This is a genomic window from Haloarcula sp. H-GB5 (genome assembly GCF_054850705.1).
On record NZ_JBTWBG010000003.1, the window covers coordinates 1 to 115343 of the forward strand.

At 56.2% G+C, this 115343-nt stretch carries 87 protein-coding genes and 1 pseudogene (1 of these 88 running past the window's edge); 45 read left to right on the top strand and 43 right to left on the bottom strand.

The window, feature by feature from the left end; all coding sequences use genetic code 11:
- Positions 1 to 293, top strand: a 293-nt coding sequence (locus tag ACYJ11_RS15565) for a helical membrane plugin domain-containing protein (RefSeq protein ID WP_461648453.1), incomplete at its 5' end; no start/stop codon positions are given.
- A 34-nt stretch (positions 294 to 327) separates the two neighbouring features.
- Here ACYJ11_RS15565 and ACYJ11_RS15570 read toward each other — a convergent pair.
- Both ACYJ11_RS15570 and ACYJ11_RS15575 read right to left on the bottom strand, forming a co-directional pair.
- A complete protein-coding gene (locus ACYJ11_RS15570) occupies positions 328 to 915 on the bottom strand; it encodes a DsrE/DsrF/DrsH-like family protein (protein ID WP_188978373.1) in 588 nt (195 codons plus the stop codon).
- A gap of 2 nt (positions 916 to 917) precedes the next feature.
- A complete protein-coding gene (locus ACYJ11_RS15575) occupies positions 918 to 1163 on the bottom strand; it encodes a sulfurtransferase TusA family protein (protein ID WP_188978370.1) in 246 nt (81 codons plus the stop codon).
- Between the two features lie 248 nt (positions 1164 to 1411).
- Here ACYJ11_RS15575 and ACYJ11_RS15580 point away from each other — a divergent pair, with 248 nt between their 5' ends.
- The 7 genes from ACYJ11_RS15580 (at position 1412) to ACYJ11_RS15610 (ending at position 8200) form a co-directional block, all read left to right on the top strand.
- A complete protein-coding gene (locus ACYJ11_RS15580; RefSeq protein ID WP_461648454.1) occupies positions 1412 to 2653 on the top strand; it encodes an MBL fold metallo-hydrolase in 1242 nt (413 codons plus the stop codon).
- A gap of 8 nt (positions 2654 to 2661) precedes the next feature.
- Complete coding sequence (locus tag ACYJ11_RS15585) at positions 2662 to 3153, top strand: YeeE/YedE family protein (protein ID WP_004594654.1); 492 nt, start codon at positions 2662 to 2664, stop codon at positions 3151 to 3153.
- Positions 3154 to 3220: 67 nt separating this feature from the next.
- Positions 3221 to 3682 (top strand): YeeE/YedE family protein, encoded by a 462-nt coding sequence (locus tag ACYJ11_RS15590; RefSeq protein ID WP_461648455.1) that lies wholly within the window; start codon positions 3221 to 3223, stop codon positions 3680 to 3682.
- 143 nt (positions 3683 to 3825) lie between these two features.
- Positions 3826 to 4230 carry a helix-turn-helix domain-containing protein gene (locus tag ACYJ11_RS15595; RefSeq protein ID WP_004594652.1) on the top strand — a complete coding sequence of 135 codons (405 nt, stop codon included), beginning with the start codon at positions 3826 to 3828 and terminating at the stop codon, positions 4228 to 4230.
- Positions 4231 to 4620: 390 nt separating this feature from the next.
- Positions 4621 to 6048 (top strand): dihydrolipoyl dehydrogenase, encoded by a 1428-nt coding sequence (locus ACYJ11_RS15600; RefSeq protein WP_461648456.1) that lies wholly within the window; start codon positions 4621 to 4623, stop codon positions 6046 to 6048.
- Positions 6049 to 6231: 183 nt separating this feature from the next.
- Positions 6232 to 6588, top strand: coding sequence for a DsrE family protein (locus ACYJ11_RS15605; RefSeq protein WP_170098754.1), 357 nt, complete (start codon positions 6232 to 6234; stop codon positions 6586 to 6588).
- 190 nt (positions 6589 to 6778) lie between these two features.
- A complete protein-coding gene (locus ACYJ11_RS15610; protein WP_461648457.1) occupies positions 6779 to 8200 on the top strand; it encodes an FAD-dependent oxidoreductase in 1422 nt (473 codons plus the stop codon).
- Between the two features lie 17 nt (positions 8201 to 8217).
- Here the strand turns inward: ACYJ11_RS15610 and ACYJ11_RS15615 are convergent, their stop codons facing one another.
- The 4 genes from ACYJ11_RS15615 to ACYJ11_RS15630 form a co-directional block, all read right to left on the bottom strand.
- A complete protein-coding gene (locus ACYJ11_RS15615; protein ID WP_461648458.1) occupies positions 8218 to 10803 on the bottom strand; it encodes a calcium-translocating P-type ATPase, PMCA-type in 2586 nt (861 codons plus the stop codon).
- A gap of 222 nt (positions 10804 to 11025) precedes the next feature.
- Positions 11026 to 11460: a pyridoxamine 5'-phosphate oxidase family protein gene (locus ACYJ11_RS15620; protein WP_461648459.1), complete on the bottom strand. Its 435-nt coding sequence runs from the start codon at positions 11458 to 11460 to the stop codon at positions 11026 to 11028.
- A gap of 123 nt (positions 11461 to 11583) precedes the next feature.
- Entirely contained in the window at positions 11584 to 12483 is a 900-nt protein-coding gene (locus ACYJ11_RS15625) for a universal stress protein (RefSeq protein WP_461648460.1), read from the bottom strand.
- Between the two features lie 297 nt (positions 12484 to 12780).
- Positions 12781 to 12984, bottom strand: a complete 204-nt coding sequence (locus ACYJ11_RS15630; protein WP_461648461.1) for a hypothetical protein — start codon at positions 12982 to 12984, stop codon at positions 12781 to 12783.
- Between the two features lie 169 nt (positions 12985 to 13153).
- Here ACYJ11_RS15630 and ACYJ11_RS15635 point away from each other — a divergent pair, with 169 nt between their 5' ends.
- From ACYJ11_RS15635 to ACYJ11_RS15655, 5 genes are all read left to right on the top strand, one after another.
- Positions 13154 to 13633 (top strand): pyridoxamine 5'-phosphate oxidase family protein, encoded by a 480-nt coding sequence (locus tag ACYJ11_RS15635; RefSeq protein ID WP_461648462.1) that lies wholly within the window; start codon positions 13154 to 13156, stop codon positions 13631 to 13633.
- 166 nt (positions 13634 to 13799) lie between these two features.
- Complete coding sequence (locus ACYJ11_RS15640; RefSeq protein WP_461648463.1) at positions 13800 to 14222, top strand: universal stress protein; 423 nt, start codon at positions 13800 to 13802, stop codon at positions 14220 to 14222.
- A 187-nt stretch (positions 14223 to 14409) separates the two neighbouring features.
- The gene (locus ACYJ11_RS15645) at positions 14410 to 14685 is read left to right on the top strand and encodes a DUF7471 family protein (RefSeq protein ID WP_461648464.1); all 276 of its coding nucleotides are present in this window, start codon (positions 14410 to 14412) and stop codon (positions 14683 to 14685) included.
- Positions 14686 to 14743: 58 nt separating this feature from the next.
- The gene (locus ACYJ11_RS15650) at positions 14744 to 15304 is read left to right on the top strand and encodes a nitrous oxide reductase accessory protein NosL (protein WP_461648465.1); all 561 of its coding nucleotides are present in this window, start codon (positions 14744 to 14746) and stop codon (positions 15302 to 15304) included.
- Positions 15305 to 15374: 70 nt separating this feature from the next.
- On the top strand, positions 15375 to 15902 hold the full coding sequence (locus ACYJ11_RS15655) for a winged helix-turn-helix transcriptional regulator (RefSeq protein WP_188978346.1): 528 nt from the start codon (positions 15375 to 15377) through the stop codon (positions 15900 to 15902).
- 1 nt (position 15903) lies between these two features.
- Here ACYJ11_RS15655 and ACYJ11_RS15660 read toward each other — a convergent pair whose 3' ends face one another.
- Genes ACYJ11_RS15660 through ACYJ11_RS15670 form a run of 3 tightly spaced genes read right to left on the bottom strand, consistent with a single transcriptional unit; the run spans position 15904 to position 19348 of the window.
- Positions 15904 to 16716: an ABC transporter permease gene (locus ACYJ11_RS15660; RefSeq protein ID WP_188978344.1), complete on the bottom strand. Its 813-nt coding sequence runs from the start codon at positions 16714 to 16716 to the stop codon at positions 15904 to 15906.
- Positions 16713 to 17438 carry an ABC transporter ATP-binding protein gene (locus ACYJ11_RS15665; protein ID WP_170098767.1) on the bottom strand — a complete coding sequence of 242 codons (726 nt, stop codon included), beginning with the start codon at positions 17436 to 17438 and terminating at the stop codon, positions 16713 to 16715. Before ACYJ11_RS15665 ends, ACYJ11_RS15660 begins: the two co-directional genes overlap by 4 nt.
- Positions 17435 to 19348 (bottom strand): NosD domain-containing protein, encoded by a 1914-nt coding sequence (locus ACYJ11_RS15670; RefSeq protein WP_461648466.1) that lies wholly within the window; start codon positions 19346 to 19348, stop codon positions 17435 to 17437. Before ACYJ11_RS15670 ends, ACYJ11_RS15665 begins: the two co-directional genes overlap by 4 nt.
- Positions 19349 to 19545: 197 nt before the next feature.
- Here ACYJ11_RS15670 and fdhF point away from each other — a divergent pair, with 197 nt between their 5' ends.
- Positions 19546 to 21612: a formate dehydrogenase subunit alpha gene (gene fdhF / locus ACYJ11_RS15675; RefSeq protein ID WP_461648467.1), complete on the top strand. Its 2067-nt coding sequence runs from the start codon at positions 19546 to 19548 to the stop codon at positions 21610 to 21612.
- A gap of 983 nt (positions 21613 to 22595) precedes the next feature.
- Here the strand turns inward: fdhF and ACYJ11_RS15680 are convergent.
- Positions 22596 to 23705: a guanosine monophosphate reductase gene (locus ACYJ11_RS15680; protein WP_461648468.1), complete on the bottom strand. Its 1110-nt coding sequence runs from the start codon at positions 23703 to 23705 to the stop codon at positions 22596 to 22598.
- A gap of 328 nt (positions 23706 to 24033) precedes the next feature.
- Here ACYJ11_RS15680 and ACYJ11_RS15685 point away from each other — a divergent pair, with 328 nt between their 5' ends.
- Complete coding sequence (locus tag ACYJ11_RS15685; RefSeq protein WP_461648720.1) at positions 24034 to 25128, top strand: ABC transporter substrate-binding protein; 1095 nt, start codon at positions 24034 to 24036, stop codon at positions 25126 to 25128.
- Between the two features lie 1289 nt (positions 25129 to 26417).
- On the opposite strand, the gene ACYJ11_RS15690 is transcribed toward ACYJ11_RS15685, so the two are convergent.
- Complete coding sequence (locus ACYJ11_RS15690; RefSeq protein WP_461648721.1) at positions 26418 to 28361, bottom strand: response regulator; 1944 nt, start codon at positions 28359 to 28361, stop codon at positions 26418 to 26420.
- Between the two features lie 239 nt (positions 28362 to 28600).
- On the opposite strand from ACYJ11_RS15690, the gene ACYJ11_RS15695 reads away from it, so the two are divergent.
- Positions 28601 to 32500: a PAS domain S-box protein gene (locus ACYJ11_RS15695; protein WP_461648469.1), complete on the top strand. Its 3900-nt coding sequence runs from the start codon at positions 28601 to 28603 to the stop codon at positions 32498 to 32500.
- A 64-nt stretch (positions 32501 to 32564) separates the two neighbouring features.
- Here ACYJ11_RS15695 and gdhB read toward each other — a convergent pair whose 3' ends face one another.
- The 3 genes from gdhB to ACYJ11_RS15710 all read right to left on the bottom strand — a co-directional run bounded on the left by gdhB (position 32565) and on the right by ACYJ11_RS15710 (position 37000).
- Complete coding sequence (gene gdhB / locus ACYJ11_RS15700; RefSeq protein ID WP_461648470.1) at positions 32565 to 33860, bottom strand: glutamate dehydrogenase GdhB; 1296 nt, start codon at positions 33858 to 33860, stop codon at positions 32565 to 32567.
- 2 nt (positions 33861 to 33862) lie between these two features.
- Complete coding sequence (locus ACYJ11_RS15705; RefSeq protein WP_005533309.1) at positions 33863 to 34006, bottom strand: rubrerythrin-like domain-containing protein; 144 nt, start codon at positions 34004 to 34006, stop codon at positions 33863 to 33865.
- 126 nt (positions 34007 to 34132) lie between these two features.
- On the bottom strand, positions 34133 to 37000 hold the full coding sequence (locus tag ACYJ11_RS15710) for a bacterio-opsin activator domain-containing protein (protein ID WP_461648471.1): 2868 nt from the start codon (positions 36998 to 37000) through the stop codon (positions 34133 to 34135).
- A gap of 758 nt (positions 37001 to 37758) precedes the next feature.
- Between ACYJ11_RS15710 and ACYJ11_RS15715 the strand changes: the two genes are divergently transcribed.
- From ACYJ11_RS15715 to ACYJ11_RS15740, 6 genes are all read left to right on the top strand, one after another.
- On the top strand, positions 37759 to 39012 hold the full coding sequence (locus tag ACYJ11_RS15715) for a Glu/Leu/Phe/Val family dehydrogenase (RefSeq protein WP_461648472.1): 1254 nt from the start codon (positions 37759 to 37761) through the stop codon (positions 39010 to 39012).
- A 101-nt stretch (positions 39013 to 39113) separates the two neighbouring features.
- On the top strand, positions 39114 to 39659 hold the full coding sequence (locus ACYJ11_RS15720; protein WP_461648473.1) for a ribbon-helix-helix protein, CopG family: 546 nt from the start codon (positions 39114 to 39116) through the stop codon (positions 39657 to 39659).
- 180 nt (positions 39660 to 39839) lie between these two features.
- Positions 39840 to 41048 (top strand): Nramp family divalent metal transporter, encoded by a 1209-nt coding sequence (locus tag ACYJ11_RS15725; RefSeq protein WP_461648474.1) that lies wholly within the window; start codon positions 39840 to 39842, stop codon positions 41046 to 41048.
- On the top strand, positions 41049 to 43043 hold the full coding sequence (locus tag ACYJ11_RS15730; RefSeq protein WP_461648475.1) for a hydantoinase/oxoprolinase family protein: 1995 nt from the start codon (positions 41049 to 41051) through the stop codon (positions 43041 to 43043). It abuts the gene before it with no gap.
- A complete protein-coding gene (locus ACYJ11_RS15735) occupies positions 43040 to 44668 on the top strand; it encodes a hydantoinase B/oxoprolinase family protein (RefSeq protein ID WP_461648476.1) in 1629 nt (542 codons plus the stop codon). Before ACYJ11_RS15730 ends, ACYJ11_RS15735 begins: the two co-directional genes overlap by 4 nt.
- Before the next feature lie 102 nt (positions 44669 to 44770).
- Positions 44771 to 45760, top strand: coding sequence for a DUF3592 domain-containing protein (locus tag ACYJ11_RS15740; protein ID WP_461648477.1), 990 nt, complete (start codon positions 44771 to 44773; stop codon positions 45758 to 45760).
- 46 nt (positions 45761 to 45806) lie between these two features.
- Here the strand turns inward: ACYJ11_RS15740 and ACYJ11_RS15745 are convergent, their stop codons facing one another.
- Positions 45807 to 46367, bottom strand: a complete 561-nt coding sequence (locus ACYJ11_RS15745) for a PAS domain-containing protein (protein ID WP_461648478.1) — start codon at positions 46365 to 46367, stop codon at positions 45807 to 45809.
- A gap of 128 nt (positions 46368 to 46495) precedes the next feature.
- On the opposite strand from ACYJ11_RS15745, the gene ACYJ11_RS15750 reads away from it, so the two are divergent.
- Positions 46496 to 46900: a DUF4864 domain-containing protein gene (locus ACYJ11_RS15750; RefSeq protein ID WP_461648479.1), complete on the top strand. Its 405-nt coding sequence runs from the start codon at positions 46496 to 46498 to the stop codon at positions 46898 to 46900.
- Between the two features lie 766 nt (positions 46901 to 47666).
- On the opposite strand, the gene arcD is transcribed toward ACYJ11_RS15750, so the two are convergent.
- Entirely contained in the window at positions 47667 to 49133 is a 1467-nt protein-coding gene (gene arcD, locus ACYJ11_RS15755; RefSeq protein ID WP_170098783.1) for an arginine/ornithine antiporter ArcD, read from the bottom strand.
- Positions 49134 to 49495: 362 nt separating this feature from the next.
- Here arcD and ACYJ11_RS15760 point away from each other — a divergent pair, with 362 nt between their 5' ends.
- Together ACYJ11_RS15760 and ACYJ11_RS15765 are read left to right on the top strand one after the other, a co-directional pair.
- Entirely contained in the window at positions 49496 to 50290 is a 795-nt protein-coding gene (locus tag ACYJ11_RS15760; RefSeq protein WP_461648480.1) for an IclR family transcriptional regulator, read from the top strand.
- Between the two features lie 1043 nt (positions 50291 to 51333).
- A complete protein-coding gene (locus tag ACYJ11_RS15765) occupies positions 51334 to 52515 on the top strand; it encodes an NAD(P)-binding protein (protein WP_461648481.1) in 1182 nt (393 codons plus the stop codon).
- Positions 52516 to 52869: 354 nt separating this feature from the next.
- On the opposite strand, the gene ACYJ11_RS15770 is transcribed toward ACYJ11_RS15765, so the two are convergent.
- From ACYJ11_RS15770 to ACYJ11_RS15800, 7 genes and pseudogenes are all read right to left on the bottom strand, one after another.
- Positions 52870 to 53253, bottom strand: a complete 384-nt coding sequence (locus ACYJ11_RS15770) for a hypothetical protein (protein WP_188978311.1) — start codon at positions 53251 to 53253, stop codon at positions 52870 to 52872.
- Positions 53250 to 54095 (bottom strand): ParA family protein, encoded by an 846-nt coding sequence (locus tag ACYJ11_RS15775; RefSeq protein ID WP_461648482.1) that lies wholly within the window; start codon positions 54093 to 54095, stop codon positions 53250 to 53252. Before ACYJ11_RS15775 ends, ACYJ11_RS15770 begins: the two co-directional genes overlap by 4 nt.
- A gap of 101 nt (positions 54096 to 54196) precedes the next feature.
- Entirely contained in the window at positions 54197 to 55408 is a 1212-nt protein-coding gene (locus ACYJ11_RS15780) for a tyrosine-type recombinase/integrase (protein WP_461648722.1), read from the bottom strand.
- Positions 55409 to 55838: 430 nt separating this feature from the next.
- Positions 55839 to 56018: pseudogene (locus tag ACYJ11_RS15785) on the bottom strand (transposase); the annotation flags it as partial.
- A gap of 313 nt (positions 56019 to 56331) precedes the next feature.
- Positions 56332 to 56673, bottom strand: a complete 342-nt coding sequence (locus ACYJ11_RS15790) for a hypothetical protein (protein WP_461648483.1) — start codon at positions 56671 to 56673, stop codon at positions 56332 to 56334.
- Positions 56674 to 57149: 476 nt separating this feature from the next.
- Positions 57150 to 57587, bottom strand: a complete 438-nt coding sequence (locus ACYJ11_RS15795) for a hypothetical protein (RefSeq protein WP_461648484.1) — start codon at positions 57585 to 57587, stop codon at positions 57150 to 57152.
- A gap of 284 nt (positions 57588 to 57871) precedes the next feature.
- Positions 57872 to 58570 carry a DUF2270 domain-containing protein gene (locus ACYJ11_RS15800; RefSeq protein WP_461648485.1) on the bottom strand — a complete coding sequence of 233 codons (699 nt, stop codon included), beginning with the start codon at positions 58568 to 58570 and terminating at the stop codon, positions 57872 to 57874.
- Positions 58571 to 59338: 768 nt separating this feature from the next.
- Here ACYJ11_RS15800 and ACYJ11_RS15805 point away from each other — a divergent pair.
- Together ACYJ11_RS15805 and ACYJ11_RS15810 are read left to right on the top strand one after the other, a co-directional pair.
- A complete protein-coding gene (locus tag ACYJ11_RS15805) occupies positions 59339 to 60295 on the top strand; it encodes a bile acid:sodium symporter family protein (RefSeq protein WP_461648723.1) in 957 nt (318 codons plus the stop codon).
- 768 nt (positions 60296 to 61063) lie between these two features.
- Entirely contained in the window at positions 61064 to 61720 is a 657-nt protein-coding gene (locus ACYJ11_RS15810; protein WP_421642640.1) for a lactate utilization protein, read from the top strand.
- A 188-nt stretch (positions 61721 to 61908) separates the two neighbouring features.
- Here ACYJ11_RS15810 and ACYJ11_RS15815 read toward each other — a convergent pair whose 3' ends face one another.
- From ACYJ11_RS15815 to ACYJ11_RS15825, 3 genes are all read right to left on the bottom strand, one after another.
- Positions 61909 to 62505, bottom strand: coding sequence for a TetR/AcrR family transcriptional regulator (locus tag ACYJ11_RS15815; RefSeq protein ID WP_461648486.1), 597 nt, complete (start codon positions 62503 to 62505; stop codon positions 61909 to 61911).
- 144 nt (positions 62506 to 62649) lie between these two features.
- Positions 62650 to 65142: an efflux RND transporter permease subunit gene (locus ACYJ11_RS15820; RefSeq protein WP_461648487.1), complete on the bottom strand. Its 2493-nt coding sequence runs from the start codon at positions 65140 to 65142 to the stop codon at positions 62650 to 62652.
- A gap of 27 nt (positions 65143 to 65169) precedes the next feature.
- Positions 65170 to 67104 carry a COG1361 S-layer family protein gene (locus ACYJ11_RS15825; RefSeq protein WP_461648488.1) on the bottom strand — a complete coding sequence of 645 codons (1935 nt, stop codon included), beginning with the start codon at positions 67102 to 67104 and terminating at the stop codon, positions 65170 to 65172.
- A gap of 494 nt (positions 67105 to 67598) precedes the next feature.
- Between ACYJ11_RS15825 and ACYJ11_RS15830 the strand changes: the two genes are divergently transcribed.
- On the top strand, positions 67599 to 68210 hold the full coding sequence (locus ACYJ11_RS15830) for a TetR/AcrR family transcriptional regulator (protein ID WP_461648489.1): 612 nt from the start codon (positions 67599 to 67601) through the stop codon (positions 68208 to 68210).
- Between the two features lie 15 nt (positions 68211 to 68225).
- Here ACYJ11_RS15830 and ACYJ11_RS15835 read toward each other — a convergent pair whose 3' ends face one another.
- Complete coding sequence (locus tag ACYJ11_RS15835; protein WP_461648490.1) at positions 68226 to 68696, bottom strand: hypothetical protein; 471 nt, start codon at positions 68694 to 68696, stop codon at positions 68226 to 68228.
- 493 nt (positions 68697 to 69189) lie between these two features.
- Between ACYJ11_RS15835 and ACYJ11_RS15840 the strand changes: the two genes are divergently transcribed.
- Positions 69190 to 69546, top strand: coding sequence for a HalOD1 output domain-containing protein (locus tag ACYJ11_RS15840; RefSeq protein WP_461648491.1), 357 nt, complete (start codon positions 69190 to 69192; stop codon positions 69544 to 69546).
- 501 nt (positions 69547 to 70047) lie between these two features.
- Here the strand turns inward: ACYJ11_RS15840 and ACYJ11_RS15845 are convergent.
- Both ACYJ11_RS15845 and ACYJ11_RS15850 read right to left on the bottom strand, forming a co-directional pair.
- The gene (locus ACYJ11_RS15845) at positions 70048 to 71292 is read right to left on the bottom strand and encodes a Cdc6/Cdc18 family protein (protein ID WP_461648492.1); all 1245 of its coding nucleotides are present in this window, start codon (positions 71290 to 71292) and stop codon (positions 70048 to 70050) included.
- A gap of 824 nt (positions 71293 to 72116) precedes the next feature.
- Entirely contained in the window at positions 72117 to 72722 is a 606-nt protein-coding gene (locus tag ACYJ11_RS15850) for a helix-turn-helix domain-containing protein (protein ID WP_461648493.1), read from the bottom strand.
- Positions 72723 to 72862: 140 nt separating this feature from the next.
- Between ACYJ11_RS15850 and ACYJ11_RS15855 the strand changes: the two genes are divergently transcribed.
- Complete coding sequence (locus tag ACYJ11_RS15855; RefSeq protein WP_461648494.1) at positions 72863 to 73549, top strand: NADH-quinone oxidoreductase subunit B; 687 nt, start codon at positions 72863 to 72865, stop codon at positions 73547 to 73549.
- A 32-nt stretch (positions 73550 to 73581) separates the two neighbouring features.
- On the opposite strand, the gene ACYJ11_RS15860 is transcribed toward ACYJ11_RS15855, so the two are convergent.
- Positions 73582 to 74796, bottom strand: coding sequence for an ABC transporter substrate-binding protein (locus ACYJ11_RS15860; protein ID WP_461648495.1), 1215 nt, complete (start codon positions 74794 to 74796; stop codon positions 73582 to 73584).
- A 763-nt stretch (positions 74797 to 75559) separates the two neighbouring features.
- On the opposite strand from ACYJ11_RS15860, the gene ACYJ11_RS15865 reads away from it, so the two are divergent.
- Positions 75560 to 75688: a hypothetical protein gene (locus ACYJ11_RS15865; protein ID WP_461648732.1), complete on the top strand. Its 129-nt coding sequence runs from the start codon at positions 75560 to 75562 to the stop codon at positions 75686 to 75688.
- On the opposite strand, the gene ACYJ11_RS15870 is transcribed toward ACYJ11_RS15865, so the two are convergent.
- Together ACYJ11_RS15870 and gfo6 are read right to left on the bottom strand one after the other, a co-directional pair.
- Positions 75633 to 75902 carry a hypothetical protein gene (locus ACYJ11_RS15870; RefSeq protein WP_461648496.1) on the bottom strand — a complete coding sequence of 90 codons (270 nt, stop codon included), beginning with the start codon at positions 75900 to 75902 and terminating at the stop codon, positions 75633 to 75635. The genes ACYJ11_RS15865 and ACYJ11_RS15870 overlap by 56 nt on opposite strands.
- A 393-nt stretch (positions 75903 to 76295) precedes the next feature.
- Complete coding sequence (gfo6, locus tag ACYJ11_RS15875) at positions 76296 to 77366, bottom strand: D-xylose 1-dehydrogenase Gfo6 (RefSeq protein WP_461648497.1); 1071 nt, start codon at positions 77364 to 77366, stop codon at positions 76296 to 76298.
- A 708-nt stretch (positions 77367 to 78074) separates the two neighbouring features.
- Here gfo6 and ACYJ11_RS15880 point away from each other — a divergent pair.
- Positions 78075 to 79220, top strand: coding sequence for an alpha-D-ribose 1-methylphosphonate 5-triphosphate diphosphatase (locus ACYJ11_RS15880; protein WP_461648498.1), 1146 nt, complete (start codon positions 78075 to 78077; stop codon positions 79218 to 79220).
- 59 nt (positions 79221 to 79279) lie between these two features.
- Here the strand turns inward: ACYJ11_RS15880 and ACYJ11_RS15885 are convergent, their stop codons facing one another.
- Positions 79280 to 79915 (bottom strand): DUF7344 domain-containing protein, encoded by a 636-nt coding sequence (locus ACYJ11_RS15885; protein ID WP_188978280.1) that lies wholly within the window; start codon positions 79913 to 79915, stop codon positions 79280 to 79282.
- A gap of 788 nt (positions 79916 to 80703) precedes the next feature.
- On the opposite strand from ACYJ11_RS15885, the gene ACYJ11_RS15890 reads away from it, so the two are divergent.
- The 4 genes from ACYJ11_RS15890 (at position 80704) to ACYJ11_RS15905 (ending at position 85488) form a co-directional block, all read left to right on the top strand.
- Positions 80704 to 80985, top strand: a complete 282-nt coding sequence (locus ACYJ11_RS15890) for a winged helix-turn-helix domain-containing protein (RefSeq protein WP_004515801.1) — start codon at positions 80704 to 80706, stop codon at positions 80983 to 80985.
- A 399-nt stretch (positions 80986 to 81384) separates the two neighbouring features.
- The gene (locus tag ACYJ11_RS15895; RefSeq protein WP_461648499.1) at positions 81385 to 83226 is read left to right on the top strand and encodes a CARDB domain-containing protein; all 1842 of its coding nucleotides are present in this window, start codon (positions 81385 to 81387) and stop codon (positions 83224 to 83226) included.
- 381 nt (positions 83227 to 83607) lie between these two features.
- Positions 83608 to 84450, top strand: a complete 843-nt coding sequence (locus ACYJ11_RS15900; RefSeq protein WP_461648500.1) for a glycosyltransferase family 2 protein — start codon at positions 83608 to 83610, stop codon at positions 84448 to 84450.
- A 102-nt stretch (positions 84451 to 84552) separates the two neighbouring features.
- Positions 84553 to 85488: a DUF1616 domain-containing protein gene (locus tag ACYJ11_RS15905; RefSeq protein WP_461648501.1), complete on the top strand. Its 936-nt coding sequence runs from the start codon at positions 84553 to 84555 to the stop codon at positions 85486 to 85488.
- Positions 85489 to 85554: 66 nt separating this feature from the next.
- On the opposite strand, the gene ACYJ11_RS15910 is transcribed toward ACYJ11_RS15905, so the two are convergent.
- On the bottom strand, positions 85555 to 86724 hold the full coding sequence (locus tag ACYJ11_RS15910) for a glycosyltransferase (protein ID WP_461648502.1): 1170 nt from the start codon (positions 86722 to 86724) through the stop codon (positions 85555 to 85557).
- Positions 86725 to 86989: 265 nt separating this feature from the next.
- Between ACYJ11_RS15910 and asnB the strand changes: the two genes are divergently transcribed.
- The 7 genes from asnB (at position 86990) to ACYJ11_RS15945 (ending at position 97180) form a co-directional block, all read left to right on the top strand.
- Positions 86990 to 88879: an asparagine synthase (glutamine-hydrolyzing) gene (gene asnB / locus ACYJ11_RS15915; RefSeq protein WP_461648503.1), complete on the top strand. Its 1890-nt coding sequence runs from the start codon at positions 86990 to 86992 to the stop codon at positions 88877 to 88879.
- Between the two features lie 129 nt (positions 88880 to 89008).
- Positions 89009 to 90199 (top strand): glycosyltransferase family 4 protein, encoded by a 1191-nt coding sequence (locus ACYJ11_RS15920; protein WP_461648504.1) that lies wholly within the window; start codon positions 89009 to 89011, stop codon positions 90197 to 90199.
- Positions 90200 to 90434: 235 nt separating this feature from the next.
- Positions 90435 to 92225, top strand: coding sequence for a hypothetical protein (locus ACYJ11_RS15925; protein WP_461648505.1), 1791 nt, complete (start codon positions 90435 to 90437; stop codon positions 92223 to 92225).
- A gap of 60 nt (positions 92226 to 92285) precedes the next feature.
- Entirely contained in the window at positions 92286 to 93242 is a 957-nt protein-coding gene (locus ACYJ11_RS15930) for a glycosyltransferase family 2 protein (protein WP_461648506.1), read from the top strand.
- 112 nt (positions 93243 to 93354) lie between these two features.
- Positions 93355 to 94551: a sulfatase-like hydrolase/transferase gene (locus ACYJ11_RS15935; protein ID WP_461648507.1), complete on the top strand. Its 1197-nt coding sequence runs from the start codon at positions 93355 to 93357 to the stop codon at positions 94549 to 94551.
- Positions 94552 to 94627: 76 nt separating this feature from the next.
- Entirely contained in the window at positions 94628 to 95809 is a 1182-nt protein-coding gene (locus tag ACYJ11_RS15940) for a glycosyltransferase (protein ID WP_461648508.1), read from the top strand.
- A 69-nt stretch (positions 95810 to 95878) separates the two neighbouring features.
- Entirely contained in the window at positions 95879 to 97180 is a 1302-nt protein-coding gene (locus tag ACYJ11_RS15945; protein ID WP_461648509.1) for a hypothetical protein, read from the top strand.
- 45 nt (positions 97181 to 97225) lie between these two features.
- Here the strand turns inward: ACYJ11_RS15945 and ACYJ11_RS15950 are convergent, their stop codons facing one another.
- The 9 genes from ACYJ11_RS15950 to ACYJ11_RS15990 form a co-directional block, all read right to left on the bottom strand.
- Positions 97226 to 98485 carry a hypothetical protein gene (locus ACYJ11_RS15950; RefSeq protein WP_005533401.1) on the bottom strand — a complete coding sequence of 420 codons (1260 nt, stop codon included), beginning with the start codon at positions 98483 to 98485 and terminating at the stop codon, positions 97226 to 97228.
- A gap of 12 nt (positions 98486 to 98497) precedes the next feature.
- Positions 98498 to 100672: a carbohydrate-binding domain-containing protein gene (locus ACYJ11_RS15955; protein ID WP_461648510.1), complete on the bottom strand. Its 2175-nt coding sequence runs from the start codon at positions 100670 to 100672 to the stop codon at positions 98498 to 98500.
- A gap of 591 nt (positions 100673 to 101263) precedes the next feature.
- The gene (locus ACYJ11_RS15960) at positions 101264 to 101764 is read right to left on the bottom strand and encodes a hypothetical protein (protein ID WP_461648511.1); all 501 of its coding nucleotides are present in this window, start codon (positions 101762 to 101764) and stop codon (positions 101264 to 101266) included.
- Positions 101765 to 101822: 58 nt separating this feature from the next.
- On the bottom strand, positions 101823 to 103328 hold the full coding sequence (locus ACYJ11_RS15965; protein ID WP_421642615.1) for a lipopolysaccharide biosynthesis protein: 1506 nt from the start codon (positions 103326 to 103328) through the stop codon (positions 101823 to 101825).
- Between the two features lie 237 nt (positions 103329 to 103565).
- Positions 103566 to 104702 carry a Gfo/Idh/MocA family protein gene (locus tag ACYJ11_RS15970; protein ID WP_461648512.1) on the bottom strand — a complete coding sequence of 379 codons (1137 nt, stop codon included), beginning with the start codon at positions 104700 to 104702 and terminating at the stop codon, positions 103566 to 103568.
- Between the two features lie 821 nt (positions 104703 to 105523).
- A complete protein-coding gene (locus ACYJ11_RS15975) occupies positions 105524 to 106300 on the bottom strand; it encodes a glycosyltransferase family 2 protein (protein ID WP_461648513.1) in 777 nt (258 codons plus the stop codon).
- Positions 106301 to 108530: 2230 nt separating this feature from the next.
- A complete protein-coding gene (locus tag ACYJ11_RS15980; protein ID WP_421642610.1) occupies positions 108531 to 109073 on the bottom strand; it encodes a DUF7344 domain-containing protein in 543 nt (180 codons plus the stop codon).
- Between the two features lie 883 nt (positions 109074 to 109956).
- Positions 109957 to 110220 (bottom strand): HalOD1 output domain-containing protein, encoded by a 264-nt coding sequence (locus ACYJ11_RS15985; RefSeq protein ID WP_005533419.1) that lies wholly within the window; start codon positions 110218 to 110220, stop codon positions 109957 to 109959.
- Positions 110221 to 110290: 70 nt separating this feature from the next.
- Positions 110291 to 113449 (bottom strand): GAF domain-containing protein, encoded by a 3159-nt coding sequence (locus tag ACYJ11_RS15990; RefSeq protein ID WP_461648514.1) that lies wholly within the window; start codon positions 113447 to 113449, stop codon positions 110291 to 110293.
- Between the two features lie 547 nt (positions 113450 to 113996).
- Here ACYJ11_RS15990 and rdfA point away from each other — a divergent pair.
- On the top strand, positions 113997 to 114644 hold the full coding sequence (gene rdfA / locus ACYJ11_RS15995; protein WP_461648515.1) for a rod-determining factor RdfA: 648 nt from the start codon (positions 113997 to 113999) through the stop codon (positions 114642 to 114644).
- A protein-coding gene (locus ACYJ11_RS16000) for an archaea-specific SMC-related protein (protein ID WP_461648516.1) crosses the window boundary here: on the top strand, positions 114641 to 115343 show its beginning. It continues 1088 nt past the right edge of the window; only the first 703 of its 1791 coding nucleotides appear in the window; its start codon is at positions 114641 to 114643; the stop codon falls past the right edge of the window. The genes rdfA and ACYJ11_RS16000 overlap by 4 nt, the downstream gene beginning before the upstream one ends.

The window sequence follows — 115343 nt, forward strand, 5'->3', positions numbered from 1 at the left end:
ACGTCGGCTCGCTGGCAACCGCCGCACTCGACGACGAGATGGTCACCTCGCTGGCTGGCACAGGTGCCGCGCTCGGCGAAGTCGCACAGACGGCAGCAGACGACGACACCCGTGACGGTATCGAGACGCTACTGGCGGGCCTCGGTGAAGCGGAGCGCGATCCGCCCGAGCCGGTCGGCCCCATCGGATTGCTTCGCGGGCTACGCGACCCGGACGTCCAGTACGGGCTGGGCTACTTGCTGGCGCTTGCCGGCGCAGTCGGCCGTGAGCGCGCCGAGGGGAAAGCAGAATAGTTGGCCACCTGAGACCTTTGCGCGATTAGTCGTTTCAGACGAGGAGTTGGATATCGGCGTCAGCCATGTCCTGCAGTGCTGTCGCAGCGCCGACGCCGGTGGTGACGCCGTCGTAGAAGTCGGCCTCGTCGTAGTCCATCAGGTCGATGGTCATCTGACAGGCCTGGAACTCTACGCCCATGTCGAGGCTCGTCTCGATGAGTTCCTCGATAGTGGCGGTGTCGTTGTCCGCGATTTTCTTCTCCATCATCTTCGTCGTCACGCGGTCCATGCCGGGGAGCGCGGCGACGGCGTTCGGCACGGGCATATTCGGGTTCCCCACGGAGCTCAGCTTGAGGTTTTTCGAGCGCTCCTCGTGGAGGATGTCCAGCCCCCAGAACGTGTGGAAGACGGTCACCTCGTACCCGAACGCGGCCGCAGTGCTTGCCAGGATGAGCGGCGGATACGCCATGTCGAGTGTCCCCTTCGTCGCGATGATGCTCATCTTCTTTGCGTCGTCCGCACTGGTTGCCTCGTCGAGCGCGTCTTCCAGTTCGTCGACGCGGGCGGCCAGCTCCGCGCGCGATGGCGGATCATCGGAGGGAGCATCGTCGGATGGCGCGTCTGGTGTGTCCGTGCTCATCGTTACTCCGTCTTGCGCACGTAGTGCTTGTACACGTCGTCGCCCTCCTCCTGATCGACGAGCTCGACGCCCTCGGTGCCGGCGGCCCAGCCGTCGATGTCGCTCATGCTTCCCGGGTCAGTCGCCAGTACTTCGAGGACGTCGCCGGTGTCGAGGTCGTCGGTAGCCGACTTCGTCTTCACCACTGGCATGGGACACGATGCGCCTTTCACGTCGAGCGTCTCCGCGATGTCAAATTCAGCGTTCATTGGTTATTTGCTCCGTTAGATTGTCTTGGAGCTATCGCACAATACCATCCGGTCAAGTAAAAGATTGTTGGTTCTTGGGTTTTAGGCAAACAACTGTCGCCCCACATATACGGCGATGATCGTTTCAAAGCCCATTATAGGCCGTTTTGGGCACCTGCATAGATTGAATCGGCAAATAGTATTGTTTAGTATTTGCACTACTATGCAAATGCTTTTGTGTATCCGCCCGGTAGAAACGAGTGCACAACATGAACGCTGACGACTTTCCGACACCGGACGTTGACGTGGAATCGACTGATCCGGAATCGCTCAAAAACCGCATCGACGCCGGTGAGGACGTAATGCTCCTCGACGCGCGCATGCAATCTGATTACGACGAGTGGCGCATCGACGGCGAGAACGTCACGTCGATCAACGTCCCGTACTTCGAGTTCCTCGAGGACGACATCGACGAGGGGGTCCTGGACCGGGTCCCCGACGACCGCGAAGTGACCGTCCTGTGCGCGAAAGGCGGCGCAAGCGAGTACGTCGCAGGCACACTCGCGGAACACGGCTACGACGTCAACCATCTCGAAGACGGCATGAACGGGTGGGCAAGTATCTACGAGGCCGTCGAGGTCGAACGCTACGACGGCGCCGGCACGCTCCTGCAGTACCAGCGGCCGTCCTCGGGTTGTCTCGGCTATCTCCTCTACAACGACGGCGAGGCCGCTATCATCGACCCGCTGCGGGCGTTCACCGACCGCTACCTCGAAGATGCCGCCGACCTCGGCGTCGACCTGCAGTACGCGCTCGATACGCATATCCACGCCGATCACATCTCCGGCGTTCGCGACCTCGACGCGGAAGGCGTCGAGGGCGTCATTCCAGAGGCTGCCGTCGACCGCGGCGTCACCTACGCCGCGGAGCAAAGCTCCACGAGCCCTGCCTCGCAAGCTCGGCAGGACGCCGACGGCCTGACGACCGCCGAAGACGGCGACACGTTCGACGTCGGCGACGCGACTATCGAGACAGTCTCCACGCCCGGCCATACGACCGGGATGACCTCCTACCTTGTCGACGGGAGCCTGCTCGCAACCGGCGACGGGCTCTTCATCGAGAGCGTCGCTCGCCCCGACCTCGAAGAGGGCGACGAGGGCGCGCCCGAAGCCGCACGCATGCTCTACGAGTCCCTTCAACAGCGCGTGCTACCCCTGCCCGACGACACGCTCGTCGGCGGTGCGCACTTCAGCGACGCCGCCGAGCCCGCCGAGGACGGTACCTTTACCGCACCAATCGGTGAGCTCGTCGAAGAAATGGACGCGCTCACCATGGACGAGGACGCGTTCGTCGAGCTCGTCCTCTCGGATATGCCGCCGCGACCGGCCAACTACGAGGAGATCATCGCGACGAACCTCGGGCAGAACGCCGTCGACGACGAGGAAGCGTTCACGCTGGAACTCGGGCCGAACAACTGCGCCGCTAGCCAGGAATCCCTTGCGGGTGACTAACCACGCCAATGGTGATTGAGGCACTCCCACTGCAGGTAACCGCCGAACTGTTTCCGAACGGCATCAGTCGCTACGCCGTCGGTGGCTTGCTAGTCGGGCTCGGGACTGTCGTCATCTATCTCGGCACCGGCATCAGCGCCGGCGCGAGTACGTTCCTGGAGTCGACGCTGTCGTACGTCTCGGACCGGTCCCGGTTCCAGCAGTACGTCAGTTCCCGTGACTGGCGCGTCGTGTTCACGCTCGGTATCATCCTCGGGGCGGCCGTGTACGCGGTCGTCTATCAGGGCGGCGCATGGACCACCGACGTCCAGCCGTGGCGACTCCTCCTCGGTGGGCTATTCGTCGGTATCGGAACACGCGTCGGGAAAGGCTGTACGTCGGGCCACGGCGTCTGTGGCGTCGGCTCAGCGTCGAAAACGTCGATTATCGGCGTCCTGACGTTCCTTGCAGTCGCCATCATCACTGCACAACTGGTTTCCGCACTGGGGGTGAGTCCGTGAGCTGCGAGAGTCGAGCGGAGCGAGAGTCTCGAAACAAGCGAACGGGAGCGACCCGGGGGAGGGACACGTGAGCGACGACCGCCACCCCGCGTTCATGCCGCTGATTCTCGTCGGCGGCCTCGTCTTCGGGTTCGGACTCGCGTACAGCCACATGGCGCGCCCGGAAGTCGTTCTGGATTTCCTCCAGTTCGAGGACTTCGGGCTGGTGTTCGTGATGTTCGGCGGCGCTGCCGTGACGGGCGTGACCTTCTTCCTCGCGCCCCGCCTCCTCGGCCGCGCGCCGCTGACTGGCGATACCTTCGAACGGCGTCTGAAGCCCTTCGACCGGAACGTCCTAGTCGGCGGTGCCATCTTCGGCGTCGGCTGGGGACTGTCCGGCATCTGTCCGGGGGCCGCCTACGCGAGCCTCGGTATCGGCAACGTCACTATCCTCTGGGCGCTCGCCGGGATGTTCATCGGCGCGTATCTCCAAGGCTACTGGCGAACCCGGAGCGAGACTCGCGAGACAGCCGCGACGGGCGCAGACTAGCCGTTCGGTGTGGTCTGTAGCAGGTATATTATGAACGCGCTCATCCGTCCGTCAGAGGGCAGTTTTTGCCGGATCGTGCGTGCATTTGTGTGAACCGTACACAAGTCTTATTACCGCGTAGCGGCTACGAACAGGTGATAACGATGCCAGATTCGATGTCTGAACAGCTCCGCCGGGATATGCAGTGTGAGGGGCTGTTGGAATGTTTCCACGGGCTCAAAGAACTCGACAAAGAATGCTTTCGGGCGCTCGTCGAGGCTGACGAACCACTGACCGTCGACGAACTCGCCGACGCGGTCGACCGCGAGCGCTCGACTGCATATCGCGCCGTCCAGCGGCTCCTCCAGACGGGATTCATCGAGAAGGACCAGATCAACTACGACCAGGGCGGCTACTACCACGTCTACTCGCCGACGGACCCGTCACAGATCGCAGACGAGATGCAGCGGATGCTCAACGACTGGTACGCGAAGATGGGCCAACTGATTCAGGAGTTCGAGAACAAGTACGAACAGTCCGACACTTCAGCCCCTACTGCCGAAAGCTAACGCCGCCGTCTTCTCTCAATTCCCCTTTGTCACTCCTGGGCCGAGCGGATTTCTGCCGGTGGTCGGATGGTTGTCACTATTTTCATCAGACGAGTAGTATTGTACACTATTGTATTTGTTATACAATATTATTTCCACTCACGTCGGCATAGCTGATAATCGACCAGCTCCAGTTCGCTCGCGGCGACTGTACGCCTTCGTCCGACAGTACGACCACAGCCGAGGGAGATTCTACGTGTGCGAGTGATTACTGCTTTGCATTCTCAGCAGGCAGACGCTGTGAGACGGTTCCGGATCGACGATTGAGGAACAGTGCTTCCCACTCGTCGGTTAGTATGTGGGGAACATTTCCGCGGACCGTTCATATTGCTGGACGGTGACAGGGCTCATATGAACGAGGTTGATTTCCTGGTCATCGGCTCCGGGTCCGGGTTAGACGTGGCAAACGCCGCCGCGAACCAGGGGCAATCGGTCGCGGTCGTCGAGAAAGGTCCCCTCGGCGGGACGTGTCTCAACCGTGGCTGTATCCCTTCGAAGCGGTTGTTGTATCACGCCGACGTGCTGGAGACCGTCGAGCGCGCCGACGAGTTCGATATCGATGCCGAAGTCAGCGGTGTCGACTTCGCCGAAATCGTCCGCAAGGTCAACGAGGACGTAGAATCGGACTCAGAGTCGATCCGGGAGGGGCTTCGCTCCTCGTCGCGCCACGACCTCTACGAGGGCGAGGGCCGGTTCGTCGACGACCGGACCGTCGAGGTCGTCAGCGGTGCGGACGAGGGCGCACAGGTCCGGGCCGAGACGGTGCTCATCGCCGCCGGGACGCGGCCCTCGGTTCCAGACATAGACGGTATCGACGACGTGGATTTCCTGACGAGTACAGAGGCCCTCCAGCTACAGTCCCCGCCGGATCACCTCGTCATCATCGGCGGCGGCTACATCGCGGCCGAACTCGGGCACTTCTTCGGGACGTTCGGAAGCGACGTGACTATTATCGGACGGCGACCGAACCTCTTGCCCGAGGCCGACGAGGAGATAGCCGAGGCCTTCACAGAGCGGTACGCTGACCGTTTTACCGTCCACACCGGTCACGCGGCCACCGCTGCTTCAGAGAGCAACGGCACGGTCACCGTCGAGGCGAATCCATACGAGTACGGCGACGACGGCGGGGTACAGGATGCGGGTGGCGTGACCGTCTCCGGGGACGAACTGCTCGTCGCTGCGGGGCGCAGGCCGAACACAGACACTTTGAACCTCGACGTGACGGGTGTCGAGACGGACGACCGCGGCTTCGTCGAAACCGATGAGTACCTGCGGACGGCCGCCGACGGCGTCTGGGCGCTGGGCGATATCGTCGGGGAGTACCTGCTGAAACACAGCGCGAACCACGAGGCACAGACCGTCGCCCGCAACCTCTTCGGCGACGACCTCGAACCCGTTGATTACACCGCGATGCCGTTCGCCGTCTTCGCCTCCCCCGAAGTGGCTGGCGTCGGCGCGCGCGAAGAGGAACTCAGAAACGCCGGGCGCGAGTTCGCGACGCGAACGTACCAGTTTGACCAGACCGCTCGCGGGAGTGCGATGAAAGCCGACGGCTTCCTGAAGGCACTCATCGACCTCGACGGAAAGATACTGGGCTGTCACATCATGGGTCCAGAAGCGTCGAACCTCATTCAGGAGGTCGTCGTGGCGATGAAAACCGGATCGGGAACGGTACAGGATATCCGCGAGTCCGTCCACATCCATCCCGCGCTCTCGGAAGTCGTACAGCGGGGGTTCTCCGGGCAGTTCAGCCGGGGGGACAGCGGCCACTCACACTGAGCGGGTCGGTCGCTAAGGGCTAGTCCGCATCGTACACCCGTCCATAGTGTCTGTAGACGACACCCCGTATTTCGGCCCATTCACTGCCCGACTGGCTCTGATTTATAAACACTTGGTGCGAGTCCAGCGCCGTCGCACGCACCCCATCGTAATATATTGGCGGGTGTTCTATTACAGTACGTAATGACGAAAGCAGCCATCATCATCCTCGCAGGGACAGAGGGACACGAGAATCTCGGCCGACTCGCAAACGGGCTCGAAGCCGCAAAGGAGTTCGCGGAGAACGACGAAGACGACCTCGAACTCATCTTCGATGGGGCCGGAACGCAGTGGATTCCGGAACTCGAAGACGAGGACAGCGACTACCATGAACTGTACCAGACCGTCAAGGACGACACGGCCGTCTGTGACTACTGTTCCAGTGCGTTCGGCGTCGAAGACGCCGTCGCCGACTCCGGGCTCGTCACGCTGGACGAGCACGACGGCCACCCGAGCATTCGCTCGCTTGTCGACGACGACTACGAGATCATCACGTTCTAATCCCGACGACAGTTCCGTTTGGCCGCCCGTAGCGAAACACGACACGGCTGTATCCAAGGCCCTGCGCGCCCTTCGCAAGAGCCACCAGCCGGCTACGTCGAATTCGTCCCGGACACGATTATTAGCAGTAACTCACGGAGTTACCTGTCCCTCACTCAATCATAAGTACCGTAGCGGCGCAACGGACAGTATGACGGACCCGTTCGTAGTCATCGGCGGCGACGCAGCCGGGCTGAGCGCCGCAAGCAAATTCGCTCGCGGGGCACCGGACCGTGACGTGATTGTCTTCGAAAAGGGCAAGTGGGTGTCATATGCCCACTGCGGGACGCCCTACTACGTCAAAGGGACTGTCGAGCGACTAACGGACCTCCTCTCGCTGTCGCCCGAACAGGCGGCCGAACGGGGGATCGACCTCCGTCGGAACCACGAGGTCGTCAGCGTCGACACCGACGCCGAGGCAGTCACCGTCACCCACGACGGCGAGACGTTCAGCCAGCCATACAGCGACCTGCTGGTCGCGACGGGCGCACACGCGGTGACCGGGCCGATACCGGGGGCGGAACTCGACGGCGCGTTCACGATGCACGGGCTCGATTCGGCCGCCGCGGTCCGCGCCGCGCTCTCCAAGCCCGGCGACTCTGCCGTCGACACGAGTATCGAATACGTCGATACGACGCTCGTCGAAAAGTACACAGAGTGGAAGCCACCGGAGCGAGTCGCCATCGTCGGCGGCGGCTACGTCGGCGTGGAGATGGCCGAGGCGTTCCGGGCTCACGACATCGAGACACACCTCTTCCAGCGATCGGGCCACCTCCTGCCGCCGTTCGGCGAAGCAGTCGGCGAACGCGTTGCCGACCACCTCCGGGAACAGGGCGTGACACTGCATCTGAACACCGCCGTCGAGGAACTCGCCGGCGACGAACACGGGCACGTCGCGTCGGTTGCACACGGCGACGGCACGACCGATGTGGACCTCGCGCTGGTCGGTATCGGCATCCGGCCGAACACAACCCTCGTCTCGGACACGCCAGTCGAACTCGGAGCCTCCGGTGCGATAGCGGTCAACGAGTACGGGGCGACGAGCGTCGACAGGGTCTACGCCGCCGGAGACTGCGCCGAGGACAGCCACGCCGTGACCGGCAAGCCTGACTGGGTGCCGCTCGGACTGACCGCGAACCGGGCCGGCCGCGCAATCGGGCAGACCGTCGCCGGCGACCCCTCGCCCGTCGGAAACATCGCCGGGACAGCCGTCGTGAAGGCGTTCGACCTTGAATGCGGTCGCGTCGGCCTCCTCGACCACGAGCAGGCCAGCGCGAACGGCTTCGACCCGGTATCAAAAACAGTCACGGCCGGCTCCCGGTCAGGGTACTACCCCGGCGGCGACGACACCGACGTGACGCTGGTCGCAGACCGGAAGAGTGGTCGCCTGCTGGGCGGCGCAATCGTCGGGGCAGACCGGGCAGCGATACGTATCGACACGCTCGCGACGGCCATCGAGGCAGACATGACCATCGACGAACTCGAACGACTGGACCTGGCGTACGCACCGCCGTTTAGCCCCGTCTGGGACCCGGTGCTGGTCGCCGCGAAAGTACTCAACGGACAGCTCTAGGGACACCGCCCGGAGCGTCACAGGCGCTTCACTCCGCTGGCGACAGCGAGGTACAACGGCAGGGCAAGCAGGAGGCCACCACCAAGCAACCCCCAATCAGTGAGTCCGAGCGGGACCGTCCCGAAGTAGACGTTGAGAGGGGTGTACAGCACAGCGAGTTGCAGGAGTATCGACCCGCCCACTGCGGACGCTAGCCACCGATTGGATAGCGTCGGTGTCTCCCGGAGCCAGCGGATCACGTACAGTTTCTCGAATTCGAGGAACACGAACCCGGTGAACACCATCGTCATCGCGTAGGGCGTGACTGCGGGTGCGCCGGCAAGCGTGGCCAGTAGCAGTCCGAGCATCACAATTATCGAGATTACACCGGTCCCCCCGATGAGCCCCAGCATATCACGGTCGATGATTCCCCGATTCGGGTCTCTGGGCGGTCGCTGCATCACGTCATCGCTTTTGGGATCGGCCCCGAGCGCGAGTGCTGGCAGACCGTCGGTCAGGAGATTAATCCACAGCAACTGGACCGCCGGCAGGACGAGGTAGCCAAAGAGCGAAGCGATAAAGACGATGGCGACTTCGGCCACGTTGGCACTCAGCAGGTAGCCGACGAACTTCCAGACGTTGTCGAAAATCGCCCGTCCGCGTTCGATTGCCCGCTCGATCGTCGCGTAGTTATCGTCCAGCAAAATAACGTCGCTAGCCTGTTTGGCCACGTCAGTTCCGCGGACGCCCATCGCGACGCCGATATCGGCGTTCTTCAGCGCCGGTGCGTCGTTGACTCCGTCGCCTGTCATTGCGACGGTGTGACCGTTTGCCTGCAACGCCTGCAGGATCCGGACCTTGTGCTCCGGGGACGTGCGTGCGAACACGTCCACAGACTCGACACGGTCACGGAGCACTTCATCGGAGTAGTCCTCGACGTCGCGGCCTTCCATCACGCGCTGGCCTAATCCGAGTTCGCCGGCAATGGCTGCGGCGGTCCTGACGTTGTCACCGGTGACCATCTTCACGCCAACGCCTGCACGCTCGGTCGCCGCGATAGCGTCGGCGACCTCCTCGCGGGCCGGGTCGATCATGCCGACCAGCCCGGCGAAGATCAGGTCGTCACTGACATCGTCGGCCTCGCCGGTCGTATCATCGCGTTCGACCACGTCGGCATCTTCTGTGTACGCCACTGCGAGTACCCTGAGTGCGTCGTCAGCGAACGCCCCGACTTGCTCCCTGATCTGCTCGGCTCCGTCAGGCGTCAGGTCCGCCGGTCCGGCATCGGTGAGGACACGGGCGCACTTCGAGAGAATTACTTCAGGTGCGCCTTTCACGTAGACCGTGTCACCGTGAACAGTACCCATCCACTTGCGCTCCGACGAGAACGGGATCTCGTCCGTTCTCGGGTGCTCTTCACGGAGGCGTTCGACGTCGATTCCGGACTCATCAGCCGCCGTGACGATGGCCTGCTCCGTCGGATCGCCCTCTTCGAGCGTCGCATCGCTACATAGTGTCCCCGCACAGAGCACCGTGGCAACGCGGTCCGGTAGGGTCTCCCCGTTCATCTCGTCACTGTCGACAACAGCGTCGTTGACCCAGAGCCGACTGACCGACATTCGCCCCTCGGTCAGCGTCCCGGTCTTGTCCGTACAGATGACATCGACGGACCCCAGCGCCTCGACGGCGGGCAAGCGCCGCACGAGCGCGTTCTCGTCGGCCATCTTCCGAACACCGAGGGCCAGCGTTAGCGTCACAACCGCTGGCAATCCCTCGGGAACGGCGGCTACGGCGAGCGATATCGCGGTGAGTGCCGCCTGAACCAGTTCGGTCCCCTGGAAGACGAGGAGCGGAACCACAAGCACAGCGAGGATCATCACGCCGACGCCGAGCGTCCGCCCGAGCGTGTCGAGTTCGGTCTGTAGCGGTGTGTCGGTCTCCGCTGTGTCCGCGAGTTGTCGGGCGATGGACCCAACCTCGGTGTCCATCCCAGTTGTCGTGAGGACGGCAATAGCCGAACCGCGCGTGACGTTCGTCCCCTTGTACACCATCGATTCGCGCTCCGCAAGCGGTGCATCGGGGGCCACCGGATCGGTTCCCTTCGAGACCGGCGTACTCTCACCGGTGAGTGCTGCTTCGTCTACCTCCAGAGACTGACAGTCAATCACTCGACCGTCGGCTGGAACGACGTCGCCGCTCTCCAGTTCGATAACATCGCCCGGAACGAGTTCGGTCGCGTCGACCTCGACGGACTGTCCGTCGCGCCTGACTGTCGCGGTTGGAGCGGTCAGTTCCCGCAATGATTCGAGTGTGCCCTCTGCGCGGTAGTCCTGAACGAAGCCGAACAGGCCGTTCCCGACCACAATCACGGCGATCAGTACTGCGTCGATAGCGTTGCCCGCCCACACGGACAGTATCGCGGCCGCGACGAGAACCCAAATAAGGGCGCTATCGAACTGGGCGACAGCGATGTCGAGCGGTGTCCGTTCGCTCCCCTGCGTTATTTCGTTCTCTCCGTGTCTGTCGCGCCGAGCTCGGGCCTCTGCCGGCGATATTCCATCGCGCTCGCTGTCAAGCCCCGAAAGAACGTCGGTAGTTGGTTGCGTGTGGGCGGCTTCGGGCATGGAAGTCTGATCTGCCGCTATGTTGATATATGTTTGTCTCCACAGTACGGCGGTTCTTCCTTGAGCCGCTGGTTTCGACAGTTGAGGAGACGTATCGGACTCGTGATAACCGCACCCCTAATGAGTGGACAAGCGGAGATCCGAGGCGCAGATGTGAGCGTCGTATCCCGGGATCTGGTAATAGACTAGCGATGAGCGAGTACTGTCACGAACCGTCCCGCGTTAGGGTTCGGTCCGTCCCGTCAGGTCATCTGGCACGAGACGGTAGAATTCGAAGGTCACTTCGCGGAGCGGGCGTTCGAAGATATCGATCAGCGGAATTTCGACGTGTTCGAGTCCTTCTAGCGTTTCCGTCTCGATTCCCTCCCGTTCGACGTCTTCGAGCCGACCGCTGGCGACCACACTCTGCCACCCCGTATCCGTCTCGCGATACGTCACAAAGGTCGCCGAGCGGTCGCTGAGTTCGCCCTTCGACTTCTCCGTCCCAACAGCCAACCGGAAATAGAAGGTGGTGTTCGGCGTGTCGTACCCATACGAAACCGGAACCGAATATGGCGGTGCGTCGCCGGCAGCGAGCGAGAGGACGCCCGTCCCCCCGTTGTCCAGAAACGCGTCCCGTTCCTCGTCGGTCAATGTAACCGGGTTGTCCGCGGACATAGTTAGTGTCACGTCAGGAATAACAATAAGTGCACGGTCGCATCGCATCTGACTGTTGCCCTGCCGAGGAGACGGCAGAGACCGTACTCGGTCGGGCGCAAACAGACCAGACCGCGTGTTCTGTCATTCGTCGACGCGCTGGTCTCGGGCGTTGACTGCGAGTACAGGCATGTCGGCGTGTCTGATGATTCGTTCTGTCGTGCTTCCCATGAGGAACCGATTGAGACCGGTCCGACCGGCTGTTCCCATAGCGATCAGATCGATGTCGTTCTCCTCAGCGTACTCAAGAATATCTGCTGCCGGGAATCCACTGACGACCCGTGTGACAGTTTCCACTCCGGATTCGCGTGCTCGTGCCGCAATCCGCTCAGTCACTGTCTCCCCTTGCGATTCCAGGGACTCGATCAGGTCTTTCGGCAGCGTGTATTCGGAGCCGGTTGCGATATTGCTGAGATTGACGACGTTCAAAGCGTGAATGCGGGCGTCGAACTGCGCTGCAATCTCGCACGCGGGCTCAACTGCAGCCGCTGCGGGTGCGCTTCCGTCCGTCGGAACGAGGATATCGCCGTAGGGAGCAGTATCGCGGCTCCGGTCGGTTGCACGGACGGTGAGAACAGGGACATCGGCCTGCCGAACGACGCTCTCTGTCACGCTCCCGGCGAGATATCTCCCGACGCCTGTGCGGCCGTGTGTTCCCATAGCAATCATGTCCACATCGTGATCGTCGCGGTATGCGCAAATCTCGTCAACTGGATCCCCCGTGCGGATAGTCGTCTGTATCGCTCCGGCGGCGTCCACTGCGTCTGTAATAGCCGCGATTGTGTCTTCGGCGTCGGCCGTCATGCGGTCAAGTGTCTCGTCTTCGAGATCGTCACCGCTGAATGGCCCGCCGGCTGGTCTCGTATCGATGACAGCTATGACGTGCAGGCTCGCGCTGAACGCACGGGACAGGGCTGCCCCGTGCTCGGCGGCCCGGGTCGCGTGTTCGCTGCCGTCAGTCGGGATCAGAATTGAATTGAACATTGCTGTGTTTACGAATTGTTGCTGTCAGTAAATAAACTGCAGTCGCGATTCTCACGCTATTAGAAATCCAGCGGCTGAGATCGGCGTCTCGAATATTTTGACTGCGTTACCGGTAGTACTCGTCGGCGTATCTCCCAGAGTATGAGGGGTGGGCGTAACAATTGTACAGTTATTACCAGATTCTATTAGAGATATATTCGTTTGAAAGCGACATGAGAGCTGTTACTGACTGTCCTACTGAAGGGCTTCAGTAGACTACTGTGGACCACCACTGGTTTGCGCCTCTTCCGCCTCGCCCTAGCCACCGGCATCAACTATGCTGAAGAGTTCGCGCCAGTTTTCCTCGTCTTCACTTTCGGGGAGCTGGCTGCGGAGGGCGTAAAACTCAGCGGCCGGGACTACTGTATGCATCAGGTCAACAACGACGCGTTCGTGGGACGCTACGTCCGACGGTTCAGCCCTTTCTATTTCGGCGAGCGTCGACGAACTACGTCCAGTCAAACCGCTGGCCGTGGTCGTGGACGGCGCCGGTCATATACCGCTTAAGCCTGATTCCGGAGAGATGACAGTATCTGTAGTGTGATCAGCCACTCCCTCAGAGAGGTCCGCTCTACTTTTTTTATCGTGGGGTTGCATTCGTGATACGTAACTGGATGATCAGACGCGACCTATGACAATCGACCAATTAGAAGAGTACGGACTCGAACAGATGGACGACGAAGCGATTCGGGAATTCCTCGCGACACACTCGACCGGAGTCTTGGGGCTGCCGACGACAGACGTCCCGTATCTGCTGCCGTTATCGTACGGCTTTGATGACGGAGCATGCCTCTATTTCACCTACCTCCTCGGCGAATCAAGCCGGAAAGCCGAACTGACTGAGCGGGCCGGCCGTGGCCGGTTTCTCGTCTATGACATCGACACCCAGTTTGAGTGGCAGAGCGTGATGCTTGCCGGCGATATCAGCAGTGTGCCGGAGGACGACTGGTCGGATATCACGGCGATGACACAGAACGCCTGGCGACCCAACACGCTCCAAGCGGCCATCACCTCCGGCGGGGTCGCACTCTACGAGTTCGAGATAACAGATCTCGCCGGTATCCGACAAACCGGACTGGCACCCGACTTCCGGGAGAACATCGAACCGTGACTGTGGCTGGCCTGTGACAGGAAACGGCGCTTAAGCGATTGAAAATACGGTATTTTAGCAAAATCCGACTGATTGCGCTGTGGCTGCTCACCATACATAACAATAGATTATCGGTGTTTGAGAATGGTCAGCGGATTGAAATAGTATGGCGACCAGCTCCTCTAGTATGTACGACACAATTGTGGTTGCGACCGACGGCAGTGCTGACGCGAACCGCGCAGCGACACACGCGCTCGAACAGGCCGAGCAACACGGTGCCGAGCTTCACGCAGTCTTTGTTGTCGATACGGATCAACACGCTGAGCCAGCACTGAGCAGCATAGAGCTGGAAACTATCGAGATCGAGGAATGGGGGAACAAAGAGCTCACGGAAATCGCTGAGAGAGGCGACGGACTCGATGTCGAGGTCACCACTCGGTGCTGTCACGGGAAACCGTATGTGGAGATTATCAGCTATGCTGACGAAGTCGACGCCGACCTGATCGTGCTCGGATACCACGGCCATTCCCACAGCAAAGGCGACCAGATCGGAAGTGTGACCGACCGAGTTGTCCAGAACGCGGGACGCCCGGTACTGGTGGCTACCTGAGTGAGTGACACAGAGACCTTTCAGACGAGCATACACCGGAGAAGCTGTCTCGGAGCACTCACCTCGGCGTTAAGATTCGGGCACGACAGCGACCGCGACCGAAACCGATTCCAGTGCAACCGCCCGAAACGTGACCTGAGAGATGTTCCAACCGACGGCTGACTGGATTAGTCCTGGTCAATCCGCAATGTTGATTGCCGTGCTGGGACTCGCTACGCTTGGAACGGTGGCGCTGTTTTTTGTCGCGGCGGCCAGTACACACCGACGCCGGTCGCGGCCGTACGTTCTGTTGACTGTCGCTATCGGGTTGCTGGTCCTTCGGTCGGTGGTCGGCATCGGGACTGTCCTCGGGGCTGTCCCGATGGTAGTACATCACCTCACCGAACACGGGTTCGATTTCCTCATCGCGCTGCTGGTGCTGAGTGCGATCTATTCGGTTTCGCCGCCGAGCGTCCCCGACTGACCGGCGTTTCGACGGTCACACCATGAACCATTTGATGTCGTCTATTGTATTATCTAGTATGTCTGACTATGCACCAGCCCTGACACGCCGGCAGTTCGTCGTCGGGACCGCGACAGTCGTGTCGCTCTCGGGGTGTCTGGGGGCCAGTGAGGAGATAGAACCGGTCAGTATCGAAAGCGGCCAGAACTGTGACCAGTGTGGGATGGTCATCGACCAGCACCCGGGACCAACCGGTCAAACGTACTACCAGGACAACACGCCCGAGGGACACGACCCGCCGGCACGGTTCTGCAGTACGACCTGTACGTATCGGCACCGGTTCGCCAAAGAACAGTCGGGGTGGACGCCGGCGGAGACGTTCCTGACCGACTACAGTACAACTGACTACGAAACCCAGACCGACGGGGGCAAGACCATCATCTCCCGACATCTGGGACGAGAAACCTTCGCTTCGACTGAAACTCTCACCGTCGTCGCGAGTTCCGACGTGGAAGGCGCGATGGGAACCGCTATCGTTCCATTTAGCGACAGCGCGGACGCCGAGTCGTTCGCCGAAGAGTACGGCGGCCAGACCCTCCCTGCCGAGGACATAACCCGAGAACTGGTGGGTGGAATGTAAGCGAGTTCCCGCGGAGTGAGAACGTCCGATACCCTGTTGTCCCGGAGGCTGGAAAGCCGTACTGAAGACTATGTCCACGGTTACTGAGCAAGTGCGTTCCCACGTCGAGTCCAAACCGGGAGTCCATTTCAACGCGCTTGCAGCGGATCTCGATATCGCGACTGGGCAGGCACAGTATCACCTGCGGAAACTACGCCGTGCCGGCGACGTCGTCGCCGAGGAGGTTCAGGGCAAAACGCACTATTACAGCCAGGAGTACGGTCCCTGGGAGCGACGTGTGCTCGCGTTTGCCCGGCGAGAGACTGCGCGGACGATTCTCCTGCATCTGCTGGAAGCGGAGTCCCTGTCGGCAGACGAACTGACCGACCGGCTGGGAGTCGCCCGGAGTACGGTCTCCTGGCACGTTTCTGCACTGGCTGACGCAGAGATACTCGAAAAATCGTATGGCGAACGGGGGCGTGTCGTCGTCGCTCTGACCGACCCGGACGAGACGCGGCGGCTGCTCTCGGCGGTCCGTCCGTCGCTCACGGACCGTCTCATCGACCGGTTCACGCGGCTGGTCGACGATGGGCTCGCGGCCGCAACGGATGACGGCTGACTCAGGCCGCATCCGTCGCAAGCATCGCCCCCACGAATGTGAGTCCCCACCAGAACAGGAGCGAGAGGGCGGCGACCCACGTCGGGACGAACGCTGACCGACCCGGAACAGCGACGTACAGAACCTGATTGAACACGAGTCCGCGGTAGGCTCCCGCCGGGGTCATAGCGAGCGCACCGCCGAGTGTGCTCGTGGTGACACCGCTATCGAGCCCCGCGAACACCGCCAAGTCGCCTCCGACGGTGATGACAAGCAGTCCAGCGAGTGCGAGCACGAGCGCTCGGCCCCGACTGCCGGCGAGCGCCGACAGCAAGAACGCGATAGTCAGCGACGAGAGCGCGTACAGGCCCGTCAGCGCGATGAATCGGATGAACAGGAACGGCGAGTCGACGCCGCGATGGCTCGCGAACACCGTTGTCTCCGGACCCGCGGTCGTCGCCACGTTGATACCCAAGGCCAGCAACGGGACGACGACAATAGTGAGCAACAGCAGGGCACGACCCGCGTACACCCCGCCGACGTACGACCACGTCGAGAGTGGGTAAGTGTCGAGTATATCGAGTTCTCCCCGGACGGCAGGGTCGGCGATCGCGCGATAGCCGACCGCAAAAGCAAGCGTCGGCACGAGTACTTCGACCGCAACGAGCGTGTCGACGACAGTGGGGACGTAGCCGCCGGCGGGGCCGCCACCGGCATAGGCGAGGCCGAACAGGACAATCCCCGTGACCACACCGAGCGCGATGTAGGTGCGTGTCCTGACTGCACTCTGTACCTCTCGGACGAAGACCGTCCAGAACCGGTTGCTCTCCGTCATGCCTGCTCCCCCTCCGGAGCGGCGATAGTGGCTCTGTCCTGTTCCAGGAGCGCCGTGAACGTCTCGTGGAGCGGCCCGCCGGTCTGTTCCCGGAGCGATTCGACCGATCCGGTTCGGACGAGGCGACCGGATTCGAGGACCACCAGTCGGTCAGCCGTCTCCTCGACGAGCGGCAGTTCGTGCGAGCAGAGAACCACAGCGCGACCGGCGTCGGCAATCGACTCGACGATATCGAATATCAACCGACTCATTGCCGGATCGAGGCCGCTCGCCGGTTCGTCGAGCATCACGATCGGCGGGTCACCGGCCAGTGCCTGTGCGATTCCCAGGAGACGCGTCATCCCCCCGGAGAGTCCTGATACGGGACGGGCAGCGACTTCTTCGAGGCCGACACGTTCGAGCAGTCGGTCTGGATCGTCGTCGACGAGGTCCGCGTAGAATGCGGCAGTCTCCCGAACGCTAAACCCGGGCCGGAAAGTCGGCCGCTGTGGCAGGTAGCCCAGTTGGCGTTGGGCCTCAGGCCCGCCGTACGAGAGGGTGCCGCTGGTCGGCCGCTCGACGCCCAGAAGCACGCGCAGGAGCGTCGTTTTCCCCGAGCCGTTCGGGCCGATGAACCCGGTCACGGCGTCGGAGGGCACGTCGAGTGACACCTCCGAGACGGCTGTCACATCGCCGTATTTTTTCGTGATATCGTCCGCCGTGAGGTACGTCTCGCCAGTCATGACGCCCCCACACTCGATGTCTCGTTTCGAAGGCGCTCGACAGTCTCGGGATTCGCAGGGTCTGTTAGGGGTGCCCTGTCGACAATGCTTCCCCGGCGAAAGCCGGGCGTGGTTCCGCGGAGCGCCCGGAGACCCCGGACACTCGGTGCCGACCTGAGGACGACCGCAGCGTCGGTCTGATGGAGACGGCGGTCGACAGAATCAGTGGGCGAGTAGGACTGGGCCAACACCGGGGCAGCCCCGCCAGTAAGGTCGTACGCACCGCTCCAGTAGTTCCCCCGACCTTCGTGCGTGTACACGCGTAGCGGTCCCGGTCCTGAGATGGCGTGGCGGTCGTTCGCGATGAAATCGTTCTCGGTGACGATGTTCGACGGGACGACTGTCGACGCCCGCACGCCGATGTCATTCCCGTAGAGGACGTTGTGCTCGTATAGGGACCGGTCGGCGTTTGTCGACATTGCCTGAGTAGTGTCGACTACCACGTTGTGTGCAATATAGCTCCGGGAGCCGGCTAACATGACGCCGCTGCCGGAGTGGCGTACGTCGTTCCCGACGATGGCGTTCGCCATAGGGTTCGTCATGACGACGACGCCGGCGTACTCCTGTCCTCGGGCGACGTTGTCCGCGACAAGCGCCCGGGAGGTGTACATCAGGTGGACGCCGAAGCGGTTGTCCCGGAACGTATTGTTCCGAACAGCGGTCCCGTCGGCTCGGTGGAGGTACACGCCGTCACGCCCGCCGTTGAAGACCGAATCCTGCACGACGATCGACCCGTGCATCCCGATCACGCCCATGAATCCGTCCTGCCAGTCTGCCGTCCCGTTGACCGTGCTGTTCTCGACGACCGCTCCGGGTGTCCGCCGCAGAACGACGCCGCTTGCGGGCGTCTCGACGGTGAGGTTCGCGACGTAGAGCTCGGACGCGTTTCGACCGGTCACGGCGGCGTCGCTGTTGCCGTAGGCGGTCGTGACGGTGGCGTCCCAGGCGCTATCGTTGCTCTGCGTTGGGTCGCCGACCGTCGTGTTTCCGACGCCGACGATGTCGAACCCGGTGACACCGACCCGGTCGGCGGTCACTGTCACGACTGTGCCGTTGCCACCCCCGTCGAGCGTCGCTCCGGGACCGCTGAGGGTGAGTGGCTTGTCTATCGTCACCTGCTCCTCGTACGTGCCGGCCGGGACGACGACCGTCGTGTTCGGCGGGGCCGCATCAACAGCCGCCTGAACCGTCGGGGCATCGGTTCCGACTTCGACCGAGACGGGCCGATTTCGCCGCTGTCGTGCCGCCAGTACGGTGGCGTTCGTATCGTTTCGCCGCGGACCGACCTGCTCTCGGACTGCTGCCGCCTGTTCGAGGTCGAACGAGTGTCCCTTGAGACCCTCCCAATCGATGACTCGGCCGCCACAGCTATCGGCGAATGCTTCTGCGTCGTCCCGGTCGGCGAACGGCACAACCGCCGGTCCGGATGGCACCCGCGCTGAGCCGTCGACGACGTAGTGGGCCTGATTGGCTTCGACCCAGTCCGGCGGTGTGGCGGTCCGGAGCGAGCCATCGTCGCCGCATCTGACCGGCCGGTCACTGTAGTCGGAAACGTACACTACGAGTGGGTACCCGAACTGCTGCTCGTGCCCCGGTTCCGTGAGTGCTGTCACAGCCTGATCGATGCCAACGTAGCCGACAACGTAGCGGTACTGTGAGTAGAAGACCTGCGCCCGCGGAACACTGATACTCCGGTTCTGGGCGATCTGTTCGTCGGCCATCGTGATGCCACGTTGGACAGTGTTATCGAACGCCACTGGTTCGGGGCGGGCACTGGTTGTATCGACGGCGAACGACGTAGCGAGAACCAGTGTACTGAGAACTACTGCGAGTAGCGCAAAGAACTGCACAGTCGTCAGGGCTGGTCGCATCTATCGGCACTACGAGTGGTGCCCCATTACAGTATGTGGTGTACCTCTCGAAACTGCCAGCACACCCACACACGGTCTGCCATGCCGGAAGCCAGCCCTGACGCTGTTCGGGAGCCATCGTATTGCTCCACTCATAAACCCGCCTACGTTTTACCGATGGACTACTTGTAGCTGCAATCCTATCATTCAATGTACAAATGGGCACCAACCAGGACCGAAACCCCCGGGCCGAGCAGACTGTCTGTCCGTACTGTGGCGTTGGCTGTACGATACAGTACGCGGGCAACGGGAAGGCGACCGGCACAGCGGGGCCAGTGAACACGAAAGGAGAGATCTGTCCAAAGGGCGGGGCCGCGTACGACGTGGTCGAACACGAAGATCGGTTGACCGAGCCACTCGTCCGTGAGAACGGGCGTTTCGCCACTGCACCCTGGGAGGCCGCCCTGTCTCGCGTGACCGACCGACTCACGGAAATCATCGACCAGCACGGGCCGGACGCCGTCGAGTTCTTCGCATCATCGAACTGCACGAACGAGGAAAATTACGTGTTTCAAAAGATCGCGCGGATGCTCGGCACCAACAACGTCGACAACTGCGCTCGCCTCTGTCATTCGTCGACAGTCGCCGCGATGAGCGAGCGGTTCGGTGCCGGGGCGATGACGAACACGCTCGATGACCTCGCGGAAACCGACTGTCTGCTCGTCACTGGGGCGAACCCGGCTGAACAGCATCCTGTCATTTTTCGTTCGTACTTCTTACCGGCAATTCGCAACGGAACAACACTCATCCATATCGACCCGCGCGAGACAGACACGACCAATGCTGCCGACATCCACCTCGACGTCCGTCCTGGATACGATATCCAGCTCCTCAATTCGATGGCGAAGGTCATCCTCGACGAGGGGCTCGTCGACGAGTCCTTTGTCGAGGAACGGACGACCGGCTACGCGGACCTGACAGCACACCTTGACGATGTCGACGTCGGGTCGGGTGCCGACGTGGCCGGCGTCGACACGGAAACCGTTCGGGAAGCGGCCCGAGCGTACGCGGAGGCCGATAGAGCGGCAATCATCACCGGGATGGGAATGAGCCAGCACGCGTGCGGGACCGACAACGTCCACGCGCTGTTGAACCTCGCGCTGCTGACCGGTAACGTCGGCCGCCCAGGCACCGGCGTGAACCCGCTCCGTGGCCAGAACAACGTGCAGGGGGCCGGCGACGTTGGCGCACTTCCCAGCGTGCTCCCCGGCTACGAACCCGTTACGGACCCGGATGCCCGACAGCGAGTCGCAGACGAGTGGGGCGTCGAGCCGCCGAGCGAACCCGGCCTGACGGAGACGACTGCGACACACCAGTTCGGTGACGAAATCAAGGCTGCGGTCGTGTTCGGCGAGAACCCGGCTGTCACGGAGCCAAACGCTACCTCTGTCGGGGCCGGCTTCGACGAGCTCGATTTCTGTGTCGTCATCGACCTCTTCGAGACTGCAACCGTCGACCACGCCGATGTCGTGCTCCCCGGAAGCAGTTGGGCAGAGAAAGCGGGGACCGTGACCAACACGGATCGGCGGGTGATGCGGATGCGGCCGAACGCTGATCTGCCCGGGAACGCACGCCGTGACCTCGATATCCTCACGGACCTCGGTCAGCGGCTGGTCGGCCAGTCGGACGCGTTCGACTACGACGGACCGGAAGCGGTTTTCGAAGAGCTAACGCGAGCCAATCCGCTGTACGCCGGGATGAGTTACGACGGCATCGGTGATAGCTACCAGCGGTGGCCGTTCCCGGCGGACGCCGATTCCGGAACCGACGTTCTCCATACGGAGACGTTCGCGTCGGGCGAGCAAACCGCATCGCTGGCCCCAGTCTCGCCGACGCCGCCGGCCGATGCCGTCACCGGGGAGCAACTCGTTCTCACGACGGGGCGCGTGCTCCAGCACTTCAACAGCGGCGCACTCACTCGACGGTCGGAGACGCTCATGCGAATGCGCGGGGAAGATGTCCTCGAGATCCACCCGGACGATGCCGCCGCTCGCGGTATCGAGGACGGCGATACGGTCGTCGTCGAGAACGACCGTGGCAGCGTGACAGTGTCGGCGGCTGTGACGGCGACCATTCGGCCCGGAGTCGTGTTCTGTACGTTCCACTATCTGGACCCGCTCGCAAACGCCCTGACCGGTGACTCGCTCGATCCCGTCGCCGAGATTCCAGAGTACAAGCATTCGGCAGTGGAAGTGCGAACGCCAGCGGCTACCACACAAGAGTAGGGGGGAGCCGGGGAAACTCCAGTGACGGTTGAGAAGGTCGAACTGATACGTTCCGGCGGCAGTATGCAGTTCGGCACTGCAACGCGACCGACTCTTGCCAGAACCGTCTCTCTACCTGCGTCCGTATTTCAACGGACGACGTCAGCGGACGCCGAGCATCTCTTGGCAGTCAATACGGCGATGAGATGAGTGGCTACTGGTCTACTTACGCTGCGTGCAGTCGCAGGCAGATAAGGCTCCCCAGCGTGCAAACGGACCGGTTGACCGCCGTGAGAGACCATTCGGTGCCTGATGAGCGTTTTAGGCACATCACTTACCCGTGTGGGTACTCAATTCGAAGCTACCCTACGTATCATGGTTCCCGGAGAGTCCCTGCCGCATCCGTCGGACGAACACGAGAGATATCCGCCAATTCACTGCGACGCATGTCGGTCTGCACTGCAATCTCCTGATGGTCTGCCGTCGTTCCTGCTTCTCGATCAGCTAACAGTTCCGATTGTAGGCTGTACTGATCACTTGACGCAGTTCAGGTCTGTTTGCGGGTACACGACTACAGCCACCGCTGAACTCCTAGACTACAGACCTGCTGGCGGCGTTAGCTGTCCGAGTTGTCACCTGGCGGTGCACAATCCACAGCAGCCAGTGATTCAGGTTCAGGATGGGGCTGTCGCTGTGCTCGCATGTCCAAAGCACCAGTCAGAGATTATCACCCGATTTCAGACGGGACTGGATACACAGCAACAGTTGACAGCGCAGTTCGACAAGTAGGCTATGAACTGGGGACCGGGTCGAGTATCGCTCACGGGATGAAAATTACTTCCCGAGAGATGCACCGATCACTGCTCGATTGTGCTGCCCCAGTATAGACAGAATCTCCGTCGTTGTTGGTGGTCCAGTTTTTGAACGCCCGACGGAATCTCTACCTCGCTGCGCTTATTGGCGCATCGTTATCGTTTCTATCCCGTTCAGTCGTTGATAGCAGTTTAGTCGTCGCTGTCGGCAGCCGCCTCAGTGCCGGCGTCGCGGACCTGGGTTGCCTCACTCTCTACGTTGACGCCTTCCCAGTCGTGGTCCGTGTGGAACCCCTCGCGCTCCTTTGCACTCTGAGCGACACGGATGAACTCCGCCTTGTCGCGGGCCGCAGCGATTGTATGCCCGCCACAGTAGGAGAGCCCGGAGCGGATGCCAGCACAGAACTCCTCGGCCACAGCAGTGACCGAGCCTTTGTACGGGGTCAGTGCCTCGACGCCTTCGTCGGCGCTGACGTTGTTCTGCTTGTCATCACGGTCCTCGGCCGCCGCAGTGGTCGCCATCCCTCGTGATTGCTTGTACCGCGTGCCATCGACTTCGACGACCGCCCCGGGTGCCTCCTCTGTGCCGGCAAAGAGGCTCCCGAGCATTACGGTATCTGCCCCGGCCATGAGGGCCTTCACCGCGTCACCGGACGTGCGAATCCCGCCATCCGCGCAGATAGTAACGTCCAGATCTTCGGCGGCCGTGGCACAGTCATCAACGGCGGTCAGCTGGGGGACGCCAGCACCCGCGACCTTCCGGGTGGTACAGTGGGACCCGGGTCCGATACCGACTTTGACACAGTCGGCCCCAGCGGCGGCGAGGTCTTCGACACCCGCGGGCGTCGCGACGTTGCCGGCGATGAGGTCGGTGTCGGGAAATTCTTCGGCGAGAGTTTCGACGGCATCGAGCGACCGGTCGAGGTGACCGTGGGCCACGTCGACGACAAGTGCATCAACACCGGCTGCAATCACGGCCGCGCTCCGTGCGACATAGTCCTCGTTGATACCGACTGCTGCGCCGATCTGTTCGCCCGCTTCTTTCACCTGCTCGACCTGCTCGGCCTGTTCCTCGGGCGTCAGGAACCGGTGTAGTACCCCGAACCCGCCAGACCGTCCAAGCTCGATTGCCAGTTCCGCCTCCGTAACGGTGTCCATCGCAGCGGAGACGAGCGGCGTGTCCAGTTCGATGGTCGGCGTAAGCGGCGTCGAGAGGTCGATGTCGCTCCGACTGTCAACCGGTGACCGCTTCGGGACGAGAAGCACGTCGCCATAACTCAATCCAGTACGTAACTCGTTCATACCCCGCTAACGGAACCCCTCCTAGCACAAAAGGATCTCGGATTAGAGATGCCCCGCTCGTCCCGGCAACCACGACTCGTTTCGCATGGCTGGGCTCCCTCATTTTTAGGGCCGGCTAAAAATCGAAGGGTATTTGTTATTTTAGGCTGGACTAAAATTCATGGCGGAGACTAATCAGGACGGAATGTGGTCGACGCGGAGAGAGTGTGTAAAGTACGGGACCGCGCTGCTGACCACTGGCTCGCTCGCAGGTTGTACTGGGCTTTCGAGTGGAGGTACCGAGTCGGATGAAACCCGGACACAGACTGACCGGTCCTATTCAGGGACGATGGCGCCGGTGGGCAACCTCAGACTTGAGTCGAGTCCGGAGACTATTGTCGGCGGGTGGGGGTTTGAGGAGGACATCCTGACTGCACTGGGGGAGGCCGACAAGCTCATCGCCGCCGAGGGCAACCAGTTCTGGTTCACCGGCTTCTACGACCAGCTTCCCGGCGTAGACGTCCCCGATCCCGAGTCGCTGGAGTTGGTCCGGACAGACGACTGGTCGCTCAGAACCGAGGTTCTCTATGAACTCGACCCGGACCTGTTCGCTACTGACCCGAACCGATTCATTTCGTACTACGGTGCTGACGGGGGCGATATCTCCGAAATCAACGATTCGATTGGGCCCTTCTTTGGGAACGCCAGCCGCCGCAAACGCGGCGACGACTGGCCCACCTGGCCCGGTGGTGAGTCCTACGCCTACTACGACATCCCCGAATTCGTCAGCAGATACGGAGCACTGCTCGGAAAGTCCGAGACAGCCGCTGCTATCAACACCCTCTACGAGCAGGCGCTACGGGAGATGCGGTCGCGCGTTCCACCGGCGTCCGATCGTCCGAGCGTCGGATTGCTCAACGCGCAAATAAACCCCGACAACGAGGGGTTCTTCCGTGCCTACAACCCCAGGACTGAGATCGACAAGGCATACGGGAAAAAACAGTACCGAGATCTCGGCATTGTCGACGCGTTCGAGGGCGAGTACGATGGCCAGTCCGGGATCCAGGTCGACTACGAGGCACTGCTGGAGGTCGATCCTGACGTGCTCGTGTTCCACTTCGGCGTCAATTACCGCGACTGGAACGGCGAGGATGCGCTCCGAAAGACAGTCGAAGGGATGCGGGACAGTTCGCTGGGGCAGGAACTCACCGCCGTTCAGGAGGATCGACTATACGTCGGCGGGTCAGCCTATCAGGGTCCGATCATCAATCTCTTCCAGACGGAGATGCTCGGAAAGCAGCTCTATCCCAACGAATTCGGTGAGTGGCCGGGCGAGATCACCGCTGGCGAACTTCCAGAGATTCCCGAGGGCGAACAGCTGTTCGACCGCGAGGAACTCGCAGATATCCTCACTAGAGCGAGCGAAGCTACTGACTCACAGTAACAGCAGTTCCCTCAGAAGCATGGTTGGAAAAGGTAGGTGTTGCGCTCCTGTAGGAAAGCGGATGACGGGTGGCGATGGGCACCGTGTGTGCCACCCACTGCAGTCAGAGGCACGGATGGGTTCTGGACCCGAGACATGGGGGGGGCGAGTAGGCGCAAAGTAGGAAAGGGCCCAAAGCGGGGACCAGAACCCATATAATCGTAATTCACCGTTCGACATATTTTTTGTGGTAACTCCTATCATAGTGGTAATTTCAGTGCAGTCATCACCGGAACGCACGGCTCCGCCAATCATCTAAAAGGATGGGACGTTGCTGTGGGGGTGGGAGAGATGGGGTGCAACGTACCATCGGAAGTCGTCGAAACCGACGACGGATTCCAGCCCGAAGCAATCGTGCGGGAGAATCCAGCGCGATTGGACAGGGCTCAGAACCCACCTAGCTCCGATAGGAGTGTATATAAAGTGCTTGTGATATCCCCTCGCCGTCTGTTGGTTTTGTCGCAAGCCACTCGTTTCTCGCTAGCGTTAGTCCCATCTGCTCACGTTCGGAGTACACCCGGATTCGAACAGCAAGAGAATGGTGGGCAGCCGGGGGGTAGCGTCCGCACCATTTGGAGTCAACATCCACGACAACGGGTTCCGGACCCGGACCGTTTGATGAACGTGATCGGATTCAATGAGGGCGGTGCGGGGACCAGAACCCTATGAAATGGAATGTACTTGGTGTAAAAAATCGTTGTGACGTTTTATCTCATTTTATTCGCTCTGCGATCACTGAGCTTCCGCAATCGCAGCATCGAGAGGTGGGCGATACCCCCACACAGCTAGGGAGGGCCATCACAACCACCGATAGCGACGGCGGTTGCTGGCTGTAGCGTTGCGGACGACCACAACACTGGCCTATTAGCGGAGACCACGCGACGGAAACTACCACTCATGCGTCGTGAAGTATAGATAGGACCCGGCTGGTACCCCGCTGTTAGTCGGGCTGGCGTTCGGAATCACTCACCGCCATCGACAAGCAAGTTCGTAAGCAACAGTAGTCGGCACTGTAATCGTAAGCACCACGAATATGATTTCCTCAACTGTGGGACCCGATTGAGTGATTGCGCTGTAGAATACTAGTGCACCGGTAGCAAGGACACCAACGACGGTCGCGACGTACTCGGGGTGTATCCATCTCTGTTGGAAGGGACTGGAAACCATATGTGAATTGACCGTTGCATCTGTGCTAACTCCTGTGGTTTTCCGAGTTCTTTGTATTGAACGGAGAGATTCAGAATAGTGGGTTATTCCACAGTTTCGAGACCCGTGATCTCGAATCGTGTCCCACCCATCGAACTCTCAGTTGCGCGAATGTCCCAGCCATGAGCGTCAGCGACTCGTTTGACGATGTTGAGGCCCAGACCAGTCCCTGATTCGGAAGTCGAATAGCCAGCCTCGAACACCTTTTCGCGGTCCTCGGCGGGGATTCCAGGGCCGTCGTCTTCGATGTAGAATCCGGGGGTGTCACCGAAGATACCGACGACAACAGTGACATCTAAGCCAGCGTGATCGATCGTGTTCCTGAACAGATTTTCGAGCAGATGCCGAAATTGATCGGTATCAGCTTTGACCAGTGGCTGAGTCTCGGCCTCGTAATCGCAGTATAGTTCGGCCTCGTCTGCAGGGTCAGACACGAGGTTCCACGCGGCCTCAGCCGCTGCGTCGATCGCAACAGGCTCCAGCGACCCGATCTCTTGGTGCTCCCGTGCTAGCCAGAGAAGGTCCTCTACAATCCGTTCCATCCGATCAGTCGCTGTTTCGATCACAGCCAGATGATCACTCGAATGTTCGGCCTGAACGAGTTCCAGCCGACCTTGGATAACGTTTAGCGGGTTCCGCAGGTCGTGGCTGACAGTAGCGGCAAACTGCTCTAGCTGTTCTTTTTGATCCTGCAGTTCCCGTTCACGTCTTATACGTTCGGATATGTCCCGACCGGTGCCGACAAGCCCTATGAGGTTACCGTCCTGATCGGTCAGGCGGTCGGCGGTGAACTCGTGGGGAGTACGCTTCCCCTCCGCAGTGAGAAAATCCGCTTCGATTGTCGATTGCCCAGTTGTGAGCGCCTCCTCGATCGCCTCCGCGACTGCGTCCTGTTCGTCTTCCGGAAAAAGAGTGACGGCGTCGAGATCCGCGATTTGCTCATCAGTGTATCCGGCCATCGTCGCGAATTGTTCGTTACAGCGCTGAATGTTGCCTTCAGAATCGAGGACGTAGAATATGTCGGCAAGTGAATCGAGTGCCTGATCGATAAACGTCCGCTCTGCGCGCAGTTCGTCCCGGATTTTCAGCGAGTGTATAGCGTGCGAGATGCTGTTCCCGAGTTCGCCGAGTAATGCCTGTTCGCCCTCAGCAAAGGCAAATGGACGGGACGAATAGACGCACAGGAGACCGTACAGAGTGTTATTGTATTCTAGCGGAACCGCAGCAGTGCTTCGATAACCGCGATCGAGTGCTTCCTCTCGCCAGATCTCGAATCCCGGGTCATCTTGAATATTCTGTACCGTAGCAATGCGTCGTTCCCGGACGGCCGTCCCCGCGGGACCCTGTCCTGTCCGGGAGTTATCTGCAGTGACGACGATAGTGTCGAGATACGCGTCCTCGACGCCGGCCCAGGTCTGTGGCTCGATTCGGTCTGTCTCGGAATCTCGCTCCCCTATCCAGGCGAACCGATAGGGCTCAGAGTCGCTAATGATCTCACAGACGCGAGTTTTGATTTCCGATAGCGAACTCGCTCGGATGAGCGCCTGATCGATGCTACTGACGAGCGCACGAACCCGCTCAAGTTCAGCAGCGCGCTGATTGGTTCGGTACTGTTCGACTGCGTTTTCAATGCGATTTGCGAGGAGTTCGTATCGTTCTGTTCCGTGTCCTTTCCGGAGATAATCAGTTGCACCGGCGGCAATAGCGTCGCTTGCGACCGCTTCGCTCCCCTCACCGGTGAAAAGGATGAACGGAAGATCAGGGTACTCTTCACGGACAGCTTTGAGAAGTTCGATGCCGTCTTTCTCGGGCATCCGATAGTCGCTGACAATACAGTCAACGGAGCGTTCATCAAGTCGGTCAAGCCCTTCAGCGGCACTCGCTGCAGGTACAACGTTGAGTTGGTCGGATTGCTGTGCAAGTATTTCCGAGGCTACATCTAAAAAATCCGGTTCATCATCAATATGAAGCACAACAATATTCGGCAGCTCTGACACAATATCGAATGTACCTATCTTCGAGCGATAAAGTTGCCGACCCAAGTATCAAATTATATACTTTGGTATTCGAATGGCGCCTCATGTGATTTGCAGTAAATGTATGATATAATTGGTTGAACACCTAACGCCGGAGTAATCGAGTAGCACAAAGCTAGCTGCCCCGGCAAAATATCATATATAAGAACCAGTACGGGTGATTCATAAAAGCTCGATACATAGCTATAGCAATGGTCTATGCAGGTGCCAAGACTCCCGATTCCATCCGTGTTCTGTATATAAACGACGATGGTGACTTTGCTGAGTTGGCGCAGACGAAACTCCTGAATATCTCAACTGTCTTTGACGTGACCGCTGTCGGGAGTATAGAGGCTGCTCTCGACTTGCTTGTAACTTCGACTATCGATTGTGTAGTCACATCGTACTCATTGCCGGATGGGACGGGAATTGATCTCCTAGATCGGCTACAAGCTGAACAATACGAAGTACCGACAATACTATTTACTGGTCGAGGGAGCGAGCGAATCGCGAGCGAAGCAACCAAGGCGGGCGTCTCCGATTACGTCCCGATCCATTCGGGCCAGAACAGTTTCGAGTTGCTGGCGAGTCGCATCCAAACGCTCACTGAGGCCGCTCGCAAACAAGCGGCCGCCGAGCGACTGTCCGACCGCTTCCAGCGAACGCTGGAGCGGGCAACTGACGCGATTTATGCCGTCGATAGCGAATGGCGCATCGAGTACATAAACGAGAAGATGGCAAAGCGTGTCGACCGCGACCCCGATGCTATCGTCGGGACGATCATCTGGGAAGAGTTTCCCTCGATAGTTGGAACGAAACTCGAAGAGAAATACCGAACCGCGATGGAGACCGGCGACCCGGTGTCGTTCGAACAGTACATTGGCGAACCCTTCGATTACTGGGTCGAAATACGAGCCTTTCCCGACGATGACGGTCTGACTGTCTTTTCACGAGAAACCACGGCGGAGCGGGAACGAGAACTGGAGTTAGAGCGCAGTGAAGCCATCCTCGAAAATATCCACGACGTTGTGTTCGTTCTCGATGACGAAGGGACAATCGAGTTCGCAAACACCGCTTCGAGACGACTGGTTACCGGAGACGGATCGACCAAGATAACGGGACAGCAACTGGAAACGGTCGTGGGAGATCGGATATCCGATTCCGATGCGGACCGGTTCACAGCGGCGGTCGAATCGACGGTCGACGATATCGAGACCGACGGTGGCGTTACGGGGTTGTACGATACTGACCTGCAACTCGATGTGACGACCGGTGGCGGCAAGCGGACGTTAGATGTCCGCGTCACACCGTTCCGGAGCAACAATGGCCGACAGGTGCTCGTCGTTGCCCGTGACATCACCGAACAGAGCATGGCGAAACGACAGTTAGAGCAGGAGCGAGATGCGCTTCGTGACCTCCAGAGCGTCATGGCAAGGGGCGATATCTCGGCCGAGACACGTCTCGAAGAATTGCTCGAACTTGGCTGTCGGACACTCGGGCTCGACATCGGAATCGTCTCACACGTTCAGGGCAATGATTACACGGTCAGGGCAGTACACGCCCCGGATACGGAAATCGAATCCGAGGACCAGTTCGACCTCGAATCGACGTACTGCGCGGAGGTGGTCGGGACAGATGCAGTCTGCTCGTTCGCAGATGCTGTCGCTGATGGCAAAGAAACCCACCCTGCGTATCGTGAGTTGGAGCTGGAATCGTATATCGGCGTGCCACTCATCGTCGATGGAGTCCGGTACGGAACGGTCAATTTTTCGAGTCCGACAACGCGAGTCGCGCCCTTCGGAGCGCTTGAGCAAACGTTCGTGAAGCTACTCTCGGAGCTTGTGAGCGCCGAAATATCTCGGATGCAGGAACAGACCGACCTCAAGCGCCAGGAGTTCCTGTTCGAGCGGGTGCAAGACATCGCAGATATCGGTGTGTGGGAGTATTTTCCATCGACGGACAGCCTCGACTGGTCTGGCGGCGTCCGTCGGATTCACGGGGTTGACGACGAGTACGAGCCGTCACTCGATGACGCACTTGGTTTTTATCACCCTGACGACAGGGAAGAGATTGCGCAGGCAGTCGAGCAGACGATTGCGGACCGAGAACCGTACGACATCGATCTCCGGATCGTTCGGACCGACGGCGACGTGCGCGACGTTCGGGCGTGGGGAGAACGCGTCGACGACCCACAGGACGATGAGCCCGTGCTTCGGGGGGTTTTTCAGGATATCACGGAGCGAAAAGCCCGGGAACGAGCACACCAGGAACTTGCCGAGGAGTACGAGGCACTACTCAACAGTTCCGGTGACGCCATATTCATGCTCGACGTCGATACGGCCGGTAACGAGCCAGCGTTCGAGTTTGCTCGACTCAGCCCCGGTTACGAGGCACAGACTGGACTCACAACCGACGAGGTTCGAGGACAACCACCACGGGAAATCTTCGGTGACGAACGTGGTGCCGAACTCGCGGCGAACTACACTCGTTGTTTCGAGGAGCGTGCGCCGATCTCGTATCGTGAAGAACTGGACATCGCTGACGATGCACGGTTCTGGGATACGAGCCTCGCACCAGTCATCCTCGAAGACGAAATCGTCCGGATCGTCGGCATCGCCCGCAACGTAACCGAACAGGTCGAGCGACAACGCAAACTCGAAACAACGAACCAGCGACTTGAATCACTCATCGAAGCGACACCACTCACTGTCATGGAAATGGACACGGACGGGACGGTTATCCGCTGGAACGATGGGGCCGAGAATATGTTCGGCTGGTCACGGGCGGAGGTGCTTGGCGAGGGCAATCCAATGGTCTCGGACGAGCAGCAGGCTGAATTTGAGTCCCACCGACAGCGCGTATTGAGCGGCGATCAAATCCGGGGCAAGGAAGTACAACGGAAGACGAAGGCCGGTGAGGAACTAGAGTTGCTCCTGTCGGCTGCACCAATCACCGCTCCCGACGGAGAGATAACGAGCGTACTGGCTGTTCTAGAGGATATCACTGAACAGAAGCAGTTAGAGTCGAAGCTCCGCTCACTGCAGGAAACAGCACAGCGGCTCAGTGGTGCACAGTCAAGTGCCGAAATCGGCGACATCGCTGTCGAGGCTGCCGTCGATATTCTCGGATTCGAGCTCACCGGTATCTGGGAGTATGCCGATCAAGCCGACGAGCTCGTCCCGCTGACGGCGAGTGCTGCCACGGGAGAACTGCTCGGTGAACTCCCGCAGTTGGAGTCCGGAGAGGCGCTTGCGTGGGAGGCATTCGAAACGTCGGAGGTGCGTCAATACGACGACCTCCAGTCCGAAGTGACACTCGGCAAGGCCGACGCACAACTCAGGAGTGGCCTGTTCGTGCCACTGGGCGAGTTTGGGCTGATCGGCGTCGGAACGACACAGGAACAAACGTTCTCTGAGACAGACGTGGACTTGTTCCAGATACTGGGTACGACTGTCGAGGCGGCATTCACACGGGCAAGCCGGGAAACTGAACTCCAGCGACAGAACGAGCGGCTCGATGAGTTTGCCAGTGTCGTGGCCCACGACCTCCGGAACCCGCTGTCCATCGCCATCGGGTTTCTCGACATCGTCGAAGAGACAGGCGACCTCAGTCACGTAGACCGGATCGAGGCGGCGCATGACCGCATGGAGCGGTTGATCGACGACCTCCTTACGCTAGCGCGCGGTGAGACCACAGTTACGGATACGAAACAGGTCGACCTCAAGACCGTGACGACAGAGGCCTGGGGATACGTCGACACCGCTGAAGCAACGCTGACAGTTGCTGACACGGTCCCGACAGTGGCTGGTGACGCCGGCCGGTTGACGCAGCTGTTCGAGAACCTCTTTAGAAACGCTATCGAACACGGTGGAGAAGATGTCACAGTAACCGTCGGGCAACTAGACGGCCGTGGCGGGTTCTACGTCGCGGACGACGGCGACGGGATTCCGCCGGGGAAGCGTGAGGAGGTACTGAAACACGGCGTGACATCTACCAAAGGGGGCACTGGCTTCGGACTCTCGATCGTGGCGGACATCGCCAAAGCACACGGCTGGACCGTCCGTGTGACGGAGAGCACTGCCGGCGGAGCACGGTTCGAGTTCCGCTACTGAGGGACGCGGCGGTCGCGGTTTCTCGGCACCGACAGTGACAGCGCTGGAACCGACAGAACCAGTCCTACGGCCAGAGCCCACGCGCTTCGTGGGCCTCCGCGATACGGGACAGGGCGACGATGTACGCCGCATCGCGCCACGTGATGTCGCGGTTTTCGAACTCCGTCCGGACTGCGTCCCAGGCCGCCCGCATCTCTTCGTCGAGTTCGTCGTTCACGCGCTCGAGTGACCACGACCGACGGTTGATATCCTGTAGCCACTCGAAGTAGCTCACCGTGACGCCGCCGGCGTTCGCCAAGATGTCCGGGATCACCATGATATCTCGGTCAGCGAGGATGGAGTCAGCAGTGGACGTGGTCGGTCCGTTCGCGCCTTCGACGACGTAATCCGCGGCGATGTCGTCCGCGTTAGCCTCGGTGATGACGTTCCCAAGTGCGGCCGGGATGAGGACGTCGACGTCCAGCGTCAACAGTTCGTCGTTCGAAATCACGGTGTCGGCGTACTCGGTGACCGCTTCCGGTTCCTCGTCGTGTGACGGCACTGTCGCCGTATCGATTCCGGCGGGGTCGTACATTGCCCCGTTCACGTCACTGATCGCGACGACAGTCGCGCCCCGTTCGTCGAGTAACCGTGCTGCGTTCGCGCCGACACTGCCGTAGCCCTGTACTGCGACCGTGGTCTCCGACAGTGGCTGGTCGTAGTACTCACAGACCAACTGTGTGATAATCGCGACGCTCCGACCGGGCGCGTCCTCGCGTCCCTTGCTCCCACCGACAATCGGCGGCTTCCCGGTGACGACACCCGGAATCGTCTCGCCTTCTTGCATGGAGTAGGCGTCCATCAGCCAGGCCATCGTCTGCGGGTCTGTTCCCATGTCCGGGGCGGGAATGTCCAGGTTCGGGCCGATGACCTTGCGGAGTTCCTGTGTAAACCGGCGGGTGAGCCGTTCTTTCTCGTCTCGGCTCAACGTTTTCGGGTTGACGGCGATACCCCCTTTTGCGCCGCCGAAAGGGAGGTCCATTACCGCGCATTTCCAGGTCATCCAGATCCCGAGTCCGACACATTCGTCCCTCGTCACATCGGGGTGATAGCGAAGCCCACCTTTGTACGGTCCTCTGACGCTATCGTGCTGGGCTCGATACCCGGTGAATACTTCGACTGTACCATCGTCCCGCTCAATCGGAACGGTGACTTCGTGGACGTTTCGCGGGTGGTTCAGTCGCTCGACGATGTTCGGGTCGATATCGAGGTGGTCCGCGGCTCGGTGGAGTTGTAGACGGGCTGTTTCGAGCGCTGATTCTGGCTCGGGCGGCGTCGACGAGTCTTCCGAAAGAGAAGCGGAGCTCAGTTCCGATCCCATCGTTATTCCAGCGGTGTCAGTCGATTGCGCATTTCACCGCCACAGTCCTGACAGTTCTCCGGTTGGCTCTCTGCAGTGATGACTTTGCCACACGCAAAGCACTCGTACGGTGTCTCCTCGTCGTGGTCTTGCTCGACATCTCTCATGTGTATTCACGAGTGGCGGTGTCCGACCGCCAGTACTCGATTAAGGAATAGAAGGACATCAAAGGAATATTCAGAGGTTAAACAAAGAAGTAGGAGTGTCTTGGGTTGTTTATTATTAAACCCCATTCACGACTCTAGGCCCGAGACGCTCCGATCTTCGAACAGTGTAGTGAACAGCTTCCGCTGGACAGTCCGGACATGCTGGTAAAACGCCGGCGGAGAGATTTCAAGCATCGCTGCGATGTCCTCACCGGACTTCGTACGCGGTGACTCGAAGTAGCCGCTGTAGTAGGCGGTTTGAATCACTTCGAGCTGGCGCTCCGTGAGGTCCGTGAGGAACTCCGAACTGCGGTCCTGCTCGAGGCCCCGTTCGAGCGTCTCTTTGCGCTTGAGTTCGACGCCGGAGAAGGTGCTGTCGACCAACTGTGCGATGTTTCGAACGTCGACGCTCTGTGGCACATCGACGACGAGTGTCGTCCCGTCCGGGTCCGCAGTCGCTGCCCGGAAGATAGCACCGTGGTCGGCCAGTTCTAAGGCGAGGAACGGCTGTGACAACTCCAGCCGCAGAACGCCACTCCCGGCGTCGTCGTCACTGATCTGTGTCACGTCGTCAATCGACGTCATGTCCGCCGCAGCCGCCGCAACCGTTTGCACGTCAGCGTCTTCGACCGTGACGAACACGCTGTTACCAGCCGGTGCGTGCTGGATGCCACCCTCGTAGGAGAGGGAACATCCCGCCGACCGGGCGAGTCTCGATAGAAGGAATCGCTCGTCATCGATGTCGAACTCGACGCGAGTCACCGATGTCGTGAGCAGCGCGTGTTTTCGTTCGATGGCACTGAGCGCCGAGGCGATCGTCTCGCCGAGTTCGCGCAACACTGTGCGCGTTGTCTCGTCGAACGCGTCTTTCGTGTCCGCGTAGATGGTGAGGACCCCGTGCCTGAGATCGTTGTACACCAGCGGGATGCTCAACACCGAGAGGAAATCACGGGTGAGCGCGTCAGAACGCCACGGCGCGTTTCGGAGGTCGGCGGCGACGTTAGGGATCATCGTCACGTCGCCGGTCGCAGCCGTCTGGCCCCCGGGCTCGGTCTCGGAATCCGCGACGGCGATTGACTGACTGTCGAGATACCCCTGTTCGTTGCCGGCCCACGCTCGCGGTTCGACGGTAGTACCGCCCGGGTCGACGCTCCCGATCCACGCGAACTTGAATCGGTCCGTATCAGTCAGCCGTTCACAGACAGTGTGGTTGATCTCTTCCTGTGTTTCGGCGCTGACGATCGTCTGATCTATTTCCCGAATCGTGTTGTTGATGTGGTTCAGGGCGGTCAATTGCTCGTTTTGCCGCTGGAGTTCGCGGTCCTGTTCCCGGAGCTGAGATTCTCGGGCGACCCGGTCGAGAGCAGCCTCGGCGGTCGCTGCGAGCAGGTCGGTGAGTTCCTGCGTCACGTCGTCGAACACCCCGACGGCTGTCGAGCCGCTGACGAACACGCCGTGGTTGCCCAGCGGAATGAACATGACGCTACGGAGGTCGGTCGCCCGGTTTTCCAGCCGGTCCGACGTGTGGACGTCGTCGAACACGAGTGTCTCGTCGTTGACGAAGCTGTGGCTCGGAAGCGTGTCGTCGTTCGTGCGGACGGCCGGAAGTGGCCCATGGTGTTCGGTCATCGCCTGTGACTGTGCGACAGGCTGGAGTTCGTTCGTCTCAGCGTCGTGCAGATAGATGGCGTTCGCGGAGACATCGAACACACTGAGCACGTCATCAACGATGTGCTGAGCGATCTCCTGATTGGTCTCTGTGTAGAGGAACTTCCGTGCGGTTTCCTGCAGCGTCGCCAGCGCTTCCTCGCGCTGTTTCCGTTTCGTGATATCCCGGCAGCTGTACAGCAGCGTCCCGCCCTGAATCGCGACTTCGCGGACGTTGACCAGCAGTGTATGCTCGTGGCCCGCTTTGTCAGTGACGGTACACTCGATGTTCTTGAGAACGCCCTTCTCTGCGAGTTCCGCACGGTCGAACAGGTCCTCGCCGAGGAGTGTGTCGATCGTTTCCTGCCCGCGGATCTCGTCGTCGGTGTAGCCGAAAATGAAGTGGACGTTCGGACAGACGTAGGTGTATTCCCCGTCCTCGTTCGTGATGAGGACGGTGTCGGTCATATTGCTGAGCGTGACCCGGTGGAGTTCCTCGGACTGGCGGAGGTCACGGTCGAGGGTGACCTGCTCCGTGATGTCTATCCCTTCGATTACAATCGAGGTGACGTCGCCGAAGTCGTTCCGGACCGGACGAACTGAAAGCTCGATAACGCGGTCCGTGGCTGTGGTCGGCCGGTGGACGACCGCGTTACCGAACTGCCCGTCGCGTGCGGCCTCTACGAGTTTCCGGATATCGCGTTCTGTCGCCTCGGACTGGGACCAGCACGGCAGCGTCCAGAACAGGTCACCGATGACCGCGTCCACGGCCTCGGCGATCATCGCCTGGCCCGTCTGATTCACACGGGCGAGCGAGCCATCCGGGTCGAGGACCCACGTGGCCGTCTGTGTATCCTGAAAGACGGCGTCGAACTGCCGTGCCCGTTCGCGCTGCGTGATCGCTCGCTGAGCGGACTGGAGTGTCTGCTCGGTTCGCTCGATTAGGTCGTCTATCCGCAGGCCGTCTGTGCCTGACAGGGGAACGTAGTCGGAAACGCCGGCCTGAATTGCCTCGCTCGCCAGGGCTTCACTTCCGTCCGTAGTCCCGAGGACGACGGGGAGGTCCGAAGCCACGTCCCGGAGCTGTCGGACCAGTTCGATGCCACTCTCATCGTCGAGTGTCTCTCCCGTGACGAGACAGTCGACCGACTGCTGCCGAACGGTATCCAGGGCGTCCGCTGTCGTCGTAGCGGTGTGGATAGTGGCCTCGGTACTCGCGCTGAGAGCAGCTGAGAGCGGCTGGCTCCAGTTTGTAGAACCGACAACGAGAACCTGCGCTGTGTCGAGTGGACTCCCGGCGTCGCTCATCTGATTCTCCCGGTCACAAACCGATCACTGAGGTCACTAGCGCGATACGTGGCTACTCGTGCGAGTTCTCGCCACCGGTTGGGGAAGGGGTGCTTCAGTTGCCGCGTTTTGGATGGAGGGTTCAATAGTAAACACCTGGTGTCCGGAGGGCTTCGTTGCTAAACAATTTAGTATTTCCTCATTCCCGTGGTCGTTTCGATAGAGTGCCATCGGTCGACGGCCGGTACTCGCGAAGACACATGACGGACATCACACAGACGCCGACACGGTCGGTCCCTGCCTGTCGTTCAGGCGGTCGCGAGCGAATAGCTCCTGCCGATTCAGCCCAGCCATGATGGACGTACAACGTCGCTTGACGGAGAAGAGAGCTACCAGGCGCGTCGAAGCGCCGACGTCGGTGCCACTGTTCCGATCCGTGACGCGGGTCTGGCATTTCCCCAGCGGCGACGTCCTGCTCGAACGTGCAGAGCATCGTGACTGTCTGATCCCGGACGTCGACCGGGTCGACGTTCCAGTACGTGGAACGGAACAGATTGCGGACGCTGTGGCACTCAATACGGATACCACTGTTCGGGTGACAGATTTTTCAGGAAACACAGTAGTGACAAAATTTGATAAGAACAGGAAGATAGGCTGAATGTTTCTGACCCGAATGCCGCTGTGAGCTCCCTTTGATAGCCCCCGCTATATCGAATAATATAGTAATTTTACTGGTAGAAATGGGTAGCTTTTGGTATCTCTATGAATCCCGTGGATACATGTCTGATGTAAATCCGTACCAGAGTCTACAGACACAGATCGATGCAGCAGCACAATATTTAGACATTTCAGCGGGACAGCTGGAACGGCTGAAAACGCCCGAGCGGATACTGGAAACGAACCTGTCTGTTGAGATGGACGATGGGTCGGTCGAGGTGTTCCGTGCATACCGGTCCCAGTTCAATGGTGATCGCGGCCCGTACAAGGGCGGGATCCGCTATCATCCGCAGGTGGACCGGGACGAGGTCAAGGCGCTCTCCGGCTGGATGGTCTACAAGACGGCGACGGGCGATATCCCACTCGGCGGTGGAAAAGGCGGCATCGTCATCGACCCGAGCAACTATTCGGAGAGCGAACTCGAACGGGTCACCCGCTCGTTCGCGAAGGAGCTGACGCCACTGATTGGGGCCGACCGCGACGTGCCTGCACCTGACGTCAACACGGGCCAGCGCGAGATGAACTGGATCAAGGACACCTACGAGACACTCGAAAACACGACCGAGCCCGGCGTCATCACCGGAAAGGACCTCGCAAGCGGTGGCAGCGAAGGTCGCGTCGAAGCGACCGGGCGTTCGACGGTCGTCGCAGCGCGTGAAGCCTTCGAGTATCTCGACAAAGAGATTGAAGGCGCAACTGTCGCGGTCCAAGGCTACGGGAACGCCGGCTGGATCGCAGCGAAACTCCTTCACGAGATGGGTGCAAACGTCGTCGCCGTGTCCGATTCGAGCGGGGCTGTCTACAGCGACGAATCGTTCGACCCCGTCGCAGTCAAGGACTACAAACGCGAAACCGGGAGCGTCGTCGGATATCCCGACACAGCGAAGGAACTCACGAACGATGAACTGCTCACCCTCGACGTCGACCTGTTGATTCCGGCCGCACTCGAGAACGCCATCGACGAGTCCCTAGCACATGATATCGCTGCCGACGTCATCTCCGAGGCCGCGAACGGCCCGATCACTCCCGCAGCGGACGACGTTCTCAGCGACCGCGAGACGCTGGTTGTCCCGGACATTCTCGCGAACGCGGGTGGCGTCATCGTATCGTACTTCGAGTGGGTCCAGAACAGACAGCGCTTCTACTGGTCCGAAGAGCGAGTGAACGAGGAACTGGATTCGATTATCGTGGAGCAGTTCGGGAACCTCGTTGATGCTTACGAGGAGCGAAACCTCCCGTCGCTCCGGACCGCCGCGTACGTCGTCGCACTCCAGCGGGTCATGAACGCCGGCGAGCAGCGCGGCACCTGGCCGTAACGGGTTCGGACCACATCTGGCTGCCGTTCTCGCTGCCGTGTTTTCGAGCCCTCTGTCACCAAACGACACGATATTAAGGCCATCCAGTGACGAGGAACACTATGCCAACCGACCGCGTCACCGTCTCTCTCGACGAGGAGACCAAGGAGACGTTAGAGAGTCTGACCGACCGGACTGGGGAAAGTCAAAGCCAGCTGATCCGCGAGGCGATCGCGTTCTACGCGGCAAACTTCGACTCAGCCCACGCGAGCGACAGCGACCACCTCCAGACGTACTACGAGATGCTCTCGACGGGCGAGCACGTCCTGCTGGACATCGACCTCCTGCACGCACTCCTGAGCCAGTTTCCCGACCCGGAGGAGCGGGACGAGGAGATTCTCGAAATGATCGATCAGGTGGCACAGTACCACGCGCAGGAGTACGCCGAGCGCTTCGATTCACTCGAAGACGTGCTCGAATGGCTCTCTCTCTGTGGGTTCCTGACCGTTCGACGCGACGAAAAGGGGAGTTTCCACGTGGTGTTTCCATCCGAGTCGGTGCGGTGGCTGATGATCCGGTTCATCCACGGTAGCATTACCGACCTCCCGTTCGAAATCGAGATCGAAGAGAGCGTATCGAAAGTACTGTTGAAGGAACGACAGCCGTGAATACCCCCGCCCGGGACGCAAATCGACTCGAACCAGAGGGTTGGATATTTCTTACCAGTTCATACACTTGGTGAAACAGATGTAGGATTCATACGACCGATGTTCCGGCCACACACAGGTCTTAACAATGTTTTTCAGTACCTGCTGGGACCGTGACAGTGGATATCAAAGCTAACAATCATGAGCATTACAGAACGACTCAAAGCCGTCGGTCCGGGTGCGATGGTCGCCGCCGCGTTCATCGGGCCTGGCACGGTCACGACTGCGAGCGTCACCGGTGCGGAGTTTGGTTACGCGCTACTGTGGACGATGGTCTTCTCGATCGTTGCCACGATTGTTCTTCAGGAGATGAGTGCGCGGCTGGGCCTTGTTTCGGGAGAGGGACTCGGCGAAGCACTTCGGGAGCGGTTCGACAATCAGGTCGTCGAGTACGTGAGTATATTTCTCGTTGTCGGCGCGATTGGCGTGGGGACCGCCGCCTACGAGGCCGGGAACATCCTCGGGGGTGCCGCGGGGCTTGCCACGATCACGGGTATCGATTCGACGGTCTGGGGCGTCGTGATGGGACTCGTGGCTGGACTCCTGCTCTACACCGGGCGCTACAAGCTGATCGAACGAGCGCTCATTGGGCTGGTCGCCGTGATGGCGTTCTCGTTCGTGGCGTCGGCGGTCCTCATCGGTCCCGACCCCAGTGCGATTGCGATGGGGTTCGTCCCCGGTATCCCCTCGGGGTCGCTGTACCTCATCACCGGCCTCATCGGAACGACAATCGTGGGGTACAACCTGTTCCTGCACGCGAGTAACGTCCAAGAGCGGTGGAGCGGTCCCGACGATATCGGCCACTCCCGCATCGACACGGTGCTCTCGATCATCGCAGGCGGCGTCATCACGATTACGATCATGGTGACTGCGGCCGCAGCATTCGAGCCCGGAACGCAGATCAGCGATATCGGGCGGATGGCCGAACAGCTCCGGCCCATTGCCGGGCCGTACGCCGAACTGTTCTTCAGTATCGGCATCTTCGCCGCCGGGTTCACGAGCGCGACGACAGCACCGCTCGCGGGCGCGTGGGCGACCACAGGTGCACTCGGCTGGGATTCAGATATGCAGAGTACACAGTTCCGTGCCGTCTGGGGGACCATCCTCGGTGTCGGGGTTCTCTCGGTGTTGCTGGGCGGCAGTCCCGTCCAGATCATTGTGTTCGCACAGGTGGTCAACGGGATTTTATTGCCGATCGTCGCGGTATTCCTGATATACGCGATGAACCAGCGGGACCTCCTCGGCGAGTACACGAACGGGTCGATAGCGAACGCCCTCGGCGTGATCGTGACGCTCATCGTCGTGTGGCTCGGGGTTCGGACCCTGCTCAGCGTCGCGGGGGTGCTGTAGATGGGAGATCGGCGGATCGGTGTCGACGTCGGCGGCACCTTCACCGACGTGACGCTGTCGCTCGACGGCGAACTCGTTACCGCGAAAGTCCCGAGTACCGAAGACCAGAGCGAGGGCGTCATTGCCGGGATCGAGAAGGCCTGCGAAGCGGCCGACATCGATCCTGAGATGATAAGCGAGTTCTCCCATGCGATGACTGTCTCAGTCAACGCGCTCCTCGAAGAGGACGGCGCAAAGACCGCACTCGTCACGACCGACGGGTTCCGGGACGTTCTGGAGATCGGTCGGCAGGACCGCCCGTCGTTGTACGATCTGTCGGCCGAAAAGCCGACACCGTTGGTTCCCCGCCGCCGCCGCTTCGAAGTGTCCGAACGGACGACCACCGACGGTATCGAACAGCCCGTCGACGAGGACGAAGTCCGGGCAATCGCCGAGCAGTTACGCGGGATGGATGTCGAGTCCGTCGCCGTCTCGCTCCTGCACGCGTACGCACACCCCGAAAATGAAACACGCGTCGCAGACATCCTGCGGGACGAACTCGACGTGCCCGTCTCGGCCTCGCACGAAGTCCTCGCCGAGTTCCGCGAGTACGAACGAACGTCGACAACGGCCGTCGACGCGTACGTCCGGCCGGCGATTGACCACTACGTCAGCCGTCTGACCGACCGTGCGCGGGACCTCGGGATTCCACAGCCCCGAATTATGCAGGCGAACGGCGGCATCACCGACGCCGACACTGTCAGGCGGAACGCTGTGACGACCGTCCTCTCTGGCCCTGCTGCTGGCGTCGTTGGGGCAGGGTCGATGGCGGCTGACGAACAGGACGGGCTCGTTACGTTCGATATGGGTGGGACATCTAGCGACGTGAGCCTCGTCCGCGATGGCGAAGCCGAACGGACGACGGAGGGCGTCATCAACGAGCGCCCGATCAAGACGCCGATGGTCGACGTCGAAACAGTCGGCGCGGGTGGCGGGTCCATTGCCTGGGTTGACGCCGGAGGCGCACTCCGTATCGGACCGCGCTCCGCCGGAGCGAACCCGGGCCCCGCCTGCTACGGGAAGGGCGGGACTCAGCCGACCGTCACCGACGCGAACCTCGTGCTGGGTTATATCGGCGCAAGTACCAGTCTGGGCGGTGAACTCTCGCTCGATGCGGATGCCGCCTACGACGCGCTTTCGGATCTCGCCGACGAGGCGGGGCTCGATGGGCCCCTAGAAGCCGCCCGTGGCGTCTACCGCGTCGCGAACGCGAACATGACCAGAGCCATTCGCTCCGTGACCGTCGAGCGCGGCTACGACCCGCGGAAGTTCGGGCTCGCCGCGTTCGGGGGGGCCGGGCCGATGCACGCGGCATCCATCGCGGATAGCCTTGATATCGACCGGGTGGTGATTCCGCGCGCCTCAGGCGTGCTGTCGGCATATGGCCTCCTCGCAGCCGACGAGAAGCGCGACGCGGTACGGACGTATCAGCGGTCGCTCGATGCGGTCGATCCCGACGATGTCGAGGCCGTCTACGAGGAGTTGGCCGAAGAACTACTGACGGAGGTGAGCGACCGCGAAACGGCGACAGTGCGTTGCTCTGCCGACCTCCGGTACGCCGGCCAGAGCTTCGAACTCACCGTGGACGTCGACCGGCCGTTCGACACCGCGGACGCCCGCGAGCGGTTCGCCACAGCCCACGAGTCCGCATACGGCTACCGAGCGGACGAGTCGGTCGAACTGGTGAACTGTCGCGTGACAACGACCGTCGAACGGACTGCACCGCCAGTCGAGTACACTGCCGCTGGCGACCCACACAAGGGGTCCCGTGAGGCGGTGTTCGCCGACGCCGTTCAGGAGACGCCGGTCTACGAGCGATCGAAACTGCCACCACAGGGCGGAATCGACGGGCCAGCCATTGTCGAGGGCGATGAGAGCACAATCGTCATCCCACCGGCCTGGAACGTCCAGGTGCGCGATGACGGAACACTGACAGCAGCGGTGAGCGACACATGAACGACGAAGCCACGACACCGACTGACGAACAGGAGACGATCGACCCAGTGACGCTGGAAATCCTCAGGAACCAGCTAGAAAGCGTTGCAACCGAGATGGGCCACGTTCTCATCCGCGGAGCGTACTCCCCGAACATCAAGGAGCGACAGGACTGTTCGACAGCGCTCTTCGACGCGTCAGGTCGGATGATCGCACAGGCAGAACACATCCCGGTCCACCTCGGCGCGATGCCCGACGCGGTGGATATCGTCCTGCAGAAGGACCCGAAGCCAGGCGACGTGTTCATCGTCAACGACCCGTTTGCCGGCGGGACGCACCTCCCGGACATCACGCTGGTCTCGACGATCGCACCAAACGACGAGGTGATTGGATACGCCGTCTCGCGGGCACATCACGCCGACGTTGGCGGGAGTTCGCCGGGGAGTATGCCACCGGGTGCAAAGGAGATTTACGAGGAGGGGCTCCGCCTGCCCGCCGTTCGGCTCGTCGACGGCGGCGAACCCAACGAGGCGGTCCACGACCTCATCCGTGCCAACGTCCGGACACCGGACGAGCGCGAGGCGGATCTCCGGGCCCAGCGCGCCGCAAACGAACGAGCAGAGGAACGCATCGGTGAACTCCTCAAAGAACACGGGCCGACCCTGCTCGATGCGTTCGATGCTGTCATCGAGTACTCCCGCGAGCGGGTCGAGGCTGAACTCGACGCGCTCCCGGACGGAACGTATCGAGCGCAGGATATCCTCGAAGGCGACGGCGTGACTGATGCCGATATCCCGATCGAGGTGGCCGTCACCATCGATGGAGCCTCGATCACTGTCGACTTCGCCGGGACAGCTGATCAGGTGGCGGGCAACCTGAACGCGCCGCTCTCAGTCGCGAAGAGCGCGGTCTACTTCGTCGTCCGGGCGATCACCGACCCGGAGATTCCGCCGAACCACGGCTGTTACGAACCCGTGTCTGTGTCCGCGCCTGAAGGGTCAGTGCTCAACCCGGACGCGCCGGCCGCAGTCGTCGGTGGCAACGTCGAGACGAGCCAGCGCGTCATGGATGTCACGCTGGCGGCGCTCGCCACGGCAGTCCCCGACCGGGTTCCCGCCGGTGGACAGGGAACGATGAACAACCTCATCATCGGCGACCGAACTGGTGAGTTTACCTACTACGAAACTATCGGCGGCGGGTTCGGAGCCCGACCCGGGAAAGACGGCATGGATGGCGTACAGGTCGGAATGACGAACACGCTCAACACGCCCGTCGAAGCGATGGAGACCGAGTATCCGCTCCGGGTCGAACGGTACGCACTACGTCCATCAAGCGGCGGCGACGGCCAATACCGCGGCGGGCTGGGGCTCGAACGCACCGTCACCGTCGAGACAGATGCCACCGTGTCCCTCCTGACGGAGCGGCGGCGGACGGCTCCTGCTGGAATCGATGGTGGCGAGGACGGTGCGACGGGGGAGAATCTGGTCGACGGCGAGCCGGTTCCCGCGAAGGCTTCCGTGGATGTCGAAGCTGGATCGACCGTCTCCGTCCGAACGCCCGGTGGCGGCGGACACGGCGATCCGGCAGAGCGGGACCCGGAAGCGAGAAAGCGTGACCGACGTGACGGAAAGGTCGACGACCGATAGCGTATTGATTCGGTCGCTCTCAGATAGAAGCCGGCCGGCCCGTGAAGTGTTTTGTTTCGAGCGCTACGCTCATACGAGCGGGACACAATACTGTCTTTTGACATGAAGGTCCCGCTCGGAATCACGACCCTCCACCTTTCACGGAAGAGCGCGCTGTTGCTGCTCCTTGCCGCTGGTCTTCTCGGGTTCGGCGGGTACGACTACGTCCAGCAGTCCCAGGCGGTCAACAACGCCGTGGCCGTCCAGGCAACCATCACCGACGCTCGTGTCGACCGACTGGACGGCGGTCGGGGGATCGACTACGAACCGGAGATTCACTACACGTACCGGTATCAGGGGGAAACGTACACCAGCGAACAGGTGTTCCCGAGCACAGGCATCCGGACATACTCCGACCGGTCCAAAGCGGAGTCGGTAGTCGAGTCATACGAGTCTGGAACAACGACCCGCGCGTACGCCTCACCAGCCGACCCGGACGACGCGTTCCTGATTCGGGAGCGGACACCGTTCCCACTGCGCGCCATCGCCGTCGGCGGCGTTCTCTCTGTGATCGGTGTGCTAGCTGGACTGGGGGCTGAGAACCCGGGCAAACAGGAACTACGCCCTGCGAGTGAGAGACAGCCAGCGCCTCGCAAGTCATGGGTTGCCCGTCACGGAGCGACTATTCACCGGCTATCGAAACAGCTTCTCGGTATCTGTTTCGCCGGGTTCTGGCTCTCGATGGTCGTCTTAGTTTTCGGCCTGTTGAATACTGGTGGATTTGGAGGGGCACCGCAGGGGATACAGGCAGAACTTCTGGGTCCGGTCGGACTCCCCCTGATCGCAGCGTTCTGCTTCTGGGTCGGGATGATCCTCTCGCTGTGTCTGTACAGCATCTGGTCGTTCACCGAGTACCGGCAGCTCCGGCAGCGACTGCCTGCCCCAAAACCACCGAGTCCGTTCAGGCATCCGAGTCAACTCGTCACGATACTCGGAACCGAAGACGGCAGTTTGAGCGAGTACGGAAAACGTGTCCGGCTAACCGGATGGGCGTTGCTGATTGCTACCGGGATGACAACGGCATTGGCGTATTTACTCTATACTGCAGGCTGACTGGGTACCCGTGATGGGACGTATCGTTCTGTAGTGCTACCGATAGTTAGTCGTCTGTTGTGTCGATGGCTTTCTGCACCCCGAGCCAGTTCGTGATGGAGCCGTCAGGACCGGTGAGTGGCACTATCGTCACCCGGTTTCTGAAGCGTGTGCCGTCCGCGCGATAGTTCCATAGTTCGACGGTCCGCTGTTCCCAGATATCGATCCCCTCCTGAAGCGTGGCGACCGCCTCGGGGTCTGTTGCTGGTCCCTGCAGCAATCGAAGGTTCTCGCCGTGAAGCGCGGCTACCGAGTACCCAGTCATCTCCTGGAACGTCTGTGTCGCATATCGGACTGGATTGTCCTGATACGCCGGACCAGTGAGCGTCAGGCCCACCGGCACCGTTCCGAGTCGAACCATTCTGGCGATCAGGTCTCGCTCAAACGCCGTTACAGAGTCGGGCTCGAACCCATCGAGGTCCTGAAGGATAGCGGCCGGTGACTCGTCAGCGGGTTCCGGGTCAACACTCCGGAGTTGATGTGTTTCGACGAGGTCCGGTAGCCGCCGGCGAAACTGCTTCTCGTCAAGCAGCATTGTTTCGATAACTGCGTCCCTGAGTGTGGCCATGTTCGTGGTGGACTGTTCTAGTTATCGGTACCACAAACTCCCGTCGGTGTCCTGCGCGGACCTGCTCAGACGTGCCATTCATGCTGATACAGCACCTGTTACAGACACGCGCTCGTCCCACGATGCCAATGTCTGAACGTGAGTACCCGGTGGCCGGCCTTCCGACACCCAGCGAGACGTACAGCCCCGGTGACGCCGTCGCCCTCCAGCTTGACGCGCTGGAAACGAACGACGACCCGTTTGAGAACGCGGGTATCATGACGGCATACAACTTCGCTTCCCCCGCCAACCGCCGCTCTACTGGCCCGCTTGACCGATTCATAGCCATGGTCCAGTCACCACAGTACCGTCCCATGATCGACTTCGAGGAGGCCGTGAGAGGGCCTGTCGAGCAAGACGAGAACTACGCTGAGCAGCGGGTAACGATTACCGGGCCAAATGGACGGACAACCACGTACGAGTTCGGTCTGTCAGTACAGTCCGTCGGTGAGTTCCGTGGATGCTGGCAAACCGACCGTGTTGTCGTGGTCTAAACGGGGTAGGGCAACTGAATCAGTGATCTATAACGTATGGTGGGCTAGATTGCAATAGTTACTGCCAGTTCCGCCCCCCCCAAGTACGACCGTCAGGTATCTCATCCGTTTTCACTCAGAGAACGCGCGACAGGTGTCGACCTACCGGCCACAGAGCAGTGAAATAAGTCCTGCACGGTTCCTTCTCGATCGGAACCGACTCTGTTGTGATCGTGTGATATTTTACTATAAGCTAGTTGTATTGCTATTTGGTAGGTGTTCCAGTGATTGTGTTGTCTCCGCTCGCGTGGCGAGCCACTAACTCAGAATGAACTAGCCGTTCAACGCAGGAGCATATTTAGATATCCGCCGTCTTCAAGGCCCCTATTACCGCTTTTAACACAGAGATACCTGCGGCGCTGTTTATCCACGAGATCAAGTGAAAGTGGATCTGTTAGTATCTTAAACCGGCACACAAAGCCATCGCCTCCCGAGATTTGGCATTATTCGCTAGAATGAGAGATGTTGTTGTTTTTATTTCCAGTGGAGTCGTCACTTGGCCCCACAAGCAAAATTATTTTGATACTTCTCATAATAAACCAGATACCCTATGTAATTCGAGGCTTCCGGTCTATCGACTGTTCTTCCCTGCCAAACTGTGTCAATTACTGTATTTCGTGTCCTACTAAGCTGGACCCAGTAGGCAACAGGTCCAAGAACGGAGAGATACTGTAGATTCCGAGTTGGGTTCGGATTCTCACTTAGTTACTTGTTTCAAATGGTGCCCTCAGTCGCTATCTGCCGGTGCAGCCACGTTACTCGTCATATGGTCGTCGGTATCAGTCTCAGTATAAGTGATCTGCCAGCCCGTAACTCCCATCAGAATAAGGATGAGCGGCGAGAGGAAGCCCAAGAAGTAGTAAGGCGCATACTGGAACGTGCTGACGCCGAGCGTGCCAGCCATGAACACCGCGCCGCTGTTCCATGGAATGAGCGCACTTGTGACAGTGCCGGAAGACTCGATCGCCCGCGAGAGGTTCTCGGTCTTGAGCCCCTTCTCTTCGTAGAGACTGCCCAGGGTCACGCCGGGAACAACGATACTGATGTACTGTTCTGCCGCAAGGACGTTCATCGAGACTGACGACAGAACCGTAATGCCGGTGAGACTTCCGACGCTCCTGCTGAGCCGACCGAGATGATGAGCTAAGACGGCGATAATTCCAGTACACTCGAACAAGCCGCCCAGTGCGAGTGCGGCGATAGCAATTGTTACCGCCCATGCACCGCCAACCATGCCACCGCTCGAGAGGAGGCCGTTCACGAGCTCCATCCCCGTTTCCGGGCTTGTCCCGCTCTGTGCGACAGTCCAGACCGACGTGAACGAGTTGCCCTGAAGCACAGCCGAGGTTATCGCGCCGGCAAAGACACCGGCACCGAGAGCCGGAATTGCGGAGATGCCGTAGATCGCCAGCCCAAATGTCACGATAAGTGGGAAGAACGCGAGCGGAGAAATCGTGAACGAACCCGTAAGTGCCGTCTGGATCTCAGCGATCCGGTCGACAGGGATGGCCCCTGAGGCGCGGATGCCGAGGCCGGCGTACAGGACGACAGCGATGGAGAAGGCAAGAAACGTCCCTGCCCGCATCGCATTGATATGATCGTACAGATCGGTGTTCGTCACCGCCGAAGCGAGGTTTGTCGTGTCCGAGAGCGGTGACTGCTTGTCACCGGTGTATGCGCCCGTGAGGATTGCACCTGCGGTCATCGGCTCAGGGAGCCCGAGTCCCGAACCGATTCCGATGAAGGCAACACCGAGCGTCCCCGCTGCGGTCCACGATGACCCGATAGCAAACGTTATCGCCGCAGTGATGATCGCTGTGAGCGGGAGGAACACTATCGGATGCAGCAGGTCAAGGCCGTAGTACATGAGCGTCGGGATCGTTCCAGCATGTATCCAGGTCGAGATAAGCGCATAGACGATAAACAGGATGAACACGACCTGAATACCCATCAGCAACGTGTGTGTGATCCCGGCATACATCTCGTCCCAAGAGATGTCGAATCGGTAGTAACTGAACAGTCCAGTGAAGGCAATGCCCCAGAGGAGGGGGAACTGCGGGTCAAGTCCGTAGATTCCGATTCCTATGCCCAGTGCGGTTAGCATCCCGATGATCGGTATCAGCGCCTCCCCCAGAGAGGGCCGGTCTTCGGGGTCGATGTCGTCGTACAGCTTGATGTCGAATTCAGAACTCATACGTATTGATTCTATTACGTATCTCGATTCCGCTGGTTGCGCAGCGATGTATTTGCATCAGGGTCTGTCCCTTCTGATGAGAGACGAATCGGTTTTTCAGACTCTATACGAGTAGTTTGGCGACTACACCGGCTGTGGCAACAGCGCATGTCATTTGCCCCATCGACACCATCATTAATAAAAGTTCATGGAGAGAAGGGGGCAGCCAGTCGTGATGTCTGGACCGGATCCGACTGTGCTTCGAAATCCGCTGCGCCGAGACAGATCGTCCCAGTCTGATCCGTATTTTTGAAAGGAACCAGCAACAGACTGTGCGTTCGATATACCAAAATCATATAACCATGATAAACGAGGATCAACACATGACTGAACGCGAACCACCGTCCCGACGAATCAAGTCAATGCAGACTGCCAGTGAGATCCTGCGTGAACTTCAGTCACAGTCTGAGGCGACGCTATCCGATCTCTGTGAAGACATAAATGTTGCTAAAAGTACACTACATACGTATCTACAGACACTCGTTGCTGAGGACTTTATCGATAAATCAGATGGCATCTATCGATTAGGGCTGCGGTTCATACCGCTCGGTGAGAGCGTCCGGAATCGGGTCGACCTCTATCAGCACGGCAAAGAGGAAGTAGAGCGCCTCGCCGAAGAGACAAACGAATGGGTCCACCTCACAGTTGCGTACCGGAACAGGGAGGTAACGCTATACGAGCACAATGGGGGCGCGACTGTGGCCGTGGACTACCAACGACGAACCAGGGAATCCCCGCAGTATCTCCACTGTACTGCGACCGGAAAAGCGCTGCTGGCACATTTCAACGAAGCGCGAGTCACTGAAACAGTGGCCGCTGAGGGACTCGTTCAGCAGACAGAAAAGACGATCACTGAACCCGACGAACTGCGGGAAGAACTCGCGGACATTCGAGATAGGGGATACGCAGTAAACGATGAGGAGGAAATCAGGGGACTACGATCCGTAGGCGCTCCGATACAGGACGTGGACGGAACAGTCTGTGGTGCGATCAGCGTGACCGCACCGAAAATGCGACTCTCCGGCGAATACCTCCGTAGTGATCTTCCGGAATTGGTGATGGAGGCAGCAAACATCATCGAGATCAATTTGGAGTCCGCAGCCGCCAGCGATGAGTAGTATTCACGTATATCAAATACCATGGTCACTTCTGCGGAGCGTTAACAAAGATTCTTTGCGCAGATATCGCACACGGCAGTGATGTAGCGCCGCATTTCACACGTTCTTTATCAGGCCCAACAGTCGCAGCGAGTATTGCCTAAAACGACGCATAGCGGCTTGCAATTCTGCTATATTCGTTAATTCCGAATCGGAGTTCCGTGTTAACGCGAGGGAACACCCCTGCCGACAACGGCACCTCGTGCGCTCTTTCTGTATGGCCTCAGCCACACGCCAGCCAGTGCAGCGGGGATCAGAGCTACCGGGATTTTGTTCGGTATATTCAATGCACAGAAAAAGGGGTAATCGGTCCCGTGCAGGACGGTAAGATGGGAGTTTGTCTCCATCCAACAACTCAGGTAGTCTCAGCCGATTGCGCAGCCGACATTCAAAGACACCACACCAACCGTCATTGTTCCGCTCATCAGCAACCACATCTCTGACCTCTCAGTCGATTCATGTGATGCGAGCAGCGGAGCGTGGCCGGAGTGGGACTAAACATTCAGAGCCAATAGAACGGCCACGGCCGCAACATAATAACAGTGGTACATTCGTTACCCCCACACGGTATAATTTGATGAGAAGACGACCATGTGAATGTCTCACGACACCAAAATGTCGGCGTCTGCATTTTAGGTGTTGAATAGCGGCTTTACAACTTTATTGATTGATATAATGCTGTATTGTGGCTACTCATTGGTCTTTGTGCTGAATTTACTACCCGAATTTTGATAGTAGCTGTATGAGCAGAGTCCTTGGATATATTATCGTCAGAACTGGTTAAAGCTGATACGATTCGTGAGTTTGCTACTGGACTCGGCTACTTTTCTCCGGCCGGATGCTGTCAGGGTCCCTATTCAGCGTCCTTCAGGTAGAAAGACGTGACTGAGTTTCCGATGCGATCTATCAGCTATATTGTCACATATTCTGTTAGACCTCGGCTATCGAGTCTCTCTCCGTTCACCCTGACCGCTCTATTCACAGATGTTAACTTGTGTTTGGTGATGTGTAAACAGGACTCCCAAAACAGGGAGGACCACACGAGCACTACGCTGGTCGATAGACAAACGTCGGTTGTGGCGTGGAAACGGCGTCAAATACGGGCGGGCAATGGGATATTTGAAATAGCTACCCTCGAATGGTACAGTATGAGAGTTTCTATCGTCGGAGGGGGATTCGCCGGGTTGGCGGCAGCCCAACTGGCTGAAGAGGTCACATCGGACGTGCAACTCTACGATAAGGGCACATACAGCGGTGATCGAAGGGACGCATGGGGGGAGATGGTCTGGGACTACTCACAAGTGCCACTAGATCGGCACGTTCCGGGCTACGTCAGAGAAGCTAACACCGGGATATTTGTCGGTTCTGACGGGAAGACTGTCATAAACGTCCCCGATGGCGTGATATTGAATAGAGGGGAGTTAGAGAAACACTGGGCAGGCACGCTCGAACGAACAGAGATTATAGAGGACACAGAAGTCGACGAATCGGAGTTCCGAAGGCTATCTACGGAATCAGATCTGCTAATTGATGCCACCGGTCAGTTCCCGATTTCGAGTCGGTTTACGCCCCTGTCGTATGACGTAGCGTGTCCGACGCTGAGCGGGAGGATAGAGGCCGACTTCTCCCATCTGTATCCCGAACCAAGAGCGCTTGCGTACGAGAACTACTTCCTCTGGATCGTGCCCCAATCGCCAGACGAAGCAACTGTCGGTCTTGGTTGTCGGGAGAGCAAGTCCCCTGCCGAACTGTACGAGGATATGCAACAGTTGCTTGCGGAAATCGACATTGAGCCCCCAGAGCGGGAGGCCCTGTACAGCGGAACGGACGTCTCAAACGGCTTGCGGAGTATTTCACACTGTTCGTACGAGCTAAACGACTGCACAGTACATATTGCAGGTGATGCCATCGGATTGGCGAACCGCCTGACGGGCTTTGGAATGGTTCATGCGGCACAATCCGGCCGAGCTGCTGTGCGTTCCTTCGTGCAGGGAGAGTCGTATAAACGCAGGTTGTTGTGCCAGAACTTCTGGACAAAAACTATCACCGGTGTAGTATCGCCCATTCATCACACCATCGGGTTAGACGGAATAGCTCGATTAGCGAAGTCAGACATTGAGTATCAGGAGAGCTTCGAACCGCAGCAGCCTGCAGATATTCTGAGTGCTGTCCGAACCTTCATCTAGCGCCTTCAGTCAAGATTCGACGTTCAGTCTATCAGCTTGCGGTACCACATAGAGGGGCTGACGAGAACATATAGCGATCAAAAATGACCGGCCTATATATCTATCTAGTATAGCTACTCAGAATAGCCAACCAGCTAAGCTATACAACATAGTCAGTAATTATGGCCAATAAGTATAGCTGCAAAAGCCAGTCGAGCAAGCGAGTGTACAAATATAGTCAGCCAGCACAACTATCGGCTCCAGTTGCATTCGACAGGGAAGGCTCAGAACAACGAGTATCGGACAAGACCACCGGCGAAGTACCAATGAAGCTCCTCGTCGACAGCGCTAATTTCCGTCAGAAAGCAAAGAGAGTTAGCGGGAAGCAGTTGACTGCTCCCAGTCGTACCCCCACTCACGGAGCTTCTCGGCGACAAGATCCGGATTGTCCATAGCAACGACGAGAGCAGCTTCAAGCGCGTCAGTCTTGTAGACGTCTTCGCCGACTTCGTCCTCCAAATTGCGGAGGAACGTGGACTCCCGCTCCTCAACCTCGGGCCGGATAAAAATCGGCCGTTGTTTGCGATCCTGCTTGACGGAGTCCCGCCGGAATTTGTATGGGATGTCAGGCTGGGCCGTAGTTTGTACGTCACTGGATTCAGTTTCGGTAGCCGTCACCTCATCCTGCTGCCCATCCGATTCCGGTTCTGTATCTGCATCCGTCTCTGCAAACGGATCGTCGCCGGAGCCGGACTTCATGCTGTTGCCTCCTGTTCCCGGGTCTGCCGGAGGTGTGCCGCCAGTTCTTCGAACTGCTCCAGCGTTTCCATTTCATACTCACGTTCCCGGCTCCGGTGTTCTTCAATGTATTTGAACGCCGAACACTGTTTGCGCCAGCACCCTTCGAGCAAGGACGTTCGCTCGCGGAACACGACCGGAATATCATACGACTCCGAACGGAGCCGTTTGAGCATCTCTTCTTGATCGTTGGTTCCTTTGAACCGGTTCGGTACGGCAGCTAACACGCCCACGTTGATATCGAGCGTGTCTTCGAGTCCGGTGACGAGATCTGCAAGACCCTCGACAGACTGCTGGCCCTTTCCGCTTGGTTCGAATGGAATGACGAGGTTCCGCGTCGCGTGCAAGGCGTTGTACAGTTTCACGTCTGCGGTCGCAGGCGGGTCAATGATGACAGTGTCATACTCAGACGGAACGCCCGCGTCCTTTAGCACACGAAGGAGCTGGACGTTCGGGTTCCAGTTCTCACCGAAGTCCGCCGCTTCCTCCTCGCGACGCCGCAGATGTTTCGAAAGCACCTCAAGAGAGTTGTGTGCGGGAAGGACATCGACACCTTCGGAGGTCTCAATGAGGTCAGCGAACGGCCCGCGTGGCCGTTCGACGAGGTGCCGAACTAAGCTATCGGCCTCTGAGTCCGTTCGGTGGTCCGCGACGTCGAACAGGAACGAGAGGCTCCCCTCCTGTGGGTCCATATCGATTGCCAGTACGTCGTGACCAGCACGGGCGTCGGCGACAGCGAGGTTCGCCGCCATCGTTGTCTTGCCGACACCGCCGGCCTCGCTGTACACGGTGTAGGTCAGCATACCGTATCGGATTCACTGCACAGATATAAAGATTAGTCAGACGGTATAGCTATATAGTATAGCCACACGCCGCCTCCTGAAGCGGGCTTGCAAAACGTGGGCTACTCGACGAACAGCCCTGCAAGCGTCTCGCGCATCTCCGCCCGTCGGTGAGACCGGGCCTCAGACTCGGAGAGGTAGTTATCGAGTACGACTTGTGCAGACGCCGAGCCCTGCTCCGCTGCGACGTCTTCAAACCGTTCTGCAACTCGCCTAACAGCAGCGCCGTACGTAGTATACCAGAATCGACGGCCAGTTTTCGGCGTTGGTGTGGCGCCGTCGACAGTGACATCTGCGGCCTCGGCCACTGATTTGAACCGGCGTCGGATGGTTTCGGCAGTTAGATGGCCAGTAGCTGCAGACGGAGAGGGCAGGAGATAGCCACTCCACTCTGGACCGTCAAGCGTCTCTATACGGCGCTTTACTGTCTCCAGACCGGCCAGCAGAGCCACGGTCCCAGGACCGTTTTTCCGCTCGCCGTCACCGAACTCTATGTACGGATGGGAATCATCGTCCGGATCAAGGTTGAGCTGCCGGATATGTAGTGATGCAACTTCACTCGGGCGAAGCCCCCAACCACAACATGCGACCATCATAAATCTGTCTCGTTGATCAGTCGCTGCTGCATACAGCTGCTGGACAGCGTTTCTATCAAGTGCTTTGTTGTTCCAGGACGGAGTCGTATCCCACCCAAACCGGATTTCGAGATCAGCGAGTGGATTGTACGCGGCGTTTCCGAACATCACCAGGTGCTTGTAGAACTGCCGTGTGTCCTGAACGTATTTTCGCCGTGACGCAAGCGTCGTCAGGGCATCGTCCAGTTGGTCCATCGCATCAAACGTCGCCGCTACCCGATCCATCTCTGCAACGCGTTCGTCGGGATTCTCCAGCGGTGCGAGCAAATCTTTTGTATCGTGGATATTGGTATATACTTTCGCGTAGCGTCGTAGAATCGACCGCCGTGTGTCGATCGTCGCGTCAGCACGCCCACGTCGAGTCGAAAGCTCGTCGAGGTACGCTTCGATGGCCTGCTGTGTGTTGTCAGAGAGGAAGTCAAATGATCCTGATGGAGTCGTGGCTACTGGTACTCCGATTTCATCGTAGAACTGCCCCGGAGACAGGTCAAATCGCCGTTGGAGGTGCTTTACGAATCCCGGGAATTGTCGGTTCAGCCAAGTGTACGTGGGGGTTTCAGCGGTCGGATCCAATCCATCGGTTTCCATCGTCGGTACGACTGTTTCGTGATAGAAAGACTCGCAGTCAGCGAAGTCCATGGTTGAGTAGCGAATTTTACTCATTGGTTTTGGGGTGGAGCGGCAGCAACCGACGAACTGGTCTAGCTGGTTCGTCTGAATCGCCGATTTTTCGTATGTAGCGCATATTCATCGTGCAACTAATAGTTTGTCTTGTATTGTTTTCTCATGCAGAAACCCACAACAAGACAAATACTGGCGATTGAATTACCGCAGCGCATAAACCATATGGTGCTATACCAAATTGGATTCTGTAGACTCCACTGTTTCGGAGGATACGCTCGTTTTTGGGACGAATCTGCCTCGAGTCGTGATTTTCTCGGCGGTCAACGGTCGATATCGACCGGGTATGGAGGCAATTGTCGGATATACGTGAGAAATATCGTGAATTCAGGCGCTGCTGAATAGTGTCGCCACTCACGAGCAGCGGACTCAGAGAGCGCCCAGCCGGTCAGTTGGGTGGGAGTAACGCCGAAACGAGGATCTCGATGCATTCGCCTGCGGTCAACACTGGTTCGTAGTCCATCCCGTCGTCGACACCCGCTTTCAGCAGGAAGTCCGTGAGCCGCCAGATATTGTACAAGAGTACCGCGAACACGAAGTAGAACAACCGGACGCGGTAGTCCTTTGACTACCTGCTCTGGCGGGACCGGGACGACGAGTCGTGACGAAGGGCACTGCCTACCGCCACGGCGGCTGACAGCCCCAGTCCACACGTCTCGCATTGCAAGCCCTGCCTTTGATTACTCAAAAAGTACGTATATCCTCTATACTGACCAATTCGAGTCGGTGAAATCGTGTGCCGAACTGGTGACCTATCCACGCCTTTCTATACAGCACCTCATTTGTATCAGCCGCTGTTGATTTCAGCAGAGCCGTTCTTCTCTTTAGCTTCTGTCCGGTGATGCACTGCCATTTCGATGCGCAGATGTCCAGTCGAGGGATTAGTCGTCCTCGTCGTCCTCACCACGCAAGCGACGGACCGCCTTGTGCCAGGAATTTTTGGCCATATGCCCGGGGTCCGCAAAGGGGGTGTATGTGATGTCGTACGGGAGGTCCCGCTTCGCAGTTTTACTGAGGTGTGCCCGCAACTTGCCGGTCTTCCAGTACCAGAAATCAGCCACCGCCACGAGAGCCAGCACGGCGAGTACGCCAGCCGCAGCGAGGCTGGTGAGATTATCCAGCGGCCATACGACGAAGTAGAACAAAACCGGGACGATAGCCAGCGAAACCGCGTAGAAGAGGTATACGATCGAGTTGCCTGAGATTTCGATACTCCGCTCCATCAGTACACCAATCACCTAGCAGACAATCACGTAAAACGCTTTTCGACGGGCGAACAGACGTGTTGCATTCCGCTGTGTTCCTCTCGGTGTCCACCGGGCCGCATAATCTCTTGACACTTGATCGGTAATCGATATGCAGCTGTATTGATCGAGTAGTTCACTACCGCCTACACCGATAGAAAGGGACACAACAAATCTATCCTCCGAGGTTGTGAGACACCATGGCGGAGTCAAGCACAGATTTCCGTCGGACCCCTATCCTCTTCTAAGAGCACCAATGAGCAGGTAAGACCGAGCTACAGAATGGTATTCCGGATGACGTGCAGTAGCTCCCGTAACAGTCACCGTTGGCTATACCTCTGTGAAGAACTTCAGCACACGGGGTGGGAGAGATCGTACAATGGCCACAGCCAATAGGATAGAACAGACTCAGGGGTTCTGAAATGTGGCTTACTTGAGGGCCAAGCTCTCAGTTGTCACTCACCAGGACCAAACTCTTGACACCCAAATCGATCCCTGTTCTCCGGCTGTGCACAGAGATAATCGAGCCGTTTCTTCATTTCGGACCGTGACATGCCCGCTCGGTTTTCTCGGGACTCCGCGAGCCGGGCTTGGCTAGCATTTAGCATTTTTTCTTTCTTTTCTAGTTCCGAAACAAGTGTGTCTACGTCCTCGTTACGTGTTTTTAATTGTTCGTTGAGATCTTCAGCACGAGATTTTGCGGCCTTTTCGTCTTCCCGGGTTTCGCTCAGTTGTTCACGCAATTCCTCGTTTTCAGCGTGGAGAGCTTCGTTCTCTGTTTGTATGTCCTGTGCAGAATCCTGAAATGCAACTGTCGTCCCGACTGTCCCGCTGGTAGCCACCACAGTAGCGATGAGTAGCCAGGAACTGATATTGCGTGCAAGCGTGGTCACCGGTGACCCTCCTCTACTGTAGCCGGAGTACTGTACTGGTGCCCATCCCGGTGCAGTAGTACCGAAGGTTGATTCGTCATGTCCCAGCCTGATTGGTATGTGCTACTAATCGTAGTTTCCAGTTAGTTACATTTGGATAGCGAAAAATCCTCTAATAGTGCATCAACACTGGTGTAGAGGCCAGATGAACTGACCGGTTATTTCGCGTTCGTTATCGACGCGACCCACAGCATGTACCATTGCCACATGTTTCTGTGGGACTTCGACGAATGCCAATCACTACCTTATCCACGGAGGTCCTCAGACCGAAGCTCTCCTTTTGCGTGCCATGTTCTGGGGCGGACAGCGATTGCGATTGCAGCGGCGTATAGTAGTCCGACAGTGCCGATGACGACGACGCCGGGAAGCATTCCGATAGCGGCGCTCTCCGTCCACAGGCCAGGACTGAACACGGTGATTCGGACCAGCCATGCAGTTAGCAAGACGGTGAAAAGCGGGAGGTACACTCGCCGGAGTCGGTGCGCGATAGCTTCCTCGGTGCTGATCTTGATTGTCGGCTGTCGATAATCCTCACTCAGTGATTTGCGCCAGTCCGGGTCGGCCACGCCTGCAGCTGGGTCTAGCCCGTAGGCGAAGACGTTTGCCTGCAGTGTTCTGACTCGGCTTCGCCAGATGTCGTATCCTCGATATCGCCTAGCCTCGATGAACAGAAACACTGCTAGCGTGGCCGTTCCGATCAAGAGGATGTAATGAGGGATGTCCGGCCGCGAGAAGGCCCACGTGAGGATTGCAGAGATTACCAGCACTGCCCAGTTGGTGGTCCGGTCGAGGCGTTCGCGCCAGAACTTCATCCGATGGATCTCGCCGCGATAAAGATGGGCCATGGCTGAACTCGGACCCATATCCTCCTCTAGCAGGCCCTCGCCGACTTCCCGATGTGTCGAGTCGGTCGCGTCGACATCCTTGTTTGATACCCGTGTCATGAGTGGGGGATGAGCAACTGGAAACTGGACTCGGTCGTGTGCTGGGAGGCCGGCCCCGAGTCGACACTATTGTCGGAATTACTCCTGTCGTAGTCTGGTGGCTTATCGGCGGTAGCCGTCTGTTGAGGCCCCATAGTCATCGTGTTACTCTGTTTTGCGGACATAATGCTTGAGAACGTCCCTACCCTCTTTTTCACCCGACGATAGCTCGTCAATAGTTTGTTTCGCCTTGATTTCCGGCATCGAACAGTTCTTCGCTGTGACATCCAGTGTCTGAGCAAGTTCGTGGTCGACCATAGTATTGTTTCTGTTAATCAATACTGTATCCACATATAAAAACACAGTGGTAGTGTTTCAGCTTGTGTACTGCATTATCGAATCCTAAGGGGGATATCACAAAAGAGACCTGCGGGTCTGCGAAGGTGTAATTGTGTGGTAGTGGATATACTGTGCTATATTTATTGGTATACTCACCCGTGCAAGAACGTGATTACCTGGTCCACTCTATTGCGTTCCCAGTGTCCCGATGGCGTACTCTGGTGAGAGACGCTAAACACGTGTGATGTCGAGTGTATTACTGGACTCAGCACTAGATGTCCAAGTCAAAATCTAGGTCACTCCCGGTCCCGACGATTGGCCAACATTCCGAAGAACCAGCAACTGTCCTGTATTTCATCTTCGTTATCCGGCATTACAGTCGCCCAAAGTAAACCTTTTTTACATTGTTCATCATCCAGATATGTGACTTCGATATCGACGCTTCGAGCGGTGAGTCGGGCCGCAAGCAAGTACTTCGTTGTCTGGGTAATCCTTCTGGCGGGAATCGCTCTCGTTAGGCCGGACCCGTTTGTCCCAGTTTTGGACTACGTGTCCCCACTACTCGGGCTGATAATGCTCGGGATGGGGTTGACGCTTCAGCCGACAGACTTTCGCCGACTAATCGAGGAGCCTGTGGATATCGGCATCGGTGCTGTCACGCAGTGGCTGGTGATGCCTGCCGCTGCGTACGGACTGTATGTCCTACTTGACCTTCCGGACGCTGTCGGTATCGGTCTCATTCTGGTCGGTGCCGCTCCCGGTGGGACCGCATCGAACGTGATGACGTATCTCGGTCGGGGCGACGTGGCCCTATCTGTCGCGATCACGACCCTTACGACCCTTGCAGCACCGATCGTGATGCCGGCCTGGGTAGTGTTTACCCTCGGTGAGCAGATCGATGTCACCTTCGCGGAGATGTTCCAGAGCATCATCCAGATTGTCATTATTCCGGTGTTGCTCGGATTCACGATCCGATATCTATTGGATCGCTATTCGCCGAAAGCCGCTGAGATAGGTCCCGACGTGTTCCCGGTTATCAGTGTCGCCGCCATCGTCGCCATCGTCGCTGGCGTCGTGGGTGCGAACGTGGACAACATTCTCACTGCTGGCCTACTCGTGCTAGTGGCGGTCGTCACGCACAACGCTATCGGGCTTGGCTCAGGATACGGTGTCGGCCGAGTAACTGGGATGTCGAGCGACCGCGTTCGGACCTGTGCGTTCGAGGTGGGGCTGCAAAACAGCGGTCTAGCCGTCGCGCTGGCGACGACGCTGTTTGAGCCTGCAGCCGCACTCATTCCGGCGCTGTTCAGCGTCTGGCACAACATCACCGGGCCGGCGCTGGCAAGCTTCTTTAGCTGGCAGGACGACAGACAGCAATCCGTCGAGACCGTGCCGAGCGACGACTGAGACTCGCTTCCCGCGGTAACCCGGTTTTCGGTGTTATCAAATGCGCTCATCTGGCTGTGAGCGACCAAGCCGTACGGACATTGGAGCCGGGGCGGGGGAACCGTTCGGCTATCCCAACAAACAGAGTTGTCGTACTCCCGGTCTGTCTGATGACAAGATCAGCGATGTCGATTCTGTGTTGCCTGAGTAGTGATGCCACCGCTCACTGGCTCCCGATTGGTATCTTGCCAGGTGAGACTAAAACAGATTAGTGATTCCTTCCTTTCGACGTAACACAGTGTGTACGATGTTCAGCCCGTAAAATACCGAGCCGCTATGTGTCCGTCCATGCTCTGCTCAGATGTCACCAGCGATTGGAAACGCTGAACGAGTGCTGGCACTGCGGGCAGTGATAGATCGTCGTATATCCGGTACTCGAAACATCCCAGTCTCCCCCGATCATACCACTCTCAAAATCACAGTCCGGGCAGAACAGAACCATTTTTGAGGGTGTCCCAATAGTGTCTGTAGTTTCCTTACGAGTCATTTGCATTGATAGCGTAACATGATGAATGGAGCGCAATATATGCTACCCCCCGGTTTTCAGTATTTGATATCGCAGTCATCAATCAGATACCCCGTGCTGTTTCCGGACAGAATACAGCCATGTGTCACATCCTGACAGGCGATCGGGGTATCACCGATGTAACTACCTGACACCGGTGTCCGCGAGTACTTTTGGGGGAGCTACACCTCCGTATTGATGCTGACACACTCACACAACACAATATGTCTCAACAGAAATCAGATTACGCAGACGACGCGGATATCGACGAATCGCTGGACGAGCTGGCCTCCGAGGAGACCATCGAGGAGACCGTCGAGAACCTAGAGGCAAACGGGTTCGATGTTATCGTCGTTGACTCGACTGATGATGCGCTCGCAGAACTTCAGTCACTCATCCCCGCAGAGGCGTCTGTGATGAACGGCCACTCGACGACGCTCGAAGAGATCGGGTTCGTCGAGTACCTGAGCGAGGGGGACCACGAGTGGGAGAGCCTCCCCGACGAGATCTGGAGTATCGACGACGACGCGAAGCGCCAGGCTGCCCGCCGAGAGTCACAGACGGCGGATTACTTCCTCGGAGGCATCAACGGCATTTCCCAGACCGGCGAACTCGTCGCGGCGGACCGTTCGGGGAGCCGCATCGGTGCGTATCCGTTCGCGGCCAGTAACGTCGTCATCGTCAGTGGCGTGAACAAGATCGTGCCGACACTCGAAGACGCGCTCGACCGACTGGAAACCGTTGCGTACCCACTCGAAAACGAGCGTGCGAAGGAGGCCTACGGCGTCGATTCCGCGATTGCCAAACAACTCATCCTCCGTCAGGAGCTCGAAGAGGACCGCACTACCGTTGTCCTCGTCCGAGAACACCTCGGCTACTAACTGCAGTAATTCGGGGCTGAACGGTGTCGGCTCCGCTACCCTTCCTTTCAGGTTGGAAACACACTATCGAAAAACACCGGTTCTCGACACGTTCTCAGTCTTCGTAGTCTACAGGAGAACAGCCTGTCGATGAGGTTGATCCGGATCATGTAACAGAGGTAATTTGACGGGTGCCAGACTGGCAGGAGCTACGAAACCAGATGGGAGTCGATATACGAGAACAGAGACGCTTTCGATGCGGCCGTCGCGGCTTCACGGTCGGTCGTGAGGCGGCTATACATGGTTCCTTTGACCGTTGCTAGAATGTGTTCGGCCGCGTGCGTCGGATCAACATCGCGAAACACATCAGCTTCAACGCCTCGGCGAACAGTTTTTTCGATGATTGTAGCGAGTCGAGTATCGATCTCGGTGAACTGCTCGCGAAATACCTCCCGCTCCAGCGCTTGCGGGGAGAGCGTGACTAAAACGCTGTGTAGCTGGCGTCTCTCCTCGGTTAGCTGACACGGGAGGAGTGTCCTGATGATGTGGTTGAGGTCTTCTTTCGGATCGTCACCGATGCTGGTATTGATCGTCTCCTCGAATCGGTCCACAGTGAATCTGAGGAACCGAAGAAGCAGGGCGTCTTTCGAGTCGTAATAGTGGTATATCGTCGACTTGGCCTTGTCAAGTTCCTCAGAGATACGCGATATCGAGAGCGCAGCGTACCCACTGTTAACAAGCGCTCTGTGAGTTGCGTGCATGATTTCCTTTTCAGTTTCACAGAGAGCGTCGCTCTCTTTAGTCATATAGACAGTCGTCCTCCCTGACTGTGGCTGGGGTGGCAGTACAGTACCGCTTGTTCGAACGCTGTCCCCGAGCGGTTCTGACTAAGTTGGTCAGTTTGGTCATACCGGGCCCAGATGAACAGGAGCTGAAGTGAGTGGACCGCATCAGTTCACGCTCCGCGATTGGCGCGACGAGAGTAGCGTCCCAAGCGTTCCACGGCTGCGGTCCCAGATGACGATCGAGGTTGGGAGCACCAGTATGGACGCTACGAACGAATAGAGCACACTGAGGGCGATCAATAACCCGAACTGCCCCAGGATCGGGACGACTGCGAGGACGAGCACTCCGGTTCCAGATGTCGTGGTGACCATACTGCCGGCCAACGCACCACCTGTTCCCCGGACGCTGATGTCGAGTGCTTCGAGCAAGCCGACGTCGCCGCGGTACTCCTCGGAGAACCGATGGACAAGGTGGGCGGAGTAATCGATACCGAGCCCGATTCCGATCGATAACGTCGTTCCGGTGAGGACGTTAAATGGGATGTCCAGATACCGCATTGTCGCAGCCAAGGCGGCAATGGTGAGCAGTATCGGGATGAGGTTCGCAACCCCAAGCCCGGGACGGCGTTCAAGTAGCCAGTACGCGAACAACAGGAACACTGCAGACGCGACAATTGCGAGACCCAGGCTTATGTACGCCGATTCTGCGATTACATCCGAGACGGCTTTGAGTACCACAACGCTGCCGGTTGCGGTCGCCTCCATCCGGAACTCATCGGCAACGGCTCTTGTGTCCTCTGTCACTTCCTGTTGACTCGCATCAGACTCGACAGAATACACGATTCGCGTGCGCGTGTAGTCGTCAGTCATGTACGATTCTGCCCGGTCGCCGTACGGTGAGTCATACAGCGCGTTGTAGATGGTCGGAAGATTCTGGTCGGGGACACCGTTTCCGTTCTGATCGTTCTGTGCGACGAGTTGTCGGAACTCCGGTGAAGCACGCTCGTAGCGGTTAATGACGGTAAGGATACTAGTCGAATCTGCACTCCCACCGGTTGTAACAAAGGAGTCGGGTGGGTCCTGATTCGCCCGGTGGATCTCCTCTAGCGCTGTTCCGTCCTGCAACGACCCTTCGACGTATACGGTTACTGTATCACTCTCGCCGCTCTCGAAGTTGTCCTCAAGATAGTTTATCTGTTTCGTGACTGTGTACTCATTCGGCGCCACAGCTTCCGGCAGGACCTCGACGTATCCGGGGTTCTCCTCCGGTGGGAGGAAGTCCTCAGTGGTGAACCGGGTATCGATTCCAGTCCCATACGCCCCCATGGCTGCCGTAGACACCAGCACGAGGGCGAAGAATACGTACGGGGCTCGGCGGGCGATTGCGACACCGACAGTCAGCGATTTACCGACTGCAGAGTCCTCAGAGCCAATCGGAGCGGTACTGAATTCGGGGAGGTCGTATCGCACCCGCTGCTGGTCCGTGAAGTGCTTCAGCGCTGGCAGGAAGATACCGAAGATGAGGAATGTAAATAGGATTCCCACACTGGCGACGAACCCGAGGTCGCGGATCGGACCAAGCTGACTGGTCCCGTTGGCGGCGAATCCCAGTACTGTCGTGCCAGTTACGATGAAAAACGCCGGGAGTAACTGATCTGTCGCGGTCCGCATTGCAGGCGTCGGTTCGATCCCCTCGACGCGTTCTTCGCGATATCGATTTACGGCGTGGATCCCGAAGTCGATTCCAACGGCGAGAAGCAACGGCGGGACTGTGATCAACATCTGTGTGAATGGGATACCGGCCCATCCCATGAACCCGAATGTCCAGATAATCGCCATCGCCAGAGAGACGAGACCAATGAGCAGATCAAACGGGTCCCGGTACGCGATAATGAGGAAGAACAGAATCAGGACCACGGCGGCTGGGACGACGAGTCCCAGCGAATCGGAGATGACGCTGCTCAGTTCTGCAGAGATGATCCCGCTGCCGAAGACAGAGATATCACCGTCGACCGAACTGACTATATACTCTGCTTCCTGCTGAATGGGCGTCAGTGGTGATGTCCCCTGTGTCCCAGCACTGTTTGAGACACCTGGCACCTCGTGTGTAACAGTCGTCAATGTTGCCGATGCCGACGGTTCTTGTCGGTTCAGGTCGTTGCTGAGGAGTCCTGCGACCCCTGCCTGGCGCTCGAGCGTCTTTCGAGCAGCCGATTTGATTTCCGACTGTGAGGCTGCTTCTACGGCATCGATCTGTTCAGGCAGTGTCTCCGCGTCTGGTGCAAGCGTCTGTGCGACGGCCTGTGCGACACTCGTCGTTCCGACGACGTCCTGTGATTCGCGCTGTGTCAGCCGGTTCTGGGCTTTCAGCATATTGAGGATCGCCGGCTTCGACAGGACATTCGTGTCTTTCTGGATTAGCGTCGTAGTGCCGGTCCCCTCACCGAATGGTTCGCGCTCGAAATTGTCATTGACTTCGTCGGACGCTTCCTGTGCAGGAACGCCCTCAGTGAACTGTGATGTCCCCGAGTCAGTCGCGGTCATGCCGAACCCTGCCGACAGAACGAGGGTTACAACGATGAACGCAGCAACGACTGTCTTGTCACGATTGACAATCCAATCGTCCAGGATGTCGATATATTTTTGATAGTCTAACATTGTGACATATACGTTAGCATCAGGGAGTTACTGTCGCCTGTACCAGACGATGCCGCCAACGACTGCGAGGAGTCCAACGCCACCGATAAGCCACAGTGGCGTTCCGCCGCCTCCAGACTGGTCGGTGACTTCTATTGGGAGACTGTAGGTATCTGAGACCCGTTTGTCCCCGTCAGGCGTCTCATACTGGAAGTCAAGATTGAGCGGATACGTCTTGTCCAGTGCATCGCTTCCCGCTGAGAGCTGAACGGAAACCGTTTCTGATTCACCGGGTTCCAGCTCAGCGATAAACGTTTCATCGTCACTGCTGCTGAGGGGATCATTGACGAACGCCTTCCCTTCGATACTGGTCAGCGTCTTGTCTTTCGTATTCGTTATCGTAAACGTAATCGACCGGTCCTGCCCCACACCGAGCGTTGCGTTCTGCATTTCGATGTCGAACTCGTCCTGACTACCAGCCACTGCTGAACGAATCTCGAGTGTGTCTGCGTCAACCCTGTCACCGTTATCGTCGCGGTAGCTCACGCCGAAGTCAAACTGCCGGGCGCCTGCCTCTGCGCTGTTGGACACGTCAACGCCAAAGCTGAAGTTGGCCGATTCGCCCGCATCGAGATTTCCGACAGCATACTGCGTCTCCTTTGGCGACAGTGTTGACTGCTGGCTCTGCCAGGAGACGACGACGTTCTCCACGTCACGGGTTCCGGTGTTTGTGAGGGTTGCACTCAGTGAGCCGTCCTCACCTGCCTGCAGTGACGCCTCGATGTCGGATACGCCGAAGTTCTGCTCAGGCGCAGGGGTAATGCTCATCGGGACATCATCATACGCGCTGGTATCGCCTTCTTGATCGTCGTACTGTACGGTAGCCGACAGAGCGTAGCTTCTGTCTTCAGCGTCGGGGCTCGCTGTCGCATCAACACGGACTGTTCGAACTTCGCCTGGCTCCCACTCTCCCACATATGCAGTCGTCGAAGGACTCTGGCCGAACGTTATGTCCGCGTTTTGTGAAGTGAACTTGACAGCGGCGTCGTTGACCGTTAACGGCCCCGTGTTGCGTAGATTTACCTCGTACGTCCCTGTATTGCTGACAGCAACGGAGCTACTTGCGTTGACGACCGAGAACGTCTGTTCAGGGTCGGGTGCAACTGCAACGGATTGACTTGGCGACTGTGTTCTGAGGCCGTCCTCATTGTCAAATGCCACCGACAAATCGAATTGATACGACTCCGGCTCTGCAGCTTCTGTGGACGTCACGCGATACCGGAACGTCCGGGTCTCACCCGTTTCCCATGTATCGACAAACCGTGAGGTTGCAGACCCGCCACTCACTGTGAGGTCTTGGTTCCGTGATTCAAGGGTTACCGCAGCGTTCCGTGCAGGACTGTCTCCAGTATTTTCCACACTGACCGCCACTGTTCCTGTCGAATCTACGCGCGCGTCCGATTCGACATTAGTTACGTTGAACGTGGCGTCGTCGGTGACATCTATTTCAATGTCTACAGTTTCTCTCGTTTGGTCCTCGTCCCGTGCACCTGTTCCTTCGGAAATGTAGCTCGTGTGCTTGTAATCCAATCGTAGCTGTGCATCATACGTTCCGGAACTGGCGTCATCGTCCACGCTGATCGTAAACGGAACCGTAGTCTTCGGCCCCGCTTGCAACGTTCCAAGGCTTCGTTTCGAGTTCTTGACTGATATCGGTGCATCCCCTGAACCAAGCGAGACAGTGAGCCCTTTGGCTGTTGTTACTTCACTGTTCAACGCCGGATTTTGGGCTGAGCCACTTTCAAGATCGCCAGTGTTGACCAGCGAAATTTCTATCGTCTTTTGTTCACCAGGGGCGACGGTGTCGTCTTCGAGCGTTGCATCGATATCGGGGCTCCCAATGACCGCAGCGGTTGCCGTTCCGCTAGTTACAAGAATCCCCACTACGGCCAAGAGTAGCAGCTTCTGTGCGTTAGATGCCATATTAGTAAGGCTTCCATTCAATCCGCGATTCGTTGGTGGTCATAAACGGCTTCGAAATTCTTCGTTTGCCAGTCGTCATTCCTGTGGTTGACTAAACGTTCAATCACATATAGTGCTTTCGTATCTCTTAGGCTCGGCTAGGAACAATCAGCCGATCAAAACCCGGGCTGTTCGATTTTCGGTTCCTCTAGCTGTTTGCGACACAAAGTCCACAAAGACCTCCAAATGGGGCTTAGAGGTACGATACGCATAATAGATATACGAACGGAAAGAACGGGAATGCAGTCCAGTTCACCCTTGAGACAAGGGTCAACAATACGCTTAAGTTTATTGAATGTATAATCAACTGCATGGCTATATACGAACAGTTGTCCTTACTCAATCCAGTGATGAAAACGAGGCCCCAGACTGGCCACATGGCCGACAACGAGGAAACAGTAGAACCGTGAGTGATTTGAACCGTACCGTTCAAGCAGAGAACGGTCGATGTAAAGATGACTAACGAGATATCCTTTTTTGAGAACCCGGAAGGGACCCGCGAGGAGATCCTCGAAGCCACCTTCTATGCACTGCGTCAGCACGGGTATGCGGAGCTGACTATCTCGAAGATAGGTGACGAGTTCGGGAAGAGTCAGTCACTCATATACCACCACTATGATAATAAAGACGAGTTGCTAGTAGACCTTCTTGATTATATGCTTGAGCAGGTCGAAAATCAAGTCCCGCTTCCCAACCAGTCTCCCGAGGCGTATATCGAGGTCATCATCGACGAAATATTTGGGACCAGCAGCAACAGTGATGTCGAGTTTTCTCAGGCTGTGATTGAGTTGCGGGCGCAGGCAGCACACGACGATGATTACAACCGTCTCTTTCGCAGAAGTGATGACTTTATTCGAAAGCAGATCGCCCGTGTCATCCGAGCGGGTGTTGATGCCGGTGCATTTGATGTCGAAGACCCATCGCAGACAGCCGCACTGTTTCACACAGTCTTAGTCGGTATTCAGGCGGAACGGATTACCAGCGACGAGGACACGATCGACGACGTGAGAGCCGAATTCCGGCGGTATGTCGAGCACTGTTTACTCTCCGAGAGCCACGCTGAGTAACGTCTGGCTGATCGATTAACTGCCCCCGTCAGCTGTCATGCCGTCACCGGGCATCGACCGACAGTCCCCTTCGGGTTTCTGGATCGGCTCGACTGAGCCCCACGAGTGGAAATCCCACCGCATTGACTCGGCTTCAATACGTCGCGGATACCCGGAGTCGGCGAGGACGTAGTATGTCACTGGCTCCTGAGAGCCGTCCTGAGAGATTTCATACACCAATACTTCCTCGCCATCGATGGTATCCCGGCCGACCGGCGTGAGGTCTGAATTTGCCTCCGGCTGATCGGCGAACCGACCCGGATCAACCTCATCGCGATCCATCCCCTGTTGCATCGTTCCCCGGAGACACTGCCCCCCAGCAACGGTGTACGTACTGTTCCCAATATGGTACATCTCCATCTGTTGTCCTTGCTGGTCAAACGACCAGTACATATCCCCTTGGTAGAAACGACCAGTCATCTCGATGGTCCGTCCCTCAGACTGCATAGTGGCTGTCATCGCATACGATTCTGGGAACTGCGTGACCTGTCCGAACTGTGTCGATCTATCATCGTTTCCGCTGCCCGACAATGCATCCGTGCTGGTTGTCTCACCTTGATCAGGCGTTGGTTCGGCTCCGCCGCCACTCTCTGTTTCGTCTGACTCACTATTTTGATCGCTGCTGCAACCGGCGAGTGCGATCAATCCCGAACCCACGGCTCCGAGTAGCTGCCGTCTGGATAGTTGATGCATGGAGGCGGACACCTTCAACAAACAGACACTACCGCAGAATTCATGACTATTGTTACCATATGTATCTCACTCTGGTCACGGATGTTCGTCGTATGTGTATTGACTGGTCGATATAGTCTAATATAACTATACCGTATAGCTTAGTAGAATAGTTACTAACTTTTCAAGATTAGATTGAAGATAGTAATTATTATGCCCGAATATTCATACGTGTATTATATGTGCGTTCCAGTTGTTTGCTAGATAGATGACCGACGATAGTCAGAGCGATGGGGCTGCTGGGGATGAGAGACTATTTGCGGCACCGAGCAGCACTCTAACTGAACTTCAGTACGATCCAACCAGCGATAAAGAACTTGCTACGGTCATTGTTCAGGCCGTTGCCGATCAGACGGGAACAGGAACGTATCGTGAGTCGCCGTTACACGACTACATCGATATCGATGCCATTGAGACACTACTATTCGGTACACAGCCAGACCAGTCAATCGGATCAGCGAGCCAGAACATTACCTTTCGGTACCGTAACATTATCGTGACAGTTCGGGCTGACGGTGTGATCCGGCTGTCAGGCACTAACAGCAGCCGCGCAAGAAAGAGCTAATCGTCAGGACCAGGACGGTTAGCCTGAGTTGGTAGCCGCGCTGCATAGCATCCCACTGCCGATATATCTCAAAACCACTGCCTGAATTGCAGACTTTTACCACCGGACGGTCCAGACCAAGATAGTCTACGGTAATCGGTGCGAATAGTTACATGAAAAATTCGTTCCCAGTGATGAACGAGATGGTCTCTGATTTTCGAACAAGCAATGGATTGACGCAGAAAGCTAGTATCCAGCATCTCTCCTGAAACGGGGAGTTAGCTGTAAACATATTATACAGATTTGATTCTCAAAAACAATATCTATAGATTCCACGGTAGTTATCATCGCACCAAAGGTAGAGTCGGTACTATTAGACACCACCGTGTCCGTAGTTCTATACGCCATTGGAGTAAATACGGGAGCTTCCGATCACCGGTAGCAACACCACTGTGTCCGCTGTTCTATATCCTGAAAACCGCTACGTATCAACCGGTTTCGACACCACCATGTCCGCCGTTCCTAAGTGGACTGGAAGTCCGAAAGCGTCGCTTCGCTATCAACGAGGTTAGTGACGGATTTGTGGATTCCAACATCGTCGACAGTCTTCTCAAGTGCTGCAAGAATCATCTCCGGGTCCATCTCGAGAGAATACTCGCGATAGGTTCCCCCACGTCGTCCCTCGTTCCGCTCGATTGCCGAGATGATACCTAACATCGACAGCTCGCCGAGGTGATCACGCATCCGGCGTGGAACAAGCGGATCGATCCCTGCCTTTTCGGCGAAATTCGTATATCGAGGTCTGATATCCCGCGTCCGGGCCGGCGTCTTCCCCTCTTGATCAAGCGTAACCATTGCGTACACGACCAGATGACCGTGTTGTGTCAGTCCTGAAATACCCTCCTGTATCCGGCCTCGTTCCAGAACGTCGCGGGCCTCCCTAACAAGGTCTTCCGAAATCGTATCCGTATCCTTGTCGCGGGCCAGGTCGCCCGTTTTCATGAGTAAGTCGAGTGACTGCCGTGCGTCACCGGCGTCTTTCGCTCCGTACGCAGCACACAGTTCGATGACCCCGTCTTCGAGGACGCCGTCGTGAAACGCTACGTCAGCACGCTGTTGCAAGATCTGGATCAGCTCCTTCGCATCATATGCGGGGAACTGAATTTCCTCTTCACAGAGTGAGCTCTTGACTTTCGGAGAGAGGTCATCACGAAAAGAGAAATCGTTCGAGATACCGATGATACCGATCTTCGCAGACCTTAGATTGTCGTTCGCTCGCGCACGGGGGAGTTGATAGAGGATACTGTCGTCTTCGATGTGGTCCACTTCGTCGAGCACAATGTAGATAGTCCCGCCACAGGAGTCGAGTTCGGTCCACAGCATATCATACACCGTTGCACGGGGATACCCCGTCGTACTGATCTGGCTCGTTTCGTCCCTGAATTCATTGACGAGTCGGGTAGCAATTTGATAACTACTGGAGAGGCCATCACAGTTTAGCATCTTCACCGTGAGATCGATATCCTCGTATTTCGCTGCGTCTTCCTCAAGGTGGTCGATCAGATATCGCGTGCCGGCAGTCTTTCCGACCCCTGTTTTACCGTACAGGAAGATGTTGTTAGGCTGTTCACCGTTGATTACGGGCTGGAGAGCTGCTCGATACCGGTTTAGTTCAGTATCACGCCCGACGAGATTCTCAGGCTGATAGTCCTCTCGAAGCGCATCCCGATCCAAGTAGATCTCAGTGTCGCGTTCGAACATCCCCATAGTCGTTGCCTGATTTATTGGAAGGAACCCACATAAAACCACCCCTGTCCGCAGTGTCCGGAGTGTCCGCTGTTCTGCCACTTATAAAAGAATGGCGGAACCCTCCCACCCCACTATGTCCGCAGTAACTAGAAAAGAGGGGGAGGGGGGAAGAAATGAACTATGAATAAAGGAAAAGTTTATAATAGTCTAGAGAGAGCTAGACCGTAGTGCAATTAGAAAGCTGTAGACGAAGACACTACAGCATTACTCATAGATATCTCTAGCATAGACGAACTCCATTACGAACCAGATCTTCCCGTCTCTTCCCTCCCCCCACTCTGTCCTCCTCGAAGAACAGCGGACAAAGTGGGGTGGGAGTATCACCTCCCATTGCTTGATTGTTTTACACCCTTCAGCCTCTCTGCCGGTGATTCATAGCGTTCCTACTGCCTTAGCACACACCGCCATGTCCGCTGTTTTCCCGTAATTTCCACCAGAACAGCGGACATCGTGGTGTGTCCAGGAACGGCTAACACCACGATGTCCGCAGTAATCCCCTCGTGATTTCTCAAACGGCCAGTAGAACAGCGGACATCGTGGTGTCCACTCGGAGGTGTTCTCTATACGTCTCGGTCAGACGCCACAATGTCCGCAGTAAATCGGCTATAGAGATGTTCTAACGCAGTGTTACTGCAGACACTGTGGTGTCCCCTCTATCATACTGCTCGCTTGTCAGTCATCGGAAAACCGGTTAACCCACTCGCTACGTTCTATCACTGCCCTCCTATTTGAGCAGTTTAGTGCTGAGTTGCGAATCTGCACCTGCTGCTTCTGCATATTTGTTATCTAAACACGCGTTCAACAAGCCGTGCCTCCGCTTTTCTGAGGTGATTTGATGCAGTACTGGGGGCACAACCGAGTTCCTCGGCAACGTCCTCGACGCTCCCATTTCGTGGAACGTCGTAATAACCGACATCCCGTCCTGCGGCGAGCGCTTCGCGCTGGCGTGAGGTCAAGTCGATGGCGAATGTTCCGGGACTGGCATCGTATTCCCCGACCTTCCGGACATTTACCGTTATTCCATCGGGAAGGGCATTCCGAACCTGTTCGAGAGCGGCAGGCTCCCCGACGACATCGAACAATACGACTCCGTGTGGTCGGTAGGCAACCGGTGGGACCACCATTAGCGTCGGCTGTTCGAACGCCGCGTAGAACTGCCGTGATTGGTCAGTTTCTCGGCCACGAACGAACGCGTAGAATGCCTCGTCCCGAACGGGTGTGATATCGTAGCTTTCCATGGTTTCGACCGCAGAAAGCGCCGATTCGTAGGGTTCGCGATCACCGACGACATAAAACAGTGTGTAGGCGATCCCGTCCTCGACCCCGACTTTCCACGTCACGAGCCATTCGCGCTTGATTGCATCGCTTTCGGTCATAAAGCGGTGCATCGGACGCTGATACTCCGGTGCATACTGAATCTCTAAGCGGAGATATCTCACGGACGAGCCCTGGTGGTGGCTCCCTGATAAACACACTAGTGTGTACGACAGTTCGCGTATTCGCTCTCACTATCTATCTGTCTCTGTTCATGAGCAGTGATCGGCAGAGTATGGACGACGCACAGTCTGATGAGCAGATATGCTCCGGCAGAAGCGTGGATAACCGATTTAATTCTACACTTCGAGAGGTGCTTGGTTCGTCTCCGTTCATCCTCACGAAATTCGACGCGTTCATGAACTGGGTCCGGGGGTCCTCGATGTTCGTGCTACAGTTCGGTATCGCCTGTTGCACCATCGAAATGATGGGCACTCTCGCAACGAAACACGACCTCGACCGTTTTGCTGCCGGAGTCCCACGGGCATCACCGCGACAGGCAGATCTGATTATCGTCCCGGGGACCATCGTTTCGAAGTTCGCGCCGCGGATGAAGCGCGTCTACGACCAGATGCCCGAGCCGAAGTTCGTCGTTTCGATGGGGTCGTGTACCATCTCCGGTGGACCGTTTCAGGAAGGATACAACGTCATCAAAGGTGCGGAGCAAGTCATTCCGGTCGATATTCACGTCCCAGGCTGTCCGCCCCGCCCCGAGGCACTCATCTACGGCGTCGCCAAACTGCAAGAGAGCATCGCCGAAGGTGAGTCCTCGCCGGTGACGGTCAAACCCTACGAATTGGAGCAGTTCGGCGACCTCAAACGGGACGAGCTCGTGGACAAACTTGCCAGTGAGATCGACGAAGACGACCTCGTCATGCGGTACGACTGGAGTACGCCATAACGGCTATGCGATCCGGGAACCGTCTCGACTGATCACCCGTCCGTAATGATCTCAGCAACCCGGTCGCGGCTGAAAAGCTGTTCATCCGATGGAATCTCTGGATAGTGGTCTCCGTTCTCGTAGGTCGGCCACTCGCCAAAGATATCGGGGTACAGCTGCTTTGCGGTCATTTCGATCTGGAAAAGATTCATGATCGGGCCGTGATATCGCATTCCGTGTGCGTACACGCGGTCGTCTTTTACCGCCGCGAGATTGCTTCCAACGCTGTGTGACGCAAGCCTCTCGCGGACATTGTTCATGTCGTAGCGGGGTGTCATCCCCCAGAGGTGGAGGATTACGTCGGGGTCCGCGTCTAGCATCGTCTCATAGCCGACCGAACCCCAAAGACCGTCCCATGTTTCCTCCCCGAAGGCGTCGTTGGCAGCGAGCGGACGTGTGTCGGCGAGCCAGAACCCCGGTCGGTTCAGATGATACGTCCAGAATTGGCCGTCGCCAAGTGTAACCCGAACTGCGGTTGGTCGATCTTCTTCGGGTGGAAGATTCGTCTTGATGGTCTCGATGAGCTCTTGATGAACGGCTCTGAGTTGCTTGTAACGTCTTCGCTCCTGAAACACGGTGGCGACACGACCGAAAAGCTCCCACAGCGTGTAATATTGGTAGCTCTCACTGTAGGGTTCTTGCGGGTCACCGTGTGTTCCGCTGTAGAAATTCCCGAAAAAGGGGCCGACATTGTCGACGATTTCCTCGATATCGCCCATATCCCAGTTCTCCTGGGTAATCGCCCATGCGGGGTCCAGGAAGTGAACGTCGCTACCGAGGCTGTAGAAGAACTCCTTGCTGAAGTTATCGTAGGGGTTCGGAAGGCCTTCCCACTCAAAAGAGACACCAGAAAGCCGTTCGTAGTAGTGGTTCATCGATGGCCCAGCCATGTCTGGAACGAACATTGAATTGACTGCATCACCGTGGTTAAGAGCAACTAACATGTCTGCATACTGATTGTACATCGTGAAGACGTTCTCCGGGACGGAATCGAGTTCGACTTCCCCTACAGGGGAAAGCGAGGCGACGTAGGAGCTGCCTTCTGACGGGGTTGCTGTGCTCGTCTCTTTGCCACTCGATGTTGCTGTACTGGACGGTTCGCCACTGTTACTGGAGCAACCGGCTACGATTGACGTGCCGAGCAGCAGACTACCGCCGGAGAGGTAGTCGCGCCGCGTGAGATTACTTGCTCCGTCTGTCTCGTCCATATTTTAGGTTGGCCTAATATGGTGTATATGGCTTTCGGATTAACCAGATGGCCCTCGTGTAGGAATACTGGATATTTCTTGACTAGCTCTGATCTATGATATGTTCTTCAAAATTGTCTGTGAATACTATCTATTTGAACCTATAGGTTATGGATATACTATCGTATACTCAGAACGTGTGAAATATGATTACTCTGGATGTGCCGATAATCTATTTAGACATTGAAACCACGATTATAATACAGAAAGGAACAATCTTATTTCTATAGCCAAGATTAACTGTGTGCGGCTGCACTTCTACGACTATATTATTCTACATTGTGGCTGAATGCTCTTGGGTGATAAGATCGGACTTATATTTGACCTGAATATGATATTCGTGCCGTCCCATCAGATAATTGCTGTCTCAAATACGACCTTCTGATACCAGCGGCCGTTGAGAGCCTATCGAGTTCGCTGGCGGCAAATAATAACATCTGTACGGGTGTTATTATACTTCTTGGCTTCAGCTGTGAGCAAGAGCCTTTTTATGCGATACCTGGTGCGGTACAGTGTAAATCCTCGTACGACTATCATCTAAATATGACTTCCAGAGCAAATTTCCAGTTCCGGATGGGGTAGCGGAAAGCGGGGGGCCATCCGGAATCTCGACCGGCTACAGACTGTGACCGCTGACAAAGGTCTGATTGAGACGACTCCGGATGAACTTCCGGAGCCCCATGTTGGGCCAGTGTTCAAACACTGAGAGTTCTCCCCGCTATATATGGCGCATAACGTTCGCCATGACGACGATACCTACCATCGACGATCAATCGTCGAGGCTGTAGTTTTCGCGCTCAAGGAGCGTGGTTACATCCTGTTGGCCGAGGTGGTTGGCAGTCGCCCAGCCTGACGTGATGATCTCGTCTTCTTCCGCGTCGGTCCTCCCGAAGCTTGTTCGCGATCGTCTGACGCTGAAAGCGTGGGTCGTTCGTCAGCAATCGCAGTTCCTTGTCCCGCTCACCAAGCCGATTCACCGATTCGACCGCCTCCGATAGGGCCCCGTCCCCGAGATACACTACCCCGCTAAACTCAACCAAGAACGCGCCGGATTGTTGAGAGAACATACCATTCTGTAGACCATCACCCTCTTGTATCGATTTGTCGGAGGCTACACCTACAGTTTAATTGAGTGGCTGATTTATAGCGTCATTAACGAAACTAACTGGCTATTGCTCGCGTCCAAACAAAGCCGACCAGTTCAAATTGGGTTTCGCCACGTCTACCCAAACAAATCAGTCGGATTATTGATAGCATTTACCGCTGATGGTGATTAAGCACCCGATACAATGTGTGTAAAACCAATGTGAGGGTCGCTTCTGTTCTCCGATCTCGAGTATTATACTGCGATCGCGCTGTACGCCGTCTTGACTGGACCAACACGACAGTCGTGATCGTCAACTGGATAAATCTCAAGACAACGTGCAAGCGATGAGATCAAATAAACTCGAATGAGTCAGTTACAGTTTGACGACGTCGCCGCTCTCTGCGGCTTTGTGAATTGCCCGGATGATTCGCATATCTTGGAGTCCGTGGCGGCCGTCCGGGCCAATGTCGCTACCAGTCAAAACGCGGTCAGCGAAGTAGTCGAACTCCTCCCGCATTTCGTCCTCCGCGTCAAAACTCTCGTGTTCGACAGTTACTGTCGTCTCGTTTCGAGACAAATGGAGTTTTGCTTTCCCATGGAATGCTGGACGGAGTTCGATCTGCCCGTCCGTCCCAGTTATTTTCAGTTGCGTATCACTGTGGGCGTTCTGGCTATCAGTCGTGACCATTTTGATACCGTCTTCCAGCCCAAGCAGCGCCCCGGAGCGTTCATCGGGCACATCGTCGAAGGCCTCCCTATAAGAATCCATCTGTGACTGCACTGCCAGTGGTTCCCGGTCGAGCAGAAACCGAGTCGTGTTGATCGAGTAAATCCCTAAGTCCATCACTGAGGTACCATAGCCCGAGAGTTCCGAGTCGAGCCGCCACTGGTCCGTGTTCGGATTCATCTCAAGCAGCGGCTGACTATTGTTTCCGTATACGGATACTGGCTCACCGATGAATCCGTCTTCGATGAGTTCTTTTGCACGCCTAACAGCGGGGTCAGTCTGCATCCGGTAGGCAATCATCAACGGCACAGCGGCGGCCTCACAGACCTCAACCATTTTTTCGGCCCGTTCGACCGTTGACTCCATCGGTTTCTCACACAGGACCGCTTTGTCTAACTCTGCGGCTGTCTCGGCGTATTCCAGATGCAAGGCGTTCGGTGTCCCGATGTAGACGGCATCAAAACTGTCGGCTGCTTCCCCGTCGTGGAACTCTTCGTAACTGATCCCGTGGTCCACACCGTTCTCATCGGCGAGACGTTTAGCTTTCTCCGAAGAACTGCTGACAAACGTCGTAGCTTCACCCAGATCAGAGTCCTGAATTGCGGGGAGTGCCAGGTCGATTGTCCACCAGCCAAGTCCTAACAGTGCGTATCGAACCGTTCCGTCCGTGGTGGTTTGCCAGTCACGCTCGTTATACGTATCAATCCAGTCTTTCATACAGCTATATTTTAAACCTTTGCGCTAAAAACTTCGGTTTCTGAACACACAAACGCCATGACAGTGGTGATAAAATATTAAAAACTTCACAACTCCGACCGACGTAGTCTTGATTGTGTCTGGGTTCGGCCGTCTTTGTGTCCACCACTGATGGCCGGGTGATGTCGCCGGAGTTAGTCGCTGTACTGTGCAGTAATCTTGTTACAACTGACTCTCTTCCTCAGGTAGGTGCTATTATACTCTTTCTCACTATGGAAAAAATAGAAAGAAATCACTGTTCAAACGCGCTCGTTCAAACAGTTAATACGGTATTATGTGGGTAGGTGTATCCTAATGGACATGAATCCGCCAGAATTACGCGCAAATTGTCTACTCTGTGAAGGTATTATATAATCATAACTTAGTAATTAAGACGTTCTGACATTTGTATAAACTATGTGAAACACTACATATGTTTAAATCCGCTGGACGGAGGCTCTATTCAAACCTGAGAACTGTTGGAGTATTCTAAGTCCGTCTTTAACAACCGATGGTAGTGATTGACGAACTCGTCTCCCATTATTTCATTAGCACAACAGCTACCGCTGTTAATTACATATAAATATGTACTCTATATCCGACTGTAGAATAGCCGTAGTAAGCGCATATTCATGTTTTGGCGAAGTCGATTGTAAATACATTGGTAAACCCTCTAGGGAGCTACATCGCATGAAAAACAATGCAAATCGAACACTGATCTCGGGAGGAACCGTTGTTACGCCGACTAGCGAAATTGAGAACGGGACAGTAGTATTCTCTGACGGAAAAATAGTCTCAGTGGAAGCAGAATCTCATGACTCCCCGGACATTGACGCGACGGGGAAGTATGTTCTACCTGGATTGGTTGATCTTCACGGTGATGATATCGAACGGCACCTTTTTCCGAGAGCTGGTGAGCGCGTTGACACGACGGTCGCTTTGGACCGATGTGATATTGCCAATGCCAGCGCGGGAGTTACGACAAAGTATCATGCCATTGCGTTCGAAGACATCCCAGATGATAACCGGAGTATCGAACTAGCCCGTCGCTTGGCCGAGTATATCCGGGATTTCAACTACGAAACCGGTGCCAGGATCGACAACAGACTCCATATGCGGTGTGAACTCACCAACCAAACGGCTGTCGACGCCGTCTCGCAAGAAATCCAATCAGGGGGCGATCTCGTATCCCTTGTCTCACACATTCCCGGAACGGGCCAGTTTGCTGGCGAAAATACACTTACACAACGCTATAATCTTCCGGATGGGGTCTCAGAGTCAAGCCTTCAGTCTCTCGAAACACGCCGCAATGGTCTCTCCGAAATAGAACTAATTTCGCGTGCACGAGAAATCACAGAGCTAGCGAGCGATAGGAATATTCCAGTCGCCTCACACGACGATGAAACCGTTTCGAGTGTGGACAACGCCGCTGCTATCGGGGTAGAGATAAGTGAATATCCACTCTCCCACCGTGTTGCACAGCGTGCAACCGAGCTAAACTTGAGCGTTGCGATGGGTGCGCCGAATGTGGTTCGCGGTGGGAGTCTCTGGGACGGGCCCGATGCGTCTCAGGCGATCAGAGACGGTGTTGTCGACATTCTCTGTAGCGACTTTCGTCCGCAATCACTGCTTAGCTCCGTATTCACCGAAACCGGTGACTCTCTCAAAGACCGGGTATTACGTGTCTCTACTGTACCAGCTGCCGCTGCCGGTCTGTACGATCGTGGCCGATTGGAGTGTGGGGCAAGGGCCGATCTTATCGTCGTTGACCCAGACCCGGTTCCATCGATAGCACGAACATACGTTGCCGGCGACCAAGTGTATTGCTCTGCATAGCCTACTCGTGATGCGTACTAGGTAAAAACTGCGAGCGGCATCAAACCGCTCTTATCAGGCTACTCGCTGTTCGCCTCTTCCCGCTCAACTGACCAGTGATACACCGAACATGCGCCTGCAACACCTACTACCAGGGAGAACAGACCTAAAACCATGCTCCCGGGAAGTGAGAAGGCGACAGAGGCGGCTAGGACCATCGCACCGAGCACCGAGACGGCCACGTAATACTGATACCACTGTCGACCCTCCTCCTGCTCTTCAGAGCGGTTGAGGTACTTTTCGAAGTCGTCTGCCTTCTCGGTAAGGGTGATATGGCCACGGTCTTGGTTAAAATCGACGACACCGATGTCGTCCATCTTCGGGAGATGGCACTGGTACAGTCCTACGTACACGCGCTTGCGCTCACTCGACGTCAACGCATCAGTTGTAGTCTCGTTCTCGATGGCCGCGACGTGTTCTGCGAGCTCTCCAAGAGAAACCTGTTCGCCTCGTTCTCGAAGAAAGTGGAGGACTTCTCTGCGGCGGCTGTTTTTCAGTATTTCAAAAATGACGTCTAGAGATGCACCCGAGTCGTCCTGCTCCTGTGACGCCGCTTGGTCCGCACTGCCCTCTTTCCCTTTTGACGATGGAACAGATTCGTCGCTTAGTTTATTATTCGGTTCTGCTTTCGTTTGTGCGGTGTCTTTGACTCCCATATTTACCCACTTCCTGTGTGCTGCGACATCGTCCACCCGTCTGTAATCGCGCTCACACAGCCCCCCGGCTGTATCGACGGAGCGTTACGCTGTCAGCCAGCATTTCAAATCAACATCACCTTGCCACTTAATACTTTGTTATGTAATCAGTTAGATAATTTTCCTTTGATTACCGTCGGGGTAGTCGGTAGTTGTTTGGGTATTCCGGGAGTAACAGTGTTCTTAGAATCAATTTTCGGCGATCAATGACAAAGATCTGCCACAGTGTGTGTTGAGGTGCACAAAATACGTAGAATGCCCGTGAGTGCCCTGAGAGCGGTTCTCTGTTACGGTTACACGTTACTCATCCTTGAGATCGTACAGGATAAATCGCAGCGTATATGCCCCGTATCTTTGGACGATGTAAGTAACGCAATCTTATCAGTGCCAATCGAACAGCTATCTGGACGCAAAGAGATCCCTGCAGGGACGAAGTCCCAGATAAGATGCTCTTCTGGGCTGTCGTCAGGGAATGGAACTCTCCAAACTTTGCAGTATCTGTCGTTGATCGTTTGGCGCCTGCTTGCCGAACACGTAGCTGAAATGTCCGTTTTATGAATTGAGCGGAAGTGCGATATTACTCACCACATACTCAGTATGCAGGGTACTCAATCGGAATCGTGTATGGTTACGAAGCGAGACCAAGAGACACGAGCGAAACAATTAACCACAGGCACATGGAATATCACCGTACACGAGTTTGTGTCCAAAGAAGGTAGCTGGTACACTCGTGCATACGAATAGATACGATGGCAGACTTTGATCAGTGGGACGAAGTGAGCTACGTAATCAGTTCACGGTATCGAGTCGAGACTCTCCGCCGGTTGTCAGAAGGCCCTGCGACACCGTCGTTAATTGCGGACGACAGGGAAATGAGCATTGCTCACGTTTCGCGCGCCCTGCAAGAACTCCGTGAGTCGGAACTGGTCGACCTATTAGTTTCCGAAGATCGGAAGAAAGGGCGCGTGTACGACATCACCGAGAAGGGTGTCGATATTTGGGAAACAATCGAACGGAAGAACATGGCGTAACTGTCTCCTCTCGGTCTCGAACTGATAGGATTGCACAGCCGCGTCGACTTAGAACCGTCTTTATTCCTGTTTTCGATTCGAATCGAACCTGTCATTTGATGTGGGAATATCGCGTATACACTACTCATTACACCAACCCTGATATTTGATCACAAGCCGGTGTGCTTTCTATAGATTCAGCTAACGGTAGTTGTTTAACTGAAACGCCAAGGAACGGTATCGAATTACTACGACTCTGGCTGAAAGTTCCACTTTGGTGGGCGTGCCTGGTGGTAAACGGATGTTACCCATTCCGAGACACCCCTGTGGAAATCCGCTCTTCGACATTGAATGCAAAGAGTGTCTACCAGTTGGTATAGCAGCCGTAACAATAATGATTTGTAACATACCTGCGTACGCATGTTGTCCATAGGCTACGGAAAATTACTGATTGGGTGCGTCGCTGGATTGTTACTCATTGGAGGCGCTACGCTGGGGCTTGGAATCGGTGGGTTCGCCGATGGACCGGTAGATTCGGGGCCCGCTGTCGGCGAGGACAAACTGGAGATACGTACTGTGCAATCTCCGACCGAAATTCGGCCGGATGAGCCGTTGCGTGTGCAATTGCAAATCACAAATTCGGGGTCGGAAACGACAACACAACAGGTAGCGCTACGATTGAACGGGGACGGACAGCCCTCTGAAACGGTAGCAACAAAACAAGTCGAGGTTTCGGCTGCAGAATCGACGGACGTGACGTTCGCTGTCGAGCCTGATCAAGTCAGCTCCGGGGAATACACGTACGCTATTGCTGTCGGTGAATCATCGTCCCCGGAGTCAACTGGGAGTGTGGCTGTCCTCACCCCGCCTACGTTTGTACTCGACGATACCACTGAAAACGCTACAATCGTCCGCGGAACGAACGCCTCTATACGAACAAACCTGACCAATGTCGGTGCATATCGCGGCGTCCAGACAGTGCGAATCGCTGTCGATGCGGATCAAAACGGCCAGTACTCCGGTTCTGAAACGCTGAACGAGAGTGTCCACTCACTTGCGGGCGGCCAGAGCCAGATGAACACTGCTACGGTCCGAACTGCTGATCTTGAACCTGGTCGATATCAATACAAGGTCGCCACCGAAAACACAACAACGACCGGAACACTCCATGTCCAGCAACCGGCGACGTTCCGGGTACAGAACACGACTGCACCGGCCAACGTAACGAGGGGGGAAACTGCCAATGTCTCAGCGATCGTCGAGAACGTTGGTGACGTGGACGGGAGCGAAAACGTCACGCTCCGCAGTGATTCTATGAACACCACCTATTCGCGCTCCGTTTCACTGGCTGCCAACGAAACGACAACGGTGTCCGTTGGAGTGAATACGACGAATTTGAGCCGCGGGACACACAACTATTCGCTTGGAACCGCTGACGGCACAGAGACCGTCTCGATGACGGTACAGGGCAGTCATTTTGAGGTGTCGGATTTGGCTGGACCGAATGTCCTGTACGTCGGTGATACGGCTGCGTTCTCCGCAGACGCTACGAACACCGGTGAAATCACCGGAACTCAATTGATCCAGCACCGCATCGACAGCGATGACGATGATCGACCGGAAGCCTATGGAGTCGACAGAAACGTCACGCTCGCACCCGGCGAGTCGACTCGTGTTCGGTTCGAGATTGAATACACGGTAACTGACTCGACGGATTACCCCGTAGAACCACTGAGTCTGCAGACGTATGTCTATGGCATTTACTCAGAAGACGCGCGTGCGTCAACAGCTATGTCGGTCAAGCCCTCATGGGCAAAAGACGGCGGGTCCAGCGGTTCCGGCGGAAGTACCAGTGTCTCTGATGGTGACCGTGCTTCGCTTGATGAAATAACTCAGGACAAGTACGGATACTACTATGATGAGGTGAGCAGTGAAACGAAGCGCCAGGTCGAAGAGATTCATGAGCGTCAACCATTCGCGGATGGCCTTGCGGCCGCAGAGGTGCGTACGCGTGAGGAGATCGCCCGGCAAGAGTACGGTGCCGATGTGAAAGCTGGGGAAAAGTTTAATTTCACAGGATTAGAAATCGAAACCCAACAGAAAGTCGAAGCAGACTTCGATGCGCAGTTCCAGACTGATTCCGGTGACCGAATCGAGTCCTGGGACGAACTGGCCAACGACACATACGGGAAGTCGTACGAGAACTTAACCGCTAGTCGCAAGGCGGACATCAAGACGACGTATCAGGATCAATTCGAATAACCACTCACCCCTAACAATAGTAATCGCCGTACGCAGGCGCTTTTCCGAATCGGCCTAACGAGATATTTATCGATCCGACAGTTCACTGTATATGACCGCTAACCTTGGAAAGTAAGGAATAACAATAGATCGATTTGTCCAACATGGCGACAGAGAGGGCCCCCATTGGTGGCCGGTGAGCGGCCCTACGACCTACCATGACTATCACTGAATCAGAGGTTGCTATTGGCGCGTGGGTCTGGCAAGAAGGCCGACCCGAGATGAGTAGCTCCCTTTTCGGTAGCTCTATGCATACCGTACCGGACTCGCTCCAGCCATGCAGTCGTGCTGTACAACTCATAGAAACGAAGCGAGACCACTTACCAACAGGGGGGACATAGAGTGTACAAAGGCTCAACTGTCGGTGTCGTCGTTCCGGCACACAACGAAGAGGGGTTCATTGGTGAGGTCCTCGACTCACTTCCGGAGTATGTCGATCAGGTGTTTGTTATCGATGACTGCTCGACAGATGGCACGTGGACCGAAATCAAGGAATACGTGGATGCCGAAGTAAATCAGGCGGGTGTGACCGATGATTCCGCAGAACAAATAGCTGTCGCCGATGGGGCCGGAACAACGGTTTCTGAAAGCCAGACGTTCCTCGACAAGCGTATCGTCCCGGTTCGTCATCAGACCAACGGCGGTCGCGGGGCCGCCATCCAAACCGGATACGATCTCGCGCTTATGAGTGGCATGGACGCGGTTGCAGTCCTTGATGGCGACGGTCAGATGGATCCGAACATCCTCAATGAGATCCTCGACCCAGTCGTTGAAGGGGAAGCGGATTACGCGAAAGGAAACCGCTTGATATCGCGACGCCACTGTACTCAGATGTCCAACTGGCGGTTTTTCGGGAATGCGCTCCTCACGTTTTTGACAAAGATCGCAAGCGGACACTGGAAAATGCGCGATCCTCAGAACGGATACACCGCAATTTCCGCAACGGCGCTCGAACAACTCTCGCTGAACGACCTGTTTAACGATTACGGGTTCCTGAACGATATGCTAATCCACTTAGACGCGAACGGCATGACCGTTCAGGATGTGCCGATGGAGGCATTTTATGGCGACGAGTCAAGTGGAATCAGATACAGTTCGTTCGTTCCGAAACTATCCCTTCTGTTACTTCGTGGGTGCATCTGGCGGTTACACGAAAAGTACCTCTCTCGAACAGAATCAGAGTAACCACATCTGGCGGGGGTACGTCGCTCTTTGACACCGCAAGCGACATCATCAAAGACGGGTATGCAGTTGTTACTTATTATGGCGTCGGCGTGAGCGGAACGTATGGGTAGGTGGTCGGATGCTTTGCCAGCGACTGTCGATTTGCTTGCTGCCGTTGGGTACACAGCAGTTGTGCTCCTCGCAACATTGTCGTCTCTTGACGGAGTTTCCCTCGCGGCCATCGCGCTCCCGTTTCTGCTATTCGTTCCGGGTTATGCCGTGGTCGCGTCGCTGTTTCCGACTTGGAACCCGGAGTACGAGAACCACCGGTTGATCGCCACAGAACGGATGCTGTACTCAGTTGTGGCAAGTATCTGTTTGGCAATCATCGTCGGAGTCAATCTTGAGTTCACACCGTGGCCGATTCGGCCGACACCAGTCGTTACTACCCTTGCTATCGTAACTGTGGTGGCAGCTGTGATCGCGTGGTATCGGCGTCGCCAAAGGACACCGACGAGCCTCGGTCAACCCTCGATGCCCTTCGGAAACTCGCGGGCCGCCAGCGGAAGTTCCGACGGGGAGGGGATACAGCTAGGGACTATCGTTGTCGGTGTTGCGATCCTCGTCACATTCGCCAGCGTGACGTTGGTCGCGGCCCAGCCACAGCGCGGCGAGGCGTACACAGAATTCGGGCTGCTGACCCAGAATGAGACTGGCGATCTGGAGGCCAGTGGCTATCCGGAACAGATCACGATGGGCGAGTCCGAACAGATGTATTTCACTGTCACCAACCACGAGATGGAGACAACTGAGTACGTCGTCGTTGTGCAGTTGGCCAGAACTGCGCCGACAGGAGAGGTAATAGAGCGTACACGTCTCGATAGTTATAACAACCGGACCGCGGCTGGAGACCGCTGGCTGCAGCGTCACACGGTTACGCCGGTACTAGAGGGGGAGCGCTTGCGGTTGACGTATTTGTTGTACAGAGGAAGTCTCCCGGATCAGCCCACAACTGAGAACGCGTACCGTGAGACTCACATCTGGGTCGACATAACGTGAACTGACAACGACAGGAGTCTGGGAGTCGGTTTCAGACTGTTCTGATGGCTAGTCTGCCAGAGCCACTCAGGAGGTGGTGAGCGGCTCGGATCGGTTACCGACACCATCAGCGACCTCCTCTAATGCGAAGTTTTGAATAAACGCTTCGTACTGGTCGATCACGGCCGTCGGAGCGAAATCGTTCGCACGCTCAACCAACACGTCGCTCGGGAGTGAATCGTCGAGCGTCGCCTGGATGGCCGCTGCGAGTCCCTCATCGTCATCGACATCCACGAGTGGGCCGTACTCACCGCATTTGAGGATTTCCGCCGGGCCACTGGGACAATCGGTCGAGACGACCGGACATCCACAGGCAAGTGCCTCGATAAGTACGGTCGGCAGTCCCTCGTGGATTGAAGACATTGCGAGGACGTCCGCACCCGCCATGTAGCCGTACGGATTGTCGACAAAACCGGGAAACGAAACCGCGTCGTCGATGCCTAACTCGGTCGCGAGGGTTTCGAGTTCGGTTCGCTTCGACCCGCGACCGACAATTATCGCACGCGTGTCTGGTTGAGCGGCATGGACCCGTTCGAAAGCGCGGAGGAGCGATCCAAAGTTCTTCGCTCTCTCCAGACGTCCGACACCGAGGACGACGTCAAGGTTCGAAGCCTCGATCCAAGGGTGCTCCACGGACTCCTCTGCCCGGTCCCGTACCTCATTGACAGGGACCGGGTTGTGGAGAACGGACACCTTCTTGCGGTCGATGCCGACGTGTTCAACGATGCTCTCAGCGACACCTTCCGAAACGGCGACGAACTGGTCTGACTGGTGTGCGAGGCGACGCTGCAGCCACTGGACGAGTTTCTCTTTCGGTTCCTCCTGCATCCCGAGCGTGTTGTGGATCGTCGAGATAGTGACAGTATCAGCGCCAGATAGAATCTGCGAAATCATATGAATATCGTTAGCATATGTCATCTGTGAGAACAGTATCTGGGGAGACCGTCGACGCAGATATCGCACGAAAGCAGGAATACTCGCACCGATTCCTACCCCCGGTATCCGCTGTGTTCCGAGGTCGACGAGGTTTACACTTCCGGCAACATCGGTCCGGAAATCTCCCTCGTTGTACGACACGACAAGGTCGACCTCGTATCCGCGCTTGGAGAGCCCGTTCGCAACAGAAACTGTCACACGCTCGGCGCCACCGACTGTCAGAGAAGGAACGAAGAACGCTATCGGCCCAGTGTCTTCCATTAGTTTCACAGTCTGTGTGAGCGGGCTTGTTTATACTCACCCTACGCCGATTCTCGGGGTGCGTTTCTAACTTTCCTGCAGTGCTCTGGTCGATTCGAATGGCTCGAATCGTTCATGTAGGCCGCGTAGCGGGACAGAAATGCCCCGTGAGAGTTTTACAACGGACTGACACCCGATGTGGATAGCGTAGAGTGGATGATAGTGCATCTGACTCGCCCATGTAGGGAGGGTATAATTTTGAGCATCGCAGTAGATTACGCGGACAATGTGTGGAATCTGTGGTCAGTATATTCGATCTGGCTCACCTGCAACCGATGTTCTTGAACGTATGAACGACTGTCAGTGTCACCGAGGTCCTGACGACGACGGGATTTTCAGAGATGGAAGTGTTGGACTCGCACACCGACGACTCAGTATCATTGACCCCGAGAGCGGCGGACAGCCGATCCACAACGAGAACGGTACAGTAACCGTCATCTTCAACGGAGAGATCTATAATTACGGTCATATCAAGGACCGACTCACGTCCGCTGGGCACAGATTTACCACTGAGACCGACACAGAAGTGCTGGTCCACCTCTACGAAGAAGAAGGCCCCAGCTTCGTCGACGAACTCGATGGAATGTTCGCGTTCGCTCTGTGGGACAGTGAGCGAGAACGCCTGCTACTGGCCCGTGACCCGATGGGTATCAAGCCGCTCGTTCTCGCCGAAACGGACGACCAGTTCGCGTTCGCCTCCGAGCTCCCATCGCTGTTCGAGAGCGATATGGACCTCGGCGGCATTGATAGGGACGCACTGGCCCAGTACTTCGCATTCGGCTATATTCCGGCACCGAAAACGGCCTTCCGCAATGTCTCGAAGGTCCGGCCCGGCGAGCGGATACTCATATCGGACGACGGTATCCACCGCGAGAAATACCATGATCCATCGATAACGCTCCGCGACCCCGATATTGACACTGCTGCCTCGCATCTCCGCTCGCTCGTCGAATCGGCGGTTGAAAAGCGCTTGATGGCTGATGTCGAACTCGGCGCGTTCCTCAGTGGGGGAATCGATTCGACGATAATCGTCGGAGCGATGGCACAACTCCTTGACGATCCCGTCAAGACGTTTACCGTCGGTTTCAATCAGGATCGATTCGACGAATCCTGGGCGGCACGAGAGGTGGCGTCTTTCCACAACACCGACCATCACGAGATCACGCTCACGGCGAATGACGTACGCGAGTCCGTGCCGGCTGTACTGAATAAATTGGGGGAACCCTTCGCCGACCCGGCATTGATGCCGAGCTACGCTGTGTCTCGGGCCACGAGAAATAACGTCAAGGTCGCACTTTCAGGGGATGGTGCCGACGAGCTGTTTGCTGGGTACGATAAGTACCGAGTCGAGTCTCTGTCAAAATACTATCGGGCGCTTCCATCTCAAATACGGAAATACGCCGTCGAACCGGCTGTGAACGCACTACCAGCCTCACGTGGGACTGCAGTCGGCGACGCCGTATACAAAGGACAATGGTTCATAAATCGGAGCGGAGCACGATCGGTCCCGGAACGACATTTCGATTTAATGCGCGTATCCGACGACCACGCTATCCAGTCCGTGACGAACGTCGACCCGATCGAAGCTGGGCAGACCACTCTCCGGTCACAGCACGCCGCAATATCCCCCGAACTGACTGACAGGGAGAGTTTGGCACGGATACAGGCTGTCGATACCCGCTTATCGCTCCCGGATCAGATGCTCACGAAAGTCGACCAGGCTAGTATGTACAATTCACTTGAGGTACGTGTTCCGTTCCTCGATACTGCTGTCGTTGAGTATGCACTCAGTCTCCCAACAGACCACAAACTAACTGGCCGTGATCGAAAACGTGTGCTGAAACGAGCCTTCGATGATCTACTGCCGGAATCAATATTACAGCGAAACAAACACGGGTTCGACATGCCGATCGGTGAGTGGTTCAAACACGAACTTGCCGATGAGTTCGTCTCGACGGTCCGCTCTACCGATCTGGGCATTCTCGATACAGCGGCGACCTTAGACCTATTCGAAGAGCACGTCGATGGAAACCACGATCACTCGCGGTTCCTCTGGACTGTATACGTCTTCAAACACTGGGCGCTACGTATGCAAGAACAGGGCGTCCTCGAATAGGAATACGGAGTCAGGAGCCGGTGTGACTATACACCACGATTTGGTGTCTTGTACTGGCTATAGTGGCATATTACTCAAAAAACCGACTGTTAACTATACCCGTCTACCCGCAAGAGTCGGGCGACATAAATGCATATACTCCGGGTCGCCCAGGACATCTTCCCCGAAACCGTCGGTGGTGCGCCATATCATATACATGCTCTGAGCCGTGATCAGGCTGCGATGGGGCATGAGGTCACCGTCTTGACCGTCTCGGACGGGGTGGAAGAGCGAGAGGTCACTGATCAAGACGGGTACACTCTAATCAAACAACCGCCGAAGCTAGAGCTCCTCGGGAATCAGATCTTCGCCAACACTGTCAGTGATCTACGTGGTATGGAAGACTTCGACGTGGTTCATACCCACTCTCACCTGTTCTTCTCAAGTAACGTGGCCGCTCTGTACTGCCGCATGGCCGATATCCCAGTTGCAATCACATGCCACGGCCTCAACTCACAACGAGGTCCGTTCTGGTTCTCGCGTGCACACCTTCGGACGCTGGGCAAGTGGACATATGATTCGGCCGATGTCACGCTTTGCTACACCGATGTCGAGCAATCTAAGCTCCGTAATATCGGTGTCGACGCTGACATCGCGGTTGTAAACAACGGAATAGATACCAACCGCTTCTCACCTGCCGGACAGGAGCATCCCGATATTGTGAACCAGAGCGGCCAGGCAATCGTCTTTGTCGGCCGCTTAGTCGATGGGAAGCGGCCCCAGGACGTGTTAGCTGCGTTCGATTCGATACGAAAGCACTGTCCGGACGCCTCGCTGTTTTTTTGCGGCGATGGCCCGCTTCGAGACCGTCTCGAATCGACAGTCGCTGACAAGGGACTTACAGATGCTGTGGAATTTCTGGGGCGGGTCCCATATCAACAGATGCCATCGGTATTCAGAGCTGCGGACCTGTTCGTCTTGCCAAGTCGGACTGAAGGCTTTCCACGGACAGTTATCGAAGCGTTAGCCTGTGAAACGCCAGTCGTTGCCAGCGATCTTGAACAGACCTCGAAAATAGTTAACCAAACGGGAAAGACAGTTCAAGTCGGCAATATTGAGGGATTCGCGACGGCGATTTCTGATTTGCTCAGCGATGAGCATCGGCTCTCAGAGCTGGGAAAACACGGTCGAAAAATCGTCACTACGCGCTATAACTGGGCAGAGACAGTACAAGAAACAACGGAAATACTGGGCCAAGTGGCTGAAATCGATGACTCCGTGACTCGAGACAAGAAGGAGTCGATCAGCAGTCCCACACCTGTGATCAAAGACGAGATCTGAACGCATGGCGAATCGAGTACCGACTGATTCGGGTTGCACGGCTCGACAGCAATGTCGCGTTTTCGTGGCTCAATCGTCATTGCGGTTCAGGTGGGCTATTGACGCTGGTGAGAGCCTGACTGTGGTAGGGGCGATGGCCTCAGACTCGTTAATCGCTGATTACTTAATATATACCGTACGCAAGATCCGCAAAGGCGTGGATATCACATTGCGTAGCGCGTCAGAAGGGTAATAAATGAGTCACGAGACTAATCTCGATCAGCAGTCATTTGACAGCTTTGAGTTCGCCAACCGCGACATACAGGAATATCTGGTCATCCTCCTGTCCGGTATCCTTGTCATCGAGAGCGCACTTTTCCTGTCCATTCAACCGGTAACCGGATACGAAACCTCGCTGGTAGATGGGCTGTCCCAGCTGTTCTGGTTCACTTTTTATTCGGTCATGATTGGCGGCATATTGACACTGATAGCAGCAGCTATCACACAAACGAGGTACTGGCGACACGGTCTTGGCCTCGTGTTTTCAAACTACGCGTTGTATTTCTTCCTCCCGAAAGCTCGCGGCTATCGGTTCTATGGACAGGGGACAGCAGATGCACTGCAACACTTCGGCGATGTCAAGGCGATCCTCGAAACGGGATCTCTTCCCGGAATCTGGTATCCGGGTGAACATGTGCTGATGGCCGAGATGGCGATGCTGGGTGTCCCGATTGACGCGATGCCATATCTGGTTGCGTTGTTGTTTACGACGATCCAGATCATTGGAATCGGAGTCCTCGTAAAAACGCTCTCGGGTAACCGGGGAAGTCTGGCTGCCGGACTAGCGGCCGGTAGCACTCTCATTTATACGACCTTCCATCTCTCAAACCACCCGGCGATGAACTCATTTATGATCGTTCCGGTCTTGCTCACGCTCACAGAACTGTATCGACGGAGTAACGACAACGAGTACCTCCTCTTGATTCTCTTGGTTGGCCTGTTCATCATCTACTCGCACCCGATGACAACCCTGTTTATGCTAGGTATATTACTGTTAACCTCTGTGTATTCCGGGCTGTTCGGATGGCTTTCTCAATCGTCCACTCCGCGACTCAGTCCGCGACTTGGTGTGGCTTTCCTTCCGCTCCTATTCGCCTGGCTCACCAACTTCGGTCAGACACGCCAAGCCATAATAAAAGTCGTTGCAGCACAGGACGACATGAACCCAGCAGCTAGAGAGGTACAGCGAGCCGGCTCAGTTCAGTTTTCACCGCTACAACTCGCCGAGAAATTCATCACGCTGTACGGGTCGACTACAATTTACTTCGCTATCGCCGGCGCATTCGCCCTTTTGACCCTGTACTGGTTTCTCTTCAGGGAGATGCGGTACGACTGGGGTTTCGGTTCGGTTCACTTCGTCGCAGGGCTCGGTGTCGCGGCGATCTTCCTTCTCAGTAATCTCATTGTGAAGGGTATAATTAGAGTAAACAGATACGCCCTCCTGTTCGCTGCAGTCCTCGTTGGGATGGCACTCATCCATAGCGCTATCAGGCGCAACTCGGTAAGCACCGTTGCTTTGACCGTACTCATCCTTCTAGGTGCCTGTCTCGCTGCAAGTGCCGCCTACGAGCCAAACCGTCACATGACCTACGCAGAGTACGATGGGTCCCAATTCATGGCAGCGAATATTGACGAAGGCGTTCCGATCCATGCAATGGATACGTCACATAAGATGGAAGCGTTCGTCTTAGGCACAAACCATCCCCGCTACTACCCACAGAGTTTCAGTATGAACAATAACTTGCCTCGGAACCTCGGCTATTTCAGCCAGGATGTAATCGCCTCTGATACCTTTGGCAGAGGTTATGTAGTTACGAAGACACACGATGTCAAACAACACACTGCCTCGTATTATACAAAGGACCAACAGGAATATTTATTCCGATACGGTGAAGACAGCCTGGCGAGGATGCACAACGATCCAACGGCAAACAAGGTTTATACCAACGGTGGGTTTACTGGGTGGTCCGTAGCGCCCCAAAATTAGGCAGCAGAGCCACGAATAGCCAGACACTAACTTTACTTCGATACCGACACCACCAGCCATATGCCAGATTCGCTCGTCAGCGTTGTCCTCCCGACATACAAGCGACCGGACAAGCTTCGGAATGCAGCACGGAGCGTCGCAGAGCAGACGTACTCAAATATCGAACTCATCGTCGTCGACGATCATTCCCCGCAGCCCGCAGCCGATACACTTGCCGGAGAGTCGCTGGAGGGTATCGAAGTCAATTGTATTCGTCACCAACAGAACAGGGGAGCGAATCAGGCACGGAACACGGGAATCCAACGGGCAGAAGGCGAGTACATCGCGTTGTTAGATGACGACGACGCCTGGGACTCCGAAAAGATTGCTCGACAGGTTACTGAGATGGAAGAGAGCGCTGACAGCGTCGGCGTCGTCTACACCGGATGTGAGTACGATTACGGGGACTACACACGGAACGTTATCTTCACGGTGGAAGGGAATGTTACCAAAGACCTCCTCCTGGGAGAGTCGTTTGGTGAATTCTCGACGTTGATGGTCGCGGCTGATATCATCCCACAGGCCGGGCTCCCCGACGAGCGTTTTCCCAGCTGGCAAGACAGAGAGTGGCTGATACGGCTCTCGCTACATAGTGAGTTTCGCGTGATTACCGAGGTACTGACATATCGGAACTGTCCCGAAGAAACGGACCGAATCAGCAACAACTACGCTGAGAAGCGGGATATCTCCTACCCATTAATGGTAGAGAAACACCGAGAACTCGCTGCGAGATACGGACGAAAATACGAGCGGGCCTTTCTCGCGTCACTGCTGTTCATTCTTGGACAGGAAGCGTTACGTGCCAGAGCATACTCTGATGCGAGAACGCAACTGGTTAAATCAGTGTATTACTGGCCGTTTCGAACCGACAGGTGGCTGTTTGCACTCGCTGCGCTCGGGGGTAGATTTAGCTATAAGCCGGCGAAAAACGCGATGAAGACCCTCAACTCGATCAAAAGTGGAGTAATTACGAAATGACCTGTTCTAGGTAGATATCCTGTCCCATCACCAGAGAGTGTTTTTTATGTGCTGTTTCATACCTCGTAGGGGTGTCTTTACTATATTGTTGTGGTAGCCACCCTCTGGTAGCATGGAGATCGACGTAGAGAACGTTCTCATATACGTTGACGACGCCGTCAGATATAACGCAATTAACGATGATCTCGCGGAAATCGGGCAGACCCACAAGACGATTGCGGCATCAACACACACGCCCACGTCATTCGGGAGTTTGTTGACCGGGCTGTTACCACCGAACAGCAATATCCACAGCTTCAAGCATTCTGTGCCTGCGAACGTCCGTTCAGTATTCGATATTGAGAGCCACGAAGTTTCGATAGCTGCTCAAGGCGGAATGAATCACAGCATTGCGGAAATGTTTGCTAATCCTCCACGGAAATCGATCGACGATGTCGAGCCCCCTTTTGTCCACGTTGCGCGTCGGCCCGGTGGCCACGCGCCGTACGACGGATTCGACTGGGACGACTACGAATACCGCAACGAGACCGCTCTCGAATATCTCTGGCGCGTGTCGTCGGAGCCGGAAACGGCGCGAAGAGACTACTACAACGGTGTCGGCCGCTCGTTCGAAGAGTTCAAGCGTGTCCTCCGGACGCTTGAACACAAAGGGCTCAGAGAAGAGACCCTTGTCATCTATACCAGTGATCATGGCGAGCTACTCGGAGAATACGGGTACTTCGGACACACACACCTCGCGACGCCTGAAGTCGTATACGTTCCGACGTCGTTCATCCATCCGGATCTGGACCCCTCCGGCGAGAACGGGCTCTTACACCATGTGGACATCTTACCGACGATCGCCAGTGCGATGTCCTCGCAACCTGATTTCGGTAGGGTGGATGGGAACACAGAGGGAGAGGGTCGGACGACCGGCTATACGCACCTGAATCACATTCGATACGGCTCGTTACCGGGACCTGCTGAGAAGGTTGTCAGCCTCACTGGCGGGTTTGAGCGGACGATCAAGAGTCTCTGGGACGAACACGGTGGGCACACGTTTGTGGACGGACACAAAACGACGTCATCGATCGTTTATTTGGCACTGCTACTGCAGAAACCCTTCGGACGACAAGTCGTCCACAACAAGAAGGTTCGAGACTCATATCGTCGATTCATGCCGGGTCATCAGTCGTATGGAAACCCACAGTTTACTGCGGATGAAGCGCGGGCGGAGATAGCGGAACTCCTCTCAGGGGGGAGTGAAGAGACGGTACGTGACATTGACGAGGACACGACTGAACAACTCGAAAACATGGGTTACCTCTGAGTATGATCGCTCGCGCGAACACGGGGTCCACACTGCACCTCACATTTAGCACACAACCCAAGGGAGTGATTCAAGAATGACAGCGGAGCGTACGACTCTCTGGTACTTCATCGGTGCACTCGTCGTCGGTGGTGCCGAGCGCACACTTGTTGATCTAGCGAACGAAGTCAATGGAGAGGAATACGATGTCACTATCTGGACAATATTCTCTACGAACCCACTCGAATCAGAACTGTCGAATGAGGTCACTGTTCGGTCGCTGACCGACGCTGGTCGTGTTTCGAACGGGGCGATAGATGGAGTCGAAAGCCCGCTCGTCTATCTGCTTGCCCCGCTCAAGTTCTGTCTCGTTGCCCGCCGCGAACAACCCGATCTCATACAGTCGTTCCTTTTTTACGACAACGTAATTGCCCGAGTCGCCGGCGTGTTCTGTTCTACAACCATTATTACCGGCATTCGTGAGGTGCCTAACGAGGAACCGGTTGTACGCCACGTTATCGATCGGGTGACGATCTCACTCTCAGACGTGATCGTTTCGAACTCCACAGCGGGACGGGACTACGCCATTGAGCGCGGTGCAGCGGAAGAAAACGTGGCGGTGGTCTACAATGGCCGGAACATCGAGCAGTACCGAACGACAGACTCGGCGGAGCTGCGATCAGAGCTAGACATCCCGACGGACACCACTGTAGTTGGAACCGTTGGCCGTCTCGTTGAGCGGAAAGGTCACTTCGATCTGCTCGATGCATGGCCAACTATCGTCTCCGAGATCCCCGATGCACATCTCGTATTCGTCGGTGACGGTGCCGATCGGGAGCAGCTGACGGAACGAGTCAATTCACTTGGATGCGCCGATTCGGTTCATTTCCTCGGAACGCGGCAGGATGTTCCAGCACTTCTCGGTGCGATAGATATCTTCGTCTTTCCCTCTCACTACGAGGGGCTTCCGGGTGCAGTGATCGAAGCGATGGCCGCAGAACTTCCGATCGTCGCGACACCTGTGGACGGCACCAGTGATCTATTGGAGAATTACCGGACGGGATTGTTCGTCGATGTACAGGCACCCGACGAAATTGCGTGGGCGACTATCCGTCTCCATCAGCACCAGTCTCTCGCCGAAAAGCTTGGAACCGTTGCAGGGCAGCGGGCGGCAACTGAGTTTACGACCGAATCGATGGTTGATGGGTTCGAGCAGGTGTATCGGGAACTCGAAACTAGGTCCGAAGAGACCGCCTACGCACAGCCACTGATCGAGTAATGGCTCCCCGAAAGTTTATCGAGGGAGTAGCAACGGTATATTTTACTTGGTTTGTGTAAAGTGAACGATATGGCTAAAGAGACGCCAAATCACAGCTACCAGCGTCCGGATCGCGGCACGAAGGATTGGCATATTCCTTTGAACGAGAATTTCTCTCGAATCGATACGGAAGTTGAGATCAAAGATACTGCCGAAAACTTGGAGCAGTATCAACCAAAAGAGGGTGCCAAGTTTCTCGCAACAGATTCACGACGGACATATATCGGAAACGGAGAGGAGTGGCTTGAGTTCGGCAGCGTGGCAGGGCGCGCGCGCTCCGTCCCACTTGGTGAGAGCAGCGAGAGGGCCACAGTAATGAGTGACGGAACGTTCATTGCTCAACCGGGACAACTCCAGGAGGTTATAGACACCGCATCTACTGGGTCTGAGTTCGGTCAGGCACCCGCACAGACTGTCAAGATGGTCTCCGGTGAGACGTACGAAGTATCCGAGACGGTCCGTCTAAAGAGAGGTGTCAGACTGGAATGCAATGGGGCGAAAGTAGTCCCGACAGGTGACTTCAACGTCTTCGAACTCGCCCGTGATACAGTTCTAATTGACCCCTTTGTCGACACTCGTGGCAAAAGCTGGAGTTCGACACAGGTCGTCATCGGTCCCCAAAACGCACAGAAGCTAGATACGGCCAACCGTGCCTGGGTAAAAGACGCATACCTTCTTGGAGACGCAGGTAAGGGTATCGGAATACAGTTCCGTGGTGGTTCGAAACCCTGCTCGATGCAGGTCGCAAACGGAACCCTCGATGGGTTTGACCGAGCAGTAGACTTCTACGCTGCTGGTGAGAACCGCGATCCGCAAGGTGACTGGTCGAACGGGAACCAGTTCTGGGGGCGGATGCAGGACTTCCGGATCGGGATTAGTATGCGGTCGGACGGTGCGGAAGTAAGCGGGAATACCGTTCGTGTCCAGGCGCAGCCCGAACCGGAAGTAAGTGAATGGCTCTGGAAAATGGAGGACGACCCACGAGAGTCCCGAGATGATGACAAATTCGTCATGAAAGGCAATACCGTCATGGCCTATCCTTGGGACGTATCGTCATTCAAACAGAACAACTCATATTATTCAGAGAGCGATCGAGATGCGCCATTCTGGTTTCTCGGGCGTGGTCGCCGATATGGAAACTCACTTTTGGATATGAGCGGGGTACGTGGAAACCAATACGTGCTCAACAACTCAGATACACCAGACAGAAACGGCATCTTCACTGCACACGGTGGCTTCGTGGTCGGTACAACGGAGTTTGAGACAAAACCAGCGTACCAGCAAAACGATAGCCGAAATTGGCATCCGCAGTCGCGAAACGAGACGGAGTAGACAGCTACTTCGCAGGCTATAACCGCCTAAACAGTCCCAAGGCGGTTAGTTCTTCGAGTCCTCGTGCCACATCCGACTATCGCTGTTCCGCTGGTACGCAGGCGGGTGCGAGAACTGTCTGGTGCCGGTGACCTCTCCACCATGATAGGTGAAAATCCCATTTCGATCTGGGTAATCAGAATTGTTGACGATATACTGGTTCCCCAGCTTCCCGGATTGGTCAACGAGTGAATTACCGTAGTTTATGCCCTCGCCGATGTACCATATCGGCGGCTTCCGGTCGCCGCTCTCGGCAAAGGGATTGTTGTCCATGTAATTGTTGTTGTCCCACGGATACACCATCATGGTGTTCCCCGACTTCCGGTACATATTGTCGTCTCGATCGCTGTCGGACCGGGGATCGTCCTCCATGTACCAGAGCCACTCGCTCACGTCGTTGTCTGGTTGGACCATCAACTTGAAGACGTTTCCTGAGACTTCAGCGCCCTCAGAGCGTTGGTTGACGCCAACGCGGAAGGCTTCCAGTGAGCCGTAGAACTGGTTCCCGTTCGACCAGTCGCCCTGTCCGCTGTAATCGTCACCGCTGGCATAGAGATCGATCGCGATATCGAATCCGTGTATCGTTCCGCTAGCGACCTGCATCGAGCAGGGCTTCGAACCGCCCAGGAACTGGAGTCCGATGCCCTCCCCGGGCGTTCCCCAGAGATAGGCGTTTTCGACGGTTGCACGGTTCGCGAGTTCGATTTTGTCTGCGTCCGGTGCGCCGACGACGACCTGTGTCGAGTTCCAATTGACCGACCGGGTGTCAATGAACGGATCGATGAGCTGCGTCCCGCGGTACATCTCGATGACGTTAAAGTCGCCTTCTGGGATGATCCGAGCACCGTTACATTCGAGTCGGATGTTCCGCCTTAGTTTGATAGTATCCGACGGGAAGTAGTTCTCACCGGAGACGAGCTTTACAGTTCGGCTCGGGCCCTGTGCCCATGTGTGCGATTTGGACGCCTGATCGATCACGGACTGTACTTCGCCCGGCGGAGCGATGAGCGAACCGTCGTCGGCTTCAGAAACTGAATCGTCGGATGCACTGAGGCTTCCGACGCGGTTCCAGTTGCTGCCGTCGCCGATGTATACCGTGCCGGTATCGGTCGCTAAGAACTTCGACCCCGTCTTCGGTTCGTACTGGCCGATATTAGACTCGGCGTCCCGGAGCTCGACGTGGTTGTCGAGCTTTTCGAAGTTTTCGTTAAGTGGTACGTGCCAATCGAGCGTGCCCTCTGCGGGCGTGTTGTATCGTTCTGCCATTGATCTATTGCGTTATTGGGTACCCCCGTACCCACCCATTCCGTAGCCTTCGCTGCCGAAGTCGTCAGTACTTGATTCGGTTGCCGTCTCGGTTTCAGTTGCTGTCTCGGTTTCAGTTGCTGTCTCGGTTTCAGTTGCTGTCTCGGTTTCAGTTGCTGTCTCGGTTTCAGTTGCTGTCTCCGTCTCTGCTCCCTCACTGAATTCGAACCAGTTGAAGTCAATGCCGGAGCCAACTGCTTTCACCTGGATGATGTGGTTGCCACCATCCTGAACCGTTACGTCAGGCAGAGTCGCTGTCTGCCAGGTGGTCCAGCCACCGGTGTTCGGTACATCGACTGTCCCAAGCTGTTCACCGTCGAGGCTGAACTGCAGTTGCCTGTTATCGCGTGTCGTCGCAACGCGAACGTTGATGTCGTATGTTCCGGCCGGCACCTCGGCGGTGTATTCGAGCCACTCGCCGTCCTCGAAATACCCGACGTTATACTTTCCAGAGCTGTCCTGCGTTTCCCGGATATCGACGTCAGAATCCCGATAGCCGAGATCGTACTCATTACCAGCCGTGGTATCGTGATAGGACACGCCCTCGCCGCCTAAGTCGTACGCCTGTGATTGTATCCTCCCAGGAAGCGTCGGAACGTCGTCGAACGGCTGGTTCCCGGCGATCTCAAACTCTGCCCAGTTGAAATCGATACCGGACCCGACGGCTTCGACCCGAAACACCTGCTGCCCATCGGCATCGATGGTCACGCCCTCTAGCGTTGCAGTCTCCCAGGCCGTCCACCCACCCGTGTTGGGGACGTCAACAGTTCCGAGCTCCTGCTCACCCAGATGGAACCTGAGCTGTCTACCGTCTCGAGTTGTGGCAACACGGACCTTGAGGTCGTACTGTCCTGGTGAAACATCAGCCGAGTATTCGAGCCATTCGCCGTCCTCGAAGTAACCGATGTTATACTCGCCGGAGTCGTCCTGAGTCTCGCGGATGTCGACATCAGTGTCACGATAACTGGTGTCGTATTCGTTCCCAGCTGTCGTATCGGAGTATGATACCCCTTCGCCACCCGTGTCGAAGTTTTGTGCCTCGATGTGTCCGGGAATCGTGACTAGAGTCCCGTTGTACGGTTTCTGTGCGTCGACTTTATCGAACTCGACCCAGTTGAACTCCACACCGGAATCTAGTGCTTCGACGCGAAGCGTCGATTGCTGGTCGGACTCGATTTCGACATCCTCTACCGTGACTGTCTCCCACGAGGTCCAGTCGCCCGTGTTGGGGACAGTAACGGTTGTGAGGGTACGATCTCCAAGAGACAGTTCGAGTCGCCCGTCAGAAAGTGCCGACGCCACTCGGACTCTAATATCGTACGTCCCGGCTGAGACATCGGTTGTGTACTCAAGCCACTCTCCGGCCTGGAAGTAGCCAATATTGTATTTTCCCGACTCGTCTTCCGTTGTCCGGATATCAACATCAGTATCCCGGTTTGCGGAACCATAGATATTTCCGCTAGACGTGTCGTGATACGCCTCTCCTTCGCCACCGATGTCGAAGTTCTGCGCTTGGATACGGCCGGGGATTGATCTGACTGTCCCCTCGTACGGTGACTGTGACTGTGTCGTACTGTCTGTCGAGATGTTCAGTGAGTAATCGCCACCGGTTCGACTGACATCCATGACCTGCAGATAGTGTGTGCCACTAGCTGAGAGGGATTCGGGGAGAAACACCGGCGCATTTGAACTCGCGTACGCCTGAGACAGGAGCTCACCGTCGGGGTCGAATACACCGAGCGCGGTTGCGCCCGTCTCAGAACCAGGCATGAATTTGATCGTTACGTCTTCGCCATTGGGTTTGAACGCAAAGAGATCGGACGACCCTGACGATAGTGTCGTCGAGAGCTGGGAGTCGATGCCGAGACTGCTGACCGAATTCAGCATGTTCGTGTCTCCGGCCACCTTCGAAACATCGATCGCGGTGAGTTCCGTCGTAACTGCTGGCTCACCTCCGTACCCGAATTTTGCTGCCGATCCACCTGCAGTAGGAACACCTTTACCGGTGCAACCTGCGAGGGAAGCAGCGGCGACGCCTGCTAATTTCATGCACGTGCGGCGGTCTACGACGGTTGCTCCCGTCGTAGCCTTATCGTCTCTCGACGCCTCGTCACTGTCGTGCGAGCGATACCGTTCTTTGTTGGTCACATTCTGGTAATCCCTATTTACTATTTTATTCGTTGTTACCGGCTGAGTTTTGTTTACATGACTTGCTACCCATGCGCCGTTTCTTGCATACCAATTTTCGACAAAATCTTACGATTGAAAATGGCATCTGAGAAACCACTTGTCGTATAGTATAATCACATTACTGTATATTTGGAATATTAAGATGATACTACCAGCCGTCTAATTTGTGACCATCAGGTCCTTCTGTGGAAATTCAATAGGCATAGGGCCGAGTCTCGTTATAGAGGCGACGACGCCGTCTGCACAAGTCCTCTTGTGAATTCAAGACCATCAGGCCATTCGCAATGGGTTTGGAGCCTCTACCGATTCTGGTCGAGGAACTACGATTCCCAGCAAAGAATAAAAGATGGCTGTCACTCCCGAATTTAGCTGTGACCCGTTACACTCTGATCGTATATTCGGTCAGCAGTCGCACTATTGGACCATCTCGGTGGTGCTGATAGACCTTCGTACGTAAATTCTGCAGACTTCGATATCAGTTCTTGGAAAATGAGGCCCACGGCCTACGCAATACTATTGAATGAGTCTCAACCTTGGAGTGGTCGTTTCTCACTCCGCAGTCGGATCTTCCACTCCGACTCGACACCGACGTTGTAGAGACTCCCTTTCCTCTGCCTGACATGATAGTGAGGTGATGGTATCACTGTTCAGGAGAGATGTCTGAAACGAAATATGGTCGCCCACCGCAGTCCCGCTGTAGAGCGCTCTTGATGTTCGGTACTCCACTAATTCGGTCCGGCTGAAGACTTTGAGACTACCGGTGTGGTGATTTACTGTGACGTGGAAACGTATCGAATCGTACGTCTCCCGTAGCGAGGTTGCAATCTCAGGTGATATCTCTGCTGGTGACTGCCCAAGCTGCTCCTCGTGTTCGGATGAAACAGTTGTCCCGTCATCGTCAATGACGGCGATCTCAGTCGTCTCTCCCTCGGCGATGCCGACGAACCGCTTTTGAACTATCTCACCTTGATTGACGAGCAGCAGCTGATCTAACCACCGCCCGCCCTGTAAAAACGGGACGACGCCAGCAAGCACTGATCGTCGCTTCATTGCGCTCCACTCCTCTGTTCGCCGGGTCGATTGGTTTGGATTGTCTGTCTCATTTTGATCACGCCAACGCGTCGAATATTGATTCGAGGTTCTGCTTGACTTCCCAATTGAAACTAAACATGAGGGCCAGAGCCAGAGCCACATACACTCCGATACCCACGAGAATTAACAGGACAAACTCCAATACCGGCGCATTAAGAGCCACTGTCTGATGGACGTAAGTCACTGCGGCTGCCATTCCAAGACTTGCCGCCAGTGGATACGAGACCTCTCTGAGGACCCGGACTGGAGACGCTCCGACGGTCCGGGCAATAAGATAGGTGTCTATCGGCATCATCGGGAAGATGTAGATGCCCGTAATGAGGGCTGCGGTACCCTCGATTCCATACATCATCGTGGCTGGGTAGATGAATATCGCAATGAGGGCTACACGCACAGCAGAGAGTTTAGCTATATAGTCGGGTCGTCCGACTGCTTTCCAGACCGGTCCCATTGTCGCACCCATCGAACGCAATAGGCCGTAGATAGCTAGCAACTGCATTACTGGTATCATCGGCTGCCATTCGGGGGTAAAAAACGCCTCGACAAACGCGGGTGCGACTACTGCGATACCCATTGCTGCTGGGAACGAGGCTAATGTGGTCATCCTGAGCGTCTGGAAGTATCCGGACCGTAGTTTCTCGACATCGTTCTGCACTTTTGAATACGCCGAAAAGGTCACACTCGAGATCGTCTGCGTGATTTCGGTCGCCGGTGCGTTCGAGAGCCGGTAGGCGAGCTGGTAAAACCCCAATGCACTTGCCATGAGCGCCCAGCCGACAAACGCATCGTCCCCCCGACTGTATAGGAAATATAGGATCGAGTTGGCCGTGACCCACTTCCCGAAACTGTACCGTTTCTTCGCAACGTCGAGATCAAACGACGGCCATGGTCGGTATCCGTCTGCGATATACGAGACAAGGAATCGGGCTGCGTCGCCGGCGATGTATCCGATTGCCAGTGCATAGACAGTGGGCTCATACAGAGCTATGCCTACAGTGACGACGAAGTACGCCACCGCGCCGCTGACTCTGTAGACGAACTCTTTGTGGAAGTCTAGGCTCTTCTGGAAATAGACGACAGCAGGGTTTCGTAACCCAACAATAAACGGCGAGAGGGCAATGACCCGAAACAGATCGGTCGCCGCAGGTTCGTTGAACAACGATGCGATAAACGGGGCCCCAAGGAACAGTATCAAAGCGATTACTGTCCCCCTGGCAGTCTCGATTGTCCAGGCCGTGTTGAGCTCGCTGTCGACGTTGTCCTCCTCGGCCTGTATCAAAGCGGACTTGATGCCCAACTCGGAGAACTTCTTGAGTGACGAGAGCGTTAACAGCGCGATCCCCATCAGCCCGAACGCACGTGGAGACAACAGTGAAGCAACGATGACTAGCAATAGCAGCTCTAACCCCCGTTCAGTGACGTTCATTACGCCGACCCAAACGCCACTCTTCACAGCCTGCTCCATAACATCATCACTGGCCGGGAGCAGTCGTTTTATCAATCGTTTCAGTTTATCTAGCATCGTTGCTCGAACTCCCCGTCACGTGTGTAACGAGCCACGACATCAGGCCGATTGACGGACGCCAGTTCGTTCTTCCGACTCAATACTCTGTATTGCTGTGCCTGCATAGACTCTCCGTTGCTACATACTTCGGATACCATCTGTTTGTTATTGGCGAGGTAACTGTGACGCAGCCGACCTATCAGGCTGTATCCCGACAGACCGTCTCAGTGTGCAACTGTTTGAGTACACTGGGATTTACTGATTGTCAGCAGCGAGTACTTGTCCGCTTTCGACCATCGACTCCAATGGGTTGTCGTTAATCTCCAGTGGGAAATCGACTCGGCCGCACCGCCGAGCGGACTCCCAGCACCCGAATATAAGCTCCGTTGCCTGCAGTGCGTTGTCAGCTGAAAGTTCAGGTTCGCGGCCTGTGGCAAGTGCGTCGACAGTGTCCGCTATTGCACGGTCAATATAACCTTCGGGTCTCGCGTTTTCTACAGTGGCTCCCGGTATTCGAGCGCTTATCTTCTGTTTTGCAGCGTCGAATATTGTTTCGTTGGGACCATGTACGTCCTCTCCGCCAGTGTCGACCGTTGTCCAGTTTTTCCCAGTCCGCACCCGTAGCGGAACCTCGCCACCGATTTCCATCATTCCGTTTGAGCCCAGCAGTCGCATATGGCAGTCGACAATGCCACCGTCCCCTGTCGATGCAAGTCCGTTGACACCGTTCGTATACCGCCATTGTGCGATGGCTTGATTCTCGTTGTGGGCCCCAAACTGTACGTTTTCTTCGCTGTATTCGATCCCAGCCATCACCCATTTCGACATCGTCTGGTCAGTGAAGTACCCGCAGAGATCAAATAGATGTGATCCGTAATCAAACAGATTTTTTCCGCCGAGCTCGATTCGCTCTAACGAGCCTATTTTTCCGTTTTCAAGCAGCGACTTGGCTTTCCGGAACGGCTTTCCGAACCGTCGTTGGTGGTTGAACGTAAGTTGGATTCCGGCCCGCTTACAGGCCGATGCCATTTTTTGACAGTCCTCCCATCTCGTTGCCATCGGCTTTTCACAGTGGATTGCGTCCATTACCCCACTCTCAGCACACGTCATCACGACAGGTGCGTGGATATGGGGCGGCACGCAAACACTGACAATGTCGGGCTCGACAGCAGTGAGCATCTTCTCAGTGTCTGTATAAACGTTACCGTCCGGGAGGTCCCATCGTTCACCGAAGTTCTTCGCGTTCTCCGGGACGACGTCGGCACAGGCGACAAGTTCGCACGAATCTAACCGTCTATACGCGCCTGCGTGTCTGTATGCCATGGCGAACCCGTCGGTATCCGGGTCGTCCGGATCTGCACCAGTCCCAATAACTGCGACAGTGTAAGTCATCGGTGGAAGGTGGGATAGTAGCCTCAATAGTAGTAACCTCGTACTGGTTCACTCAGACAGTCTACAACGGCTGGCTGCTCTGCCAATGCTACTGTGACAATATATCCGAAACTCTGGTCATCTTCTATCAGAGAGGGTGTACGCAGCCATCTCGTATAGTCCTAGAACACGCACAGTGTATTATATAACTCTTAAGTGATCTTGGTGGATCCAATCAAGACACCCATACCAGCAGCTAAGCATCTGTTCACCCGTGAACTGACCACGATCGCTTCTTGACCGAATATATGAAGCCAGCTAAACCAAGCGGCGTTTAATTCCGGGATGCCCCTATTTGCATCGTAGTTGGGCCCCCGTCCAAACTATATGAAAATCAACGACAGGCTAATGCTACAGCATGCTTGCCGGTATGGCCTGTTTACTAAAACGGCCCCCGTCGTTGGATTCTTGATACTGATGGATCAAGTTCGTCGTCGACAAAGCGTAGCTACGGTCGCGAGGAGGACTATCTCACTGTACTGATGCCTTCAAATGAAAAGACTAGGACTGTGGAGTCGGAGCAGGCGACCAGGCGGACCATTCTAGCCCTCGTTGCGACTGGATTCTCGTTCGGAATTGCAGTGCTTTTGAAGCGGGAGATATTGTATCGTGGATACGGCGAGGATGGTTATGGTGAACAGGGATTCGGTGAGTAACTAGTACGAATCTTTCATAACTCTCTCTAAGGAAAGAGTTGGCCCAGAAGCTGCTAGTTTGTCTAAATTCAGAACAGCGAAGAGACCCAGAGACACTTAGTCTGACGATTCCGCGGATTCGGAGTGTCAATCAATATTCGGTACTTCGCCTCTGTCCTCTTCGTAGTGGGCGTGGTTGAGGAATCCTCGAAGACGACCAGCCGTCTTTGCAACAGTACTCCCCGCTTCTATAACGGTAGCCACTGGCGTTATTCTGACGTAATTCAGCGGGTCAAATGCCTCACAGCCAATATTCTTGAGTTGCTCTGCTTTCGAGACGTTACATTTTGACCAGTAGTACGGACTCTTTGTTTCGAGCTTATACTGTTTCTTCCAGTATTCCGTAATAGACGACGCGTACGGATGGTCAACGATGAGCTCAGGATCGTACCGAATATCAAACTCGGCTCTGATTCGCCTGGCAAGTTCCTTTTCCTCGTGACCCCACCCCATCTGTTCGTCCCATCCACCGACTGTCTTGAATACGTCCCTGTGAACGCCCATGTTACACCCCCAGAAGTGTTTGACGTAGCAAGGATTGTCCCCCCAGTCGTAATGGGCGGTGAAATGGCGAGCAAACACATCATCGACCGGGTGGATAGTTCGACCGGCGAATGCCGCCTCCGTTTCGAGGAGCTCATCGGCTTTTTGAAGATATCCTGAGCGAGGTCGGGAATCATCATCGAGAAATACTATCTTGTCAGCTGAGGCTTGTCTGATCCCTTCATTTCGTGCTCTAGTCACAGGGCTCTCATCACATACGATAACCTCAAATTCGTCGAACGCGTGCCCTTTGAGGCACTGTATTGCTTCAATCTCATCTCGTGGCTTCAATGTCGCGATAACAACGCTGACCGATACCATGTAATCTTTCTACGAAGTAGAACTCTCTTTCAAGACATTAGTATAGACATCCTGTCATTAGTAGGTAACGCCTTCACCTGGCTTACCTTGGCATGGTTGCAATGACAGCCTGTACCCACGATACAACTCCATAGATGAACACCACAAACCCGCCCATGGAAACCCAGCGTAGTCGCTTGTGATTTTTTGGGCGGACACCATCTGGATTGCTGATTTCGACCGCAAATAGAAAGCCTGCGTAGCTGAGCAGGTAATACAATAACGGGTTCCAACGGCCAATAAATATCATCCCTCCCAACGTCGCCGATAGCCAAATAATAAACACTCCCACGAACTGTCGAACCCATCCAGCGCACATAGCCAATCAATACATGGCCTTCCCGGTTTGTTATGCTACTACTAGCGCGTATATTGGGAGTGGTTTAGATCTGCTTACAGCGGCAGCCACCGTGCAGTAATATCGGGTGCACAATCCCACGACGGGAACATGTGCAAGAGCAAGCTAGCGGGTTTATCAACGAGATGCGGAAACAAGGAACCAATAAAAAGTCCGTACTCTCTACTGCTGTCGGAGGTTGATATCGGCTTGTTCATCCTACTATTGAGTACGTCACATAGTAACTGACTGTTCAGCTATCGGCGTAGATCTCGAAGTGAATCCGAGTGAATAACAATGAACTCTTCTTCACCGAGTTGTGACTCATGTTCCGGTAAAAATATCAACTGTGAATCAGTCGAAGATTTGACAACGGTCAGTTCTTCCATCTCGTAGCCTAGGTCCGATTCCCAGTCTGGATCTGTCGGTACGTCTTCCCACTCCTCTGAGGACATCATTCAGCCGGCACTCCATTCAAACATCCCGATCTTGACAAACTCAACCGCTTGTGTGTAAACCGCGCGTTCTGACCCTGGCCCCATAGCCATAATCTCACATTAATACAATCTTTAAACTCCCTCTCTACCGCGCTTACGTCGAGCATATCTCGGAAAGGTGTAATTACTATATTAAAGATTGCGCCCTTATACACAGCATCTACACATCATTTACAATCCATTTACTTACCAACCTATCCTACAGTCTCCAACCGCAACAGTACCGTGAAAGCAGACTAATCTCCAGTAGTAGGATAAAATTACCCGACACTCGATAGAACTACTCTAGGCGATGTCACTGCTTTGTGGTGTAATGCGAGGAGCAAATGAATTGGGTACAGCCATAGGATTTACTATCGAATCAAGTTCATTCGGAGATTTCTGAGTGTCTCCGTACCAATATCCCTCCAGTATCTAAAACATATATTACATATGTTACTCTCTTATGGCCGCTACGCTCGAACCGCTAAACCGAAAATGTCCCTTCCAAATAGCACCACTACGAACTTTAATTCTGAATTCAACTCTTGAGTAAAAGACTCAGCTACAGCTGTTCCCACGCAACTTTGGGGCAGTAAGCACCGCTATGTCGGAATAACACGACTATAACAATACACCCTTGAAGATAAGATACTGGTGGAGAGGGCAGTTACCCGACACCCACAACACCGGCCCAATCCTTACCACCCCCCTCAGGGACGCTCGTGCCCTGTATAGTCGCTGTCGACTCGGATCGCTCTCTCCACTTTGACAGTGAGCCGGAACGGCTTCGGTCACACCGTCCTTCCCGGCTCACTCCGATCTTGATTTTTTAGCTATGGCGTGGATCTAATCTTTTGCAAGGATTCGACGATTCTCCTGACTACTTGTGGATACACTGCCAGACGGCCTCAAATTAAAATTAGGTCCTCAGAAAGTCATTGATGTCCAGCAGACACAACACAACTGCATACCAGAATTCGCGGCCGAAAACGAACGTTATGATTGCATTCAGAACCCCGGATAAACACTTCTATAGCCGATATCTGGGTGAGTACTTCCGATAGTCGCAGCATCCGGAGGGTTTTACAATAAAATTCCGAAAGCTCAACACTGGGATACCTCGGATATCGACAACTGACAAGCGTCTAGAAGAAGCCGACTACCTCAAATATGAACTCAATTACTAAACTGTAACAGTTACACGTAGCGGTGTATGCCGGAACATATCTCCGACAGCGAAATGGAACGGATTTCGGAATTCGCGAGCACTCCGATGTACAAACGGTCGCCCGATCAATTACTGCCGGACGGTGCTGCCGACGACGAAGAATAACATATACTCCTGGGGGTATTTTCAGTCAGTTCAGCGTCCAACTCACGGCTCGCCGATATCAAACGTCTTGTCATTTTTCCCTCGCCGTCCGGTGACCGCGTGAGCAATAGAAAGCACGAGAAATGAACTAATGACGACTAGCCCGATAACTAACGGACTGATCGCATTGAGCGGCGGCAGACCGGCAATTGCTGCTAGGAGTAAAATGGCGTTCAACAGGGCTACGGCCCCATAGTACTGATACCATTTAGAGTCACCATCACTATTGCTGATGAATGGTTCAACCTCTGGAGCATCCTCTCGAAGAGCTATCTCACCCGTATCAGCGTCGTACGTTATTAGCCCTGCCTCTTGAAGCTTCGGAGCATGGGTCTGATACAGTGAGACGTACACCCGCTTTCGCGCCTGTGAGGAGAGCTCTTCGACGGTGGTGTCGTTCTCCCACGCAGCCAACTCCTCAGCTAAGTCGGTTAGCTGGACTGGCTCTTTTTGCTGGCGTAGATAGTAAAGCGTATATCGACGCCTCGAACTGCTGAGGATATCGAACATCTGGTCGCGTGAGAGCTCTGGTTCTTCCTCTACCATCGGTTCGCTCATGACCTTGATTGCTGCATTGGTTTGTGTTCAGGCCGCGAGAGCCACATATATACACGAACCCCGGGGTACCGTTTTGTTACACCCCCGTTACCTTCTGATTCCTGAGTAAGAAATAGCTACTTGTCTCGCATACCGTATTCCCGTTCTTCGTTGACTGACCACAGTCTGTATATAATCCTTCAGTTTATGACAGCCGGAATTATTTGGTGTACTATATGACTCAATCACAACGACCTGCAATAAATAAAAACAAACCTGCATGTGAAAGCGCAGTACAGTGTGTTATTGTTCGGATCGGTACAGCCCTCTATTTCATTACTGCGAAATTCCGAACCTTTTCGTATTGTTATTGATACATATATTAGTACTACGCTATCGAATTCCAACGAGAATAGACAGAAACTGCATAGCATCCTATTAATAATACATCGTGATTCTGCGGTACTGCCTCTGCTCTTTGGTTCACGAGGTTGCTGACAGTCGATCTAGTGATGATTCCCTAGAACCACATCTGCAGTTGTGATCGCAATCAATAGGTAATCTGAACTAATCGGTGTGAGATTCGATCCTTATTCTGATCCCGCTGACGGTGCACGACTGATAGAATTCTACCGGACTAATGATAGATGGACAAAAGAACCCTCCTCGGCTGTTATTCACGTTGAATTATTTGGATTATTTGAGCCGTAGCAGAAAATATCGTCAACTAGCCAGGTCGAGATCCTGACTGTTCGATGATTGCCCTACAAATTCGCTCATCCGAATTTACGGCTTCAGTATTGCTCTCCCGCATCCTCTCCGCAGCATGCTCTCTTACCAGAGGCTTCTCGTTATCTGCCTACTTAAGAACTAGTAGGAAGGTTATAGCCGGTTACGTTGGCGTGATCTCGATGGTCTCGCTGTCTCGAATCCGAACGGTGTACCCACTGTACGTGAAACTAATCTGAATATCGTCGTTGGTCTGCCCTGCGACAAGTGTATCAAGGGCATCCGGGTCGATTTGGTTGTACAACGGTGGGAGACTGGTTTCTGTTACGGATTCTTTAGCTGCTATAGCGGTCACAATCGCTTCACTCGGTGATTCGTACTGGTTTGCCCAAAAGACAGTTTCTGTCTCGTTCCACTCCAGACTCATTGTTTCTTATATGAACACACTCCCGTATCAGCATATACTCTATCAGACTAGCAAACTCAGATGACAGGCGCTATCTATCTAGATGCTGGGTCGTTCCCCCTTCGCTAAACAACTGTTCTAGGAGCTTCCGGATAGCTACCCGAAGGTGGTGGCTAAACGTCGGCTGTGAAATATCGAGCGTATCGGCGATCTCTTGACCGGTCTTGTCACGGGGTGATTGGTAGAATCCGCTATAAAAGGCTGCAAGCAGGACCTCGAATTGGCGGGGGGTTAGCTGTGCTGTCAATTCTGAGTGGAATGACTCACGAGTTTGAACACCACGTTCCCGCTTGTGGCGGCCTACCAGCTCGATGTCCGGACATGAACGCCGTAATTCAGCTATGAGTTGGCGAATGTCGACCGTCTGTGGGACCTCGAGCTGAATCTCCAGAGTCTCACCGTCAGATCGGATTAATTGCGGGGCTCCTCCTTGTTCGGCGACTGTCAGTGCGAGTTGTGTACCCGATACTGTTGCTTCGAACAGGCTCGTGTCTTCTGTGTCAGTTAAACACTCTAATCGCTCGATCCGAGGGAGGGTGTCCAAACATGCTTGTAGGTCATCTGGTGGAGCGTCAGTGCTGAAAAACACGATGCAACTGGTGTCCCCCTGTGGGACGATACCCTCAAATGTGACTTCTGTATCGACAACGCCCGCGATCCGATGAATGATATCGTCGGATTCCGTTGCTTCTAGCTGGAGTTCGACAGCCCGATCCGCCACGAGCCCTTGCTTCGTCTCAATGCTGTTAATGGCGTATCCGACGGTCTCACTCACCTCTTCGAGCACTGACTGTGTCGGCAAATCGAAAACGTCCGGCGTTTTCGCGTACACGGTCAGGATGCCGTAGGAGAGTTGCTGATAGCTGAGTGGGATGCTGACGACTGACTGGAACCCCCGTTCCAGCAGCCGCCGTTGCCACCCTTTCCCCCTGAGCCCGTCCGCGATGTTGTTGTTCAGCGTCTGTTCGTTAGTCCGGGCTGTCTGGACTGCTGGTGGAGCCGGCGTCTCATTGGAGGGTGTGCGGGATTCCTCCAGAAAGCCACGGTCGGTTCCTGCCCACGTCCGTGGCGTGACTCGGTCGGTATCGGATTCGTATTCCCCGATCCACGCAAACGAACAGATGTCGGACGCGACCAACTGGTCACACACTGCTTGCTCTATTTCTGAGCGACTATCTGCCCTGAGCACTCGCTCGTGAATTTTCTGACTCAGCTCTGTCAACTGGTTCATCTGCTCAAGCTGAACCGTCTGTTGCTCCAAGTCGCGCTGTCTGTCTTCAAGTTCTGTCTCGTAGGTCAGCCTATCGAACGCCGTTCGAATCGTCGCCCCGAGTAGTTCGGTAATTCGACGGGTCTGAGTGTCGAACTCGCCGCCGACCGCGTCGCCCGCCCGAAGCACTCCATGGTCGCCCAGTGGGACAAACACGGCCTTTCCATCAGTCATCGCGTCCTCGTCCGAGGCCGAGTTTCCGTCGCAAACGATAGTTTCCTCGGTGAAAAAGGCCGAACTTACGAAGCTATCACTGTCTGCTGGGATAGCTTGTTGCTCCTCGGTCTCTGTGGCCGAAAGTGGGCGAAAGGTGTTCGTATCGCTATCGAACGCGTACAGCACGACCTCAGGGAGACCGATGATATCCCGGGTCCGCGAGACGACAATTTGAGCGGCTTCCTCCTCTGAAGTCACACCCAAGAGATCTGTCGCCGTTTCGTACAACTGTGTAAAACCCATCTCAGCCCGCTGTGTCTGTAGTTCGTTTCCGATCCACTTGCTCAGAAGGTCGACGAGTGTCACGTCCCAGTCTGAGAACTTTGACCCGCCCGCCCCGGACCCATAGAAACAGAGCGTCCCGTATATGCTACCACCCACAGTGAGTGGCGTTCCGAGATACCGATTGACTTCGTCATCCCATATATGCTCTCGGTCAGATTCGCCGCATTCGGCATCGACGTCTGTCATCACGACCGTTTCCTCGTTCGCGATAGCTTTCGCACAGGGGGTTTCCGACAACGGAATCGTTCCGCCTGAAAAAATCGTTTCGTCAGGTGTCTGGAGCACTTCGAAATCGTATTCCATCCCGTTGACGTGAGAGAGTGTCGCGTACTCGGTTCCGAGCACGCTGCGACCGACTTGCATGAGATCCGCTATCTGTTCCTGTAGTGCCCCGTCCCGCGCTGTGAACACTTCGGTAATTGTTCGCAGGACTTCCTCCCGCATTTCGAGTTCGGCACGCGTTTCGGTTGAATAGAGACCATCGGCGACAATCTCCGCAAGCTCTGTCAGCACTGTCTGCTCCGCCTCGTCAAACGCGAAAGGCGTGTCCGCGTATATCGAAACCACACTCTGTACTGATCCCGTGTACTGAATCGGGAGAACAATCATCGACTGGAATCCGTACTCCGATGCGAGTTCGTGCCAGGGCTGGACAGACGATTCAGTCCGGATATCTGACGCTACCTGATGATCGCCGGTTTCGATCGCATGGCCAAACGGTCCGTCATCGAAAACTGAGCGGCCATAGCGGGAGAGCATCGCTTCGACGTATTCGAGTGCGTCGCCACCGCCCGCGGTGGGGACGATATCACCCGCCTCGTTTTTTTCCCCGATCCAGGCGAACTGGTAGGCATCCGAACTGGTCAGAATTTCACAGACAGCCTCCTTGATCTCCTCGGCTGTTGACGCCTTCAACACTTGGCGATTTATCTCTCTGAATAGTGAATTAATCCGCGAGAGTCGCGCTGTTTCTCGGCGGAATCGGTGTGATTCCACCGCGTTCTCTATCCTGTTTGTGAGCACCGCGTACTGCTCTGGCCCGCCGCCCTTGACGAAGTAATCGGTGACGCCGGCTGAAACCGCTTCGCTGGCGAGTTTCTCACTTCCTTGTCCTGTCAACAAGATAAATGGGAGATCACCGTTAGACTGTCGCACCGTTTCTACGAATTCAATCCCGTTAGCTTCGGGCATCTCGTAGTCACTGACGATACAGTCGATCGACTCGGAATCGAAGTAGCTGAGCGCATCCTCGACGCTTGCGGCCTCGATGACCTCGATACGGTTGTTCTCGTGTTCCAACAGTTCCGCCGTCGTCTGTCGAAACTCTCCGTAGTCATCGACTAACAGAACCTTGATTTTCGAGGCTGCTGTGCCACTATCCGTTGGTGCCGGTCCAGTTTCACCGGCCAACTTCCGCATACTACACTACTTACGCGACAGTCCGTATAAACGTTTGACTTGGTTACAATGCTGCCATGGTTCTACGTCCGTTAGCGGTAACCGTCTCTCGCGAGGAATTCGATCTGCCCCAAGTTAGTAGGTAGCTCATATTTTACAATATGTATGGATACTGTGTCCTTCGCACTAGTGATTTTACTCTTATTTCTATAGAAAGTTATATGTATGGGATGTTTGTATATCTTAAAATATTATTTTGCACTTATATTATCTCGAAGACACATTTGTGCTGAAATGCACATTATAGAGGGATTGGCTGAAAACCGGATTTAGTTCTACGTATGATTATAGTATAATAGTGCTTTTGAAATGTCAAATTTAGATAACGCTTCATTAACCAACATAAATATGATAGTATAATAATTTTACAAATACACCCCTCTTTTCAACCGTGGTAGTCTATTTTAAAAGTACACGCTAAGGGTGTATATTTTTTGCAGGACATACCTACACTGCGTGTACACTGCCCGTCAAAAACTATTACTGAGAAGGCCGAAGAAATCGAACAATGGTTGCTGACTCCGGTTGCAAAGTAGACGCGGTTATCGACAAGTACGAGTTGGCATCGGCAGACCCAGTCTACGAATCCCTTGACGATGGCCTACTCGCACGCTGGACGGGCGCTGATGACCGAACCGAAATGGGGTATCGGTCGCTGACAGCGTGGTTCAACAAACGACTCCTCAAACAGGTTTACACCGAACACGGTCGTGAATCCCTTGATACCCGTATAAACAGTGACTACGAGACGTTGCGGGGCGACGACGACTTACAACGGGACGAACTCATCGAGCGACTGCAAGCTACGGGCATCCCGGGAGCGTCGCTTCACGACGATATGGTGTCGTGGGGAACGATGCGAACGCACCTCAACGACTGTTTAGACGGTCAAAAAGAGGCCAGAAAGGCGACAACTAACTGGGAGCAGGAGAGCGTGGCAACGGCCAAAACGGTCGTCGAACGGAAGGCCGAAACGGCACTGTCCTCGCTCGCAAAGAAGGGTGATATCGACGGCGGTGACACCGCGGAGATAGAGGCTCAAATACAACTCGGATGTCCAGACTGTCCGACTCGCGTTCCGTTCGATGTCGCACTCGAGCGTGGGTACGTCTGCAAGCAACACCGGAGCGCGGATCTGTCAGCACACAACACATGAGCTGGAACATCGACATTGAACGAATCGCGGGTATAATTGACGGGTCAGCGACGATAGAGCCAGGATTGAACGTCGTCCGTGGCTCGAACTGGCAAGGGAAATCGAGCTTTATCGAATCCATCAAGACGGCCCTTGGCACCTCTACTGAACTGACTGAAGGGGAAGACAGCGGCGCGGTGCATCTCGAAACGCCAACTGGTGCCTACGACGTAACACTCACCCGTGAGAACGGTACCGTAGTCCGGCATGGCGAACCGTACCTCAGCGACGAGTACGACGTGATCCGCGCTGAACTGTTCGCGTGTCTGGACGAGCGTAACGAAGTCCGCCGCGCTGTCCGAACGGGAGAGAACCTCGAGGACGTGCTGTTGCGGCCGCTCGACTTCCAGAACATCGACTCACAGATCGAAACGTTACAGCGGGAGCGCGAACAGATCGAAACGGAACTCACGCAGGCGCGTGAGGGGAAAAAGCGGATTCCCAGCGTGCAAGAGAAAGTGACACGGCTGGAAGACGAGATCGAAGACCTGCGGGCCAAACGCGAGACGATCGACAGTGGGGCAGGAAGCAATGACGACTCGGAGTCGGTTCGCCGTCAACTCAGTCAAGCACGGACTGAACAGAACCAGGCCAAAAACCGCGTCGAACGACTTGAGCAGAGCATCGAGCGGACGGAACAGCGCCTCTCGGAACGTCAGG

Coding starts and splice junctions, on each gene's coding strand:
- ACYJ11_RS15570 (WP_188978373.1), bottom strand. CDS start 915: ATGAGCACGGACACACCAGACGCGCCATCCGACGATGCTCCCTCCGAT.
- ACYJ11_RS15575 (WP_188978370.1), bottom strand. CDS start 1,163: ATGAACGCTGAATTTGACATCGCGGAGACGCTCGACGTGAAAGGCGCA.
- ACYJ11_RS15580 (WP_461648454.1), top strand. CDS start 1,412: ATGAACGCTGACGACTTTCCGACACCGGACGTTGACGTGGAATCGACT.
- ACYJ11_RS15585 (WP_004594654.1), top strand. CDS start 2,662: ATGGTGATTGAGGCACTCCCACTGCAGGTAACCGCCGAACTGTTTCCG.
- ACYJ11_RS15595 (WP_004594652.1), top strand. CDS start 3,826: ATGCCAGATTCGATGTCTGAACAGCTCCGCCGGGATATGCAGTGTGAG.
- ACYJ11_RS15600 (WP_461648456.1), top strand. CDS start 4,621: ATGAACGAGGTTGATTTCCTGGTCATCGGCTCCGGGTCCGGGTTAGAC.
- ACYJ11_RS15605 (WP_170098754.1), top strand. CDS start 6,232: ATGACGAAAGCAGCCATCATCATCCTCGCAGGGACAGAGGGACACGAG.
- ACYJ11_RS15610 (WP_461648457.1), top strand. CDS start 6,779: ATGACGGACCCGTTCGTAGTCATCGGCGGCGACGCAGCCGGGCTGAGC.
- ACYJ11_RS15615 (WP_461648458.1), bottom strand. CDS start 10,803: ATGCCCGAAGCCGCCCACACGCAACCAACTACCGACGTTCTTTCGGGG.
- ACYJ11_RS15620 (WP_461648459.1), bottom strand. CDS start 11,460: ATGTCCGCGGACAACCCGGTTACATTGACCGACGAGGAACGGGACGCG.
- ACYJ11_RS15625 (WP_461648460.1), bottom strand. CDS start 12,483: ATGTTCAATTCAATTCTGATCCCGACTGACGGCAGCGAACACGCGACC.
- ACYJ11_RS15635 (WP_461648462.1), top strand. CDS start 13,154: ATGACAATCGACCAATTAGAAGAGTACGGACTCGAACAGATGGACGAC.
- ACYJ11_RS15640 (WP_461648463.1), top strand. CDS start 13,800: ATGTACGACACAATTGTGGTTGCGACCGACGGCAGTGCTGACGCGAAC.
- ACYJ11_RS15645 (WP_461648464.1), top strand. CDS start 14,410: ATGTTGATTGCCGTGCTGGGACTCGCTACGCTTGGAACGGTGGCGCTG.
- ACYJ11_RS15650 (WP_461648465.1), top strand. CDS start 14,744: ATGTCTGACTATGCACCAGCCCTGACACGCCGGCAGTTCGTCGTCGGG.
- ACYJ11_RS15655 (WP_188978346.1), top strand. CDS start 15,375: ATGTCCACGGTTACTGAGCAAGTGCGTTCCCACGTCGAGTCCAAACCG.
- ACYJ11_RS15660 (WP_188978344.1), bottom strand. CDS start 16,716: ATGACGGAGAGCAACCGGTTCTGGACGGTCTTCGTCCGAGAGGTACAG.
- ACYJ11_RS15665 (WP_170098767.1), bottom strand. CDS start 17,438: ATGACTGGCGAGACGTACCTCACGGCGGACGATATCACGAAAAAATAC.
- ACYJ11_RS15670 (WP_461648466.1), bottom strand. CDS start 19,348: ATGCGACCAGCCCTGACGACTGTGCAGTTCTTTGCGCTACTCGCAGTA.
- fdhF (WP_461648467.1), top strand. CDS start 19,546: ATGGGCACCAACCAGGACCGAAACCCCCGGGCCGAGCAGACTGTCTGT.
- ACYJ11_RS15680 (WP_461648468.1), bottom strand. CDS start 23,705: ATGAACGAGTTACGTACTGGATTGAGTTATGGCGACGTGCTTCTCGTC.
- ACYJ11_RS15685 (WP_461648720.1), top strand. CDS start 24,034: ATGGCGCCGGTGGGCAACCTCAGACTTGAGTCGAGTCCGGAGACTATT.
- ACYJ11_RS15695 (WP_461648469.1), top strand. CDS start 28,601: ATGGTCTATGCAGGTGCCAAGACTCCCGATTCCATCCGTGTTCTGTAT.
- gdhB (WP_461648470.1), bottom strand. CDS start 33,860: ATGGGATCGGAACTGAGCTCCGCTTCTCTTTCGGAAGACTCGTCGACG.
- ACYJ11_RS15705 (WP_005533309.1), bottom strand. CDS start 34,006: ATGAGAGATGTCGAGCAAGACCACGACGAGGAGACACCGTACGAGTGC.
- ACYJ11_RS15710 (WP_461648471.1), bottom strand. CDS start 37,000: ATGAGCGACGCCGGGAGTCCACTCGACACAGCGCAGGTTCTCGTTGTC.
- ACYJ11_RS15715 (WP_461648472.1), top strand. CDS start 37,759: ATGTCTGATGTAAATCCGTACCAGAGTCTACAGACACAGATCGATGCA.
- ACYJ11_RS15720 (WP_461648473.1), top strand. CDS start 39,114: ATGCCAACCGACCGCGTCACCGTCTCTCTCGACGAGGAGACCAAGGAG.
- ACYJ11_RS15725 (WP_461648474.1), top strand. CDS start 39,840: ATGAGCATTACAGAACGACTCAAAGCCGTCGGTCCGGGTGCGATGGTC.
- ACYJ11_RS15730 (WP_461648475.1), top strand. CDS start 41,049: ATGGGAGATCGGCGGATCGGTGTCGACGTCGGCGGCACCTTCACCGAC.
- ACYJ11_RS15735 (WP_461648476.1), top strand. CDS start 43,040: ATGAACGACGAAGCCACGACACCGACTGACGAACAGGAGACGATCGAC.
- ACYJ11_RS15740 (WP_461648477.1), top strand. CDS start 44,771: ATGAAGGTCCCGCTCGGAATCACGACCCTCCACCTTTCACGGAAGAGC.
- ACYJ11_RS15745 (WP_461648478.1), bottom strand. CDS start 46,367: ATGGCCACACTCAGGGACGCAGTTATCGAAACAATGCTGCTTGACGAG.
- ACYJ11_RS15750 (WP_461648479.1), top strand. CDS start 46,496: ATGTCTGAACGTGAGTACCCGGTGGCCGGCCTTCCGACACCCAGCGAG.
- arcD (WP_170098783.1), bottom strand. CDS start 49,133: ATGAGTTCTGAATTCGACATCAAGCTGTACGACGACATCGACCCCGAA.
- ACYJ11_RS15760 (WP_461648480.1), top strand. CDS start 49,496: ATGACTGAACGCGAACCACCGTCCCGACGAATCAAGTCAATGCAGACT.
- ACYJ11_RS15765 (WP_461648481.1), top strand. CDS start 51,334: ATGTGTAAACAGGACTCCCAAAACAGGGAGGACCACACGAGCACTACG.
- ACYJ11_RS15770 (WP_188978311.1), bottom strand. CDS start 53,253: ATGAAGTCCGGCTCCGGCGACGATCCGTTTGCAGAGACGGATGCAGAT.
- ACYJ11_RS15775 (WP_461648482.1), bottom strand. CDS start 54,095: ATGCTGACCTACACCGTGTACAGCGAGGCCGGCGGTGTCGGCAAGACA.
- ACYJ11_RS15780 (WP_461648722.1), bottom strand. CDS start 55,408: ATGGACTTCGCTGACTGCGAGTCTTTCTATCACGAAACAGTCGTACCG.
- ACYJ11_RS15790 (WP_461648483.1), bottom strand. CDS start 56,673: ATGGAGCGGAGTATCGAAATCTCAGGCAACTCGATCGTATACCTCTTC.
- ACYJ11_RS15800 (WP_461648485.1), bottom strand. CDS start 58,570: ATGACACGGGTATCAAACAAGGATGTCGACGCGACCGACTCGACACAT.
- ACYJ11_RS15810 (WP_421642640.1), top strand. CDS start 61,064: ATGTCTCAACAGAAATCAGATTACGCAGACGACGCGGATATCGACGAA.
- ACYJ11_RS15815 (WP_461648486.1), bottom strand. CDS start 62,505: ATGACTAAAGAGAGCGACGCTCTCTGTGAAACTGAAAAGGAAATCATG.
- ACYJ11_RS15820 (WP_461648487.1), bottom strand. CDS start 65,142: ATGTTAGACTATCAAAAATATATCGACATCCTGGACGATTGGATTGTC.
- ACYJ11_RS15825 (WP_461648488.1), bottom strand. CDS start 67,104: ATGGCATCTAACGCACAGAAGCTGCTACTCTTGGCCGTAGTGGGGATT.
- ACYJ11_RS15830 (WP_461648489.1), top strand. CDS start 67,599: ATGACTAACGAGATATCCTTTTTTGAGAACCCGGAAGGGACCCGCGAG.
- ACYJ11_RS15835 (WP_461648490.1), bottom strand. CDS start 68,696: ATGCAGTCTGAGGGACGGACCATCGAGATGACTGGTCGTTTCTACCAA.
- ACYJ11_RS15840 (WP_461648491.1), top strand. CDS start 69,190: ATGACCGACGATAGTCAGAGCGATGGGGCTGCTGGGGATGAGAGACTA.
- ACYJ11_RS15845 (WP_461648492.1), bottom strand. CDS start 71,292: ATGGGGATGTTCGAACGCGACACTGAGATCTACTTGGATCGGGATGCG.
- ACYJ11_RS15850 (WP_461648493.1), bottom strand. CDS start 72,722: ATGCACCGCTTTATGACCGAAAGCGATGCAATCAAGCGCGAATGGCTC.
- ACYJ11_RS15855 (WP_461648494.1), top strand. CDS start 72,863: ATGAGCAGTGATCGGCAGAGTATGGACGACGCACAGTCTGATGAGCAG.
- ACYJ11_RS15860 (WP_461648495.1), bottom strand. CDS start 74,796: ATGGACGAGACAGACGGAGCAAGTAATCTCACGCGGCGCGACTACCTC.
- ACYJ11_RS15865 (WP_461648732.1), top strand. CDS start 75,560: ATGGCGCATAACGTTCGCCATGACGACGATACCTACCATCGACGATCA.
- ACYJ11_RS15870 (WP_461648496.1), bottom strand. CDS start 75,902: ATGTTCTCTCAACAATCCGGCGCGTTCTTGGTTGAGTTTAGCGGGGTA.
- gfo6 (WP_461648497.1), bottom strand. CDS start 77,366: ATGAAAGACTGGATTGATACGTATAACGAGCGTGACTGGCAAACCACC.
- ACYJ11_RS15880 (WP_461648498.1), top strand. CDS start 78,075: ATGAAAAACAATGCAAATCGAACACTGATCTCGGGAGGAACCGTTGTT.
- ACYJ11_RS15885 (WP_188978280.1), bottom strand. CDS start 79,915: ATGGGAGTCAAAGACACCGCACAAACGAAAGCAGAACCGAATAATAAA.
- ACYJ11_RS15890 (WP_004515801.1), top strand. CDS start 80,704: ATGGCAGACTTTGATCAGTGGGACGAAGTGAGCTACGTAATCAGTTCA.
- ACYJ11_RS15895 (WP_461648499.1), top strand. CDS start 81,385: ATGTTGTCCATAGGCTACGGAAAATTACTGATTGGGTGCGTCGCTGGA.
- ACYJ11_RS15905 (WP_461648501.1), top strand. CDS start 84,553: ATGGGTAGGTGGTCGGATGCTTTGCCAGCGACTGTCGATTTGCTTGCT.
- ACYJ11_RS15910 (WP_461648502.1), bottom strand. CDS start 86,724: ATGGAAGACACTGGGCCGATAGCGTTCTTCGTTCCTTCTCTGACAGTC.
- asnB (WP_461648503.1), top strand. CDS start 86,990: ATGTGTGGAATCTGTGGTCAGTATATTCGATCTGGCTCACCTGCAACC.
- ACYJ11_RS15920 (WP_461648504.1), top strand. CDS start 89,009: ATGCATATACTCCGGGTCGCCCAGGACATCTTCCCCGAAACCGTCGGT.
- ACYJ11_RS15925 (WP_461648505.1), top strand. CDS start 90,435: ATGAGTCACGAGACTAATCTCGATCAGCAGTCATTTGACAGCTTTGAG.
- ACYJ11_RS15930 (WP_461648506.1), top strand. CDS start 92,286: ATGCCAGATTCGCTCGTCAGCGTTGTCCTCCCGACATACAAGCGACCG.
- ACYJ11_RS15935 (WP_461648507.1), top strand. CDS start 93,355: ATGGAGATCGACGTAGAGAACGTTCTCATATACGTTGACGACGCCGTC.
- ACYJ11_RS15940 (WP_461648508.1), top strand. CDS start 94,628: ATGACAGCGGAGCGTACGACTCTCTGGTACTTCATCGGTGCACTCGTC.
- ACYJ11_RS15945 (WP_461648509.1), top strand. CDS start 95,879: ATGGCTAAAGAGACGCCAAATCACAGCTACCAGCGTCCGGATCGCGGC.
- ACYJ11_RS15950 (WP_005533401.1), bottom strand. CDS start 98,485: ATGGCAGAACGATACAACACGCCCGCAGAGGGCACGCTCGATTGGCAC.
- ACYJ11_RS15960 (WP_461648511.1), bottom strand. CDS start 101,764: ATGAAGCGACGATCAGTGCTTGCTGGCGTCGTCCCGTTTTTACAGGGC.
- ACYJ11_RS15965 (WP_421642615.1), bottom strand. CDS start 103,328: ATGCTAGATAAACTGAAACGATTGATAAAACGACTGCTCCCGGCCAGT.
- ACYJ11_RS15970 (WP_461648512.1), bottom strand. CDS start 104,702: ATGACTTACACTGTCGCAGTTATTGGGACTGGTGCAGATCCGGACGAC.
- ACYJ11_RS15975 (WP_461648513.1), bottom strand. CDS start 106,300: ATGGTATCGGTCAGCGTTGTTATCGCGACATTGAAGCCACGAGATGAG.
- ACYJ11_RS15980 (WP_421642610.1), bottom strand. CDS start 109,073: ATGGTAGAGGAAGAACCAGAGCTCTCACGCGACCAGATGTTCGATATC.
- ACYJ11_RS15985 (WP_005533419.1), bottom strand. CDS start 110,220: ATGAGTCTGGAGTGGAACGAGACAGAAACTGTCTTTTGGGCAAACCAG.
- ACYJ11_RS15990 (WP_461648514.1), bottom strand. CDS start 113,449: ATGCGGAAGTTGGCCGGTGAAACTGGACCGGCACCAACGGATAGTGGC.
- rdfA (WP_461648515.1), top strand. CDS start 113,997: ATGGTTGCTGACTCCGGTTGCAAAGTAGACGCGGTTATCGACAAGTAC.